At 64.2% G+C, this 115,343-nt stretch carries 90 protein-coding genes (1 of these 90 running past the window's edge); 42 read left to right on the top strand and 48 right to left on the bottom strand.

Annotated elements, in window-relative coordinates:
• Positions 1-121 precede the first annotated feature (121 nt).
• Both K5658_RS10635 and fliS read right to left on the bottom strand, forming a co-directional pair.
• On the bottom strand, positions 122-529 hold the full coding sequence (locus K5658_RS10635; protein ID WP_221063120.1) for a hypothetical protein: 408 nt from the start codon (positions 527-529) through the stop codon (positions 122-124).
• A 107-nt stretch (positions 530-636) separates the two neighbouring features.
• Positions 637-1,044: a flagellar export chaperone FliS gene (gene fliS, locus K5658_RS10630; protein ID WP_221063119.1), complete on the bottom strand. Its 408-nt coding sequence runs from the start codon at positions 1,042-1,044 to the stop codon at positions 637-639.
• A 267-nt stretch (positions 1,045-1,311) separates the two neighbouring features.
• Here fliS and K5658_RS10625 point away from each other — a divergent pair, with 267 nt between their 5' ends.
• Both K5658_RS10625 and K5658_RS10620 read left to right on the top strand, forming a co-directional pair.
• Complete coding sequence (locus K5658_RS10625) at positions 1,312-1,620, top strand: c-type cytochrome (RefSeq protein WP_246628420.1); 309 nt, start codon at positions 1,312-1,314, stop codon at positions 1,618-1,620.
• 60 nt (positions 1,621-1,680) lie between these two features.
• Complete coding sequence (locus K5658_RS10620; RefSeq protein WP_221063118.1) at positions 1,681-1,944, top strand: SemiSWEET family sugar transporter; 264 nt, start codon at positions 1,681-1,683, stop codon at positions 1,942-1,944.
• A gap of 7 nt (positions 1,945-1,951) precedes the next feature.
• Here K5658_RS10620 and K5658_RS10615 read toward each other — a convergent pair whose 3' ends face one another.
• The 10 genes from K5658_RS10615 to K5658_RS10570 form a co-directional block, all read right to left on the bottom strand.
• Entirely contained in the window at positions 1,952-2,704 is a 753-nt protein-coding gene (locus K5658_RS10615) for a hypothetical protein (protein WP_221063117.1), read from the bottom strand.
• Positions 2,697-5,162 carry a Lon protease family protein gene (locus tag K5658_RS10610; protein ID WP_221063116.1) on the bottom strand — a complete coding sequence of 822 codons (2,466 nt, stop codon included), beginning with the start codon at positions 5,160-5,162 and terminating at the stop codon, positions 2,697-2,699. The genes K5658_RS10615 and K5658_RS10610 overlap by 8 nt, the downstream gene beginning before the upstream one ends.
• Positions 5,163-5,320: 158 nt before the next feature.
• Positions 5,321-6,820, bottom strand: coding sequence for a polyamine aminopropyltransferase (locus K5658_RS10605; protein ID WP_221063115.1), 1,500 nt, complete (start codon positions 6,818-6,820; stop codon positions 5,321-5,323).
• Positions 6,817-8,196, bottom strand: coding sequence for a hypothetical protein (locus K5658_RS10600; protein WP_221063114.1), 1,380 nt, complete (start codon positions 8,194-8,196; stop codon positions 6,817-6,819). The genes K5658_RS10605 and K5658_RS10600 overlap by 4 nt, the downstream gene beginning before the upstream one ends.
• Before the next feature lie 29 nt (positions 8,197-8,225).
• Positions 8,226-8,444: a DUF350 domain-containing protein gene (locus K5658_RS10595; RefSeq protein ID WP_221063113.1), complete on the bottom strand. Its 219-nt coding sequence runs from the start codon at positions 8,442-8,444 to the stop codon at positions 8,226-8,228.
• 174 nt (positions 8,445-8,618) lie between these two features.
• A complete protein-coding gene (locus tag K5658_RS10590) occupies positions 8,619-10,517 on the bottom strand; it encodes a DUF4178 domain-containing protein (RefSeq protein WP_221063112.1) in 1,899 nt (632 codons plus the stop codon).
• 22 nt (positions 10,518-10,539) lie between these two features.
• Positions 10,540-11,544 carry an SPFH domain-containing protein gene (locus K5658_RS10585; protein WP_221066959.1) on the bottom strand — a complete coding sequence of 335 codons (1,005 nt, stop codon included), beginning with the start codon at positions 11,542-11,544 and terminating at the stop codon, positions 10,540-10,542.
• A 49-nt stretch (positions 11,545-11,593) separates the two neighbouring features.
• Positions 11,594-11,965: a hypothetical protein gene (locus K5658_RS10580; protein ID WP_221063111.1), complete on the bottom strand. Its 372-nt coding sequence runs from the start codon at positions 11,963-11,965 to the stop codon at positions 11,594-11,596.
• Positions 11,966-11,983: 18 nt separating this feature from the next.
• Positions 11,984-12,904 carry a methyltransferase domain-containing protein gene (locus tag K5658_RS10575; RefSeq protein WP_221063110.1) on the bottom strand — a complete coding sequence of 307 codons (921 nt, stop codon included), beginning with the start codon at positions 12,902-12,904 and terminating at the stop codon, positions 11,984-11,986.
• 84 nt (positions 12,905-12,988) lie between these two features.
• Positions 12,989-13,351 carry a c-type cytochrome gene (locus K5658_RS10570; RefSeq protein ID WP_221063109.1) on the bottom strand — a complete coding sequence of 121 codons (363 nt, stop codon included), beginning with the start codon at positions 13,349-13,351 and terminating at the stop codon, positions 12,989-12,991.
• 393 nt (positions 13,352-13,744) lie between these two features.
• On the opposite strand from K5658_RS10570, the gene K5658_RS10565 reads away from it, so the two are divergent.
• On the top strand, positions 13,745-14,569 hold the full coding sequence (locus K5658_RS10565; protein ID WP_425515847.1) for an undecaprenyl-diphosphate phosphatase: 825 nt from the start codon (positions 13,745-13,747) through the stop codon (positions 14,567-14,569).
• Positions 14,570-14,618: 49 nt separating this feature from the next.
• On the opposite strand, the gene K5658_RS10560 is transcribed toward K5658_RS10565, so the two are convergent.
• The 4 genes from K5658_RS10560 to amoC all read right to left on the bottom strand — a co-directional run bounded on the left by K5658_RS10560 (position 14,619) and on the right by amoC (position 18,522).
• A complete protein-coding gene (locus K5658_RS10560; RefSeq protein WP_221063108.1) occupies positions 14,619-15,398 on the bottom strand; it encodes a TatD family hydrolase in 780 nt (259 codons plus the stop codon).
• Between the two features lie 101 nt (positions 15,399-15,499).
• Positions 15,500-16,744 carry a bacterial ammonia monooxygenase, subunit AmoB gene (gene amoB, locus K5658_RS10555; protein ID WP_221063107.1) on the bottom strand — a complete coding sequence of 415 codons (1,245 nt, stop codon included), beginning with the start codon at positions 16,742-16,744 and terminating at the stop codon, positions 15,500-15,502.
• Between the two features lie 119 nt (positions 16,745-16,863).
• Positions 16,864-17,607 carry a bacterial ammonia monooxygenase, subunit AmoA gene (gene amoA, locus K5658_RS10550; RefSeq protein ID WP_221063106.1) on the bottom strand — a complete coding sequence of 248 codons (744 nt, stop codon included), beginning with the start codon at positions 17,605-17,607 and terminating at the stop codon, positions 16,864-16,866.
• A 135-nt stretch (positions 17,608-17,742) separates the two neighbouring features.
• The gene (gene amoC, locus K5658_RS10545; protein WP_085214207.1) at positions 17,743-18,522 is read right to left on the bottom strand and encodes a bacterial ammonia monooxygenase, subunit AmoC; all 780 of its coding nucleotides are present in this window, start codon (positions 18,520-18,522) and stop codon (positions 17,743-17,745) included.
• Between the two features lie 350 nt (positions 18,523-18,872).
• Between amoC and K5658_RS10540 the strand changes: the two genes are divergently transcribed.
• Both K5658_RS10540 and K5658_RS10535 read left to right on the top strand, forming a co-directional pair.
• Positions 18,873-19,178 carry a c-type cytochrome gene (locus tag K5658_RS10540; RefSeq protein ID WP_221063105.1) on the top strand — a complete coding sequence of 102 codons (306 nt, stop codon included), beginning with the start codon at positions 18,873-18,875 and terminating at the stop codon, positions 19,176-19,178.
• A gap of 17 nt (positions 19,179-19,195) precedes the next feature.
• The gene (locus K5658_RS10535; RefSeq protein ID WP_221063104.1) at positions 19,196-20,488 is read left to right on the top strand and encodes an NAD(P)/FAD-dependent oxidoreductase; all 1,293 of its coding nucleotides are present in this window, start codon (positions 19,196-19,198) and stop codon (positions 20,486-20,488) included.
• Position 20,489: 1 nt separating this feature from the next.
• Here K5658_RS10535 and K5658_RS10530 read toward each other — a convergent pair whose 3' ends face one another.
• From K5658_RS10530 to K5658_RS10510, 5 genes are all read right to left on the bottom strand, one after another.
• A complete protein-coding gene (locus tag K5658_RS10530; RefSeq protein WP_221063103.1) occupies positions 20,490-21,638 on the bottom strand; it encodes a cation diffusion facilitator family transporter in 1,149 nt (382 codons plus the stop codon).
• The gene (locus K5658_RS10525; protein ID WP_221063102.1) at positions 21,635-22,225 is read right to left on the bottom strand and encodes a DUF4202 domain-containing protein; all 591 of its coding nucleotides are present in this window, start codon (positions 22,223-22,225) and stop codon (positions 21,635-21,637) included. Before K5658_RS10525 ends, K5658_RS10530 begins: the two co-directional genes overlap by 4 nt.
• Before the next feature lie 64 nt (positions 22,226-22,289).
• Complete coding sequence (gene metA, locus K5658_RS10520; RefSeq protein WP_221063101.1) at positions 22,290-23,360, bottom strand: homoserine O-succinyltransferase MetA; 1,071 nt, start codon at positions 23,358-23,360, stop codon at positions 22,290-22,292.
• Positions 23,361-23,395: 35 nt separating this feature from the next.
• On the bottom strand, positions 23,396-24,235 hold the full coding sequence (locus tag K5658_RS10515) for a P-loop NTPase family protein (RefSeq protein ID WP_221063100.1): 840 nt from the start codon (positions 24,233-24,235) through the stop codon (positions 23,396-23,398).
• A gap of 63 nt (positions 24,236-24,298) precedes the next feature.
• Positions 24,299-24,691, bottom strand: a complete 393-nt coding sequence (locus K5658_RS10510) for a group II truncated hemoglobin (protein ID WP_221063099.1) — start codon at positions 24,689-24,691, stop codon at positions 24,299-24,301.
• Positions 24,692-24,874: 183 nt separating this feature from the next.
• Between K5658_RS10510 and fnr the strand changes: the two genes are divergently transcribed.
• Positions 24,875-25,606 (top strand): fumarate/nitrate reduction transcriptional regulator Fnr, encoded by a 732-nt coding sequence (gene fnr, locus K5658_RS10505; RefSeq protein WP_085214223.1) that lies wholly within the window; start codon positions 24,875-24,877, stop codon positions 25,604-25,606.
• A 48-nt stretch (positions 25,607-25,654) separates the two neighbouring features.
• Here the strand turns inward: fnr and K5658_RS10500 are convergent, their stop codons facing one another.
• From K5658_RS10500 to smpB, 3 genes are all read right to left on the bottom strand, one after another.
• Positions 25,655-26,701, bottom strand: coding sequence for an AI-2E family transporter (locus K5658_RS10500; RefSeq protein ID WP_221063098.1), 1,047 nt, complete (start codon positions 26,699-26,701; stop codon positions 25,655-25,657).
• 34 nt (positions 26,702-26,735) lie between these two features.
• Positions 26,736-27,851, bottom strand: coding sequence for a D-alanyl-D-alanine carboxypeptidase family protein (locus K5658_RS10495; RefSeq protein ID WP_221063097.1), 1,116 nt, complete (start codon positions 27,849-27,851; stop codon positions 26,736-26,738).
• Positions 27,852-28,148: 297 nt separating this feature from the next.
• Positions 28,149-28,628: an SsrA-binding protein SmpB gene (smpB, locus tag K5658_RS10490; RefSeq protein WP_221063096.1), complete on the bottom strand. Its 480-nt coding sequence runs from the start codon at positions 28,626-28,628 to the stop codon at positions 28,149-28,151.
• Between the two features lie 106 nt (positions 28,629-28,734).
• On the opposite strand from smpB, the gene K5658_RS10485 reads away from it, so the two are divergent.
• A complete protein-coding gene (locus K5658_RS10485; protein WP_221063095.1) occupies positions 28,735-30,081 on the top strand; it encodes a sodium-dependent transporter in 1,347 nt (448 codons plus the stop codon).
• 23 nt (positions 30,082-30,104) lie between these two features.
• The gene (locus K5658_RS10480; RefSeq protein ID WP_221063094.1) at positions 30,105-30,374 is read left to right on the top strand and encodes an RnfH family protein; all 270 of its coding nucleotides are present in this window, start codon (positions 30,105-30,107) and stop codon (positions 30,372-30,374) included.
• 50 nt (positions 30,375-30,424) lie between these two features.
• Here the strand turns inward: K5658_RS10480 and K5658_RS10475 are convergent, their stop codons facing one another.
• Complete coding sequence (locus K5658_RS10475; RefSeq protein ID WP_246628615.1) at positions 30,425-30,823, bottom strand: outer membrane protein assembly factor BamE; 399 nt, start codon at positions 30,821-30,823, stop codon at positions 30,425-30,427.
• A gap of 117 nt (positions 30,824-30,940) precedes the next feature.
• Between K5658_RS10475 and fur the strand changes: the two genes are divergently transcribed.
• Genes fur through lolD form a run of 4 tightly spaced genes read left to right on the top strand, consistent with a single transcriptional unit; the run spans position 30,941 to position 34,594 of the window.
• Positions 30,941-31,375, top strand: a complete 435-nt coding sequence (fur, locus tag K5658_RS10470; protein ID WP_221066864.1) for a ferric iron uptake transcriptional regulator — start codon at positions 30,941-30,943, stop codon at positions 31,373-31,375.
• A gap of 34 nt (positions 31,376-31,409) precedes the next feature.
• Entirely contained in the window at positions 31,410-32,657 is a 1,248-nt protein-coding gene (locus tag K5658_RS10465) for a lipoprotein-releasing ABC transporter permease subunit (protein ID WP_221066863.1), read from the top strand.
• 16 nt (positions 32,658-32,673) lie between these two features.
• On the top strand, positions 32,674-33,921 hold the full coding sequence (locus K5658_RS10460) for a lipoprotein-releasing ABC transporter permease subunit (RefSeq protein ID WP_221066957.1): 1,248 nt from the start codon (positions 32,674-32,676) through the stop codon (positions 33,919-33,921).
• On the top strand, positions 33,914-34,594 hold the full coding sequence (gene lolD / locus K5658_RS10455; protein ID WP_221066862.1) for a lipoprotein-releasing ABC transporter ATP-binding protein LolD: 681 nt from the start codon (positions 33,914-33,916) through the stop codon (positions 34,592-34,594). The genes K5658_RS10460 and lolD overlap by 8 nt, the downstream gene beginning before the upstream one ends.
• 13 nt (positions 34,595-34,607) lie before the next feature.
• Here the strand turns inward: lolD and K5658_RS10450 are convergent, their stop codons facing one another.
• Positions 34,608-35,030: a rhodanese-like domain-containing protein gene (locus tag K5658_RS10450; protein ID WP_221066861.1), complete on the bottom strand. Its 423-nt coding sequence runs from the start codon at positions 35,028-35,030 to the stop codon at positions 34,608-34,610.
• A 113-nt stretch (positions 35,031-35,143) separates the two neighbouring features.
• On the opposite strand from K5658_RS10450, the gene K5658_RS10445 reads away from it, so the two are divergent.
• Positions 35,144-35,782, top strand: a complete 639-nt coding sequence (locus K5658_RS10445; protein ID WP_221066860.1) for an HAD-IA family hydrolase — start codon at positions 35,144-35,146, stop codon at positions 35,780-35,782.
• Between the two features lie 25 nt (positions 35,783-35,807).
• On the opposite strand, the gene K5658_RS10440 is transcribed toward K5658_RS10445, so the two are convergent.
• The 4 genes from K5658_RS10440 to K5658_RS10425 all read right to left on the bottom strand — a co-directional run bounded on the left by K5658_RS10440 (position 35,808) and on the right by K5658_RS10425 (position 41,723).
• Positions 35,808-37,298: a SpoVR family protein gene (locus K5658_RS10440; protein ID WP_221066859.1), complete on the bottom strand. Its 1,491-nt coding sequence runs from the start codon at positions 37,296-37,298 to the stop codon at positions 35,808-35,810.
• Entirely contained in the window at positions 37,295-38,557 is a 1,263-nt protein-coding gene (locus tag K5658_RS10435) for a YeaH/YhbH family protein (RefSeq protein ID WP_221066858.1), read from the bottom strand. The genes K5658_RS10440 and K5658_RS10435 overlap by 4 nt, the downstream gene beginning before the upstream one ends.
• Before the next feature lie 106 nt (positions 38,558-38,663).
• Positions 38,664-40,586, bottom strand: a complete 1,923-nt coding sequence (locus K5658_RS10430; RefSeq protein ID WP_221066857.1) for a PrkA family serine protein kinase — start codon at positions 40,584-40,586, stop codon at positions 38,664-38,666.
• Between the two features lie 297 nt (positions 40,587-40,883).
• Positions 40,884-41,723, bottom strand: a complete 840-nt coding sequence (locus K5658_RS10425; protein ID WP_221066856.1) for a DUF2231 domain-containing protein — start codon at positions 41,721-41,723, stop codon at positions 40,884-40,886.
• Positions 41,724-41,994: 271 nt separating this feature from the next.
• Here K5658_RS10425 and K5658_RS10420 point away from each other — a divergent pair, with 271 nt between their 5' ends.
• The 4 genes from K5658_RS10420 (at position 41,995) to K5658_RS10405 (ending at position 45,628) form a co-directional block, all read left to right on the top strand.
• On the top strand, positions 41,995-42,576 hold the full coding sequence (locus K5658_RS10420) for a DUF2878 domain-containing protein (RefSeq protein ID WP_221066855.1): 582 nt from the start codon (positions 41,995-41,997) through the stop codon (positions 42,574-42,576).
• A 214-nt stretch (positions 42,577-42,790) separates the two neighbouring features.
• Positions 42,791-43,558, top strand: a complete 768-nt coding sequence (locus K5658_RS10415; protein ID WP_221066854.1) for a metal-dependent hydrolase — start codon at positions 42,791-42,793, stop codon at positions 43,556-43,558.
• Between the two features lie 99 nt (positions 43,559-43,657).
• Entirely contained in the window at positions 43,658-44,740 is a 1,083-nt protein-coding gene (locus K5658_RS10410) for a transposase (RefSeq protein ID WP_221066853.1), read from the top strand.
• 144 nt (positions 44,741-44,884) lie between these two features.
• Positions 44,885-45,628, top strand: a complete 744-nt coding sequence (locus K5658_RS10405) for a L,D-transpeptidase family protein (RefSeq protein WP_221066852.1) — start codon at positions 44,885-44,887, stop codon at positions 45,626-45,628.
• Between the two features lie 20 nt (positions 45,629-45,648).
• Here the strand turns inward: K5658_RS10405 and ffh are convergent, their stop codons facing one another.
• The 3 genes from ffh to K5658_RS10390 all read right to left on the bottom strand — a co-directional run bounded on the left by ffh (position 45,649) and on the right by K5658_RS10390 (position 50,426).
• On the bottom strand, positions 45,649-47,010 hold the full coding sequence (ffh, locus tag K5658_RS10400) for a signal recognition particle protein (RefSeq protein WP_221066851.1): 1,362 nt from the start codon (positions 47,008-47,010) through the stop codon (positions 45,649-45,651).
• Positions 47,011-47,371: 361 nt separating this feature from the next.
• Positions 47,372-48,748, bottom strand: coding sequence for a DUF1501 domain-containing protein (locus K5658_RS10395; protein ID WP_221066850.1), 1,377 nt, complete (start codon positions 48,746-48,748; stop codon positions 47,372-47,374).
• A 16-nt stretch (positions 48,749-48,764) separates the two neighbouring features.
• Complete coding sequence (locus tag K5658_RS10390; RefSeq protein WP_221066849.1) at positions 48,765-50,426, bottom strand: DUF1800 domain-containing protein; 1,662 nt, start codon at positions 50,424-50,426, stop codon at positions 48,765-48,767.
• A gap of 382 nt (positions 50,427-50,808) precedes the next feature.
• Between K5658_RS10390 and K5658_RS10385 the strand changes: the two genes are divergently transcribed.
• Positions 50,809-51,609, top strand: coding sequence for a cytochrome C assembly family protein (locus tag K5658_RS10385; RefSeq protein WP_221066848.1), 801 nt, complete (start codon positions 50,809-50,811; stop codon positions 51,607-51,609).
• A 6-nt stretch (positions 51,610-51,615) separates the two neighbouring features.
• On the opposite strand, the gene K5658_RS10380 is transcribed toward K5658_RS10385, so the two are convergent.
• From K5658_RS10380 to K5658_RS10345, 8 genes are all read right to left on the bottom strand, one after another.
• The gene (locus tag K5658_RS10380) at positions 51,616-51,999 is read right to left on the bottom strand and encodes a hypothetical protein (protein WP_221066847.1); all 384 of its coding nucleotides are present in this window, start codon (positions 51,997-51,999) and stop codon (positions 51,616-51,618) included.
• A gap of 12 nt (positions 52,000-52,011) precedes the next feature.
• Positions 52,012-52,341, bottom strand: a complete 330-nt coding sequence (locus K5658_RS10375; protein ID WP_221066846.1) for a flagellar protein FliT — start codon at positions 52,339-52,341, stop codon at positions 52,012-52,014.
• Between the two features lie 266 nt (positions 52,342-52,607).
• Entirely contained in the window at positions 52,608-54,650 is a 2,043-nt protein-coding gene (gene fliD, locus K5658_RS10370; protein ID WP_221066845.1) for a flagellar filament capping protein FliD, read from the bottom strand.
• Between the two features lie 18 nt (positions 54,651-54,668).
• Complete coding sequence (locus K5658_RS10365) at positions 54,669-55,091, bottom strand: flagellar protein FlaG (RefSeq protein ID WP_085214270.1); 423 nt, start codon at positions 55,089-55,091, stop codon at positions 54,669-54,671.
• 104 nt (positions 55,092-55,195) lie between these two features.
• On the bottom strand, positions 55,196-59,341 hold the full coding sequence (locus tag K5658_RS10360; protein ID WP_221066844.1) for a flagellin N-terminal helical domain-containing protein: 4,146 nt from the start codon (positions 59,339-59,341) through the stop codon (positions 55,196-55,198).
• Between the two features lie 150 nt (positions 59,342-59,491).
• Positions 59,492-60,727, bottom strand: a complete 1,236-nt coding sequence (locus K5658_RS10355) for an ATP-grasp domain-containing protein (protein WP_221066843.1) — start codon at positions 60,725-60,727, stop codon at positions 59,492-59,494.
• Positions 60,724-61,410 carry a TMEM165/GDT1 family protein gene (locus tag K5658_RS10350; protein ID WP_221066842.1) on the bottom strand — a complete coding sequence of 229 codons (687 nt, stop codon included), beginning with the start codon at positions 61,408-61,410 and terminating at the stop codon, positions 60,724-60,726. The genes K5658_RS10355 and K5658_RS10350 overlap by 4 nt, the downstream gene beginning before the upstream one ends.
• 11 nt (positions 61,411-61,421) lie before the next feature.
• On the bottom strand, positions 61,422-62,342 hold the full coding sequence (locus K5658_RS10345) for a ZIP family metal transporter (RefSeq protein WP_221066841.1): 921 nt from the start codon (positions 62,340-62,342) through the stop codon (positions 61,422-61,424).
• A gap of 255 nt (positions 62,343-62,597) precedes the next feature.
• Here K5658_RS10345 and surE point away from each other — a divergent pair, with 255 nt between their 5' ends.
• The 8 genes from surE (at position 62,598) to K5658_RS10305 (ending at position 70,798) form a co-directional block, all read left to right on the top strand.
• On the top strand, positions 62,598-63,353 hold the full coding sequence (surE, locus tag K5658_RS10340; RefSeq protein WP_221066840.1) for a 5'/3'-nucleotidase SurE: 756 nt from the start codon (positions 62,598-62,600) through the stop codon (positions 63,351-63,353).
• Positions 63,350-64,009, top strand: a complete 660-nt coding sequence (locus tag K5658_RS10335) for a protein-L-isoaspartate(D-aspartate) O-methyltransferase (protein ID WP_221066839.1) — start codon at positions 63,350-63,352, stop codon at positions 64,007-64,009. Before surE ends, K5658_RS10335 begins: the two co-directional genes overlap by 4 nt.
• Positions 64,010-64,090: 81 nt before the next feature.
• Positions 64,091-64,714 carry a DedA family protein gene (locus tag K5658_RS10330; protein WP_221066838.1) on the top strand — a complete coding sequence of 208 codons (624 nt, stop codon included), beginning with the start codon at positions 64,091-64,093 and terminating at the stop codon, positions 64,712-64,714.
• A gap of 88 nt (positions 64,715-64,802) precedes the next feature.
• Complete coding sequence (locus K5658_RS10325; protein WP_221066837.1) at positions 64,803-67,475, top strand: bifunctional acetate--CoA ligase family protein/GNAT family N-acetyltransferase; 2,673 nt, start codon at positions 64,803-64,805, stop codon at positions 67,473-67,475.
• A gap of 251 nt (positions 67,476-67,726) precedes the next feature.
• Positions 67,727-68,242 (top strand): hypothetical protein, encoded by a 516-nt coding sequence (locus tag K5658_RS10320; protein ID WP_221066836.1) that lies wholly within the window; start codon positions 67,727-67,729, stop codon positions 68,240-68,242.
• Between the two features lie 142 nt (positions 68,243-68,384).
• On the top strand, positions 68,385-69,713 hold the full coding sequence (locus tag K5658_RS10315; RefSeq protein WP_221063785.1) for a transposase: 1,329 nt from the start codon (positions 68,385-68,387) through the stop codon (positions 69,711-69,713).
• Positions 69,714-70,127: 414 nt separating this feature from the next.
• Positions 70,128-70,604 (top strand): type II toxin-antitoxin system VapC family toxin, encoded by a 477-nt coding sequence (locus K5658_RS10310; protein ID WP_221066835.1) that lies wholly within the window; start codon positions 70,128-70,130, stop codon positions 70,602-70,604.
• A 2-nt stretch (positions 70,605-70,606) separates the two neighbouring features.
• A complete protein-coding gene (locus K5658_RS10305; protein ID WP_221066834.1) occupies positions 70,607-70,798 on the top strand; it encodes a hypothetical protein in 192 nt (63 codons plus the stop codon).
• 188 nt (positions 70,799-70,986) lie between these two features.
• Here K5658_RS10305 and K5658_RS10300 read toward each other — a convergent pair whose 3' ends face one another.
• From K5658_RS10300 to K5658_RS10285, 4 genes are all read right to left on the bottom strand, one after another.
• Complete coding sequence (locus K5658_RS10300) at positions 70,987-75,195, bottom strand: DEAD/DEAH box helicase (RefSeq protein WP_221066833.1); 4,209 nt, start codon at positions 75,193-75,195, stop codon at positions 70,987-70,989.
• A gap of 66 nt (positions 75,196-75,261) precedes the next feature.
• Positions 75,262-76,107: a general secretion pathway protein GspB gene (locus tag K5658_RS23945; RefSeq protein ID WP_221066832.1), complete on the bottom strand. Its 846-nt coding sequence runs from the start codon at positions 76,105-76,107 to the stop codon at positions 75,262-75,264.
• 16 nt (positions 76,108-76,123) lie between these two features.
• Positions 76,124-77,830: an AAA family ATPase gene (locus K5658_RS10290; protein ID WP_221066831.1), complete on the bottom strand. Its 1,707-nt coding sequence runs from the start codon at positions 77,828-77,830 to the stop codon at positions 76,124-76,126.
• Between the two features lie 6 nt (positions 77,831-77,836).
• Entirely contained in the window at positions 77,837-78,190 is a 354-nt protein-coding gene (locus tag K5658_RS10285) for a hypothetical protein (protein WP_221066830.1), read from the bottom strand.
• Positions 78,191-78,333: 143 nt separating this feature from the next.
• On the opposite strand from K5658_RS10285, the gene K5658_RS10280 reads away from it, so the two are divergent.
• On the top strand, positions 78,334-78,714 hold the full coding sequence (locus K5658_RS10280) for a hypothetical protein (protein ID WP_221066829.1): 381 nt from the start codon (positions 78,334-78,336) through the stop codon (positions 78,712-78,714).
• Positions 78,715-78,757: 43 nt separating this feature from the next.
• On the opposite strand, the gene K5658_RS10275 is transcribed toward K5658_RS10280, so the two are convergent.
• Entirely contained in the window at positions 78,758-79,093 is a 336-nt protein-coding gene (locus K5658_RS10275; RefSeq protein WP_221066828.1) for a hypothetical protein, read from the bottom strand.
• 223 nt (positions 79,094-79,316) lie between these two features.
• Here K5658_RS10275 and K5658_RS10270 point away from each other — a divergent pair, with 223 nt between their 5' ends.
• The 4 genes from K5658_RS10270 (at position 79,317) to K5658_RS10255 (ending at position 85,470) form a co-directional block, all read left to right on the top strand.
• Positions 79,317-80,669, top strand: a complete 1,353-nt coding sequence (locus tag K5658_RS10270) for an esterase-like activity of phytase family protein (protein WP_221066827.1) — start codon at positions 79,317-79,319, stop codon at positions 80,667-80,669.
• A 216-nt stretch (positions 80,670-80,885) separates the two neighbouring features.
• Positions 80,886-83,195: a DUF1800 domain-containing protein gene (locus tag K5658_RS10265; RefSeq protein WP_221066826.1), complete on the top strand. Its 2,310-nt coding sequence runs from the start codon at positions 80,886-80,888 to the stop codon at positions 83,193-83,195.
• Between the two features lie 23 nt (positions 83,196-83,218).
• On the top strand, positions 83,219-84,553 hold the full coding sequence (locus K5658_RS10260) for a DUF1501 domain-containing protein (protein WP_221066825.1): 1,335 nt from the start codon (positions 83,219-83,221) through the stop codon (positions 84,551-84,553).
• A gap of 164 nt (positions 84,554-84,717) precedes the next feature.
• Positions 84,718-85,470, top strand: a complete 753-nt coding sequence (locus tag K5658_RS10255) for a slipin family protein (protein ID WP_085213130.1) — start codon at positions 84,718-84,720, stop codon at positions 85,468-85,470.
• Between the two features lie 79 nt (positions 85,471-85,549).
• Here the strand turns inward: K5658_RS10255 and K5658_RS10250 are convergent, their stop codons facing one another.
• Complete coding sequence (locus K5658_RS10250) at positions 85,550-85,771, bottom strand: (2Fe-2S)-binding protein (RefSeq protein WP_246628614.1); 222 nt, start codon at positions 85,769-85,771, stop codon at positions 85,550-85,552.
• A 131-nt stretch (positions 85,772-85,902) separates the two neighbouring features.
• Between K5658_RS10250 and K5658_RS10245 the strand changes: the two genes are divergently transcribed.
• The 5 genes from K5658_RS10245 to K5658_RS10225 all read left to right on the top strand — a co-directional run bounded on the left by K5658_RS10245 (position 85,903) and on the right by K5658_RS10225 (position 94,199).
• Positions 85,903-87,156, top strand: a complete 1,254-nt coding sequence (locus tag K5658_RS10245; protein ID WP_221066824.1) for a hypothetical protein — start codon at positions 85,903-85,905, stop codon at positions 87,154-87,156.
• Between the two features lie 2 nt (positions 87,157-87,158).
• A complete protein-coding gene (locus tag K5658_RS10240; RefSeq protein ID WP_221066823.1) occupies positions 87,159-87,569 on the top strand; it encodes a hypothetical protein in 411 nt (136 codons plus the stop codon).
• Between the two features lie 285 nt (positions 87,570-87,854).
• Complete coding sequence (locus tag K5658_RS10235; protein ID WP_221066822.1) at positions 87,855-91,433, top strand: Calx-beta domain-containing protein; 3,579 nt, start codon at positions 87,855-87,857, stop codon at positions 91,431-91,433.
• 134 nt (positions 91,434-91,567) lie between these two features.
• Entirely contained in the window at positions 91,568-92,224 is a 657-nt protein-coding gene (locus tag K5658_RS10230; protein WP_221066821.1) for a transglutaminase-like cysteine peptidase, read from the top strand.
• 16 nt (positions 92,225-92,240) lie between these two features.
• On the top strand, positions 92,241-94,199 hold the full coding sequence (locus K5658_RS10225) for an EAL domain-containing protein (protein WP_221066820.1): 1,959 nt from the start codon (positions 92,241-92,243) through the stop codon (positions 94,197-94,199).
• A 7-nt stretch (positions 94,200-94,206) separates the two neighbouring features.
• Here K5658_RS10225 and K5658_RS10220 read toward each other — a convergent pair whose 3' ends face one another.
• Positions 94,207-97,836 (bottom strand): PAS domain S-box protein, encoded by a 3,630-nt coding sequence (locus K5658_RS10220; RefSeq protein ID WP_221066819.1) that lies wholly within the window; start codon positions 97,834-97,836, stop codon positions 94,207-94,209.
• Between the two features lie 464 nt (positions 97,837-98,300).
• Here K5658_RS10220 and K5658_RS10215 point away from each other — a divergent pair, with 464 nt between their 5' ends.
• The 6 genes from K5658_RS10215 to K5658_RS10190 form a co-directional block, all read left to right on the top strand.
• The gene (locus tag K5658_RS10215; RefSeq protein ID WP_221066818.1) at positions 98,301-98,513 is read left to right on the top strand and encodes a YezD family protein; all 213 of its coding nucleotides are present in this window, start codon (positions 98,301-98,303) and stop codon (positions 98,511-98,513) included.
• 301 nt (positions 98,514-98,814) lie between these two features.
• Positions 98,815-99,486, top strand: a complete 672-nt coding sequence (locus K5658_RS10210) for a helix-turn-helix domain-containing protein (protein ID WP_221066817.1) — start codon at positions 98,815-98,817, stop codon at positions 99,484-99,486.
• Positions 99,487-99,514: 28 nt separating this feature from the next.
• Entirely contained in the window at positions 99,515-102,349 is a 2,835-nt protein-coding gene (locus K5658_RS10205) for a PKD domain-containing protein (RefSeq protein ID WP_221066816.1), read from the top strand.
• Positions 102,346-104,337 (top strand): PKD domain-containing protein, encoded by a 1,992-nt coding sequence (locus K5658_RS10200; RefSeq protein WP_221066815.1) that lies wholly within the window; start codon positions 102,346-102,348, stop codon positions 104,335-104,337. The genes K5658_RS10205 and K5658_RS10200 overlap by 4 nt, the downstream gene beginning before the upstream one ends.
• Before the next feature lie 631 nt (positions 104,338-104,968).
• The gene (locus K5658_RS10195) at positions 104,969-106,597 is read left to right on the top strand and encodes a hypothetical protein (protein ID WP_221066814.1); all 1,629 of its coding nucleotides are present in this window, start codon (positions 104,969-104,971) and stop codon (positions 106,595-106,597) included.
• A 144-nt stretch (positions 106,598-106,741) separates the two neighbouring features.
• On the top strand, positions 106,742-115,343 hold the 5' portion of the coding sequence (locus tag K5658_RS10190) for a filamentous haemagglutinin family protein (RefSeq protein WP_221066813.1). The gene runs 2,162 nt beyond the window's last position; 8,602 of the gene's 10,764 nt are visible here — the first part of the coding sequence; the start codon lies at positions 106,742-106,744; its stop codon lies off the right edge, out of view.

The raw sequence follows: 115,343 nt of genomic DNA, 5'->3' as shown, positions 1-115,343 counted from the left end.
GGGAGAAGGTCCGGTCGGGATCGGGGTCCATACGCCTTCATTGTGGCATAGGACCCGGCGGGCGGGCATTTACCCCCCCGCGGCGGAGGGATAAATGGCTTGTTCGATGGGAAGGGGTTGATTATTGGCCGGGCTCGCCGCCGCCCACCTTATCGATGGCCTTGCCCATGCAGTTCATCACGAACTCGGTCACGCCGTTGGCGGCTTCGCGGGCCCGCTTGGCCGAACCGAACAACTGGGTGTAATCGGTGATGGCCTTCTCCGCGTCGTTGGGGGACCTGACGCTGAGGAAGCGGGCATAGGCCTCGAAATACTGCTCACGGCGCGGGTCGCCGGCGAATCCCGGCAAGGAATCGGTGATTTCCTTCACCACGCACTCGGCGACGGGTTCGGGATCGAGCTTATAATCTTTCAGGTCTTGATCGTCCTTGAACTTGTCGACCAGGATTTCCTTCAGCCCGGTCTGTTCCTTGGTCGAACAAGCGGCCAGGGCGGATACCGCGCAAATAGCGATCAGGATTTTTCTCATAGGGCAACCTAGGGGGTTCGGGTCAGGCGTAAAAGCCTTTTATTATGCTTGGGAACCGCCACCCTGGCTAGGTTTTTGCCGGGCCGCGCCGGACGGACCCACAGCATTCACGACGACGCCCCGGCCCGCACCACCTCGCGGATGCCGTCCCAGCCTTCCTTGATCTCCCGGACCAAATCGCCGACCTCGTCCAACATGGCGATATCGTTGCGGGAGCTGGCCAGGAACAGACGCTCGATCATATAGCCATAGAGCCGGTCCAGGTTGATGGCGATGTCGCCGCCCTGGCCGGGATCGAGGCAGGATTGCAGGTAGTTGAGGATTTCGATGGCGTTGCCGATGACCCTGGCCTTCTCGCCATAGGCACCGCGCCCGATGCTGCCCTTGGCGACGGCGATGCGGTCCTGCAAGCCATCGAAGAGCATCGCGATCAAGGTATGCGGATCGGCGTAGGCCACGCCGGCATCGAGCTGGTTCTGTTGATATTCCCTCAAAGCGTATTGCGCGGGTTTCATAAGTCGCCTCTATAGTTCAGATAGTTTGGGTCGGAAGCTGATCGTCGGCCCGCCGGGGCGGACATCCCGCCGTTCCTAACAGGCTATATCGGCCCGGCCCCCGGCGACTTGAGCGGCCCGGCCCCAAGTTTTTCGACCCGCCCGGCGTTGCCCGGACAAGGGACGCTTGGGAGCCGGGGTCCGGCCTTGCTATCCTAGAGCGCCGGGTCCGCCCGACGGCGGGCCGCTCTACCACAAGTACGACCTATCGATCCCCAGGAGGAATCCATGCGTACTCTATCTGTATTAGCGATAGCGGGACTGATGGCGGTGGGCACCGCCGCGCGGGCCGACGCGGAAGCCGCCAAGGCCACGGCCACCGGCCTGTGCGCGGGCTGCCACGGAGCCAAGGGCATCAGCGCCGCCGACAGCTTCCCCAACTTGGCGGGACAAAAGAAAGGCTATCTCATCACCGCCCTCAAGGCCTACCGGGACAAGTCCCGCAACGCCCCGATGATGAACGGCATGGCCGGATCGCTGAGCGATCAGCAGATCGAGGATTTGGCGGCCTATTTCTCCGGCCTGAAACCCGAATAGACCAGACCGGGGCCGCCGCGCCCGCGGGCACGACGGCCCCGCCCCTTCCAAACGAGCGCTATGGAAACCATCGATCTATTGGGATTGGCCGCGGGCGGCCTGACCACCGTGTCCTTCGTGCCACAGGTGTTGAAGATTTGGCGGAGCAAGTCCGGCCAGGATGTGTCGTATGGGATGTTCGCGCTGTTCAGCGCGGGCGTGGGCCTGTGGCTGCTCTACGGCTATCTGCTCGACGCCAAGCCCATCATCGTCGCCAACGCCATCACCCTGTGCCTGGCCTTGGTGGTGATCGTCCTGAAATACCACTACCGGCCCAGGGCTTGAGCCCGGCTCACACCAGGATCAAAGGATAAATCCCCTGCTCGGCCAAAACCGGCACCAGATCGGCGCCGCGCCGCGCCAATACCAACACCCGGCAACCGGACTGCCGCATCCGCCGCAATAGCTGCGCCCCGTCCCCGGACTCGACCGGGAACAAGCCCGGCACCCGCCCGCCCTCCGCGCAACGCGACAAGACCTGGGCCGCCAAGGCCTGGAATCCGCCCCCTTCCGCCACCGGCAGCGCCACCGACAAGCCGCGGCCCTCGCCCCGCGCCAAGTCCTCCGCCAGACGCAAAGCCGCCCCGCCCGCGGCGGAGCCGTCGTACACCGTCCACACCGGGGCCGCCGCGGGCTGGAAAGGCCGCCCGGCCTTATGGCCCAGGCACAGGATATCGACCTGTCCCGCCTCCTCGAACACCGTCGCCATGAACGGCCCGCGCACGGCCTTGAAACCGACCTCGATGCTCAGGCGCTGGTTCAGGCGGGACAACAAGGCTTGGATACGCCCGGCACGGGCACGCAGGGCGCGTTCCAACCGGAGGCGGTCCAGCCCGCGCTCGGCGGCGGAATCGCGGCAGACTTCCCGTGCGAAGGGCAATCCGGCCAGGTTGGCGAGATTGGCGTCTTCCACCCATAACGCCAGCAAGCGGACCTGTTTACGCGCCGCCAGCGCCGCCGCCAGTTCCAACACCTCGGACTCGTTCCGCAACAGGTTCAACGCCACCACGATCCGGGCGGCTTGGAGGACGTCTTGCTCAGCCATGGCCGTCCCCCCCGCCCTGCTCGGATTGCCCGGACTGGGCCAAGCGCCTACGGATATCCGCCCATTCGAGCAAACGGCGCTCCACCCGGCCATTCACACTGTCGGCGGGGAACCGCCCGGCGGCGTCCCGCGCCCCGGCCTCCCGGCCCATCAGCAAAGCCAGCGCCTGATCGACCGAGGACACGGCATGGACCTGGAACCGTCCCGCCGCCACCGCGTCCACCACGTCCCGGCGCAACATCAGGTGTTTGATATTGGCCGCGGGGATAATCACGCCCTGTTGTCCGCTCAGCCCGGATTCGCGGCAGATATCGAAGAAGCCCTCGATCTTCTCGTTCACCCCGCCGATGGGCTGGACCCGGCCCTGCTGGTTGACCGAACCCGTCACCGCGAACCGCTGCTGGATCGGCAGCTCCGCCAACGAGGACAGGATGGCGCACAATTCCGCCAGCGAGGCGCTATCGCCATCGACCAGGCCATAGGATTGCTCGAACACCAGACTCGCGGCCAAGGCCAACGGCTGGCCCGGCGCATAGCGGGCGGCGAGGAAGGCGGACAGGATCATCACGCCCTTGCTATGGAACGCGCCGCCCAGGGCGGTTTCGCGCTCGATATCGACCACCTTGCCCGCGCCCAGCCGGGTGGTGGCGGTGATGCGGGCGGGCTGGCCGAAGGCGAAACCGTTCAGGCTGATGACCGACAAGCCGTTGATCTGGCCGACCACGCCGCCTTCGGTATCGATGAAGAGGGTCTCGCGGCGGATGGCTTCGTAAATCCGCTCGCGGATGCGGTCGGAACGGCGGATTTGCTGGTCGATGGCGGTCTGCACATCCTCGCGGGCGATGGCCGCTTGGTTCCGCTGCCCGGCCCAGTAATCGGCCTCCTTCAGCAAATCATCCAGGCCGCGCCAATGGGTGGAGAGTTTTTCGCTGTCCTCGACCCGGCGGGCCGACCATTCCACCACCCGGATCACCGCGTCCCGCTCCAAGGGCTTGAGGCCGTTGCGCCGGGCCAGGCTGCCGATCAACCGGGCATACAGGGCATGGCCGCCGGCGTCGCGGTCCATGGTTTCCTCGAAATCGGCGGCGACCTTGAACAGTTCCCGGAACTCGGGATCGTACAGGCTGAGCAAATAATACAAAGCGCGGTCCCCGGTCAGGATCACCTTGATATCCAGGGGAATAGGCTCGGGCTCCAGGGTCGCGGTGCTAAGGAAACCCAAGGTCCGTTCCAAAGGCTCGATGCGGATATCCCCGGTTTCCAGGGTGCGCTTCAAGCTTTCCCAGGCGTAGGGCTGCATCAGCAGTTTGCGGGCGTCCAATATCAAATAGCCGCCATTGGCCCGGTGCAAGGCACCCGCCTTGATCATGGTGAAATCGGTGATCAAAGCGCCCATCAGCGCTTGGTATTCGACCCGGCCTATCAGATTGGCCTGGGTGGGCAGGTTTTCGCAGACGATGGGGGCGTTGCGCTCGCCGCCGTGATCGACCAGGAGGTTCACCGCGTAGCGCTGCCAAGGATTGGCGCGCTGGCCCTGGTGGCCCTGGTGGCCCTGGCCCTGCCCCAGCAACACCGCCGCCATCCCGCCGCCACCCTCGGCCTTGGGAAAGAAATCGTCGGCATGGTCGATCAGTTCGCGCCGCATCAGGTCGAGATGGGCGGCCACCGGCTCGACGGCGGCATAATCGGCCCGCAATTCCTCCATGGGATGGCCGATGGCGAAACCGGCGATTTCCCGGTTCAGCGCCTTGAGCTTGTGCTTGGCCTCGCGCCGCCAAGCCGGGAACTGCCGCAGCAGCTTGGTCAGTTGCTGGTGCAGATGGGCGATATTTTCCTGGATTTCCTGTTGTTCGCCCTCGGGCAGTTGGCGGAAACGGTCCGGGCTGAACACCTCGTCCTTGGGGTCGATGGGCGCGAAGGCGAAGCCGGTCGGGGTCTCGATCAAGGCGATATGCTGGCGGGCCGCTTCCCGGCGCAACTCCTCGATGGCGTGGCTTTCGCGTTCCTTGGCCTCCTCCTCGATCTCCTCGACCCGCGCCCGGTATTCCTCGCCCTCGAACGCGGCGGGAATGGCCCCGACCAGTTCTTCGAGGGTCCGCGCCACGTCCTCGGCGAAGCGCCGCCCCAGTCCCGCGGGCAGGCGCAACGCCTTGGGCTTGGACGGCTCGGCGAAATTATGGACATAACACCAATCGTCGGGAGCGGGCCGGTGTTCGGCCTCGCGGGCGACCACCTCCCGCACCACGGTGGCCTTGCCCGCGCCGGGCGGTCCCAGGGCGAACAAGTTGAAGCCTTCCCGGCCCATGCCAAGGCCGAAGCGCAAGGCATCCAAGGCCCGCTCCTGGCCGACGGCGATGCCGATATCGGCCAGTTCGGCGGTGGTCTGGAACGGGAAATCGGCCGGATCGCAGGCGCTATAAAGACGTCCGGGCGGCAGGGAGGTCTGATGGTCCGTCATGGTGGTTCCTCCGGGGGTGGGGTTCGGGGCGGGCGGACTCCTCTCCAGGTAGACCCCGCCACCGCCCGATGATTCGGGCGGCGCGGGTGGCGGCTCACGCCCACCCTATAACTATGGATCAATCCGGCGGGATGGGGAATGCCGCTGGAATGCCTGGGCTAACGCGCCACCGCGTTCCAATCCGCCTCGTGATAGCCCACCAACACCTGATTGTCCAAACGGTTCACCTCGGTTTGCATCCACCCCATGTCCTGGGGAAAACGGAACAAATCGCGCTGGCTTTGCGCGTCCAGGAAGCGCAGCCCCAAAGGCAAGCGCTCGGCGGGCGCGAAACCGCCATGCCCCGCCAGGATGAAACCCCATTCCCCGAACGAGGCCACATAGGCGTGATAAGGCCAGGTGTGGAAACCCACCGCCGCCAAGGTGTTCACCACGCACCAAAAGCTGCGGCGGGCGGCATAGGGCGAGGTCGATTGCACCACCAAGAGTCCCGTCCGGGCCAGATGATGATCCAGCAACCGGTAGAACGCCGTGGTATACAGCTTGCCGATGCCGAAACTGGTCGGGTCGGGGAAATCGGCGACGATGAAATCGAACAGTTCGGGCGTCCGGTCCAACCACACCATGGCATCGGCATTGACCACCCGCACTCTCGGATCGGTCAGCGCCCCGCCATTCAAACCCCGCAGCCACTCATGGCGGCTGAACAAGCGGGTCATGGCCGGATCGAGCTCCACCAGGGTCACGGCTTCCACGTCGGGGTGCTTGAGGATTTCCCGCACCGCCAGCCCATCGCCGCCACCCAGCACCAGTACCCGCTTGGCCCAGGGCAACGCCGCCAAACCGGGATGCACCAAGGCTTCGTGGTAGCGGTATTCGTCGCGGGCGCTGAATTGCAGGTTGCCATTGAGGAACAGGCGCAAATCGTCGGCCCAGCGGGTCAGCACGATGCGCTGATAGGGCGTGGTCTCGGCGTAGACGATGTCGTCGCTGTAGAACTGCGCCTCGGCGTAGGCGGTCAAGCGCCCCGCCCCGGCCAACCCGGCCAGCAGCAAAACCGTCACCGCCGCGCACTGCCCCGCCGCCCAGCGCCAAGGCCCGGGCCGTCCCCGGAACAGCCATAGCGTCGCCGCCGCCACCAGGGCGTTGAGCAGCCCGAACAACAGCGCGGTGCGGATCATGCCCAAACGCGGGGCCAACACCAGCGGGAATAGCAAGGATACCGCCAGCGCCCCCAGATAATCGAAGGTCAAGACCTCCGACACCAATTCGCGGAACCGCACCTTCTCGTGCAGGATGCGCATCAGCAAGGGGATTTCCAGCCCCACCAGCACCCCGACCGCCAGCACCAACCCATACAGCGCCGCCATGAACGGTGCCCCGGCCTGGGCGAACAACAGGAACAACACCGCCGCCGACATCCCGCCGAACAAACCGACGGCCAATTCGATCTGCACGAAGCGCAGGATCAGGTTCCCGCCGATATGCTTGGACAGCCAGGAGCCGATGCCCATGGCGAACAGATAGGTGCCGATGACGGTGGAAAACCGGGTGACGGAATCGCCCAGCAGATAGCTGGCCATGGCCCCGGCGATGAGTTCGTAGACCAGCCCGCAAGAGGCGATGAGGAAGACGGAAACGAGGAGGGCGTATTTCAACCGGCCACCGTGCCATGAGGTCGGGACGAATCCCCAACCCGCCGCACCGCCCAGAAAACGGCATATAGCACCGTGATTTCCAGCACCGGATAAGAGGGCACCAAATATCTGGATTCCAAGCCGGCGTTGGCCACAAGCGAAACCAGCCTGGGAATGAAATAAGCCAGGAACAACCCGGAGACGATCCAGATTTCGCGCCGCCGACCGGCCAAGACCAGCGCGATAACCCACAACCCCAACAGCGCATTTTTATAGTAGCGGGCCAGTTTTTCACCGCTTCCCCCAAAAGGGCCACCCGCGAAATACAAGGTATCTTTTTGCTGCCAGATATTCCCGATCCTTTTCAACAGCAAAACCGGCTTGGGTGTCAGGTTGCCCCGGCTATCCACCAACCGCTGCAAATCGCTTTCAATCTCCTTGGGCAAAGAGGCTCCATCGTCCAAAGCGCCCAACCGCCGCAGAATATCCTTGAATTCGTCGGTATTCAGCGCGGGGTCTATGGATGTCCCATCCCAATGCTTGCCGAGCCTGCTATAGTGCTTGCCCCAAACCGGCCATAGGAAACCCGAGGTCGCGTTTTGGGCCAAGGCGGCACTCCGCCAAAACCCGACCACCGCCGGGGATAGGCCGGGATCGGCGATCACCGAGGGCAACAAAGGCAAACCCACGCGCCAAGCCCGTATCGCCATAATTCCCGGAACCAGGGTGGCCGCCAGCAGCAATAACACCGCCCGGCCAACCCCGGCCCGCCACCCCGATAGATAAAATCCCGACGCGCAGGCTGGAATCAGCAACCATATCGAATCCCAACGCATCGCTATAGCGCAACCCAAGGCCACAGCCAGCCTCCACGTCCTTAGGCGGCGCTCCGCCAAAGACCCATATATTTCGGCGAATACCCATAACGACCCAGCGGCGGCCAGCGTTTCGGTCAAGACCCAACGCGACCATCCGACGGTCACGGGCGAGCCAGCCAGGACGATTCCCGCAATGAACAATAGGCGCGGACTACGATGCCAGCGATAGCCCATCCATAGCGCATACACCACCACCAATGCGAAAACCAGGGTTTGGATTTGGGCGATTTGCAGGATACCGCCACCCAATAATCCGACTGTGGCGATCAACAAGGGATAACCGGGCGGTTGGCTACCCCAACTGGGTTGACAGGCCTTGCTATCGGGAGCCGAAATGGAATAGCACTGGTTTTTCAGGAGATTTTCGGCATGGATGAAAAAATAATTGGAATCCGGGGTAAATACCGGTTTGCCATCGAGCAACCCTAAACGCACCAATAGCGCAAGGGCGAAGACCAACCCCAAAACCACCGCGACCCGATAGCGGGATGGCCGTGTTTCCGAATCCTCTGGGTTCATCTTATCCACATCCGTCCGCCGCCCCGGACTTACCCATGGATCGCCGCCGCCACGATAATCGAAATCCCCAAACACATCGCCGCCGCCAGGATCGCCAACGGCAGATTCCGCTCCTTGACGATTTCATGCCAGAGCGCATAGGGCGTCAACAAATCGATAATGATGAAAGACACCCAGAATACGGCGACGCCCAACAAGGAATAGATCAAGGAATTGAGCAGCGCCACAGGATTGAACCATTCCAACATAAACCCCCCTCCATTTCATTTGTGGAAAATAGATTGCCCGGACCCCAAACGATGGCCGGAGCCGGACGACGCATCGTCGCCACCCACACTCCAGCCCCGGTATTGGGCATAGGCAAAAAGCATCAGGACCAGCAAGCCGTATATCCAATAAGGCCGGTAATACATGCAACCCCCTCAGGAGGAAATCCAGCTTGCTTGTGGATGGTCGCTGTCCATCCAACGGCGGGTTTCAAAGGCATTATGCCGCCACGTCGCGATACCCGGCCAAACCGCCAAGGCCAACACGGCCAGGAAGAAATTCCCCCAACCGGCCCGCGCCCTTTGCACCGTCAGATCGCAAGTAACCGAGGTCCAGGCTTGGGAAACCGCGTCGCTCTCGGCGGACACGGCCAGATAATACCGCCCATCCGGCACCCCGGAAAAACTCAAGGCACCATTACGGTTGCCCTCGTCCCAATATCCCTCGTCATAGCCCGAGTAATAACTGAATTCGCGCTCGGCGTTATACACCAAGCCGGTATCGACGCCGACCAAGGCCACGCCCAGATCGACCCAGTTATTGGCGAGATTGGTACCGACCTTGACCTCGACCGGACCCAAGCCATTGATATCGAAGGGCGGCGTGGTTTGGGTGGTTTCGGGCTGGGAACGGTCCAGGGTCACGCGGGTGTGGATGGCTTCCGGCGCGCCGCTTTTGACCAGCAAGCCGAGATGCAGCCCTAATAGCATCAAGGTCAGCGCCAAGAAACTCCACCAATAACCCGCGATCCGGCCTTGCCAAGGCGAAGGCTGGTTGGCATAAATCCCATAAGGTTCGGGTAATTCCCGCTCCGGTTTGAAAACGGCGGCGATTTCCTCCCGCCCGATATATTCGCCGAACGAATAGGTGATTTCCTTGCTGGTCCATTCCTGGGATAACAGCCAGGGCGGATCGACATAATCCCGCATCCGCGCCGTGTCGCCCAAGCGTACTTGCCAATAGAATTCGCCCAGCACGAATACCACCCGCGCCTCGGAATCCTGGAAATGCCTGAGCCGCCTTTGCTGGTATTGGGCGAAACCCGGCCCGAACGCCGGTTGATGGGTGGTGGGCCGGAGATAGTTCCAATGGCCTTGGTATTCGCTCAGCCAATCGAAACCGCCGCCCCGGTTGAGCAACAAATATTCGCTCCAACGGTAATCGATGCCTTCGAGCCGCGCCTCGCGCTGCATGAAGCCGACGACTTCGTAATCCTGGCCGCGCAGTTTGCCCCGGCCACCGAGTGGAATCCGGGGGCGCGGACTCCGCTCCAATTCGGCCCGGAATACGATGGGATGGCGCTGGTCTTGAAGATCGTGGGCCGAGCCGCAACTGCCGCAGACGATGACCACGCTGGTCGGCAGTTTGGGCAGCAAGGGCGCGCCGCACTGGGCGCAGGCGAAGCTCTGGACTTGGAGCGCCGGGCCGCGCACGGTGGTATCGCGCAGGTTCTTGAGTTCCAGCGCGTCGAACCGGACCTGTTCGCCGACGAACAACAGCGGCGGGATTTCGCTGTAATCGAGGGTGGCGAAAGCCTGGCCGGGACCGCGCAAATCCACCAGGGCGGTGTCGTAGCCCGCCCCGACCCGGAACGGCAATTCGCCCTCCCCGGCGATGCAGCGGGCTTGTTCGAGATTGGCGACTTGGAAATCCTGGCCTTGCAGGGCGAGGTGCTGGCCGACGCGGAGTTCCTGGAAACCGGGGCAAGGCTCGGGCGGCGGAACCAGGAAGGACACGGCGCACAACCCCGGCGTTTCGCCCAACCAGCCGGTGCGCCCGTTGTGGAACAGCAAATACCATTCGTTCCACAAGCCGGCTTCGTATTGGAGTTGGATGCGGCCCAAGACCTGGAAGCGCTGGCCTTGGTAGCGGCCTTCGCTGCCGAGTTGGACCGGCGAGGCGTCTTCCAACAACTCGGCCATCTTGCCGAGGTTTTCCAACGCCGATCCCTGGCGTAACAAGGTGCTATGGCAGTATTCGCAGACCGCCAGGATGGAGGCGGCGGAGCGGAACAGGACTTCCGCACCGCAAGAGGGACAGGAGGCGCGTTTCACAGGACGGGACCGCGATGGCCCTTCAAACCAGCTTCTTCAGCAATTCCGCCTTCTTGGCCTCGAACTCTGCCTGGCTGAGGATGCCCTTGGTCATGAGGTCGTGGAGCTTTTCCAGGAGGGCCGTAATGTCCTCCGGCGACGAACCCGCGCCGTTGCCCTGCCCCGCCGCGCCGCCCGTGAAGGCATTCGCCATCGCCTGCCCCAAGGCCATGCCCGCGCCCAGTCCGGCACCCGCGCCCGCCACCCCGCCCGGATTGGCGGCGGCGATGGGGATCGATTTGGCGGCCTGGAACTGGGCGTATTGGTTGAGATCGCCCACCATGTTCATGCTGATGCGCTCGTCCAGCACCTTCTGCAATTCTTCCGGCAAGGACAGGTTCTGCACCACGAAGCTATCCAAGGCCAGCCCCAAACGGCTGAATTCCCCCGCCAGTTTGGCCTTGAGCATCACCGCCATCTCGTCCTGGTTGGCCGCCATGTCGATGAAGGGAATCCCGGATTCGGCGAACAAATCGGTCATCGCCCCGATCACGGTGCCGCGCAACTGGTCTTCCAGATCGTCCACCGTGTAGATATCGCGGGTGCCGCTGACATTGAGGAAAAACAGCTTGGGATCGGCGATGCGGTAGGCGTATTGACCGAAACCGCGTAGCCGCACCATGCCGAATTCCTTGTCGCGGATCGTCACCGGGTTCGGCGTCCCCCATTTGCGGGCCAATTGCAGCCGGGTGCTGAAGAAATACACATCGCTTTTGAAAGGCGATTGGAATAGTTTGTCCCAGTTCTTCAGGTTGGTCAGCAAGGGCATGGTGCGGGTATCCAGGGTATGGGTGCCGGCCCCGAACACATCCGCCGCATGGCCCTCGTCCACCAACAAAGCCATCTGGCTTTCCCGCACCACCAATTGCGCCCCATACTGGATTTCAAAATCCGGCATGGGATAGCGGTAGGCCAGTATCCCGTCGTATTCCTCCACCCATTGGAGGACATCGACAAACTGCTTCTTGAGGAAATCGAAAAGTCCCATCGCGAGTCTCCCGGAAAATAAGGATGCGGAGGTGGCCCAAGGCCGCAGATCAGCGGACGGCCTTGGGTAGAGAATCGATCACGGCCCCGGCTTCCGCCCGTTCCAGACCGGTGGCCTCGGAGAATTTTTGGATGGCCTCGGCTTTGGATCCGGTCCCGAGCAAGTCTTGGATTCGACGCAAAGCCAGCGGGGAAAGCTCCACGATCCGGCCATCGATCACCAAGCCCACCGAATCGGTAGCGGTGGATTCGGGGGTTTCGGCCGCGGTAGCTTCCGGTTCCGCTGGCGGCGCGGGCTTGGGCGCGGCCAACCACTGGCCCAGCACAAACCCCAGCAACAACCCTATCCCAACCCCCATCGCCAAGGCGATCCACTCGGGCGGAATCCCCCCCAAATTGGAACTTCCGGCCAATCGTTCCACGGACGCGAAACCTCCGGCCTAGAGGGGCTTCTTGGCCCGGAAAATATAATAGCGGGCCAACCCGCCATTGAAGACTTTCCACTGCGCCAAAGCCACTTTGAAATTGGCGGTCTGGGCTTTTTTCCGCAAACCCAAAGCCTGCATGACGACCTGCATGGGATAGGTCCACAGCGCGGTCAGATACATCCGTCGCGAGGACGGCAGGGCTTCCTGGGTGGCCTCGGTGACATGCACTTCCGTGAAACCGCATTCCTCCATCCCGGCCTGGAATTCCTCGGCGCTGGACAGATTGGGCACGGCCCAGCCATTCAAGCAATCCATGATGGCCTGCCATTCCTCGGCGTTGAATTCGCGGCGAGTGGCATAACCATCGCAGGCGATCAAGGTGCCGCCCTTTTTCAATAGGCGATAAGCCTCGTTGAAGAAATCCCGTTTATCGATGGCATAGCAACTGCTCTCGATGGCCCAAACCACATCGAAGGATTCATCGGGAAACGGGGTTTGGCAGAAATCCGCCACCTGGAATTCCACCTTATCGGCGACGCCGTGGCGCTGGGCATTGCGCTGGGCGTGCGCCACTTGCTGGGCGCTGACGGTAATCCCGACGGCCCGGCAACCCACGTTTTTCGCCAACCAGATGGAACTGCCGCCGATGCCGCACCCCGCGTCCAAAACCCGCTGTCCAGGTTCGATCCCGGCGATTTCGCAGAGTATGCGGTTCTTATTCAATAAAGCCTGGCTATGGGTTTTGGTGTCCGCGTCCCAATAGCCATAATGCAAGGCCAGATTCTCATTATCGAACCAAGCGGTGCGGTAATCCCAGTAGCAATCGTCATAATGTTTGGCGGTATCCGTGCGGATTTCCTCCTGGGAGAATTCCACACCTTTCCTAAGGCTATCGGTACGGTAATCCTTGTTGGGTTCTAAATAATAAGACATCGGACTCTTTTTAGCGTGAAGTGAAGCGATAGGTGGGAAGCGGACCCGAAGCGCACCGGCGGGCGGTCATCCATGGCGGAAAGCTTATCGTCCCTCCATCCGGCCAGAGATTTGTTCGGACATGTAAAACACCGCGTCGGCCATTTCCTGGTTATCCAGCAAGGGATGGCCCCCTTTGGCCGGCATCAGCAAAAAGCCACTCTTGGCATGGTCGCGCATTACCGATTGGGATTGGAAGGAACGGTGTTTCCAAGCCTCCCGGTCATGTAAACGCGGCGCGCCGCCCTTGCCGGTGGCATGGCATTCGGCGCAGGCCGATTTGTAAACTTGCATCCCTTTCCGTACATCCAGCTTGTTGCCGGTTTCCGAATCCATGGATTCGGCCCAGGCGAGGGTGGCGAACACCCAGCCGGCCCAGAGCGGAATCAAACGAAGGATGGCTTTCATGGTTTCCCCTGCCCGAAGATGGGTCTGCGATTGTCGAACCCCCGGCCACGGCGGCCCGTCCCGAGTGGGCGCAAGTATATAGGCGCGTCGGCGGGACGGGAACAGGATCCAGCGCGGCCATTTTGCAGTGCGGACTTTGCTTTGAAGCCAACCACGGTCCGCGGCTTCCAGGCCCGGCGGACCGCAGCGATCCGCCTTGCTTCGCGCAGCGTTGCGGGGACGGGGCGACCTACCCACCGCGCTGGCGAGGCCGCGCATTCTAACACCCACGGACGGCTGCGATGGGAAAAACGGGGCATGCCGGGGAATACAGTCGAGATCGGTACGGCAATCATGGTATAAACCCGCCCCGGTGCCAATCGACAACCCCATCACCCTCCAAACGCGAAACCTATGGACTTTATCTTATTGCTGAAAGCCCTAATTCTGGGCATCGTCGAAGGACTCACCGAATTCCTACCCATTTCCAGCACCGGGCATTTGATCCTGGTGGGGGATTTGCTGCATTTCAACAACGAGCGCGGCAAGCTATTCGAAATCGTCATCCAATCCGGGGCGATCCTGGCGGTCTGTTGGGAATATCGGGTGAGATTATTGGGCGTGCTATTCGGGCTACGCCACTCGGCGGAAGCCCGGCGCTTCCTGCTCAAGCTATTCATCGCCTTCCTGCCGTTCGCCATTTTAGGGTTGTTATTCGGCAAAGCCATCAAAGCCCATTTATTCCAACCCATCCCCGTGGCGCTGGCCTTTGTCGTGGGCGCTTTCGTGATTATTTGGGCCGAAAAGCGCCCCCATAAAATCCGGGTGGAATCGGTGGATGATATGGGCTTGCTGGATGCCTTGAAACTGGGTATCGCCCAGACTTTCGCGCTGATTCCCGGCACTTCCCGCTCCGGGGCGACCATTATCGGGGGATTGTTGTTCGGGCTGTCGCGCAAGGCGGCGACCGAATTCTCGTTCTTCCTCGCCATCCCCACCCTGGTGGTGGCGACACTATACCAAGTCTATAAAGAACGGGCCTTGCTCTCGGTGGACGATCTGGGCATGTGGGCGGTCGGCTTCGTCTCGGCCTTTGTGTCCGCCTTCGTCTGCGTGCGCTGGCTTTTAAGGTATATCTCCAACCACGATTTCATGGCCTTCGCATGGTACCGCATCGCTTTCGGTTTGGCGATCATCGGCACTTGGCATTTTGGCTGGGTGGATTGGAGCCACCCTTAGAAATCCTGGGCGGTATTTTTCCAATACCCGGAAAAACCGCCCTATTCCATCAAGCCCGCTGGATCGGGAATAAGGAATAGAAATTGCGGGTGGTGGATTCCGCCACCGCTTCCAAGGAGGTTTCCCGGAGCCCCGCCAAGAATTCGGCGACCTGCCGGACCCTGAACGGATAATTGGGTTTTCCCCGGTATGGCATCGGTGTGAGATAAGGGGAATCGGTCTCGACCAAAATCCGGTCTTCGGGCACCCGCTTCGCCGCCTCCTGGATGGTCCGGGCATTGCGGAAAGTCAATATCCCGGAAAACGAGATATAAAAATTCAAATCCAGGGCGCGCTGGGCGGTTTCCCAATCCTCGGTGAAACAATGCAAGACGCCCCCCACCTCGGCAGCCCCTTCCTCGGCCAGAATATCAAGGGTATCCTCCCTGGAATCACGGGTATGGATGATAAGCGGTTTACCCACCGCCTTGGCCGCTTGGATATGCCTCCGGAACCGTTCCCGCTGCCAGCTCAAATCCCCTTCGCCGCGGAAATAATCCAGGCCGGTTTCGCCCACCGCCACGACCTTGGCGTCCCCCGCCAACTCAATCAATTCTTCCACCGTGGGTTCGCGGTTATCGCGCTCGTTGGGATGGACGCCCACCGATACCGAGATATTGTCATAACCCTCGACCAAAGCCCGCATGGACGGATAGCTTTCCATGTCGATGGAAATACACAGCATATGCCCGATCCCATGCGCGGTGGCCTCGCCGACCAGCTTGGAAAAATCATGGTCGTAGGGGGCCAGATCGAGGCGGTCGAGGTGGCAATGGGAATCTACCAACATCGTCGAAATCCTGAAGTTGCAAAGCAAAAAAGCCCCCCCGCCTGAGGCGGGGGGGCCGAGCCGATCACGGCGGATGGGGGCGCGTCAAGCGCCCCGGCCGCTTACATGAAGGACGGGATCAACGGCGCGTCGATCTGGGTCACCTGACGGTTGCCAGCGGCGTCGAAGAAGAACAGGAGGCCGGCGAAGCGGCTGTCCGGATCGTAGATGATGTCGGACAGGCGGTAGACTTCCCACGCCGCGTCGGAAGCGGTCACTTCCACGGTGCGGGTCTCGCCGGGAGCCAGCGGGCTGTTGTCGCTGACTTCCAGGCCGTCCTCGGCCAGCAGGTCCTCGGGATAGCCGGTGGTGTCCTTGTACACGTCGGAGTCCAGGAACCGCACGGACGCGGTGTAGAACTCGCCCAAACGCACGGCGCTGTTGCCGCTGTTGGTGATGGTCAGCTTCATGCGCATGGCGCGGCCCGGCACGCGGTAGCTGGCGTCCTCCACCTTGACGGAGACGGTCGGCTTGGTCATCTCGATCGGCTTGATGCCGCGCAGGGTACCGGCCTGCAGCGGGATGGTGATCGGGTACTTGCCGTTGGCACCGGACATCGCGAAGATCACCAGCAACAGGGTGCCGGCCGCGAAGCCCATGGCGACCTTGCGGTCGGTCCCGGAAACCAGCTCGTCGGCGCGGCCGGCGTCGGCCAGCAGCATGCGCGGCAGGAACACCGGACGGCGGACCCAGTAGACGATCCAGGCCAGGCCGATCGCGTACCACAGGGCGTGCCAGAAGTAGGTGTTCTCCAGGTTGTAGCTCTCGAGGTCCACGGTCTGGCCGGTCAGGGTGGTGACCGGGTTCTTGAAGTCGCCCATCGAGCCTTCGATGGTGATCCACTTGCCGGGCCCGATGATCGGACCGCCGCCCTGGACGTTCATCATGGTGTGGACGTGCCAGTCGCCGGGGCGGCGGGCCTTCAGCACCACTTTGAACTCATAGGTCTTGCCGATCTCGAGGCGCACGGAACGCGGCACCAGCTGGCCGCCGATGTAGGATTCCTTGCGGATGAAGACCGGGCCGGGAATACCGATGTTCAGGAACGATACATCCGGCTCGTCCACGGTTTCCGGCCAGCCCTCGAACACGTGGAACTTGCCGGTGATCTCGACCTGTTCGTTGACCTTGACCTTTTCCTTGCTCCACTTCAGGTCGTACCAGTGGATGGTACGCATACGCATGAACGCGGCCTGGGACTTTTCGCCGTGCGCGGAGGCGTTCGGCGCGTAGAAGCTGGTCGCCGCGAACGCGGTCAGCAAGCCGACCATGGACCACTTGGCGATCCTGTCTTTGAGTAGTTTCATAGTTCTTCCTCTCTCTCGAGTCTGTTCTGTTGTGGCCGCCCCCGCGCGCCCTCGGGCACGCTCCGGGGCTCCGGTGCGGATGGGTGCGTTCCCGGCCGGGCGGACCCGGCCGATCCCTATCAGGTGTTCTTCAGGAAGCGGACGTTGGAGAACCAGCGGCCGACGAAGTGCCACATGAAGTAGATCAGGATGGACATGAAGCCGGAGAAGAACGCGGACACCGGGGCCACGTCCTTACCGAAGGTACGCAGGGTGCCCTTCTCGACCATGCGGATGTACTCGGGGGTGCCGGTACGCACATAGTTGTAGCCCTGGATGTCGGCGATGGACATCAGCATGCCGTTGTATTCAACCGGCACGTGGATCGGGGCGATGATCGGCCAGTTGCCGGGGTAGAAGATCAAACCCCAGGCCAGGCCACCGATGATGGCGGTGAACAGGTAGCTGCCGGACAGCATCAGGCAGACGTCGAGGATGATCGCGCCCGGGACCAGGATGGCCGGGAACACGAAGTTCACGGGGAAGTAGGTCCAGCCCCAGAAGTTGAAGTAGCGGTTGACCCATTCACCGAACAGCAGCGCCAACACGCACACGGTCGCGGCCCACGGCTGGCGGAAACGTTCCCACAGGAACACCTGCGCGGCGGCCGGGAAGGTCACCAGCACGATCGGGGTCACGGTGACCCACAGGCGGCGGTCCTTCCAGTCGGACCAGAAGTCCCAGTCGCCCATGGTCAGCATCGCGTGGATGTGGTACGAACCGCAGATGACGAAGAAGAAGATGAACAGGCCCAGATAGTCGATGGTCCGGGAAACCTGCACGGCCTCGGCGTGGGACCGGACCGCAGATTGAAGTGCGCTCATGAGTTACCTCCAAAGTTTCGTTTTATAGTCTTCTCGGGCGCGGCCACAACCGGCCGCGCCCATCACTCCCTGTGTCCGGCACCGGAACCCCCCACGCCCACAGGGCATCGGGGACCGGCACCGCTTCCGTCCGCCTTACTTGGCGATCAGGCCCTGGTCGACCGCTTCGCAGACGTCCTTGCCGATCACGGTCGCGAAGCTCGCGAAGATCTGCAGCAGCACGCCGGCGATGGCCAGCGCCAGCCAGCCGAAGATCACGAAGCCGTAGTGCAGGGGAGCCACGAACAGCTCTTCCATGAACCAGAAGGTGTGGCCCCATTCGTTCAGGCCCACGTTCGGCAGGATCATGAACGGACCCACAACGGTCACCAGGTACGGCAGGGACAGGCCCTGCGCGAAGTACGGCAGGCGGGTCTTGGCGTACAGGAACGCGCCGAAGCCGGTGATGATGTAGATCGGGTAGCTCAGGTAGAACTCGATGATGTGCGACGGGGTGAAGTCGGTGTCGCGCACGATGGTCTGGTGCCAGGTGCCGTCCTGCTCGGTGAAGTAGGAAGCGCCCCAGTAGATCGCCCACGCATAGGCGAACACCCAGATCAGGTGGGTCATGTTGCGGCGCAGCTCTTCGCGCGGGGTGATCGCGGCCAGGTTGCGGTCGCGGCTCTTCCAGATGTAGCCCCACAGGATCGACGCGGTGGTCACTTCCAGCACGATCTCGGTGTACAGGAAGTTCATCCAGTAGGTCTCGAACTCAGGCGCGAAGGAGTCCAGGCCCGCGGCCCAGCCGTACACGCCTTCGTACCAGCGCACCCACATGTAGAACACGGTGTAGATCGTGAACGCGAACGCCAGCCACTTCGTATCGAGCAGCGGCTTGTCCTGCGCGGCGACGCCGCCAGCGGTTGTTGCAGCCATTTCTTTTACCTCTTGAAAATTGCTTCTATAACGGCGGTTCGACCGGATTCCGGCCTCCCCTCCGCCTCGCCCCGGCAGGCCCTTGAACGCCCCCGGAACCCCCGGTCCCCCGGGTGCGGTGCAGTCTATCACCCGCCAAACCCTTGTCAAGAAATTATCGCGACATTTTGTCGCACCCCGTTTTTCCCCCATCCCCACCGGGTTTCCGGCCCGGAAGCCGGGTTCCAAGGCGGCGGCCATTATCGGCACAACAGCGGGACCGCGCTTTACGCTAAAATCCCTATCCGCCCCATAAAAATCCGCCCCGACCCGAGGGGCACCCCGGACCAATCACGACCCCGACCGCAAAGATGCGCCCCTTTCCAAAACCGCTGCTGCCCGTCCTGGCCTTGTCGCTCCTGCCTTTCGCCGCCCCCGGTGGCACCGGCCCCCGCCCCGACGCCGCCACCCTCGCCCGCGCCTGCGGCGGTTGCCACGGTGCCCACGGCCAGGGTTTCGATACCATCCCCGCGCTGACGGGAATCCCCGAAGCCGAATTCGTGCGGCGCATGAAGGCGTTCCGCGACGGATTGCGGCGGGCCACAGTCATGGACCGCATCGCCAAAGGCTACACGGACGAAGACTTCGCCGCCGTGGCGAAGTATTTCAGCCATTGAGAACAGGAAAAAACCGCATGACCCAGTTTTCCCGCCGCGCCTTCCTGGGCTGGGCCGCCATGGCCGGCCTCGCGGGCACCCTAGGCTGTTCCGGCAACCGCTCGAAACCCGGCAAGCCCTCCCTCGCCAACGCCAAGGTCGTGGTCCTGGGCGGGGGTTTCGCCGGGGCGACCGCGGCGCGCTATCTGACCCTGCTCGACCCTTCCCTCAAAGTCACCCTGATCGAGCGCAACAGTTATTACCTGCCCTGCCCCGGCTCCAACGAATTCATCACCAGCCTGCCCGGCCACAAACGCCCCAAGGAGTTGCGCTTCGATTACAAAGCGATCAAGGCCACCGGCGTCCAGTCCGTCACCGGCGAGGCCAAGGGCGTCGATATCCGCAACCGCGCGGTCCTGCTGGCCGATGGTTCCACCGTGCCCTACGACCGGCTGATCGTGGCCCCCGGCATAGACTTCCGCTGGGACGCCATCCCCGGCTACGACGAGGAAGCCAGCCTCATCGCGCCCCACGCCTGGCAGGCCGGGCCGCAGACCTCCCTGCTCCGCCGCCAGCTCCGCGCCATGCGCAACGGCGATGTGGTCATGATCGTGGTGCCGCAGAATCCCTATCGCTGCCCGCCCGGCCCCTACGAACGCGCCTCGCTGATGGCCCATTTCCTCAAGCGCCATATGCCGCGCTCGAAAGTCCTGATCCTGGATGCCAAAACCCAGTTCTCCAAGCAAGCGCTGTTCATGCAGGGTTGGAAGGAACTGTATCCGGGGATGGTGGAATGGATTTCGGCGGAGAAGGAAGGCCGGATCGAGCGGGTGGATGTCCACAAGCGGACCGTGCATACCGATTTCGGCCGCCACCGGGCCAATGTGCTGAACGTGATCCCGCCGCAAAAGGCCGGGAAACTGGCGCAGATCGCCGGCTTGGTGGACGATTCGGGCTGGTGTCCGGTCGATCCCCGCAGCTTCGAATCGACCCTCGCCCCTGGCGTGCATGTCATCGGCGACGCCTGCATCGCGACGCCCATGCCCAAATCGGCCTTCGCCGCCAATGCCCAGGCCAAGGTCTGCGCCGCCGCCGTGGTCGACCTTTTGTCCGAGCGCGAACCCGGCCCGCCCGCCCTCATCAACCATTGCTACAGCCTGTTGAGTCCCGAGTACGCGATTTCCGTGACCGGGGTCTACGAATACTCCCCTGGCGACAAAACCCTGGTCGCCACCGCGACCGGCGAAACCCCGCCCCACGGCGACCGCGAGCGGGAAGCCGCCATGGCCCATAGCTGGCAAGCCTTGTTCATGAAGGAAGTGTTCGGCTGAATCAGGCCCGCTTGGCGATGCGCCCGCCCCACAACGCCAACATCAAGCCGAGCAGGCTGGCCCCCATCGCGATATCGGCGTAATACCCCGCCAGCGCCATGCTGGCCCCGCCCCCCACCACCAACAAAGCCGCCCCCGCCATCCGGCAAACCATGCCCCAATCGCCCCGCGCCGCCGGGGCTGGGCGCGGGACTTCGGCTCCTTGGCGCGGCGGCTTGGACCGGGGCGGGCCGCGTTCGATTTGGGCATGGGCGAAGGAAGCCGCGTCCTCCAAGGGTTCGAGATGGGTGACGATGGCGATGTTGGGCAGGGCCGCGCCGATATCGGCCTCGATCCGTTCCAGCAGATCGTGCCCGGCCTGCACCGTATGGCTGCCCGGCACCAGCACATGGACGGTCATGAAGCGCTGCATCCCGGAGGCGCGGGTCCTTAGATCGTGGAATTGGATGCCCTCGGCCCGGTAGCCTTCGAGGATGCGCTCGATATCCACCATTTCCGCCTCGGGAATCGCCGCGTCCAACAAGCCGGACGCCGAGCGGACCATCAATTCCAACCCCGACCACACGATTTGCACCGCCGCCAGGAAGGCGATGGCGGGATCGAGCCATTGCCAGCCCGTCCAGGCGATGCCGCCCAAGGCCAGCAGGATCGCGCCCGTGGTCCAGACATCGGACATCAAATGCTTGCCATCGGCCTCCAGGGTGATCGAGCCGTATTCGCGCCCCGCCCGCAGCAAGACGCGGGCGACCGCCAGATTGATGAACCCGGCGGCGGCGGACACCGCGATGCCGATATCGAGTTGGACCAAGGGTTGGGGATGCCAGAGGCGTTCCCAGGCGGCCCAGGCGATGCCGCCCGCCGCGACCAGGATCAAAGCCCCCTCGAAGCCGCTGGAAAAATACTCGGCCTTGCCATGCCCGAACGGATGGTGGCTATCGGCGGGCCGGGCCGCGAAGCCGAGCATGGTCAGGGCCACGATGGCCGCGACCAGGTTCACCAAGGATTCTGCGGCGTCGGACAACAGCCCGACCGAGCCCGTCATGCGATAAGCCTGGGCCTTGAGTCCGATGGTCAGGATCGCGGCGAGGATGGATAGCCAAGCGAACCGCGCCAATGAAGGCGGGGTTGCCGGTGGGGCGGCAGGATTCAAGCGGGCTCCAAGGCGCGGGCCAATAAAGGCTGGACCGAATCCGGGAAATCCAGGGTCAAGGCCCGGTTCCGCGCCGTCCCGGACATCTTGTTCCAGGTCTTGCGGACGATGCCCAATAGCTTGTCGTCGTCCTGGGTCGCGGTGAAGGCCAGGAAGTAGTATTCGAGGAAGACCAAACAAGCCACATCCTCGATCAACTGCACCTCCGGGTCGGTTTTCATGCCGCGCTTGGACAGGATCGCCCGGACCCGCGCCACATCCTCCGGCGGATAGCCCGCCCCGGCCATGAGTTCGCCCACTTTTTCGCCATGGAAACCGTAGAGGAAAGTCCGCCATTTCAGATAACCCTCGCGGGTCATGGGATAGCTATCGCGCGGCACTTCCCAGCGCCTAATATGCTGGCCGCGGGCGGCGATACGCAGCAAATCGCCCGCTTCGGGCCGGAGCTTTTCCAGCCATTCCGACATGCGCCGCCCGTACAGCAGTTCCTTGGGCTGGGATTCGCCCTGCCAGATTTCCTGGTTGGGGTCGGCGGCATTGGCCTGGTCGATGAGGCGCAACACCAAGTCGAGATTGGGAGTATTCATTGGATCGGTCCAGTCAAAAATTATAAAAAAGCCGCTATCGACAGCGCGACCGTGGCTTATCCATTCACAAGCGCAAGCCCAAAGGATTCCCAGGATCGACATGATCCATGAGCGGCTTGCGCCGGTCCTGGTCGGTCACTTGGTAAATCAAACCCAGCCAGTTATTGAACACCGCCTTGGCGGTATCGCGCCAAGTATTATCCAAATGTCGGAGGATGTCGGGCTCGGGGAATTCCGGGGCGGGTTGGCCAGCGCGCCGGGCGCTACGCAAATGCTGGCCGTATTCGCTCAACACCTCGCCCACCTCGGTATTGAAGTAATGTTCCGGGAATGGCGGATAATCCTCCCGCTCGCCGTGATAATAGCGCAAGACCTCGCGTTTATATTCCTTCAACAAACTCACGGTGTCATACTCGGGATGCCCCTGGAAATACACCACCCGCAGCAAATCCCGGCTCACCGCCAGATGCACCCCCGCCTCGGCGCTTTCCACCAAGACCTTGAGCCCGGCCCGTTCCATATCCTCGCGGAAAATTTCGTTGAAACGGGAATGCGGCACATCGAACCGGGTATTGATGGTGGACACCAAAGGGTGCCGCCGCTCCACCACATGATGGGAATAAACCCCCCAGCGCTTGAACCCCAAATGGGTGCGTGGAATCCCGGTCGCATACTCGAACAAGGCATGGGTGGCGAGGCAGGAACACAGAATGGAAGTCACGTTTTCCCGCGCCCAATCGAACACCTCGGTCAAAGGCTGCCAAAACGGCTCCTCCGGCAACCGCGGCTGGCTGACATTGGCCCCGCTCACGATCAAACCATCCAAACCCTGGGCCTTGATCTGCTCGAAACTTTCATAATAACGCCCGATATGGGCCAAAGCCTCGGGACTGCGCTCCTGGCCCCGGATGGTGAAGGGATGCATATGGAATTGCACGATGGGATTGGCCGCGCCCACCAAGCGGAAAAACTGCCGCTCGGTGGCTTCCAGGGCCGCGTCCGGCATCATATTCAACAGGCCGATATGCATCTCGCGGATATCCTGGTGGCTGGCGCGTTCGACGGACAGGATTTCCTGGCCTTCATCGTGCAGGCGCTGGAAGGTGGGCAAATCGGTATGGGCAACCAAGGGCATGGGAATCAGGTTCTCCGGTCTCTTATCAAACGGGCTTAACGGCCCAAGGCGTCCCGCAGCAAAGCCAGGAAATCGGCCTCGGTTTCCACCTCGGCGATTGCGCCGGCATCGACGGTATAGCCATAGCGGTCGGCGATGGCTTGATAACGCGGCAGGCGCGAATGGAACAGTTTGGGGAATACCCAGCTCACGAATTGGTCAGGGGGAATCCGGTCGATGCTGGCATAGCCGTTTTCCGCCATGAATACGGGTAATTGCTCGTCCAGAAAACTTTCCCGGTAATACAAGGGCTTTGGATCATTGCGGGCGCGTTCGATCAACATATGCTCCAACTCAGGCGTGGTGCGGATATATAGGATCAAAGTATGCTCGGCCAGGATTTCCAAGGTATCCGGGTCGTCGAGTTCGCACACGCTGCCGCCGGCATCGTTGATGAAATTACGGTAGCCATAAATGGATTCCACCTTGCGGATGAATTCCGGCACATCGCGCATGGCCCTGATTTCGGCATCGCGGTGCAGGGCTTGGCGGCGCTTGAACTCCTCCAGGGATAACCCGCCCTTGGCCGGATCGCCCAACTTCCCCAGGAAGGTGGACACCGGGACCAGATTATCCACGGTGATATTGCTGCGGATATAAATCGAATCGGAGCGCAACAATTCCCGCAGGAACGGCACTTCCATGGCTTGGCGCTTGATATTATCGGAAATCGGCTCGTTGAGATAACGGGTACCGATCCGGTAATCGCCGGAATAATGGAACCAGGTTTTTTTGGGAAGCTTATCGGCCAGCGTGGTTTTGCCGACCCCGGACATCCCCAAAAGGGTGATCCGCTTGGCATCCCAGTCCGAAAATTCCCCAGGCGTCATTTTCATGATATTGGCGTAGGTAGTTGGAAATACGGAAGGCGCGGAAGATACCCAGGCCAATGCGGGTATCTATTCGCGGTTGATCATATGGTCGGCGGTGCGGGCGAACGCCGCGAGCAGGGCTTCCCGCAAGTTGGCTTCGATAGCCATATCGTCCAGCGCCCGGACCATGCACAGCATCCACTGGTCGCGTTCCGCCGGGCCGATGGCGAAGGGGAAATGGCGCATCCTGAGCCGGGGATGGCCGAATTCCTCCATGAACAAATCCGGGCCGCCGAACCAGCCCGACAGGAATTTGAACAGCTTGTTCTTGGCCCCCGTCAGGTCGGGGGCGTGCATGGCGCGGATGCCCTGGGCTTCGGGCAGGCGGTCCATATGGCCGTAGAAACGCTCGACCAATTCCCGGACGGCGGTTTCTCCGCCCAGCAGGACATAGGGGGTGACGGCGGGAGGCGGATTCATGGCGGGTCTTCCGGGGTGGGTCAGAAAGCGCCAGATTCTAACAGGCTTGATCCGGGATGGGCGCATACCGCCCAACCTTGACGCCCGTTCCGGGCTTGGGGATGATGGTCGCGCTTGAGACAACCGCCGCCATGGGATTTAAAGACGGCGGACTTTCAACCTCCACACACCAGCCCAGACACCGTGAGCGCAGCACCTTTATACGACATCAAAAACAAATTGCAGGTCACCTGCCAAAATTGCAGCCTGACCTCCCTTTGCATACCACGCGGCCTAGCGCGGGAGGATATCGAACAAATCAGCCGCATCGTCAACCGCAAGAAAACCCTGCAACGGGGCGAACACCTTTTCCATAAAGGCGATAAGTTCCGGGGCATCCTCGCCATCAAGGGCGGCACCGCCAAAACCACCACCTACGACAGCCAGGGCAACGAATATGTCACCGGGTTCTGGCTGCCGGGGGAATTGCTGGGCTTCGACGCCCTGGCCGGGGACCGGCATAAATACTCGGCCATCGCCCTGGAAACCCTGAGCTATTGCGAACTTCCCGCCGACCAGTTGGACGAACTGTGCCAGCGGGTGCCCAACCTCCTGCGGGAATTGTTCCGCCACGCCAGCGCCCGGCTGGACGGCGAGACCGAACAGGCCATCCTCAACAAACAGCCCGCCGAGGAACGGGTCGCCGCCTTCCTGTTGAACCTCTCGGACCGGCTGAAGGAACGGGGCTTCTCGGCGGTCGAATTCCGCCTGAGCCTGAACCGGCAGGAAATCGGCAATTTCCTGGGGCTGGCGCTGGAAACCGTGAGCCGGACCCTGCGCGGCTTCCAGGACGAGGGCTTGATCGCCGTGCAGCATAAGGACGTGCATATCCTCGACCTCGAAGGCTTGCGCACGGTCTGTTCCCACCGCGATTGAACCCCCGGCGGGAGCGGCTCCGGCGCTTCCACCGGGTTCCCGGCCCGATCATTCCCCATCCGGCGGCGGGGTGGACCCGGTCCCGTACCAGTCGCTGTCCTTGTAGAGGCCGTGGATATGCCGCAACAGCACCATGACCACCGCCGCCAAGGGCAAGGCCAGCAGCACCCCCAGGAATCCGAACAACTGCCCGCCCGCCAGCACGGCGAAGATCACCGCCACCGGATGCAGGCCGATCTGGTTGCCGATCAGCCAGGGCGTGAGCCACATGCCTTCCAAGAGATGGCCGATGCCGAACACGACCAACACCGAAACCACCGACGAAAATTCACCGGACTGGGCCAAGGCGGCGATGGCGGCCAGCGTCACGCCGGCCACCGCCCCGGCATAGGGGATGAAGCTGACCAGCCCCGCGATCAAGCCGATCAGCAAGCCTTGTTTCAAACCGATCAGCCACAGGCCGAGGCTGTAGATGGCCCCCAGGGCGACCATCACCATGAACTGGCCGCGGAACACGGCGCTCAAAACCCCGTCGACCTCGCCGACCAAGCGGGCGACGCCCGGTACCCAGCGCCGGGGCAACAGGCCACGGACATGGCCGAGCATCACATTCCAGTCGCGCAACAAATAGAACACCACCACCGGGATCAAGGCGAGGTTCAAGACCCAGGACACGATCACCGCGCCGGAATGGGTCAAGGATTCCAGCACCGCCGCGGCATCGCCGCCGATCTTCTGCCAATAGGCGCTGAGGGTGGCGGCGATCTGTTCGAGGTTGCCCAGCCGCACCTTCACCCCGAAGTGCTTTTGCAGCCAGCGGAAAAAAGCCGGCAAGTCGTCGATGAAGCCGCCGATCTGCTCGGCCAATACCGGCAACAACAGCAGCAACAGCGCCACGAACAACAAGACGATGCCAGCGAACACCAGGATGACGGCGGGCAAGCGCCGCAAGCCCGTCCGCTCCAGCCGGTCCACCCAGGGATCGGCCAGATAGGCCACCAAGGCCCCGGCCACGAAGGGCGTCAGCATCGGGGCCAGCAGATAGAGCAAACCGCCCAATCCGCCGGCCAGGGCCAGGACCAGCCACCGATTCATGGGAAGCCCCAAGGGCGGGATTCAGGGCGGCACGTCAATGGTGGGCGCACTTGGATTTATGGCAGGCGGGCGCGGGTTCGGCCTTGGCCTTGCTTGCGGAGGCGTGGGTTTTCTTCGCCGCCGGGGCTTCGGCCTTGCTGGCCGTGCGATGGGTGGCGGTCGAGGCATCGGCCAAGCGCAGCGGCTGGGCTGGATGGTGCGCGGTGTGCGCTGCCGCCGTGGCATGGTGCGCCGGATGGTGGGCGGTGTGGGCGCGCGGGACCGGCGTGGCGGTTTCGGCGGCCATCAGCGCCGGGGCCGAAGGCCGGTCGAATTCCACCACATGCAAGCGGGGGTCCGCGCCTTCCAACTGGGCGAAACCATCGTCCAGCAATTCCCGCATCAAGGCGTCGCGGCGCTTGGCGCTGGGACCGCCGAACACCACGCCGATCAAGCGATGGCCGTTGCGCTGGGCGGAAGCCACCAGATTGAACCCGGAAGCGTTGATGAAGCCGGTTTTGATGCCATCCATCCCGGCGTAGGTTTCCATCAGATGGTTGTGGTTCTGGAAGCTATGGCCCTGGTAATAGAACACCGGGGTCGAGAAATAGGTGTAGTACTGCGGGAATCGTTTGTTGAGCGCCTTGCCCAGCCGGAACATATCCCAGGCCGTGGTGACTTGGTTGGGATCGGGCAGGCCCGAGGCGTTGCGGTAGACGGTGCGGCTCATGCCGAGTTGGCGGGCCTTGTCGGTCATCGCCGCCGCGAACGCCGTTTCCGACCCGGCCATGCCCTCGGCGATGGTGCTGGCGGCGTCGTTGGCCGAGCGGGTGACGAGTCCCAGGATGCCCTCCTCCACGCTCAAGGTATCGCCCACCCTCAGCCCCAACCGGGAAGGCGGCCGCAGCACGGCGAAACGGGAGGCGCGGAACAAAGTGTCCGAGAACAAGCGCCCCTGCGACAAAGCCTCGAACACCAAGTACAGCGTCATCATCTTGGTCAGGGAGGCGGGATGGCGCAATTCGTCGGCATTGTGTTCGTAAAGCACTTGTTCGGTATCGACATCCGCCACCAGGGCGGCATAGGGTCCGGCCAGGGCGGCGGTGGGCAGGGACAGGACGGCCCAGAACAGACCGGGGATCAAACGGCGCAAAACGGCAACCTGAGGCATCGTTCGGAAAAATCCAAGGAAGGTTGAAGAATCCTCCGGCGCGGACGGGGCCGGAGGTTTGAGCTTTGACAAGGCCGATCCCAAGCCTGCCGGAACGCGGGGCGCACCCACCGCGCCACGGAGCGAAGCCGCTTCGCCCCAGGACGGATACCCTGGCACGAAGCCCGCTGGCTTTTGCCAAAATCAAGCCGACTCCCGGCGGAAGTCGGCTTGATTTTGCCCAAAGCCAGCTCGCCTTCCCCGCCAGCCCAAGGCCGCGGGGAAAACTTCATACGAAATGACCGATACGGCCCCGCCTCAGCCGTTCTTCATGACCCGCTGCTTTTCGCGCTGCCAATCGCGCTCTTTCTCGGTGGCCCGCTTGTCGTGCAATTTCTTACCCTTGGCGAGGCCGATTTCCAGCTTGGCCCGGCCCTTTTTCCAGTACATCGCCAAGGGTATCAAAGTATAACCCTTGCGTTCGACATGGCCGATGAGTTTGCTGAGTTCGGCCCGGTGCAGCAAGAGTTTCCGGGTGCGGGTGGGATCGGGATTGACGTGGGTGGACGCCGAATTCAGCGGCGACACATGCGAGCCCAGGAGCCAAGCCTCGCCGCTTTTCAACACCACATAGCTCTCCTTGAGTTGGGCGCGGCCCGCCCGGAGGCTCTTCACTTCCCAGCCCTGCAAAGCCAGGCCGGCCTCGTAGCGCTCTTCGATGAAATATTCATGGGTGGCTTGCCGGTTATGGGCGATGGTGGAGTTCCCGGACGAATCCTTGTTCTTTTTTGCGGCCATGGAGGATTTCGGATGCCTGACGCGGTTGGAAAATCTTGATATTTTACCGCATTGCGACGGGATGCCCCCGCGCTTTTCCACAGCAACGAATACTTATGGGGAACTCATGACGGAACAACGTTTTCTGCACGGCCAATGGTCCTCGCGCATGGCCTTCATCCTGGCGGCCAGCGGCTCGGCCATCGGCCTCGGCAATATCTGGAAATTCCCCTATCTGGCGGGCGACAACGGCGGCGGGGCGTTCGTCATCGTCTACCTGCTGTGCGTGGTCGCCATCGGCATCCCGCTCATGATCGCCGAAACCATGATAGGGCGGCGCGGACGGCAAAGCCCCATCAACACCATGCTGACCCTGGCCGAGGAAGCGAAGGCCAGCCGCCATTGGCATTACGCGGGCTGGCTGGGCGTGGTGGCCGGATTCCTGATCCTGTCGTATTACTCGGTGATCGCGGGCTGGTCCATGGCCTATATCCTCAAGGTCGGCGGCGGCTTCCTGAACAACGCCGACGCCCAGACCGTGCAGGCCGCGTTCCTGGACCTCAAGGCCGCGCCCGACATCCAGGCGATCTGGCATACCGCCTTCATGGCCGGCACCCTGCTCATCGTCAGCCGGGGCATCAACGAGGGTTTGGAACGCGCCACCCGCATCATGATGCCGGGCTTGTTGGCGATGCTGGTCCTGCTCGATATTTACGCCATGACCACGGGCGGTTTCGGGCAAGGCCTGGCCTTCCTGTTCGAGCCGGATTTCAGCAAGCTGAGCGGGGAAAGCATACTGGTCGCCATGGGCCAAGCCTTCTTCTCGCTGGGGCTGGGAATGGGTTCGATCATGGTCTATGGCTCCTACCTGCCGGGCCATGTGTCCATCGCCCGCGCCTCGATCATCGTCGCCACCGCCGATACCGCCGTGGCGCTGATGGCCGGCATCGCCATCTTCCCCATCGTGTTCGCCAACCATCTGGAACCCGGCATGGGTCCGGGCCTGATCTTCGAAACCCTCCCCATCGCCTTCGGCCAAATGCCGGGCGGCTCCTGGTTCGGACTGGTGTTCTTCCTGCTGGTGTTCTTCGCCGCCATCACCTCGGCCATCGCCTTGATCGAACCCGCCGTGGCCTATCTTTCGGAAAACCTGGGATTGAACCGGACGGCGGCGTCCTGGTGGAGCGGCGCGGTCTGTTGGCTGCTAGGGCTGGGGACGGTGTTCTCGTTCAGCGGCGGGGAGAGCGGCACCGATAGGAATTTCTTCGAGTGGGTCGATTTCCTGACCGCCGACGTGATGCTGCCCATCGGCGGGATTCTGGTGGCGGTGTTCGCCAGTTGGGTGATCAAACGGGAAGTCAGCGAAGCCGAGTTGGGGATAGGCGTGGCCTACGCCTGGTGGCGGGCGCTGGCGCGGTATGTGGCCCCCGGCGCGGTGGCCCTGGTGTTCCTCCACGCCATCGGCGTGCTGTAGGCGGCGATCCCGGCGGCCCCGCGATGAAGATCGAAGTCGCCTACGCCAAGCCCGACATCCAGCTGATCCTCGATCTGGAACTCCCGGACGGCGCGACGGCGGAACAGGCCATCCGCGCCTCCGGGATGCTGGCGCGGTTCCCGGAAATCGATCTCGCGGTGAACGCGGTCGGAATCTTCGGCAAGACCTGCGCCCTGGACCAGCCCTTGAAACCCGGCGACCGGGTGGAAATCTACCGGCCCCTGCCCGCCGATCCCAAGGAGGCGCGGCGGGGCCGGGCCGTCAAGAAATAAAGTTCGCTTTGGTTATCCAAAGCAAGCTTTGGGCTCCGGGTTCGGGACACTCAATCCTCGCTGCCGAACACGCCCTTGATCTTCTGCCACAGGGTCTTTTCGCGCTCGATGCGGGGGATGTTGACCGTGGTGTCCTTGCTCATCTCGATGGAAGGCAGGTTTCCGGGCCGGAAATCGCCCGCCAAACCCTTCAGTTCCTCGTCCTTGTCGAACGCCAGGCTGATATGCTTTTGCACCCTGGGTTCGTTGCCGGGTTGGTTGGAATAGAGGTAATCCCAGCGCTCGTCGTGGAAGGGATCGGTCAACAGGGGAGCGCCCATGATGAAGGCCACTTGCCGCTTGGTCATGCCGGGGCGCAGTTGATCGACCATTTCCTGGGAAACCACGTTGCCTTGGTGTATGTCCAGCCGGTAGATGCCGGGCAACCAATTGAACGAGCATCCGGTCAAAAACAGAGTGCTTAGGTAGGTTATTACGGGGAGGCGTTTGGGCATGTTATGATTGCCGGAGTCCGAATCGGCCCCCATGATACTCGATAGCTTCCGCTAAAACACGGAATCGCCACTGTGGAAACCCAAGACATCAGGAACGCGGGACTCAAGGTCACGCTCCCCCGCATCAAAATCCTCGAAATGCTGGAAAACCAGGGTTTTTCCGGCCGGCACCTCACTGCGGAGGACGTATACAAATCCCTCATCAGCGAGGGCGAGGAAATCGGCCTGGCGACGGTCTACCGGGTGTTGACCCAGTTCGAAGCGGCGGGGCTGGTGAAGCGCCACCACTTCGAGGGTGGCAATTCGGTGTTCGAGCTCAACCGCGGCGACCACCACGACCATATGGTTTGCGTCAAATGCGGCTATGTGCAGGAATTCCACGACCACCTGATCGAACAGCGGCAACAGGAAATCGCCCAGCACAAGGGCTTCAAACTGACCGAACACTCGCTGTGCCTGTACGGCGTCTGCGCCGATTGCCAGCAAAAAGAAGCCGTGCCCCGCTGAACCTCCGCCAGGGCACTGGCCACAGCCACACCCCATGTTCAAACCCCTGATCTTCTTCATCGGCCTGCGCTATACCCGGGCCAAGCGGCGCACGCGCTTCATTTCCTTCATCGCCCTGACCTCGGTGCTGGGCCTCGCCCTGGGCGTGACCGCCCTCATCACCGTGCTGTCGGTGATGAACGGCTTCGAGGAGGAATTGCGCGAGCGCATCCTGGGGATGGCTTCCCACGCCTCGATCAGCGGGCCGGGCGGGAAACTGCGCGATTGGCAAAACCTGGAGCCCCTCTTGCGCCAAGAGCCGCGCATCCTGGGCTGGGCCCCCTATATCGAAACCCAGGCCATGCTCAGCGCCGACCGCCGGGTCAGCGGCAGCTTGATCCGCGGCGTCCTGCCCGGAATGGAGCCCGAAGTTTCGGCGGTGGCCCAGCGTTTGATCCAAGGCCGCTTGGAGGGGCTCAAGCCGGGCGGTTTCGGCATCGTGCTGGGGGTGGAACTCGCCAGCTACCTGGGCGTGGTGATCGGCGATCCAATCACCGTCATCACCCCGGAAGCCCAGGGCGCGGCGGGCGGCATCCTGCCGAAGATCAAGCGCTTCACCGTGGTCGGCGTGTTCCAGGTCGGCATGTACGAATTCGACCGCAACCTCGCCCTGATCCATCTGGACGACGCCGCCCAACTCCATCATATGGAAGGCGCGGTATCGGGGCTCCGGCTCAAACTGGACGATGTGTTCCACGCCCAGCAGGTGGCGCACGAACTCGGCCCCAAACTGGGCGATCACTACACCCTCGCCGACTGGACCCTGGAACACGGCAATTTCTTCAAGGCGGTGCAGACCGAAAAGCGGGTGATGTTCATCATCCTGCTGCTGATCGTGGCCGTGGCCGCCTTCAACATCGTGTCCACCCTGGTGATGGTGGTCACCGACAAGCGCCCCGATATCGCCATCCTCCGCACCCAGGGCATGACCCCGGACGGCGTGATGGGCATCTTCATCGTGCTGGGCTCCCTGATCGGCCTGTTCGGGACGCTGCTGGGCACGGTCGGCGGGGTATTGCTGGCCTTGAATATCGATACCGTGGTGCCCGCCATCGAGCGGCTGCTCGGGGTGCAATTCCTGTCGGGCGATGTGTACTACATCACCGAACTGCCTTCCAAGCTGCTGTGGTCGGATGTGGCCGTCATCACCGGCATCGCCTTCCTGCTGTCGGTGCTGGCGACGCTCTATCCGGCCCGGCAAGCCTCGCGCATCCAACCGGCGGAAGCGCTGCGCTATGAATAAGCCCGCCCCCGCCCGCATGTTCAAACCCCTGAGCGTCTACATCGGCCTGCGCTACACCCGCGCCCAGCGCCGCAATAGCTTCATCTCGTTCATCGCCCTGACCTCGGCCCTGGGCACCGCATTGGGCGTGGCCGCGCTGATCACGGTGCTGTCGGTGATGAACGGCTTCGAGGCCGAAATCAAGGAACGCATCCTCGGCATGACCGCCCACGCCTCCATCAGCGGCCTGGGCGGCGAACTGCGCGACTGGCAATCCTTGGAAGAACCTTTGCGCAAGGAACCCAAGGTCCTCGGCTGGGCCCCCTATATCGAAGCCCAGACCCTGCTGAATTCGGACACCCAGGTCAGCGGGATCACCTTGCGCGGCATCCTGCCGGACTACGAGCCACGGGTCTCGGAAGCCGCCAGCCGTTTGATAGAAGGCCGATTGGACGCGCTGCGGGCGGGCGGTTTCGGCATCCTCCTGGGCGAGGAACTCGCCAAGCACCTGGGCGCGAAGCTGGGCGACAAGATCGCCGTCATCACCCCCGAAGTGGTCGCCACGCCTGCCGGAGTCATGCCTAGGCTCAAGCGCTTCACCGTGGTCGGCATCTTCCGGGTCGGCATGTACGAATACGACCGCAACCTCGCCCTGATCCACCTGGACGATGCCGCCCGCCTGCTGCGGATGGACGACACCGTGTCGGGACTCCGGCTCAAGCTCGACGATGTGCTGTACGCCCGCCAAGTCGCCCGCGACCTCGGCCCCAAACTGCCCCAGCAATACCTCATCACCGACTGGACCCGCGCCCACGCCAATTTCTTCCGCGCCATCCAGAGCCAGAAGGAAATGATGTTCATCATCCTGTTCCTGATCGTGGCCGTGGCCGCCTTCAACATCGTGTCCACCCTGGTGATGACCGTCACCGACAAACGGGCCGATATCGCCATCCTCCGCACCCAGGGCATGACGCCGGGCACGGTCATGGGCATCTTCATGGTGCTGGGCACCGTGATCGGCTTCGCGGGCACCTTGCTCGGCGGCATCGGCGGCGTGGTCCTGGCCCTCAACGTGGAAACCCTCCTACCCGCCATCGAGCAGGCGTTCGGACTCAAGTTCATCTCGGCGGAGGTGTATTACCTGAGCGAACTGCCATCCAAGCTGGTCTGGGCCGATGTGTACCAGGTGACGGGCGTGGCCTTCCTACTTTCCATCCTGGCGACGATCTATCCTGCCTGGCAGGCCTCCCGCGTCGCCCCCGCCGAGGAATTGCGTTATGAATGAGCCGGTCTTGGCCTGCCGCAACCTGTCCAAGCGCTTCGCGCAGGGCGGCTTGTCGGTGGATGTCTTGCAGGGCGTGGACCTCGCCATCGAACCCGGCCAGCGCATCGCCATCATGGGCGCTTCCGGCTCGGGCAAAAGCACCTTGCTGCATGTGCTGGGTGGTTTGGATAGCCCGACCGCGGGCGAAGTGCGCCTGGACGGCGTACTGCTGTCCAGCCTGAGCGAAAAGAAGCTATCGGAACTCCGCAACCGGGTGTTGGGCTTCGTCTACCAGTTCCATCATTTGCTGGGCGAATTCACCCTGCTGGAAAACGTGGCGATGCCGCTGTTGATCGGCAAGGCGGGGGTGCAGGAAGCGAAGGAGCGGGCGGCGGCGATCCTGGAACGGGTGGGCCTGGGCAAGCGCATCGAACACAAGCCGGGCGAACTCTCCGGCGGCGAACGCCAACGCGCCGCCCTCGCCCGCGCCCTGGTCACCCATCCCAAGTGCGTGCTGGCCGACGAGCCCACCGGCAACCTGGACCGCAAGACCGCCGAGCAGGTCTACCAACTGATGTTGGAATTGAACCGGGAATACGGCATCAGCTTCCTGGTGGTGACACACGATCCCGTGCTGGCGCAGCGCATGGATACCACGCTGCATTTGGAGGATGGGCGGATCGTGGCGGGATGATCCACCCCGCCCGCTAACAGGTTTTACACTGCCCATCCAAAAGCCTGCCCTCCGCGCTCCAACCCTTGACGCCCTTTTCCAGTTGGTAAACCTTGGCATAGCCCGCTTCGTTGACCATCATCTTGCCGACCTCGGCGCTGCGATGGCCGGAACGGCACACCAGGATCACCGGTTGGTCCGGCGAATTCCGCAGCGGCTTGAGTTGGTTGAGCCAGCCCGCCCGGTCGTAGCCGCCATTGGCGTCGAAATAGGTCAGCCCCCGGCTCCCAGGGATCATCCCCGACTTGCGCCATTCCTCCGGGGTACGCACATCGACCACCAAAGCGCCCTGGGCCTGCATGGCCTGTAATTGGCCGGGCGTCAGGTTCACCAATTCGCCCGCGAACGCGGCGCAAGCGGACAGCAGCAGGCCCAAGGCCGAAACGATCTTGTTCATAGTTCTGGCTCCATAAATAAGCCGTGGGAGAAAATGGAATTATGGCCCAAGGCCAGCCCGGCATATTAGCCCACGATGATAGAGGATGCCGCCACCCCCTCCAAGAGAACCACATGAATTACCAAGCGATCATCTTCGACAGCGACGGCACCTTGATCGACAGCGAAACCCTGGGCAACCAGGTAATCGTCGAATGCGTGGCCGGACTGGGCTTGCGCCTGACCCTGGCCGAAGCCGTGGCGGAATTCCGGGGCCGCAAAATGGGCGACACCCTCGCCCTCATCGAGCGCAAACTGGGCCGCGCCCTGCCGGACGATTTCCTGCCGGAACTGCGGCGGCGCATGGCCCTCGCCTTCGAGGCGGAACTGAAACCCATGCCGGGCGTCCCGGCGCTGCTGGAACGACTGGAAGTGCCGTTCTGCGTCGCCTCCAACGGACCGCACGACAAAATGCAAGTCAGCCTCCGCGCCACCGGCCTTCTGCCCTACTTCGGCGGGCACATCTACAGCGCCTACGAGATCGGCAGTTGGAAACCGGAACCGGGCTTGTTCATCCACGCGGCGCGGAGCCTGGGCGCGGACCCCGAACGTTGCGCGGTGGTCGAGGATAGCGTGCTGGGGGTCCAAGCGGGGATTGCTGCGGGAATGCAGGTATTCGGCTATGCGCCCGGCGGGGATGGTGGCGTCCTGGCACAAGCCGGGGCGCGGGTCTTTTCGCACATGGACGAATTGCTGCCCTTGCTGTGCAGATGAGACCGCGCCCACTGGCACGGCGGTATCAATCGCACTCGTAGGACCGCATCACCCGCCCGGTTTTGTCCACGGTTTCCAGGCGGACCTTGAAGCCCCACAGCCGACGCACATGCTTCATCATTTCAGGGGTGGTTTCGCCCAAGGGCCGCCGGTCGTGTTGATAATGGCGCAAAGTGAGGGAACGGTCGCCACGGGTATCGACCCGGTAGACCTGGATGCTGGGTTCCTGGTTGCCGATATTGTTCTGCTCGGACAGGGTGTGGCGGACATAGCGATAACCGGCCTCGTCGTGGATGCCGGTGATTTCGAGTTCGGGCCGGGTGTCGTCGTCCAGCACGCTGAACAGCTTGAAATCGCGGATCACCTGGGGCGAGAGATACTGGGCGATGAAACTCTCGTCCTTGAAATTGCGCATGGCGAAATCCAGGGTTTTGATCCAATCGGAACCGGCGATTTCCGGGAACCAATATTTATCCTCATCGGTCGGGTTTTCGCACATCCTGCGGATATCGCTCATCATCGCGAAACCCAGGGCATAGGGATTGATACCCGAATAATGCTTGCTATTATACGGCGGCTGATATACCACATTGGTATGGGATTGCAGGAATTCCAGCATGAAGCCGTCGGTCACCAAGCCTTCCTCGTACATCCGGTTCAGCAGGGTGTAATGCCAGAAGGTGGCCCAACCCTCGTTCATCACCTTGGTCTGGCGCTGCGGATAAAGATATTGGGCGATCTTGCGGACGATGCGGATCACCTCGCGCTGCCAGGGCTCCAACAGCGGCGCGTTCTTCTCGAAGAAATACAGCAGGTTTTCCTCGGGTTCGGGCGGGAAATTCTGGACCGCCTCGACCGCCTGCTTCTCCTTCCTGGGCACGGTACGCAGCCACAGGTCGTTGACTTGGCTCTGTAGATATTCCTCGCGCTCCTTTTGGCGGTGCTGCTCCTCGGCCATCGACAAGGGCGGCGGGCGGCGGTAGCGGTCCACCCCGTAATTCATCAGCGCGTGGCAGGAATCCAGCAAATCCTCGACCGCTTCCACCCCATGGCGCTCCTCGCATTCGGTGATGTAATGGCGCGAGAACACCAGATAATCGACGATGGCGTCGGCGCTGGTCCAGGTCTTGAACAGGTAATTGCCCTTGAAAAAGGAATTATGTCCGTAACAAGCATGGGCGATGACCAGGGCTTGCATGGTCATGCTGTTCTCTTCCATGAGATAGGCGATGCAGGGATTGGAGTTGATGACCAACTCGTAGGCCAAGCCCATGTAGCCGCGCCGGTAGCTCTTTTCCACCGACAGGAACTGCTTCCCGAACGACCAGTGCGGGTAGAACACCGGCATCCCGGTGCTGGAATAACAGTCCATCATTTGTTCCGAGGTGATGACCTCGATCTGGTTGGGATAGGTGTCGAGGCCGTAACCGGCGGCGATGCGGCCGATCTCGGCGTCATAGGTCTTGAGTAGCTCGAACGTCCATTCGGAGCCTTCGGAAAGCGGTTGTCGGCTCATGCGGTCTGTTTCTTGAAGAGTTCGCGGAACACCGGGTAGATATCACCGGCACCGTAAATGGGCTGCAACGCGAAATTGGGCCAATGCTCGGCCACCTTTTCGTACTCCATCCACAAGCTATGCGGCTCGTGGTTGTTGATCTCGATATAGGCGTAGTACTGCACCGAGGGCATGATGGTGTCCATCAGCAAGTCGTAGCAGTTGCTGGAATCTTCCGGCCAGTTGTCGCCGTCGGACGCCTGGGCACCGTAGATATTCCAATCGGCGCTGGGATAGCGCTCGCGGATCACCTGGCCCATCAATTCCAGGGCGCTGGACACCACGGTCCCGCCGGTCTCGCGGGAATAGAAAAAGTCCTGCTCGTTCACTTCCATGGCGATGGTGTGGTGGCGGATGAACACCACCTCGATCTTCTCGTAATTGCGGGACAGGAACAGGTAGAGCAGCAGGAAGAAGCGTTTGGCGAGGCTTTTCTTGGTCTCGTCCATCGAACCCGACACGTCCATCAGGCAGAACATCACCGCCTGGGTGCTGGGCTTGGGAACTTGGACACGGTTGCGGAAGCGCAGGTCGAAGGTGTCGATGAAAGGCACAGCCTCGATTTTTTTCGCCAGCCGTTCGATTTCCTCGCGCAAAGCCTGGATGCGGGTTTCATCGGGATTGTCGGAAGCGAGCAAGGCTTCCAGTTCTTCCTCCAACTCGCGCTTGGCGTCCTTGGACGGGGCCCGCAGCGCCATCCGCCGGGCCAAGGCCTCGCGCATGGAACGCACCACATGCAGATTGGACGGCGAACCATCGGCGGTGAAACCCGCGCGTTGGCTTTTGAAAGCGGCTTCGCGGGCCAGTTGGCGCTTGACCAAATGCGGCAGTTCCAAATCCTCGAAGATGAAATCCAGGAATTCGTCGCGCGATAGCTCGAACACGAATTCATCCATGCCCTCGCCGGTATTGCTGGCCTGATTGCCACCGCCACCGCCGCCCCCTTCGGGACGCGGTACCTTGTCGCCCGAGACGAATTCCTTGTTGCCGGGTTGGACCACTTCGCGCCGACCGCCCTTGCCGTGGCGGAACACCGGCTCGGAAATATCCTTGGCGGGAATCTGGATGTTTTCGCCGCGGTCGATGTCCGTCACCGAACGCTTGGCGACCGCGTCGGCCACGGCCTTCTTGATCTGGCCGCGGAAACGCTGCAAAAAGCGCTGGCGATTGACGGCGCTTTTGTTTTTGGGATTGAGGCGGCGGTCTATGAATTGGCTCATGGGCGTAAATCGAATGGTTAAGCGCACAGCGCCCGATGGCGGCGTATGCTGGGATTGTGCCTGGGCCCCGCCCCAGCATACCTCGGGATCAGCCCCCCGTTGCGGATCAGGAAGACTTCCTCACCCGGAGATACCACTCGCACAACAAGCGTACCTGTTTGGGCGTATACCCCTTATGCACCATCCGGTTCACGAATTCCTCGTGCTTCTTGGCGTCGTCCTGCGAAGCCTTGGCATTGAAGGAAATCACCGGCAGCAGTTCCTCGGTATTGGCGAACATCTTCTTTTCGATCACGGCACGGAGCTTTTCGTAGCTGGTCCAGGCCGGATTCTTGCCCGCGTTCTTGGCCCGCGCCCGCAGCACGAAGTTGACCACCTCGTTGCGGAAATCCTTGGGATTGCTGATGCCGGCCGGTTTCTCGATCTTTTCCAATTCCTCGTTCAAGGAACGGCGGTCGAAGCTCTCGCCGGTATCGGGGTCGCGGTATTCCTGGTCCTGAATCCAGTAATCGGCATAGGTGACATATCTATCGAATATGTTTTGCCCATACTCGGAATAGGATTCGAGGTAGGCGGTCTGGATTTCCTTGCCGATAAACTCGACATAACGCGGCACCAGATATTCCTTGATGAAACGCAGATAACGCTCCTGCGTCTCGGCGGGGAATTGTTCCTGGGCGATTTGCTGCTCCAGGGTATAGAGCAAATGCACCGGGTTCGCCGCCACTTCCGAATGGTCGAAGTTGAACACCTTGGACAATATCTTGAACGCGAAGCGGGTCGATAATCCCGCCATGCCCTCGTCCACCCCGGCGAAATCCCGGTATTCCTGATAGGACTTGGCCTTGGGGTCGGTATCCTTGAGGTTCTCGCCATCGTAGACCCGCATCTTGGAATAGATGTTGGAATTCTCCGGCTCCTTCATGCGGGAGAGGATGGCGAACTGGGCCAGCATCTTGAGGGTATGCGGGGCGCAGGGCGAATCCGACAAAGAGCTATGGATCAGCAGTTTCTCGTAGATTTTGACCTCTTCCGAAACCCTGAGGCAGTACGGCACCTTCACCACATACACGCGGTCGAGGAAGGCTTCGTTGTTCTTGTTGTTGCGGAATTGCTGCCATTCCGACTCGTTGGAATGCGCCATGATGACGCCCTCGAACGGGATCGCCGAAAGCCCTTCCGTCCCCTTGTAATTGCCTTCCTGGGTGGCGGTCAGCAAGGGATGCAGCACCTTGATCGGCGCCTTGAACATTTCCACGAATTCCATGATGCCCCGGTTGCCGAGGCACAGCCCGCCGGAATAGCTGTAGGCGTCGGGATCGTCCTGGCTGTAGCGTTCCAGCTTACGGATATCGACCTTGCCCACCAACGAGGAAATATCCTGGTTGTTCTCGTCGCCGGGTTCGGTCTTGGAGACGGCGCGTTGATCGAGGATGGAAGGCCGCACTTTGACGACCTTGAACTTGGTGATATCGCCGTTGTATTCGTGCAGGCGCTTCACCGCCCAGGGCGACATGATGGTGCTGAAATAGCGGCGCGGGATGCCGTATTCGGTTTCGAGGATTTTGCCGTCTTCCTCCGGGTCGAATAGGCCCAGGGGCGATTCCCAGATCGGCGAACCCTTGATGGCGTAGAACGACACTTGTTCCATGAGTTGCTTGAGCTTCTCGGCTAGCGAGGACTTGCCGCCACCCACCGGACCCAAGAGATAGAGGATTTGCTTGCGCTCTTCCAGGCCTTGGGCGGCGTGGCGGAAATAGGCCACGATCTGCTCGATGGTGTCCTCCATGCCGTAGAACTCGGAAAACGCCGGATAGCGCTTGATGAGCTTGTTCGCGAACAACCGCGACATGCGTTGATCGAGGCGGGTATCGACCAGTTCCGGTTCGCCGATGGCGATCAACATGCGCTCGGCGGGGCTGGCATAGGCCGTCGGATCGTTCCGGCAGATATCCAAATACTCTTGTAAGGAATATTCTTCTTCGCGGTTCTTTTCGTAACGTGATTGGTAATGATCGAAGATACCCATAAGAGAAGTCTCCTCTGCGCGTGGCAGATTCTTCAAAAGATGCTCGACGGTGTCGAAAAAAAGCGGTGGTTAGGCGCTTGTGCCCCGGTGTGACGAAACCAAGGCACCTAAGGTTTTATATCGTAGCGAGCGGCCCGGACTTCGGGTCCGGACCGGGAAAGATATTCGTCCGATAGTTAGACTATCACAGTTTTTTCCCCGCCCAACCTACCCCCATAGAAAATCCAAGCAAGGGAACGCGGGATCGCAGCCCGGCCCGGCCCAACCCGGATACCGGCTCGATACCCGCCCACCCGGCTAATGGTGGTGATGGTGATGCGCGTGGCGGTGTTCGTCCGCTGTCTGTTCCGGTGCAACGCCCTGAGTTGGGGCAGCCGGTGGCACCACGGGAACGCCGGGGCTAGCGGCCGCCGCCCGCGGGGCCGCGACGACCGGTTCCGGCGCGGCCACCGAGCCCGCCGGACCCGCATCCGCCTCGTCTTTTTCACCCTCATGGTGGTGGTGATCGTCGGCGCTTTGCAAGCCCTTCACCCCGACGCCGTACTGGTAAACCATCAAGCCGCCGAGGTCGGTACCGAACACCAAGCACGTCACGATGAGGCCCGCGAGGAAGAAATGCAAAGCCTGGGCCATGCCCGCCAAGCTTTCCTTGGCGACGGCCCGCCATATCGCCATGCCCACGGTCAATACCGCCACAGTGATGCCGAGCCTTTCATGCCATTCCATGATCTCATGCACCACCGCGCCATGCGGCACCCTATCCTCGGCCACCCAACCGGCGGCCACGGCCAGCACCGCGCCAATGGCTCCACAATAGAGCATTCCGCTGGCCCATTGCCGCCAGACCTGGCGGCGCATCGCCACCCCGGCGATTTCCAGCAGGAAGAACGCCACGATGAAAGCGATGGGAAAATGCACCACCATGGGGTGGACGTTGGCACCCAAAGCCATGATCCCGGCCAAGGGACCACCGGCGGGGCCAGTGGCGGGACCGCCTCCACCCGACCCCCCATCCAGGAAATCGGTGATGGCCGTCAACAGGCTATCCAACACCCCCACCAGGCCCGCGCCACCATCGCCGCTGCCATGCACCCCAGGCAGCCACGTCCCGCCCTGCATCGAAAAATCAATCAACATATCGGAATTCCATGGATCAAAGTTGGTCTTCGGAGGATCGGGTCTGGATCCCCCTGCGAATAGAAGTGCTTTGCCTCGTTAGTCAACGGCGGGCAACACAAGTTTCTCAGAGAAACCCGGTTTCCAAAACCTCCCGTCCGCTATCCGGCCATGTTGAACTTTCACCCGGTCAAGCCGGTCATTCATCCCGGACAACCACCCCGCGCGGACCCTAATAGGCAGCCCCCGGCGGGCTTGCCCCATCCCTAGAAAAACCCACGAGGAGGCATCGATGGCCGTACACCCCCAATTCCTGCGATCGGTCGGCACCGCCCGGACCGGGATATTTTCCAACCTGGCCTTCTTCCAAGCCGGTTGGACGGCTTGCGTGCTGGGGGCCGTGGCGGGCCATCCCTGGAGCGGTATTTTCCTGGCGCTGCTGATCACGGTGGCACATATCGTCCAAGCGGCCCGGCCCGGCGGGGAACTGCGCCTGGTGGTGGCCGCCACGCTCCTGGGAGCGCTCTGGAACAGCGCCTTGCAAGATGCGGGATTGGTGGTTTTCGCCGGGGACGGCTACGCGGAATGGCTGGCGCCGACCTGGACGCTGGCCCTCGCCATGCTATCGGCCACCACGCTCAATAGCGCGCTGCGGCGTTTGCGGCACCAGCCTTGGCTGGGCGCATTGCTCGGTGCCACCGCCATGCCCCTGGCCTATCTCGCGGGCGGTGGATTGGGCGCGATCACCCTGCCCTATCCCGAAATCGCCATCGGCATCCTCGGCCTGGGTGGCATGGCCTTACTGCCGCTCCTGCTGCGCTTGGCCCGGCTTTGCGACGGCACACCCCTGGCCATCCCCGCCAAGCTTGGATAAAAATCACAGCACCCAAGCCGCGACCTGTAGTATGATGAGCGTCTATATCGATTATAGCGATATGAGCAGCGCTATGTGGGAACCCCCCCGGACTGGCCACCCTCCCCCCCAATCGGCCATCCGTGGATCGGTTCCCACGCCCAATCCAGCCCCCCCCCCGGAACAGCCCGGAATAGCGGATAATTCCCCGCTTCCCCTGGGACAACCCCGGCTCATGGCCAATTTCAAAACCCATCTCTACGCCGCCTCCGGCATCGGCGGCCTCGCCGCCATCGCCTGCATGAAGGCCGGGGCCGTCTCCTACCCGGAAACCCCGCTCCTGCTGGCGCTCGGCACGCTCGGCGGACTCCTGCCCGATATCGACTCCGAACACTCGGTCCCGGTCCGCATCGGTTTCAACCTGCTGGCCCTGGCCTTGGCCTTCCTGGTCATGTTCCAGTTCGCGGGCAAATATACCGTCCTGGAACTGGCGGCGATCTGGCTGGCGGTGTTCTTGGCGGTGCGCTACGGGGTGTTGGAAGTCTTCAACGCCTGCACCCGCCACCGGGGGATTTTCCATTCGGTGCTGGCGGCGGTGTTCTTCGCGCTCTGCACGGTCGATCTTTCGGCGCATTTGTTCGACAGGCCGAACGCCTTGGCATGGCTGCACGGGGCTTTCATCGGCATGGGCTATCTGGTGCATCTGGTCCTGGACGAGATGTACAGCGTGGACCTACTGAACCGCAGGCTCAAGCTCTCGTTCGGCTCCGCCCTGAAACCCGCCAGTTTCAAGAACTGGCGGGCCACCTTGTTGATGGCGCTGGCGGTGGTGATGGTCTATAGCGCCGCGCCCTCGCCCGAAGGCTTCCGCGCCCGCACCTGGAGCAAGCTGGAAGCCCATTATGCCGGACAAAAACCCTGGCTGATCCCCGACGCCGGCCATTGGTTCGACAACCTGGGCGGCACGCTGAAACGCTGGCTGGGCCTGGGGGGCGGGGCATGACGCTTACAGGGGTAGGTTTTTGAGAAAAGGTAGGCGGGACAAGGAGTTGAGGTACATTGGAAGGTAACGACACACGCACCCTGTACCGGAGGAACTGCCATGTCCCGCCCACCGGAACTGTACCAATGGAACGAGCAGATCGCCACGCACTTCCCCCGGCTGTCGAAGCCGATGGTCGCGGGCCTGGCGCTATGGAGCCTGGGCATGGTGATCGTGGGCACATGCAGCCTTTCGGCGCTGGCCGACTGGTGGTCGTGCCGGCTTGGCGAAGAGGCCGGGGCGGTGCGGGAGCGGCTGCGCGACGTGTACCGGGAAAAGGAGGCCAAGGCGGGGAAGCGCCGCCGCGAGCTTGAGGTGGAGGCGTGCTGGGCGCCGTGGCTGGGCTGGGTCCTGGAAGGCTGGGACGGGAAACAGCTGGCGGTGGCCCTGGACGCGACCAGCCTGGGGCAGCGGTTCGTGGTGTTGGCGGTCAGCGTGCTCTACCGGGGCTGCGCGGTGCCGGTCGCCTGGAAGGTGCTGAGGGCGGAACAGAAGCATCCGTGGAAGCCCGAGTGGCTGGCCCTGTTGGAGAAGTTCAAGGGCGTCGTGCCAGCCTCGTGGACCGTCCTGGCACTCGCCGACCGGGGGCTTTACGCCAAGTGGCTGTTCGAGGGCATCCAGGCGTTGGGCTGGCATCCGATGCTGCGGGTGAACTCGGGCGGGACCTTCCGCCCCCAGGGATGGTGCCACTGGCGGCCGTTCCCCCGGCTGGTGCCGAAGGTCGGCGACCGCTGGCAGGGGCGGGGAACGGCGTTCACTGGCAGGCGGACCCGCCTGGACTGCACCCTGCTGGCCTGCTGGGGCGAGGGCCACAAGGACCCTTGGCTGGTCCTGACCGACCTGCCGCCGCAGGCCGCCGAAGCCTGCTGGTACGGCCTGCGCGGCTGGATCGAGCAGGGCTTCAAGAAAGCCAAGCGCGGCGGCTGGCAATGGCAGCACACCCGCATGGAGGACCCCGAGCGGGCCGAACGCCTCTGGCTGGCGATCGCCCTCGCCACCTGGTGGCTGCTCTCGGTGGGCGGCGAAGCCGAGGCCGGAATAGCCCCCGCACCTTCCCAGCCCTTCCAGGCTCGCCCCGCCAACAGGGCCAACAGGCACGCCGCTGGCGCCTGGCCGGAATCTTCCTCCATGGCCGGTCCTTGATCCTGGCGGCCCTCTTCGAGCGCCGGGCATTGCCAATGGGCAAAGCCCGCCCAGAGCCATGGCCAGCCGCTCCAATAACAGATCACGCAGCGACCTTGGTCATCCTTACCGGCACATCGTGAAAACCTACACATGTAAGGGGGCATGACGGCCCGTGGGCGGCGGACCCTGCGGGCCTTGGCCCTGCTCGGCGGCGCGGCCCTGGCCTGGGCCGGCCGCGACCTCTTCACCATCGCCCTCGATAGGCTGGACCTCGCCATGCACGGAAAATACACGGTGGAACAACGCCTGGCCCAGTTCGGCGCGGACGCCCGGACCCGGCTGGAGCCCTATTTCACGGCGGCGGGCCTGCCCTTCCCGCCGCGGGAGTTGGCCTTCCTGGCCTTCAAACAGGAGCGCCGCCTGGAAGTCTTCGCCCGGAGCGCGGACGGTCCTTGGCGGCATGTGCGGGATTACCCCATCCAGGGGGCCAGTGGCCGGGCCGGTCCCAAATTGCGCGAAGGCGACCGCCAGGTGCCGGAAGGACTCTACCGGGTGGTCCTGCTCAATCCGAACAGCCGCTTCCATGTGTCCTTGCAGCTGGATTATCCCAATGCCTGGGACCGGAAGATGGGCCTGCGCGACGGGCGCGGCGACCTGGGCTCGGACATCATGATCCACGGCAAATCGGCGTCGGTGGGCTGCCTCGCCATGGGCGACGCGGCGGCGGAGGATTTGTTCACCCTGGCGGCGCTGACCGGCCCGGAGCGGGTGAAAGTGTGGATCGGGCCTTGGGATTGGCGCGGCCAGCCCCGGACGGGCCTACCGGAAGACGCCCCGGCCTGGACGGCGGGGCTTTACGAAGAATTGCGGAAGGAATTGGCGGGATTCGCGAAGCCGGGCGGCTGAACCGCCCGGCGGACCGGGACTCAACCCCGGCCAAAGGCGCGGTTCACATTGCCCTTCATGCCGCGCATCATGTTCATCAGGTTGCCCTTCTTGAACTTCTTCATCATCTTCTGCATCTGGTCGTACTGCTTCAGCATCTTGTTGACCTCCTGCACATCGGTGCCGGAGCCCTTGGCGATGCGGGCCTTGCGCGAGGTGTTGATGACATCCGGGGACGAGCGTTCCTGCTTGGTCATCGAATCGATGATGACGATCTGCCTGACCCATTCGTCGTCGCTGATCTTGTCGCGGACATGCTGGGGCACACTGGCACCGCCCGGCATCTTGTCCAGCATCGCCGAAATGCCGCCCAGGTTCTTGAGCTGCTGCAACTGGTCGTAATAATCGTTGAGGTCGAAGGTCTTGCCCTTCTCGATCTTCTTGACCAGCTTCTCGGCTTTTTCCTTGTCGATCTTGCGCTCGGCATCCTCGATCAAGGACAGCACGTCGCCCATGCCCAAAATCCGGGAAGCGACCCGGTCGGGATGGAAGCGCTCCAGCGCGGCGGTCTTTTCGCCCACGCCCATGAACTTGATCGGCTTCCCGGTGATATGGCGCACCGACAGCGCCGCGCCGCCGCGGGCGTCGCCGTCGGTCTTGGTCAGGACCACGCCGGTCAAGGGCAGCGCGTCGCCGAAGGCTTTGGCGGTATTGGCGGCGTCCTGGCCGGTCATGGAATCGACCACGAACAGGGTCTCGATGGGCTTGACGGCGGCGTGGATGCGCTGGATTTCGTCCATCATCGCCTGGTCGATGTGGAGGCGGCCCGCGGTATCGACGATCAGCACGTCCTTATATTTCTTGCGGGCGTGCTCCAGGGCGTTCTTGGCGATATCGACCGGGTCTTGGGAGGGATCGCTGGGGAAGAAATCGGCCCCGACCTCGCCCGCCAGGGTCTTCAATTGCTCGATGGCGGCGGGACGGTAGACGTCGGCGCTGACCAGGGTGACGGAACGGCGCTCGTTCTCCTTGAGCCAGCGGGCCAACTTGGCGGCGGTGGTGGTCTTGCCCGCGCCCTGGAGACCGGCCATCAGGATCACGGCGGGCGGCTGGGTGGCGAGGCTCAGCTTTTCATGGGCCTGGCCCATCACCGCGATGAGTTCCTCGTTGACGATCTTGATGAAGGCTTGGCCGGGCGAGAGGCTCCCCTGCACATCCTGGCCGAGGGCGCGGTCTTTGACGTGCTCGATGAAATCCTTGACCACGGGCAGGGCCACGTCCGCTTCCAGGAGGGCCATGCGGACTTCGCGCAGGGTTTCTTGGATATTGGTTTCGGTCAGCCGGCCATGGCCGCGGATTTTCTTGAGGGATTGAGTGAATCGTTCGGTTAAGTTATCAAACATGGCTTTCGCATCCTAAGGACTGGCGCAGCATTCCGCATCGCTTATATCTCTGGTATCACGCAGGGCCGTGAACCGCCCGGCCAAGGGGAACGGCGCCCTGGGGCACGAGGCGCGAATTCCCGGCGCGGGATTGGGCCACCGGGGGCAATCCCGCGCCACCTCATCTTGGTCGGACATTATGCCAGAGTCCTTCCCTTCGCGGGTACATCAACATCAAGCCATTGTTTCCGCTTGGATTCCCCTGCGAAAAGATCGTTCGGCAAAGCGCCGGGAGGCGGGGTGGTTCCAAGCTCGAAGCGCAACCGGGCGGCGGTCCAAGCGCCGGGCCCGCACCACCGCCGCGAGGTGCCCGTGCCGGGCTTCAGGCCAGGAAACCGAGGTTCGCCACCGGGAACCGGCTCAAGTGCGGGAAGATCGTGGCCAGGTCGGCATCGCCCACACCGAACCAACGCGCCAAGGTCGCGGCATACTGCTCGACGGAGGTGGTGGGGATCAGCCGCCCGTAGTCGGCATCGTCGGGCCCGTCCAAGGTCAGGTCGGGGAAGAGGCCGTAAAGCGTGCCCCCGACCACCGACCCGCCGGCGACGCAATGGATATTGCCCCAACCATGGTCGGTGCCATCGCCATTGGAAGTCAGGGTCCTGCCGAAATCGGACATCGTGAAGCTGGTGACCGCGCTGCCGACGCCGAATTCCTCCATGGCCGCGTGGAAGCTGGAAACCGCCGATGAAAGCTGCCCCAGGAGATCGGCATGGCGGTTGAGTTGATCGTCGTGGGTGTCCCAACTGCCGAGGGTGGTGAAAAACACCTGGCGGGTGACGCCCAGGGTTTGCCGGATACTGATGATCCGGGCCACCATTTGCAACTGGGCCGCCAGCCCGTTGCCCGGCCAGTATCCCGAACCGATGGAGCCCTGCTGCAATGCGCTGTTCAAGGTGGCTTGCAGGTCCAGGCCGGCCTTGATGGATTTCGCATATTCCTTTTGCAGCAGCCGGCCTGAAGTGGCGGCGGTGTCCAGGATATTCTTGAACAGGTTGCTGCGGTTGTCGGCGGGGTTGCTGGAGATCACCGCCAAGCGGTTGACCCCGCCGGGACCGATGTTGTACGGGGACTTCACCTGGCCGGTTTGGAACAGGTTGTTGCCCGCCACGGAAATCCCCGGCGGCAAGGGAACGCCGCCATTGGCGTTCGCCAGCTTGTCGGCGATGAGGCCGCCCCAACCGACTTTTTGCGCCGCATCGGGTTGGCCCGACATCCATTGGTCGGACTGGTCGTTATGGGAAAACAGCTGGGGCGGGAGCGAAATGCCGCCCTTGTAGTCCTTTTTGGTGGTCGGTTGCAGCAAGGTGCCGCTATTCACGACGAACGCCAACCGGCCTGCATCGAACAGGTCGCGCAGGCCGGGCGTGGCGGGATGCAATCCATAGCTTTGGTCGGCCGCCAACACCCCCGCCAGGGGCAGCAGTTTATCGGCCGCCAGCGCGAGATTGCGGCGGGATTGGGCGTAGATGGCATAACGCGCCGGATCGGTCGGGACCAACAGGTTGAATCCATCGTTGCCACCGGCCAGGAAGATGCAGACCAGGGCGCGGTAATCCCGGGCCGGGGCGGCGGTGGCCGCCGTGGTCCCGGCCAGGAGCCCCAAGGCGGAGCGGGCACCCAGGGCGCCCAGGGCGCCGGCGGACAGCAGGCCGCCGCGCAGGAACTCGCGGCGGGTCCAGGGTTTGGATGCGGTCATGGCGGAAAACTCCCGGTCAGGTCTGGATAAGGTAGTAGGGCGAGGAAATCACCAAGTACAGCGCGTCCAAGGCCCGTAGGGTGCCCGCCGAGGCCCCGGTGCCCAGCGCCACCTTGGTCAGGTAGGTCGCCAGGCTGTTCTTGACGGCCGCCGGCATGCGTTTCCCGGTGAGGAGTTGATCGAGATAATCGACCAGGGTCGCGGGTTTCGCGGCGCGGACCCGCAGCGCTTCGATATCAACCAGGAGATTATTGAGGTCGAGGTAGGGATTGCCCGAGTAGTACCATTGGATACGGCCCCACAGTTCGTTGTGGAGCTGGGTACTCTGGGTCTCGGTCACCATCTGGAACTCGGGGGCGACCAGCCCCTTGTTCTTGATGGACCCGTTGGGCGCGTAATCGGGCCGGAAGAAATTGAACACGCTGGGGGCCGACAGCGGGGCTTGGCCGATGCTGGACTCGGGATACAGGTAGGGGACGGTGCCGTCCGGCAGCGCCACATTGAAGGCCCGCCAAAGATGCGCCATGACCAGGAGCGGTTCGCGCAGCTTCCCGAAATTCGCGTTGGCCGCCGGGCCGCGCCGGGCCTCGTCGTCCAACAGGATGGCTTCGATCACCGCCTTCATGTCGCCGCGCACGCCCTGGCCGTTGTCGTTGAACTTGGCCGCCACCCGTCCGACATAGGCCGGAGAGGGGTTGCTGGTCACCAGGCGCTGGATCAGTTGCCGCCCGATGAAGGGGCCGACGTTGGGATGATTGAAGATCGTATCCAGCGCCAGCTTGAGATCGGAGGCCGCCGTGCCACGCGCCGGCACCCGGACTTGATCGAGGATGGTTTTCGCGTTCCGGTCGTGATAATCGCCAAAGGCCCGCATCCCAATCCGCCAGTCGTCGCCATCGGTAAAGTAAAGCGAATCGCCCCAGGTCCAGCCGGTGAACACCCGCGCGAGTCCTTCCACCTCGGCCTGGGTATAGGTCGGTATCGGTTGGCCATCCTGGAGCAGGGGCAGGCCCTGCGGGTCCAGGCGCACCAGGCCGATGGTGAACAATTGCATCACCTCGCGGGCGTAGTTCTCATCGGCGCGGATCCCGAGCAGGGGGTCGGGCTTTTGATTGCCGAGCATGGACAGGAAGCGGCCCATCGCCGGCGACAACGTGACCCGTTCCAGGATATCCCGGAAATTGCCGAAGGCGTTGCGGACCAACACGTCGTAGTAAACGGCCAGGGCGTTCTGGGGAATGCCGGAATTGCGCTCCGACACCACGAAGATTTCCGACAGCGCGAACGCCACCCGCTGCCGCAATTGGTCCGGTGCCCGCACGGCCAGCCGCCACCAGACTTCCATGCGGTTTTCCCGGCTGCTGTTGTTCTGGGTTTGATTCAGCGTGGCGAGGTGGCAGGAGGCATCCAGGCCGTATTGTTCCTTTATCCACGCCGGGAGCGACATACGCTTCAGATGGTCGATGTCACGCTGGGTCGAACCGAACGTGGCCTGGTTCAAAAAGCGCACCGCCTCCACCGCCGTCACGCCATTGTTGCCAGGGGCGTTGGCGGGATAGGTGATCGGTGCCCAAGGGTCCACGCAGTTCGCGGGTTCGGTCTGTACCGCCCCGCAATGGCCTTGGCCGAGCACTGCTAAAAGGCCCAGGATGGAGGCCGGAATACGTCCGCGTTTCATGGATGGAATCCCCCCGTCAGTTGGAAATGGATTGGAGTATGCGCATGAGCACGCTTAAAGATGGAAGCCGCGGGCGGAAATTACCGTGAGGTGTTTGGCTAAATTCCGCAGCCGTTTCGACACGGAGCGACGGCGTTCCCGGTCGCTCGCCCGAACGCCCATGGCTCGGGAGGCCAACCGGCGCGGCTCATCGCCGCCTCCGGGAAGCCCACGGGCGGACCGGCGTCCTCCGTCGGATGGGTGGCACGGGGCGAGCGTCCGCCTCCGCCACAGGACACACTGGATTTAACATATTGATTTTTAAAGTGAAATATACGGGGAGTGCGGGGATGGACTTGCGGGGAAGACAATGCCAGACTAGGCAAAAGAGGACATGATTCCGATGAATTCGACGCTATTCGGCACCGCCGCCATTTCCGCCTATCTCGCCTCGACCCTACTGCTGCTCCGTTCCCTGCGCCCCGGTCCCGCCACGCAACGCTACGCCAGTTTGGGACTGGCCGGGCTGGCCTGCCTCCTGCACCTCGCCGCCAACCTGTCCGCGGGACGGGGCTTGCTGGATTTCAGCTTCCTCAGCGCCCTGTCCACCGTGGTCTGGCTGGTGGTGGCCATCGTGCTGCTGGCCGCGCTGTTCAAGCCGGTGGACAAGCTCGGCATCGTGGTGTTCCCGCTGTCGGCCTTCATCCTCGGCCTCAAGCTGGGGGTGCCGGAAGGCGCCCACCTCGTGCGCGATCCAAGCTGGCCGATGACGGCGCACATCCTGTCCTCGCTGCTGGCCTATAGCTTCCTCAATATCGCGGCGATCCAGGCGGTGCTGCTGGCGGCGCAGGATTGCTGCCTGCGGGCGCGCCACCTCGGCGGTCCCTTGGTGCGCTCGCTGCCACCCCTACAGACCATGGAAGCGCTGCTGTTCCAATTGATCGGCGCGGGCTTCGCCCTGCTCACGGTGTCGCTGGTGACGGGATTCTTGTTCCTGGAGAACATGTTCGCGCAGCATCTGGCCCATAAGACCATCTTGTCGATCCTGGCCTGGGTGCTGTTCGCGGTGCTGCTGTCGGGGAGGGTCAGGGCCGGGTGGCGGGGACAGACCGCCATCCGTTGGACCCTGGGGGGCTTCGTCGCGCTGATGCTCGCCTATTTCGGGAGCAAGATGGTATTGGAGTGGATCCTGGGCCGGACCTGAAGCGCCCTATTGATAGGCCAGCAACGGTTCCTTGGATACGGGACCACCCGACGGACCGGCCAGTTCGAAGGCGAGGAAAGCCAAGTCTTCGTCGGAGAGGATATCGAACCCGGACTCCGCGCCCGCCAGCCAGCCGGTGGCTTGGCCGGCCCCGAGGAACTTGCGGACGGTGGCATCGACGACCCGGACATGTTCCATCACCCCGACCAGGAAAATACGGTCCGCGCCCGAGACCTCGTCCACGCCCAACATCCGCTCGAACAAGGCGGTACGTTGATGCTCCAATTCGTCCATTTCATCCCAATAGCCGCCGATAGCCGCCGATAGGATGGAATTCGAGAGCTCTAGCAAGATTTCGGCCTGTTCACGTATTTCATGTGCGTTTGTCATGGCTAGCCTCGCTTAATAAGATGATTCATCCCTGACCGCCAGGTATGCGTTTTTACCCTGTCGGCCAAGTTGAATTTTGCGCAATTGTCCGGCGGCGTGGTCCCGCTCCCGTTCCACCAAAGTTACGGTCTCGGCATCGAGGGCGAGTATGTTTTCCACGGTGTCGGCCAGGAAGCGCCGATCCTCCGGGTCCGATAGGTCGATCAGAAAGAGCTGGCGCAAGGCTTCGGTGCGCCGCCGCTCGGTTTCGGCGATCCCGGCCCAGGCCCCCTGGGTCGCCAAGGCGAGCAAGCGCCGGGACAAGGCCAATACCGTTTCCACCTGGGACCGCAATTCGGACATCCGCTCCACCGCTACGCAGGGCGACCGCCGGGCCGTTCCCGACCGCCGCCATAACAACCCGCCCGCCAGGGGCCGATTCCTCGGTTCCGGTGGGCGCATCTTTTCGACAGCACGAAGTGTGGTCGAGGGTCTCCGGGTTTTAAATACGTGGGAATACCGTATCACCCAACCACGACATGCTTGGATAAGCCGCTGTTTTAGAAAGCAAATACCCCCATACCAGGGTATCTTGAAACCCAACGGCGGAGGCTTGGGCCGGCGGGTGGTCAGCCGGTGAAGGTCTTGGTATTGGCGTAGGGCAAGAGGGAAAGTTGTTGGGTGAGATAACTACTGGTGCTTTGGAATTGGCCGACCAGTTTGTCCATGGCGTTGAATTGGGCCAAAAGCTGCGTTTGCAAGGTCGTCATCCGGGTGGCGAGATCGGTGCGGTCCTTCCCGATCTTGGTGACATCGTCCTGCAAGCCTTCCAAGCGGGTACTCAAAGTGCCCTTGGTGTCCAGCAACCCGGTGAGCAGGCTATCGAACTGCGCGACCAAACCGCCGCTATAGCGCACGCTGCCCCGGTCCCCGGTGACCGCGTCGCCGATTTCCAGCACCAGGCCCTTGGCTTTACCGGTCAGGCCGGTGATCTGGCGTCCCGAGCCCTGGACCGCCTGCCCGTCCAGGGTCGCCTCGACATCGGTGCCCTGGGTGCCGGCACCGACGCCCAGACCACCCACGCTGTTGCCGCTGCCCGTCGCGCCCACCTGGGCGATCTCGACCGAGGAGGCCGAACCATAGCGCTGGGATTGGATCGAGAACCGCTGGCTGGTGTTGTCGTATTGCACGGTCACGCTCGCGCCCCCGGACTTGAGCGAGGCATCGCCATTGATGCGGCTTTGCAATTCGGCGGCCAGTTCGTCGCCGGAGGCATAGGTCCGCTGGGTGAGGCTGATACTGCCGGACTCCACGCCATCCACCGTGATCCTGAGCTGGCTATTACCGGCATCCACCGTCAAGGAAGGCGCGGCGCTCCCGGTCAGGACGCCACGGGTGGCGGCGGCGGTGACGTTCAGCGCGTAGTCGCCGGGTTGGGTGTCGGCGCTGCCGCCGACATAGGTGACATTAGCGTCGGTGGGCACGCCCAAGGGCGCGAACAAAGCCGCGACATCCTTGGGGCTAGAATCCAGGGCCGAGCTGAGCTTGCTGGTATCCAGCGCCAAACTGCCATCGGACTGGGTGGAAATGCCAATATCCAACAAGGACTTGACCGAGCCGCCGAGTCCATCCACCGGACGGGCGATGAAATTGCGGAGCTGGCGCATCGTGCCCTGCACCGTGAAATCCCCCAGCAATACGCCCGCCTTCTGGGTGGTGGCGTCGTAGCTGGCGATGGAAGTATTGGTGCTGACCACGGCGTTGAACTTATCGACGAAGTTCTGCACCGCCTGGGTCACGGCGTCGGTGTTGACCGAGACGCCGAGGTTGACCGACTGCCCCGGCTGGGCCTTGAGCAGGTTCAAGGTGACGCCCTTGAGCGCGGTGGACACGGTGTTGGTCGAACTGGTCACGTCCAGGCCGTTGATATTGACCAGGGCGTCCTGGGCGGCGCGGGTCTGGGTCATCTGGGGCGTGGCGGCGGCGTTGAACGCCAGGACCGATAGCCCGGCGGCGTCGGTGTCGTCGCCGTCGCCATCGGAGACGGTGATCTCCATGCCGTTCTTGGCCCCGGAACTGGTCGCGCCCAGCACCAGCCGGTTGCCGCTGCCATCGTTGATGATCGTGGCCTTCACCCCCGCGCCCGCCTTGTTGATGGCATCGCGCACCCCGGTGAGGGTGTTGTTACTGGAATCCAGGGTGATGCTCAGGGTGCCCTGGTCGGCGTTCTGGGTGAAGCCGGTCGGATTTCCGGTGACGGTGTCGAACGTGTTGGTGCCGAACTTGATGGTCAGGGTGCCGCTGCCGACCACGTCGGTGACATTGGCGTAGGATTTGCTAGCCAAGCTCTGGGCCTGGGCCAACTGCTTCACGGTCAGGGTGTAATCGCCGGCCTCGGCGTTCAGGCTGGCGCTGGCCGACACCACGCTGGTATCGCTGGAAACGCCCTGCATCTTGGCGAAGCTGGTGGCGTTCTTCATGGCGTCGACCGCCGTCTGGAAATCGGACAGGGAACTCTTGAACGTCCCCAGCGCCGAAATCTTGGCCTGGTCGGTGGCTTCCTGCTTGTCGAAGCGGGTGGTTTGCGGGGTTTGCTCGGCGGCCACCAGCTTGCTGACGATGCCATTGATATCCAGCCCAGAACCCAATCCGGTCGATGTCACGGTCGCCATAGCCGCCTCCGCGCCGCCTCAGGCCTTCTCCTCGAACAACAAACCCCTGACCTCGCCCAATTGCTTGGCGAGCTTCAGGACATATTCCGGCGGAATCTGCCGGATCACCTGCTTGGTCTCCGAATCCTTGATCTGGATGACCATGCGTCCCGAATCCTGGTCGATGTTGAATTCCAACGTCCTTTTGACATCCTGGAAAAAGGCGTTGATATCCTTGACCGCCTGTTCGACCGGCTGCTTGCCGTCGCCGCCCTTGCCTTGCTGGCCGGACAGGTCGGCCTGCCCGGAATTCTGGCTGGATGGCACGGCGCGGAGCTGCGGCTCGGCGGGCGCGGCGGATTGCTGGGTCGCGGGATCGGCGACGGCGTCGGGCGACGGCGCGGTGCCGTGCCTGGCGAAGGCGTTGCTCAGGGTACCCGCCACGGAACTCAAACTGTCCATACTCTTCCTCGCTTAATCGACGACGGGGGAACGGCCCTCGTGCCATCCCCCCGCCCGGTGGTCCACGGGTGGCGGTGGGGTATCCACCGCCACCACCTTCAAGCTTAGCGTAACAGAGACAGCACGCTCTGGCTGGAGGAATTGGCCTGGGCCAACATCGCCGTACCGGCCTGTTGCAATACCTGCGCCCGGCTGAGGGAGGCGGTTTCCGAAGCGAAGTCGGCGTCCTGGATACGGCTGCGGGCCGCGGTCAGGTTGGTCGAGGTCGATTGCAGGGCGGAAATGGTCGAGTTGAAGCGGTTCTGGATCGCGCCCAGGTTGGCTTGGTTGCTATCGACCTGCGCCAAGGCGTTGTCGAGGGCGGTGATGGCCTTCTGCGCTCCTTCCGCCGTGGAAATATCCAGCTTGTCCAAAGACATGCCGGTCTTGCCCGAACCGTAGGTGCCCACGCTCAGGCCGGTGTTGTCCACGCCCAGGCCGCCGGTGCTGCCCTTGTCCACGGAGAAGGTCGCCGCCGAACTCAGGGTGTAGGTGCCGAAGGCGGTGGCGCTGCTGCCGTTGGTGGTGCCGGCCTTGAGACCGGTGAGCGAGGCCGTCATCGAACCGCCAAAATCGACCGAGATATTCTGCCCGGAAGCCGCCTTCAAGGTCAGGGCGCCGGTGGTGCTATCCGCCGTGGCGGTGACGCCGGTCTTGTCGGCGATGCTGTTGATGGCGTTGGCGAGATCCTGCCCCTGCACGGCGCTGGTATAGCCGGCCCCATCGCTGGACGAGTTCAGTGAGAACGTGCCGGTGCTGACGCCGTTGATGCTCAAGGACCCGGTCTGTTTGGCGCCCGTGGCGGTCGGCCCCGTCCCCGTCACCGTCGTGGTGGTGTTGTTCGAGACCAAGCCGGTGTTGGCCCCGCTCAAACCGCCGTTGAACTGGATGTTCACGTTCCTGCCATCGTCGGCGACGAGTTGCACCCCGCTGGTGGTGCTATTGGTATCGACCGCGCGGACCCCGGTTTGCTCGGAAATGGCGTTGATCGCCTTGACGACGTTGGCACGGGTGGTCGCGGCGTCGATATCGTTGCCGCCACCGACCGAGGCGATCACAGAGGTGTTCTGGCCGTTGATCGTGATGGTGCCGGTACCGGCCGCGCTGCCGGTCATGTCGCTGCCGTCCGCCTGGGTGGCGTTCACGGTCGCGGTGACGCCGGATTTTTCCGAGATCGCGTTGATCGCCGCCACCTTGGAGATGGCGCTGGCCGCCGTCCATTTGGCGGCCTGTTCGCTGGACACCACCGAGGCGTAGTTCGACGCGGTGTCGCTGGCGGCGGTGGAAGCGCCGATCAACACGCCGTTGATCTTGGCGTCGCCGCTCTGGATGGCCTGGCCATTGTTGGAGGTGGTCGAAGTGTAGGCGGTCTGTGCGCTGTAGGTGCCCGACGCCAAGCCGGCATGGGCGACGCTGACCCCGGTGCCGGAACCGGCGGTGATCTCGATCTTCTCGTTGGAGGTCAGGGTATAGCTGCCGTAGTTGGTGCCCTCGGCGGCGTTGCTGCCCTGGGCGTTGGACAGCGAATCCAGGCCCAGTTGTCCGGCGGTCAAGGCCATGCCATTGCTCTTCGAGCCGGTCAGGTCGATGGTGCCGCCCGATCCGGAAGTGAACACCACGCCGTCGCCGGCCTCGTTGAGGGCCGCGGTGACGCCGGTCTGGGTGGATACGCTATTGACCGCCTTCACGATGTTACCGGCGTTGGTGCCGGCGTCGGTGCTGCTCAGGTCCACGTTGGCGCTGGCCGTCACCCCGTTGACGACGATGATGGAGTTGTCGCCCAAGGTGCCGGTGTTATCGACCGTGCCGCCCACGGCGTTGTTGGCGGTGGCCATATCCCGGACGGCGGTGGCCCCCTTGGAGAAATTGCCATCCACATCCATGGTCATGCCCAGCTTGGCCGCCACGGAGGTGGTGCTGTTGTTGCCATTGATGGTCGATCCGGTCAGGTCGATCTGGCGACCATCCTTGGAATTGAAGGTCAAGGCACCGCCGGTCTGGCTGGCGGTGATACCGGTCTGGTTGCTGATGGCATTGACGGCGGCGACGATGGTGTCCGCGTCGTCACTGGAGGTTCCCGTGCCGGTGATTTCGGCGGTCTTCACACCGTTGATACTAAGCTGCAAGGTATCCGAGGCGGTTGTGGATACGGTGTTGAGACTCGTCCAGTTGTTCTCCAAACCCTTGCCGTTGGCGCTGGCCGCCGAAGCCTCGCCCGAAATGGTGAAGCCCGCGCTGACCACGTCGGTGCTGGTGTTGGAGAAGCCCAGCGTGGTGCCGGCGGTGGCGGAGGCCATGTCGCCCAGGTTGCCGCTCAACACGATGTCGCTGCCATCGGCCGCTTGCAATTTCAGCTGGCCGGCGGAATCGGTCGCGGTGATGCCGGTGGTCGAGGTGTCGAGGTTGATGGTCGCGGCCAGCGTCGCCGAGGTATCGGTGGTCGCGACATTGTAGGTCTTGCCGTTGATGGCGAAGCTGAAATCGCTGCCGGCGGCGAACGCCGTGGTGGCCGTGGTGCCGCTGTGGATCGTCATGGTGCCGGACTGGGCCGCGTAGCCCAGGTCGTCGGCGAGCAACGCGCCCGCGCCGGTGGTGGTGTTGCCCTTCGAACTGATCGTGATATCCCGCCCGTCGCCGGTCGCGGTGTTCATCGCCAAGGTGGTGGTGTCCGCCTTCACGCCGGTCTGTACCGACACGTTGTTGATGGCGTCGGCCAAGTCGGCGGTGAGGGTCGCGGAACCCGCGTCGAAGCTGATGGACTGGCCGTTGATGGTCAGGTTCTCGGTGTTGGCGGCACCCTCCGCCGTGGTGGTGGTGGCCGCCACCTGGGTTTGGGCCAGGGTGCTGTTGGTGCCCCGGCCCGCGCTGACGCCGGTGGTGGTGGCATCGAAGGTGCCGCTCACCACGGTGCGGGAAATCTCGATCGCGCGGCCATCGGCGGCGACCAATTTCACGCCGTCGGCGTCGCTGCCGCTATCGACGGCGGTGACGCCGGTCTTGTCGGAAATCGCGTTGATGGCGGCGACCACGCTGGCGCGGGTGGTGACGGTATCGCTGGAGGTGTTGACGATGGAGGTGCCCACGCCATTGATGGTGAAGGAACCGCTGCTGTTGGCACCCGCCATCGTGGTGCCCTGCAACACATTGCCGACGCCCACGCTGCTGTCCTCGGTCCCGAGCGCGCGGACGCCGGTCAGGCTGGCATCGAAGCGGGTATTGGCATCGGTCGGCGCGGAATACTTGACCGTGACATTGCGCCCGTCGGCCGCCGACAGCGACACGCCGGTGTCGGTGGAGCCGGTATCGTTGGCGGTGATGCCTGTCTTGTCGGAAATCGCGTTGATCGCTTGCGCCACGGCGGCGCGGTTGCTGGCCAGGTCGGCGGTCAGCGAAATCTTGGCGGTCTGCACCCCGTTGATGGTAAGGGTACCGGAACCGGCATCGCCCGAGAACTTCGGGGCGACCTGGGTGGCGCCCGCGACGGTGTTGACATCCGCCGTCGCGGTCACGCCGGTCTGGGCGGTGCTGGCATTGATGGCGGCGACCTTGGCGATGGCGCTGCTGGATTTGCTGGAAGCCGGATAGGAAGCCAAATCGTCGCTGGCGGAAGAGGACCGGATCGCCACGCCGTTGATGATGAGGTCGCCGCTGTTGATGGCGGCGCTGTTGCCCTTGGCGGTGAGGGCGGCGGCGTTGTTGGTGCCGAGCTGGCTGGCCTTGGCCCCGCTCACGTTCACGCTGATGGTCTGGCCGGCATTGGCACCGACCTGGAAGCTCTGCTGCTTGAAACTGCCGTCCAGGAGAGTGATGCCGTTGAATTGGGTCTGGCCCGCCACGCGGTCGATTTCCGACAGCAACTGGCCGGCTTCCTGTTGCAGAGCGGCGCGGTCGGAAGCGGTGTTGGTGGCGTTGGACGATTGCACCGACAACTCGCGCAAGCGTTGCAGGCTGTTGGTGATCTGCCCCAACGCGCCCGTGGCGGTCTGGGCCAGGGAGATACCGTCGTTGGCGTTGCGGACGGCCTGGTTCATGCCGGTGACCTGGGCCGACATCCTATCGGAAATCGCCAGGCCGGCGGCATCGTCGGCGGCGCTGTTGATACGCAGTCCCGAAGACAACCGGGTCATCGCGGTCTGTTGCGACATCTGCGATTTATTCAGTTGCATCTGGGTCGTCAGGGAGGTGACGTTGGTATTGATGTACATGGGCATGGCGGCGGTACTCCTTGAAGGGTGGGCCAATCCGGGCCGGTGGCCCGTTTCTTCAACTCTCGTAGGAGTTATCGGGCGGACCTGGCAAAACTTTACAGCCCGGAACGCCGCGCCCGGCGGGCTACCCGCCTCCCGCCAGGATCGGCCAGCCTAAGCTCCCACCCCCGCCGCCCGCAGCAACATCGCCCGGAAACCGTCGAACAACCGCCGCAGCGCGGGCTGCTTATAAGGGAACAGGTCCACCGGGTCCAGGGCGTGGACGATCATGCAGCTATCCACCTCGAACACCAGCAGTTCGCCCGCGGGCGTCTCGGCGCAGTCGATACCGACATAATCCAGCCCGGCCCGCGCGTGGATGGCCCGCAACGCCCCGGCGTGGCGGGCCGCGAAACCTTGCTCGAAGCCCGCCATGCACCGCGCCTCCTCGGCCCGCTTGTCGGCGCTGTCCGCCATCCCGGCATTGAGGTAGTGGATCATCCAATGCGCCGAGATCGCCATATGGCACAGATAGGGCCGCCCCTCGACCAAGAGGATGCGGTATTTGCGGAACAGCCCGTCCGGCCCCCGGTAATCGACGAAACGCGAGAGATAGAAGCCCTCTTCCGCCGCCGTTTCCAGGTAGGCGGCCAGTCCCGCCCGGTCGTCCAGCTTGGCGAGGCCATGGCCCGCGTGGGAATCGATAGGCCGCACGATCAACGGGAAATCCCCATCGGCGAGCCAATCGGCGACGGCCCCGCCGCCGCCCGCGAGGCGTTCGAGACCGGCCCGTTCCACCCGCGCCACCGGCGGCAGGACCAAACCCGGCGCGTCCTTGAGCCAAGCCGCCACGCCATCCCGCGATAAACGGGCGATGCGGTCCGGCGGGTTCAGCACCGGGCGCGGCCATTCCGCGACATAAGCCGCGATAGCGGCCAGCAAGGGCTGGTTGGCGTCGGATTCGGCCACGGCGACGAACAGCACATCGTGGTCGGGCACGCGGTCGGGGAAAGGCCGGTCCGGTGTCAGATAGAGCAGATGCAGGTCCACGTCCGACCATTCCAACAGCAACTCCACCGGGGAATTCGCCATCAAGTCGCCCGGCCCCAGGATAACCAAGAGGCGTAGCGCCGCGGGTTCCGGGGCCGGGAGGCGATACAGCGGGTCGGTGCGCACGGCCAGTTCCCGCACCGACAACGCTTCCCCGCGCTGGCCGCGCAGTAGCAGTACGGTGGACAAATCCAGCAAGGTCGTGGCCTCGTCCGGATATTGTCGGGCGCGGGCCAGCAATCGCTCGCCGATGGGAGCAAGGTCTTGCCCGGCGAAGGCGAGGCGCATGAGGCGGGCCAGGCCGATGAGGGGGCGGGGGGTTGGATCGTCCGCGCTTAAAACTTCATAAACCGCATTCATTCCGACCACTGTCTCCACCAAGCCCCCGCCATATCCCACCACCCCGGCGGCACCGCCTCATGCGCCGCGAACAAGGCGAACCCTATGAACAACACCCCGCCGATCCGGTGCATGACGTGCTGCGGCAGCTTGCGCAGTAGCGTCCGCCCGGCCCAGATGCCAAGGGCCGAAGTGGTGGACAAGGCCAAGGTCGCGCCCAACCACACCGGCACCACGGGTTCCGCCGCGCCCAGCCCCGCGACGGCGATCTGGGTCTTATCGCCGAACTCGGCCAGGAAGATCATCAGGAAGGTGGTCACGAACACGCCATGCCCGGTCTTTTCCTCGACCTCTTCGTCCGCGTCCTCCTCTCGCGTGAGCAAGGCGCGGATGCCGAACACCGCGAACAACACCGCCACCACGCCCGCCACCACCCTGGGTGGCAACCATTCCCCCGCCGCCGCGCCGAAAGCCACGGCGATCAGATTCAACAAGGCGAACGCCAGCACCGAGCCCCACAACACCGGCCAGTGCCGATGCCGCGCCGCCAGCGCCATGCACACCAATTGGCTCTTATCGCCGAATTCCGCCGCGCCCACCAAGGCGAAGGTGGTTCCCGCCGCGTTCAGCCCCCCCGCCCAATCCAAGGCGGGCAGGGTCCGCTCCGCCCAGGCCGAAGCCTCGGCTATCAATCCACATGCCATTTCCGCTCCGTTCAGGTCAGGAGGTTGTCGAGGATCATCATCACGATGAAGCCGAACATCACCGCGAAGGTGGCGTAGCGGGCCTTACCCCGCGACTGGGTCTCGGGGATGATGTCGTCGCTGATGACGAACAGCATCGCCCCCGCCGCGAAAGCCATGCCGATGGGCAGCAAGGGCAGGAACACCGTCACCAGCGCCACACCCAGGAACCCGCCCACCGGCTCGATCAAGCCGGTCAGCAAGGCGATCAACACCGCCTGTTCGCGCTGATAGCCCAAGGCCACCAAGGGCATCGCCACCGCCAAGCCTTCCGGGATGTTCTGCAAGCCTATCGCGATGGCGATGGCGACCCCGTTATGCCAATCGCCGCTGCCGAAGCTCACGCCCACCGCCCCGCCTTCCGGCAGGTTGTGCAGGACGATGGCGGCGATGAACAGCCAGACCTTGCGCAAGGAATCGAAGCGCTCGCCGCCTTCCAGGTATTTCTCATAGGGCAGCCACTGATCGGCCATGACCAGGAACACCGCCCCGGCCATGATCCCCGCCGCCACCACGTACACGCCCCAGCCCGGCCAGAGTTGGTTGCCGAACTGTATCCCCGGCACGATCAAGGAGAACGCCGTCGCCGCCAGCATCACCCCGGCGGCGCCACCCAGCATGGCGTTGAGGGTGGTGCGCGACACCTCCTTGACGAACAGCGCGGGCAAGGCCCCCAGTCCCGTCGCCAGCCCCGCCAGGATGCTGGCCAAGGCCCCCAGGGCGATGATGCGGTCCACGAAGTAATAGATGAAGGCCAGAATGGCCGTGGTGAAAAAGGTGATCGAACCGACCAGCACCAGCTTCTGGCCCAAGGGCGGCAGGGCGGCGTATTTCTGGTAAAACGGTTGGGCTTTGATTTTGGCGACGAAGGCACAGCAAGCGTTTGTATTCATGGTCCGCGTTCCTTGGAAAATAAGATAAAGGCCGCTGGCGGCGGGAGGATGCGGGAAGCGGCGGCAATGGTCGGGGAATCCGCCCCGCAGCGTCAAGGCGGATGGTCAAGGAAAAGCCAAGTTCCCGCCGCCCGGCAGTCCCTGTCTCCACGGTATGACAGACCAACCCGCCCCCCCTGAAAAACCCCGGAACCCGCCCGTCCCGTCCCCGTCGTTCTTGTGTAGAATGCCTGCAATCTTAGGGAGTTAACGGACATGCATATCTTGTTGAGCAACGACGATGGCTACGCCGCCGAGGGCTTGGCGGCCCTGGCCCAAGCTTTAGGGCCGCTGGCCGACCTGACCGTGGTCGCCCCCGAGCGCAACCGCAGCGGCGCGAGCAATTCCCTGACCCTGGACCGCCCGCTCCGGGTCGGGAAAGCCCACAATGGCTTCCTCAAGGTGGACGGCACGCCCACCGATTGCGTACACCTCGCCATCACCGGCCTGTTGGAACGGGAACCGGACATGGTGTTCGCCGGCATCAACCACGGGGCCAACCTGGGCGACGATGTGATCTATTCCGGCACCGTGGCCGCCGCCACCGAAGGCCGGTTCCTGGGACTGCCCGCCGTCGCCATTTCGCTGGCCGGCAACAATCCCAGCCATTTCGACACGGCGGGCCGGGTCGCCGTGGCCTTGCTCAAGCGCATAGAGGCCCAACCGCTGCCGCCCGACACCCTGCTCAACGTCAACGTGCCCGACCTGCCCTGGGACAGCCTCAAGGGCTTCCGCTCCACCCGCCTGGGCCAACGCCACAAGGCCGAACCCGTGGTCCGCGCCAGCGACCCCAGGGGCCGGGAAATCTACTGGGTCGGCTGCGCCGGCCCCGAACAGGACGCGGGGCCGGGCACCGACTTCCACGCGATCCGCAACCACTACGTCTCGGTCACGCCCTTGCAGATCGACCTGACCCGCTACGAAAGCCTGGACAAGCTGGGGGCTTGGCTCCCCCAGGAGATCGACTTATGAACCAACGCCTTCAGGGCATCGGGATGACCTCCCGCCGCACCCGGGAGCGCATGATCAACCGCCTGAAAGAACAAGGCATCACCCATCCGGCGGTACTCAAGGTCATGCTGGAAACCCCCCGGCATATCTTCGTGGAGGAAGCCCTGGAAAGCCGGGCCTACGAAGACACCGCCCTGCCCATCGGCTTCAACCAGACCATTTCCCAGCCCTATATCGTGGCGCGGATGACCGAACTGCTACTGGAACCCGGCATCCCGGACAAGGTGTTGGAAGTCGGCACCGGCTCCGGCTACCAAACCGCCATCCTGGCCCAACTCGCCAAGCGGGTGCATACGGTGGAGCGCATCTACCCCCTGCAACAACGCGCCCGCCGCTGCCTGCAAGACCTGAACCTCCGCAACGTGCGGATGAAACACAGCGACGGCGGCTGGGGCTGGGAAGAATACGCGCCCTACGACGCCATCATCGTCACCGCCGCCCCTGTTGAAATCCCGCCCGCCCTGCTCGAACAAATGGCCCGGCGCAGCGTCCTGGTGATCCCGGTCGGCGATGGCCGGGCGCAGGTATTGAAGCGGGTGGTCCGCACCGAGGTCGGCTACCAGGTGGAAGAGGTGGAGCCGGTGGTTTTCGTGCCGCTGTTGCCGGGCGTGGTCTAGGCCACGGCGCCCCGTCGCCCCGTCGCCCGGACCCAGCCTCGCCGGGCAATCCACCCCTCCAAACCCCCACAAGGAAACCCCATGCACGAACTCATCAACTGGCTGGTGGAAACCATCGGCACCCTGGGCTATCCCGGCATCTTCCTGCTCATGGCGATGGAAAGCTCGATCTTCCCGATCCCCAGCGAAGTGGTGATGCCCCCCGCAGGCTACCTCGCCCAGCAGGGCAAGCTGGACATGACCCTGGTCATCCTTTGCGGCACCCTCGGCAGCCTCGCGGGCGCCTATGCCAATTATTTCGTGGCGCGTTGGCTGGGGCGGCCCTTGGTCATCAAGTACGGGCGCTATGTCTGGATCACCGAACAACATTTCGACCGGGTGGAAAGCTTCTTCCTGCGCCATGGCGAAATCTCCACCTTCATCGGGCGCTTGCTGCCGGTGATCCGGCATTTAATCTCGATCCCGGCCGGCATCGCCCGCATGGGCCATCTGAGGTTCTCGCTCTACACCACGGTCGGGGCGGCGATCTGGGTGTCGGTCCTGAGTTGGATCGGCTATTTCCTGGGCGCGGAACAGGCTTTGATCGTGCGCTATTCGCATCAAGCGGTGATTGGCGCGGTGGGATTCAGCGCGGCGCTGGTGGCGGTCTACGTCGTCCTGCACCGGCGCAAGCTGGCCAAGGCCGAAGCCGCCACCTCCCGGTAATCCGCCCAGAACCGTAGCCCGGATGGCGTGCAACGCAATCCGGGAGCCACGTGGAAGGCATAAATCCAAAACGGTTGGGGCACCCGCCATGAGCCAGCATTACCTACACCCCTTGTTCGCCCCACAAGCCATCGCCGTATTCGGTGCCTCCGACCCAACCGGCACGGTGGGCGGACGGGTCTACCGCAACCTCGCGGCGGGCGGCTACAGCGGGTCGATCTATCCGATCCAGCCCGGACCGGCCACGCCCGGCGACCGGCCCCGTTTCCCCGGACTCGACGCCCTGCCGACGCGGGTGGACCTCGCCATCATCGCGGCCCCGGCGGCGGAAACGCCCAGGCTGGTCCACGCTTGCGGGGCGGCGGGCGTGAAAGCGGCCCTGGTCCTGCCCGAAGGCCACGGGGATGCCACCGGCCCGGCCCTCGAACGCCCCTTACAAGACGCCGCCGCCCGCCATGGCGTCCGCCTGCTCTGCCCCCGTGGCTTCGGCTTCATGCGGCCCGGCCTCGGCCTCAACGCCACCGACAGCCACAACAGCGCCGAACCCGGCCCGCTGGCCCTGGTTTCGCAATCGGGGGCGATGTGTACCGCGATCCTGGACTGGGCCACCGCCCACCGGATCGGTTTTTCCGCCGTGGTCGCGGTGGGCGGGGGGCCGGGGGTGGATTGCGGCGATATCCTGGATTATCTGGCCCTGGACCCCAACACCCGCAGCATCCTGGTCTATCTCGAAGGAGTGCGCGATGCCCGCCGTTTCATGAGCGGCCTCAGGGCGGCGGCGCGGCTCAAGCCGGTCATCGCCATCAAGGCTGGGCGCTATGCCGAAAGCTCCCGCGCCGCCGTCTCGCACACCGGGTCGCTGGTCGGCAGCGACGATGTGTTCGACGCGGCCCTGCGCCGGGCGGGCGTGGTGCGGGCCAGGAGCATCGAACAGATGTTCGCCGCCGCGCAATCGCTCGCCACCCGCCACCGCCTGCGCGGCCACCGGCTCGCCATCGTCACCAACGCCGGCGGACCGGGCGTGATGGCGACCGACCGGGCGGTCGAACAGAACATCCGCCTCGCCGAACCCGGCCCGGCCACCTTGGAACAACTCGACGCCGCCCTGCCCGCCGCCTGGTCCCGCGCCAATCCGGTGGACCTTTCCGATGCGGCCACGCCGGAACACTACGCCGCCGCCGTCGCCGCCTGTCTGAAAGACGAACAGGTCGATGGCGTCCTCGCCCTGCTGACACCCCAGGCCACCACCCAGCCCACCCAAGCCGCCGAGGCCGTGATCCAGGCGGCGGCGCAAACCGGCAAGCCCCTCCTGGCCTGTTGGCTGGGCGCGGCCCAGGTCCAGGAAGGCCGCGAACTGTTCGCCCGCCATAAAATCCCCAGCTTCGGCAACCCGGAAAGCGCCCTCGAAGCCTTCGCCTTCCTCGCCGCCTTCCACGACAATCAGAAGCTGCTGCTGCAAGCCCCCGGCCCGCTCGCCAGCCAGACCCCGCCGGATATCGTGGGTGCCCGCTTGATCGTCGAAGGCGCGTTGTCCGAGCGCAGGAGCCTGCTCACCGACCTGGAAACCCGCGCCCTGCTCCGCGCCTTCCACATCCCCATGGCCCCGGCCCTCACCGTGCATACGCCCAACGAGGCGCTGGCGGCGGCGGAATATCTGGGCTTCCCGGTGGCGCTGAAAATCCTCGCGCCCGAGTTGGTCCATAAATCCGATGTGGACGGGGTCAAGCTCAATGTCGAGGGGGCCGGGACCGTGCGCCCGGCCTATAACGACCTGCTGGCGGCGGTCCGCGCCCGCCGCCCCGATATTCGGATCGAAGGCGTCACGGTGGAAAAGATGTACCGCGACCCCAAGGGCCGGGAATTGCTGGTCGGCATCGTCGACGACCCGGTGTTCGGCCCGGTCATCGCCTTCGGCGCGGGCGGGACCACGGTGGAAGTGCTGCGCGACCGCGCCGTCGCCCTGCCGCCGCTCAATGAACATCTGGCCGAGACCCTGATCCGGGAAACCCGCACCGCCCAGTTGTTGGACGCCTTCCGCAACCTGCCCCCGGTCGATCACGCGGCCCTGGTCGGCGTGTTGCTGAGGCTGTCGGAACTGGCCTGCGAACTGCCGGAAATCAAGGAACTGGACATCAACCCGCTGATGGCCGACGACCGCGGCGTATTGGCCCTGGACGCCCGCATCGTGGTCCATCCCCATCCGGCGGGCCGCCACCGCTACGGCCATATGGCGATCCATCCCTATCCCCTGCACTTGGTCGAACACCTGCAACTCAACGACGGCACCGATATCCAAATCCGCCCGATCCGCCCGGAGGATGCCGAACTGGAACGGGCTTTCGTGCGCGGGCTGTCGCCGGAAGCCCGCTTCTTCCGTTTCATGAACACGATCCAGGATTTGAGCCAGGATTTGCTGATCCGCCTGACCCAGTTGGACTACGACCGGGAACTGGCCCTGCTCGCCACCACCGTGCAGGACGGGCGCGAAACCGCGCTGGGCGTGGCCCGCTATGCCACCAACCCGGACGGGCGCACCGCCGAATTCGCCCTGGTCATCGCCGACGGCTGGCAACAGCACGGCCTCGGCACGCGCTTGATGCACAGCCTGATCGAAGCGGCGCGGGACAAGGGTTATGTGGCTTTGGAAGGCGAGGTGTTGGCGAACAATACCAAGATGCTGGGCTTGATGAAGAAGCTGGGTTTCGCCAGCCGGATCAGCCCGGAGGATGCGAGTTTGATGTGGGTCAGCAAGGCGCTTTGAGCAAGAATCAGAGGGCAAACTTCGGTTTGCATTCGTTTAATCCGTTCATCCGTGGCGTCAAACGAATACTGGAAGTGGCAAGTTATTCTTTTTATTGTTAAATATTTTGGATTGTGCTTTGATTGACGCGCGATGCGCGGCGAGGGGCGGGCTATTAGCATAACATCCCGGATCGGGGGTTTAGCGGGTCCGTTTAATTCTTAGTTATACCCAGCAACAACCTTTGTTTTAGAATAAAAAAAGAGTAACCCATGCAATCGAGTTTTGATCCAACTACTATCGATTATGTTGCAAAAGGTCTTGCATGGGCAGGCATCACGTCGTTTGCTGGCCTTATTAGCTTGTACTCTGCATGGATAGTATTTCCACCAGAAATCACAATTGATACAGTGACCGATAAACACAAAAAACTTAATTCAGAGTCACGCATTAAGATTAAAAACCTTGGTAAAATGCCTGCATTAAATATTTTTAGTACTGTTACTGAACTGAAGGTGGTTTTAGATAGCTTATCAATGAAAAATTGTGCGATATTGAATCCCACCAAAACAATTCCTCGTCTAGCAAGCACTGAATCATCAGAAATTTCTATTTCTCCAGGTATTCATACCCAGAATGGAGCTATTTTTTCAGCTTTTGAATACAAATTAGAACTAACATATACAGCCAAATTTCTATTTTTTTCTCGGCATCTAAAAAAATCCTGGCGAATTAGCTTGCGAAATCTAGGCGATGAATTCTGGTGGGAATGCACAATAGCTGCTTGAATGAGGAAATTTTATGCCCATCTACGAATATCAATGCAACAACTGCTCTGAAATAATTACGCGCTTAAGACCAGCCCTTTCAAACTGAAATAACCGATAGTATTATCGGCGCTCAACATACCAACACCAATAGTCGAGATCAATGCTAGAGCTATTCCGCCAGAAAATGCCCCTGTCCTGCCTGCTGCACGGCCTACTGGAACGCTGCTTTGCGGCGGAGAGGCTGGACAGGATTTTCCTGGAGAACGCGAAGGAGCAATACACGCGGGAAATCCTATTTTCGACGGTGTGCGACCTCATGCTGAGCGTGGTCCTCAAGGTCCATCCCTCGATCAACGCGGCCTACCAGAAACACCCGGAACCCCTGGGGGTAACGGTATCCGCGCTCTACGAGAAACTCAAGGGCGTTGAATTATCCGTGTCCCAAGCCCTGCTGCGCGATACCTCGGAAGACCTGTCGGATATTCTCGATGCCCTGGGTTTCACCCCCGAACCCTGGTTGCCGGGTTATCCGGTCCGCCTCCTCGACGGCAACTGTCTGGCGGCGAGCGAGAAACGCCTCGCCGTCCACCGCGAGGTCGGCGGTGCCGCGTTGCCGGGCAAGTCGCTGGTGGTGTTCGACCCGGAGCGCCGCCTGATGCGGGACGTGTTCCCTTGCGAGGACGGACATGCCCAGGAGCGCCGCCTGCTCGACGCCGTGGCCGGTATCCCCAAGGCCGGCGAACTGTGGATCGCCGACCGCAACTTCTGCACCGTGGGATTCCTCGACCGGCTCCAGGGCCGGAACGCCCACGCCTTGATGCGCTTGCACCTGAACCTGCCGCTGACCGAGGAAACCCTGTTTTCCCAGGCCGGGGAACAGGGCGGCGGGCGGCTTTTGGAAAAGCGGGTCGGCGTGGCCGGGCGGCCCTATCGCCTCGTCCGCGTCGAACTCGAACAACCCACCCGCGACGGCGATGCCTTCGTCGATATCCTGACCGACCTCCCGGCGGACATACCCGCCGCCACCGTCGCCGACCTCTACCGCAGGCGCTGGACCCTGGAAACCGCGTTCCAACACGTCGAAAAACATTTCAAGTCCGAGATCGAAACCCTGGCCTATCCCAAGGCCGCCCTGTTCGGATTCGCCCTGGCCCTGGTCGCCTATAACCTCTTCTCGGTCATGATCTCGGCGCTGGACTGCGCCCATGGAAAACCCGTGTCCAAGGATATCTCCGGGTATTATCTCTCCCACGAGATCGCCGCCACTTTCCTCGCGCTCATCCAACTCAGCGGGGTCGGCGACTGGCTGTTCGTCTCCGAACAAACCCCGGCGGAATTCGCCGCGTGGCTGCGCGAAACCGCCCGGAACATCCCGTTGCGTACCCTCAAAAAGCATCCGCGCGGCCCGAAAAAGCCCATCGACAAACCGCCCTACGACCCGAAACAGCCACATGTCTCGACATATCAATTACTTAGGAAGAAGAAGTAGTCACTTTGAAAGGGCTGGCGCTTAAGACCAATAGCTGAACGACATAATCTCTTTTCATGTCCAATTTGCAACGGAGATACACAGCTATTACTGAGCACCTTTTCAACTCCAAAGCATAGCGCGCAATCTCTACCCAGCTCTTCGATATCTGGGCAAACTATAAGTAATTCGAGAGCAGATAAATCAGGCATTTATTTAAATAACGCTCTCATTGAAAATTGCAATGTTGGGATTAGCATGCCAAAAAATGCAAATATTGATATGCAGGAAGTTGCTTTCAAAAATGTAAACACTCCTGTTGAAATACGAGAAAATAAGCCCGTGCAAGGCGCAATAGGGTACTCCCGTATTGCGCCGCCATGAAGGTCGGTTATATAGTGCAGTTTGCTAACCCAACCAAAACCCGAGGTTTCTTTGAAAGCATCTGTCTATATAGAAACGTCCGTTTTTAGCTATTTGACAGCACGGCCAAGCAACGATTTACGTGCCATGGCAAACCAAAGCGCAACATCAGATTGGTGGGAAACACAGCGCGCAAATTACAACGTTTTCGTATCCGAGCTTGTCATATCAGAAGCCAGCAAAGGCCACCCGGAAGCGGCGCAACGTCGGCTAGCTATCATCGCCGACCTGCCATTGCTTCAAGTTTCTCCCGAAGTTCAAAGTTTGGCTCAAGCCCTGATCCAAAACCATGCACTGCCACCAAAAGCCGAGGCAGATGCTTACCATGTGGCCATTGCTATCGTAAACGGTGCCGAGTATTTGCTGACATGGAATTGCACGCACATCGCGAATGCACATACACGGCCTAAAATCGAAGCGACCTGCCGAGTATTTGGCTATGAGCCGCCTGTAATTTGTACCCCACTTGAGCTTACAGCAGAGGATTAAATATGTGGAAAGACCCAATTGTTGCCGAAACCCGTGCGCTTCGAGATGAATATGCGCGTCAGTTTAACTACGATGCTGGCGCTATCTATGAAGACCTTATCAAAAAACAGGCCATGCACCCGGAACGGGTGGTTTCATTACCGCCACGTAAAGTCAGAGGTTTAGGGAATGCTGATGCAAAATCCCATGCCTAACGCCGCACCGGACTCGGCTACGCTACGCCCCTAAACTCAGCCCGGTAGGGTGGACATGTACCCATGCCCACCCTGTCCAAATCCGGTAAAGCGGGAATACCGGCCCACCCTTTGGAAACCAAGCGACGTCGCCGTTCCTGGCATGGATTCCGGCATCCATGCCAGAACCCCCACAGTTCCCGCCCGCCTCAACCCGCCCGCATCAATTCCAACAAATCCTCCGCCCCGATCTTGGCGCTGATCTCGCCGCCCTCCAGGAGGCTGTCGGCCAATTCCCGCTTATGCCGGTGCAGGGAGACGATTTGCTCCTCGATGGTGCCCTTCGCCACCAGCCGGTAGACCGTGACCGGGCGGCTCTGGCCGATGCGGTGGGCGCGGTCGGAGGCTTGGTCCTCGACCGCCGGGTTCCACCAAGGGTCGAGGTGGATCACATAATCGGCGGCGGTCAGGTTCAGCCCGGTCCCACCCGCCTTGAGACTAATCAAGAACACCTCGCCCTCCCCGGCCTGGAAGGCTTCCACCCGCGTCTTGCGCTCGGGCGCGGGGGTCTGGCCGTCCAGGTATTGATAAGCGATGCCCTTGCTGTCCAGATATTCGCGGACCAGGGCGAGATGGTCCACGAACTGGCTGAACACCAGCGCCTTGTGGTGGTTCTCCAACAGTTCGCCCAACACATCGCCCAGCAGGTCCAGCTTGCTGCTGGAAAGGCCCAGTTCCGGCGCGACCAGGTTGGGATTACAGCAAGCGCGGCGCAGCTTGGTGATGGCCGCCAACACCCGGAAACGCTGGTCCTGGATCGGGCCTTCGGTCTCGTCGAGTTCGTCCAGGAGCTTCCGGCGCAATGCCTCGTAGAACGCCGCTTCCTTCTCGCCCAGTTCCACCCGTAGCTCGATCTCGGTGCGCGGCGGCAATTCGTCCAACACCTGGGACTTGGTGCGGCGCAGGAGATAGGGTTGGATCAAGCGCTTGAGCCGCCGCCGGGCCTCCGTGTCCTGGTCGCGTTCGATGGGACCGGCGAAGCGCTCGTTGAAGCTGGCCAGCGAACCCAACAGGCCGGGATTGATGAAGCGGAACAGGTTCCACAACTCGCCCAGATGGTTCTCGACCGGGGTGCCGGTGGTGATGAGCTTGAAATCGGCCTGCAAAGCCATGGCCTGCTGGGAACGGCGGGTGGCGGCATTCTTGATGGCCTGGGCCTCGTCCAGGACCAGGGTGCGCCAACGCACCTTGGCCAGCAATTCGCCCACGGCTTCCTGTTGCAACAGCCCGTAGCTGCAAATCAACAGGTCGAAGGGGCCGAGCCCCTCGATCAAGGCTTGGCGGTCGCCGCCGGTCAGGCTCCTGGGCTTGAGGGTGGGCGCGAACCGGCCCACCTCGTTATGCCAGTTGAACCCGACCGAGGTCGGCGCGATCACCAGGGACGGACCTTCGGCGGCGCGGCCAAGGATCAGGGCGATGGCCTGCACGGTCTTGCCGAGGCCCATGTCGTCGGCGAGGCAAGCCCCCACGCCCCAGGCCGCCAAGCGGGCCAGCCAAACGTAACCATCGCGCTGGTAGTCGCGCAGTTCGGCTTGCAAGGTGCCGGGCACTTGTGGTTGGAGCCGCTCGGCCTCGCGCAGTTGTTCGATCCGCCGTTTCCAGGCTTGATCGGCCTTGACCTGGCCCAGACCTTCGGCCAGTTCCTCCATCACCGGCAGGGCCAGGGGATGGACCCGCCGCCCCTGGCCGTGTTGCTCGGTATAGCCGCGCAAGTCTTCCAGCCGCTTGCGGAAGGCATCGGTCAGGGCCAGGAAGCGGTCGCCGTCCAGGCGCAGGAAGCGGCCCGGATTAGCGTCGAGCAAGGCCAGCAGGGTTTGCATCTGGATCACTTCGCCGTTGTCCAGCTTGAGTTGGCCATCGACCGCGAACCAATCGCGCTGCTGGCGGAATTGCACGCTCATCTGGCCCGAATCCGCCTGCCCCACCAGTTTGAACTTCTCGCCCTGCGGCCATTCGACCACGGCCTTGTCCGCGCCCGCCGCGCCCAGTTCCAGCAGGAATTGCAGGCTGCTTTCGGCGTCCGCCATGAACCATTGGCAGGGCTGGTCCGGGTCGGCGGATTCTTCCAAGGCGGGGCAGGCCACGATCAATTGCGCCACCCGGCGGCGTTCCTCGCGCAAATCGCGTTCGGTCTGCAAACGGCGGCCCCCGATCTCGGCGATCAAACCGGCCCCGCCCTTCCCCGGCACGAAATAAGCGCCCTGGTCGCCGAAGGGACGCATCAGCACCGCCACCCGCAAGCCCTCGCCCTCCGGCAGCAACTGCACCCTGGGACAGGTATCGGCCACCACGGTCTCGGCGGTGGCGGATTCCACCGTGCCGATATCGGAATGGATGGCGACCAGGGAGGACACCGCGCCCAAGCCTTCCAGGATTTGGGCCTGGGCCGAAGCTGGCGCCTCGAAACCCCCGCCGATGATGCGGACCAGACGGTGATGCTCGGCTTTCAATTCGGTCAGCTTGAGCCGGGTCAGGCCTTCCTTGGTGATGACCAGGGTGCGGTTTTCCGGGCCGGGCTGGGGCCAGAATTCGATCCAGACCTGGCCGTCCTTCAGGCGGCGGACCCGGAGTTCCGGCGGTGCCAACACCAATTCCGCCGCCGCCCCGCTGGGTTCCCAAAACACCGCCGGATGCCCGGCCAGCGCCAGCCAGCCCCGCTCCGACAGCCGGTAGCCGCGGGTGTAGGTGTCGATGGTGACGCAGGCGGCGACCCGGCGGTCCTGCTCGGTCAGATAGGGGCGGGTGGACGCGCTTTCCTGCAAGGATTTCAGGGAGACCGTCTTGCCCTTGGTCCAGGTTTTGCCGTTGCGCTTTTGTTCGCGGGCCTCCAGGGAGAACACATCGGAATAGTCTTCCGCGACCAGCCACGCCAGCCGTAATTCGCCGCCGGTTTCGGCGGGTTCGGGCCGGGCGGCGGGCACCGGGGCGCTGTTGCGGATGGCGTTGAGCATCCGTTCCCAGGAGGCTTGGAAGCGGACCCGGTCCACGATCAAGCCCAGGCCGGTACGCTGTTTGAAGGCGGCGGCGGTGTCGGCCAGCCCGGCCTTGTACGGCTGCAAACGGGCTTGCAACTGGGCCAGTTCGGCGGCGGGCCAGGCCAGTTCCAGGCGTTCCACCCGCTCCCGCAAGTGGTCGAGCTTGGAGAGGTAGGGGGCGAAGGACTGCGCCTTGTCGTCGTAGCGGTGCAGGAGGAGCAGGCCGATCCACACGGTCCAGGGGCTGGCTGCGTCGGTTTTTTTCAAAGCGTGTTCCAATTGCTGCCGGTAGGGGTCGAGGTGCTTGGCATCGCTCTCTATCGGCAGGCCGCGCTTGAACAACCAATGAATATCGGTGAACGGCGAGTTCTCGATGGGCAGGTCCAGCAAGCCCTGGGCTTTTTCGATGTCCTTGCCCTGGTTGCGGAGGCTCAGGGCCAGCAGGTAGAACACCCCGCCCAGGCCCGGCGGGAAAACTTTGCGCTGGCCGCTTTCCCGGCGGTAGTGGCGCAGGGCTTCCTCGAAACTTTTGATGGCCGCGTCGTCCTGGCCGCGCAGCAGGTCCAGGATGCCCTGGACGCTGGCGGTTTCGGCCCCCGGCTTCAGCCCGGCCAACCAATCCTGCGCCGCTTGTGGCTCGCCGCGCAGCAAGGCGGCCAGGGCCATGATCGCACCGGCCCCGCCCAACTCGCGGTTTTGCTCGGCCAGCATGTGGTAGGCCGCCGGGTCCAGTTGCCAGTCCATGGTGAGTTGATACGCCGTGCCGGGCAGCGCCGCCTTGCGGACGCTGGCCGACAAACCCCGGAACCAATCGCCATCGAAAGGATTGGCGCAAATCATGGCGTACACCACCCGCGGATTTTCGAACAAGCTCCATTCCGGGCCGTAATAGCTATAGCGGGTCCGCCGCAACATGGCGCACATGCGCTCGCTATACGCCTCGTCGTTGAGATAAAGCCCGATCCGCACTTCGCGGATCAATTGCTCGGGGCTCTGGAATTGGAAATCCCCCGGCTCGGTCCGAAATCCAGTCAGGCTCCGCCCGAACGGCCAGGCCTCGCGGGCGCGTTGGGCGAAGGACTCGAACCGCCCCTCGGCGGCCAAGTGCCGGGCCACCCGCTCGATCCAATCCGGGGCGCATTTGAGCAGGTGGCCGGTGCTGGCGCTGGGCATCCGGCCCCGCACCCGCACCAAAAATCCTTGGCGCTCGCAGGCTTCGGTACTCAGCCGGGTTTTGGAGGTGATGCCCAAACTGTTCTTAATTTGGTTCACCGACAGCGGTCCCCAATTCACCGCCAGTAGATTGATAGCCTCGCGCTCTTTTTCGGGCAGGGCCAGATATTTCGCCATCCAATCGTCGGCGACGCCTTCATCGACAGTCATCCAAATTCGCCTCGTCAATACAACAATAGAAAAATTTTCGCACAAACCCGGAAACGGCGTCCCGGCTCAGGGGCGGGGAAACCGGAACTTTTGGCCTTCCCATTCCAGCACCAGGCAATCGGCCCGGATATCCAGCAACAGGGCATCGCCCGGAATGCGGTCGCCCACCCGGTATTTACGCATGTCGATGATGGCGAAGCGTTCTTCCGGCAGGCTGGAATAGGCGAAGATGTTGATCTTGAATTGCGGCAACCGCTGGCGGAATCCGCCCGGCAAGGCGCTGAGCCAGGGAACCGGGTCGTGGGCCGGGCGTTCCGCTTGGGACGCGGGTGCATCAGCCTCGTCCCCCCGGTCTTCCAAAGCGGGCCGGGGCGGCGGCGGACGCAGGGCGGGGCGCGGCTTCGGCCCCGCCAGGATGGGCGGCGGTGGCGCTTCCTCGCCGTCTTCCGCCAAGGCCGGATCGGGAGTTTCTTCCTCCGCGGGCGGCGCGGGCTTGGCCGGTTTCGCCGTATGCGGCTTGGCGACATGGGCGGCGGGTTTGGCGGGCACTTTGGCTTCGGCGGATGGATGCGCGGGCTTCGGGACGGTGGCCGGTGCCGGGGGGACGGCGGGCGCGGGCGGCGGGTCCAAACTGACGACGGCCTTGGGCGCGGCGTCGGCGGATGCCTTGGGCATGGCGGGCGAAGCCGACCGGGCCGGTGGCAAGGCAACGGGCGCATCCGGCTGGCTCCGACCGTGGAAGGCCAACCAAGCCAGCCCCAGGCCGTTCACCACCAACAACCCGGCCAAGAGCCAGCCCATCCAATGCGGACGCCGCGGCGGCGGCTGGTTGAGCAAATGCGGCAAAGTGGGCGTCTGGGCCGCTTGGCGGTCGCGTTCGGATTTGCGTAGGGCTTCGAGGATATAGGACATGGATGCGCTTCCAACTTCAATGGGGAGGAACGGCTTCGAGCCTTGGAACCGCCGGATCGCCACCCAACGCCTCCAGATAAATCAAGGTCTGCGTTCCCACCTTGCCATCGGGCACCAAGCCGTGTTCGGTCTGGAAGGCGACGACGCGGGCCTTCAAATCGGCGTCGAATTCTTCTTCCCCGCCCGCGGGCGCGGCCAGCCGCAACCGCTCCCGGACCCAACGCACCGCCGGTGTCCGCTCGCCGGGCACCAGGGTGGCGGTCCCGCCCAAGGGCGGTTGCCAGAGCAAGACCGCATCGCCCTTCCAGAACGGCAGCAATTCGGCCAGGGCGTAGCCATGGACGCCCGCGCCCCAATCCAGTTCGACCCGGCCATCGGCCACGGCGGTCAGGGTGGCATAGCCGCGCCCGCCGCCGGGCAGGACCAATTCCAACAGCGCCGGATGGTCGAAGCTCCGCAGTTTGAACCACGTCCCATGCAGGGGCAGGCAGCGCAGGCCGTGTTGCCCGGCGTAGGCACAGGGGTCTTCGCTGGCGGCGGGCGGTTCCCGTTGCCAGAGCGCGAACAAGCGGGCGAACGCCGCCGCACGGGTCGGCGCCGGATCGGCCAGGGCTTGGGCGAGCGGCACGGCGGCGGGCGGCTCCGGCGGCTGGGTGGCCGGGGCCGGGATTGGAACCGGGGTGGCGGGCGCGGCGTTGGCGGTTGGGGACGGCGGAGCGGGAGGCTGGGTCGGCGCTTGGGCAGGGTCCGCCGCCGCGGAGGGCTTGGGCGCTTCGCCGACGACGGTCTTCCGCGCCGCGCCGAGCCAAGCATCGAAATCCGGCCCAGGCACGGGCCGGAAATACGCCAGCCCGGCCCCGATCCCCAAGCTTAAAGCCACCCCGGCGGCGACGGTCCACGGCCTGCGCGGCGGGGACCGCTCCGCCCGCAACTCCCGCGCCGATTTGCGGACGATGCCCCGGTCCACTTTACGCCGACCCAGGCTGTACGCCCCCAGCAAAGCGCGGTCGCACAACACATTGATCAAGCGCGGTACGCCCTCGCTGCGGCGATGGATTTCGGCCAGCGCGGCGCGGGTGAAGATAGCCTCCTCCGTGCCGCCCACCGCCAGGCGGTGCCGCACATAATCGGCGGTTTCCGGGCGGGACAAGGGATCGAGGTGGTAACGCGCCGTGATCCTTTGCGCCAACTGGCGCAAATCCCGCCGTTCCAACAATTGCCCGAGTTCCGGCTGGCCCACCAGGATGATTTGCAGCAGCTTGGCCTGATGGGTTTCCAGGTTGGTCAGCAGGCGGATTTGCTCCAACACCTCGAAACTCAGGTTCTGGGCCTCGTCGATCAGGACGATGGTGCGGCGGCCCTTCGCGTGGGCGTCCAGCAAATGCCGGTTCAGGGCGTCGATCAAGGGCTTGAGGCTGGCCCCGGCGGGGTGGGCGATATGCAGTTCGTCGCACAGGCTCTCGACCAACTCCCTGGAATCCAAGCGGGGATTGAAGATCAAGGCGATATCCACATCCTCCGGCAATTGCTCCAACAGGCAACGGCACAGGGTGGTCTTGCCGGTGCCGACCTCGCCGGTCAAGGCCACGAAGCCGCCGCCGACGCCGATGCCATACAGGAGATGGGCCAGGGCTTCCTTGTGTTGGGGGCTGAGGTAGAGATAGCGCGGATTGGGCGCGATGGAGAACGGCGGTTCGGCGAACTTGAAAAACTGGGTGTACATCGGGCTTCAATCGAGATATTCGAGGCTTTGCACCGTCCATTCTTCCGCCCCGCCGGGGTTCAGGGCGCGGCAAAGATAGGGCCGGACCGCGCCATCGCCCATCCCGACCTTGACCAGATAGCGGTCGAAACCCAAATCCCAGGCGGTGTAATCGGCGGGCGGATGGGCGGCGTGGGCGGCTTCGGCGCAGCGGGCATGGGCCTCCAGGGTCTTGGCGTTCTTGACCGCCACCGCCGAACCGCCGAGATCGGGATCGCCCCGGAAGAATTCGCTATCCACCACCTGGAACACCAGGAACAACGCAAGAAAGAAGCCGCCGAACGCGGCCAGCAAAACCAAGGGTCCAGAGAGCTTGGGCATGGGCTGATCCTCCTAGGCTGGATTCTACCCGATCCAGCCCGAGGCCATGGCCCGCCCCACCGTGGGATTGACGGATAAGCCGGCTTCTGTTGGAGTCCAAACACCCGGTCACGACACCACAACATCCAACGAGGAGAACCGATATGCGCACGATCATCATGACGGGATGGCTAGCGGCTGCGCTCTATGGCGGCGGGGTTTGGGCTTATGGCGGCGGTGGCGGTGGCGGGTCGGCCTGCGCCGAGCCCAGCTTCCAGGAAGCCAACCCCAGCGGCCCCGTGGCCGCGCTGTCCGAATTCGGCTTCATCGCTTCCGACAACACCGACATCGACACCCTCAGCATCGAAATCGGCACCGGCAAAATCACTCCCATCATCACTAAACGCCGCAACGGCGACTACGAGATCAAGGCCAGCCTGCCCCAACCCATCGCCCAGCCGGGCAAGGTGCGGGTGGCGGTCGAGGCCAAGAGCAAGGAAGGCTGCTGGGGATCGTTGATCCGTTTCGTGGAGGTGAAGCCTTGACGGGCCGGGGCGGGGCCGATGGCTCCGCCCTTTTCCAGGCGGGTCAGGCGGGTCCGGGCGGCGACGGGGACTCGTCGCTGGCGTACTCGGCCAGCGCCTGCTCCACGATGTCGCGGCAACGCAGCAAACGCTGGTACTCGGCCTTGTCCACCTGGACCGTCTCCCCGCAAGGCGCGGTCCCATCCGGCGGGGCGACCGCTTTCACCGCCTCGAACAAAGCCTCTTCCAGCCGGAAAATCCGCTCCGCCGCCCGTTCCAGATAGGGCAAGGGATTGGCCTGGATATTGGATTCGTGCGAAGGCTCCAGGGACAGGCGTTCGCGGAAATCCCGCACCACCTGCCGCGCCTTCTTGCCGAAATCGTGTTCGATGATCTTCATTGCAATACCTCGCTTTTAATGCCCCGCACCAGCCCGTATCCACAGGACCGAACCGCGCCAAATCCACAGTATCCGGCATTTTCGAGGCCGGAGGCCAGAGCCCGGAGGCTCGACTCGGGTCCCAAGTTTAACGCCACGGTAACAAGCACCGGCCAGAATGCCACGCCTTTTGTCGATTGCGACCGAAGCGCCTTCCCCCTCCAACTTCATGGACTCCGTAACGATGCTTAAAACCCAGCTTTGCCGCGTGTTACCGCTGCTGTTCGCGGCCAGCGCCGCCCAGGCCCAGATCGACCTGATCGCCATCGGCCAGATCGACGGCAATTACCAGGACCTCTCCACCCGCACCGCCGCGCCGCTGGAAAACGGCGTGGCCGGCAACCGCCTCGGCGGCATCGGCTCCGGCCTAGCCTACGCGGGCGGCAACACCTTCCTGGCCCTGCCCGACCGCGGTCCCAACGCCGTGGCCTACAACGCCAACGTGGACGACACCACCAGCTATATCCCGCGCTTCCAGACCTTCCATCTATCCCTGGCCCCCAACCCCGATTACACCGCCGGCACCGTGGGTTCCCTGCCTTATATCCTCTCGCCCGCCCTGGGCGTGACGACCCTGCTGTCCAGCACCGCGCCCCTGGTGTACGCGAGCGGCGGCGCACCGGCCCTGAACACCGCGACCCAGTTCTATTTTTCCGGACGCTCGGATAATTTCAACGGCTCCAAGCCGAGCAACGCCCCCACCGATGCCCGCTTCGACCCCGAAGGTATCCGCGTCTCCAACGATGGCAAATACGTCTATATCAGCGACGAATACGGTCCCTACCTCTACAAATTCAGCCGCGGCAACGGTCGTCGCCAGCATATCTACAACCTGCCCGGCTACTACGCGGTCGCCAAGCCCAGCAGCATAGGCAAGAACGAGGAAAAGCCCTACAACACCGTGGGCCGCATCGACAACAAAGGCATGGAAGGACTGGCCATCACCCCCGACGGCAAGACCCTGGTCGGCATCATGCAGCAGAACCTGTTGCAGGACACCAAGAAATACCTGCGCATCTTCACCATCGACACCGAAACCGAAGCGACCCACGAATACGCCTATCTGCTGACCGACGGCAGCGGCGTCAGCGAAATCGTCGCCATCAACGACCATGAATTCCTGGTCGACGAGCGCGACGGGGCCGGCCTGGGCGATGGCTCCAGCGCGGTGGTGAAAAAGCTGTACAAGATCGATATCACCGGCGCGACCGATATTGCCGGCCAGCCCGTCCTCAATACCGCCACCACCACCCTGGTCGCCAAGACCCCGTTCCTGGACTTGGTGTCCCTGCTCGGGGCCAACGGCGTCCCCGCCGACCAAGTCCCGGCAAAGATCGAAGGCGTGGCCTTCGGTCCCGACCTCAACATCGGCGGCGCGACCAAGCACACCTTGTTCATCGCCAACGACAACGACTTCCTGAACGCCGTGGCCGGTCCCAACAAGTTCTTCGTGTTCACCTTCGAAGACGCCGACCTGCCCAACTACCAGCCCCAGACGGTCGCGCCCTTCTCGCTCGACAAGAGCGACCGCGGCTAATCCGCCCGTCCCGTAATCCGCTCATTCCCAAGTTCCGTTTGGGAATGAGCGCCGTCCCCCGGCGGTTCTAGCCAGACGAAATATCCCCACCGCAAATCGGTAATATTCACCGCCCACCCCTCCTCCCCCTCGCTAGGATTATTCACAACTCCGGTACAGCTTCCCCGCGACACCCGGAGCGCGAATCCAGACCCGCCATCCTTCAGGAGAGGAGCCATGCGACAACAACCATCCACCCACCCGGCCCGGCGCACCCCCGCCCGGCCCCGCGCCGCGCTGGCGCTGTTACCCGCCCTGGGCCTGCTGCTGGGCGGCACCGCCCACGCCGCCGCCACCGGCAAGCTCACCGCCTTGACCGTGCCCAACCTCAGCCCGGCCTTCGACCCCAACGTCAGGAATTACACCGTGCCCAAGGTGGCCGGTAGCTGCGGCGTTTCCATCACCGCCACGGCGCAAGGACTGGACAGCAAGAGCCAGTTCTACATCGCCAACAACCCGGCCAAGAACGGCCAGACCGTCAACGCCTATATCTGCAACGCCACCGGCAAGGCCGAGATCGTCATTTACCAGAATTGGGCGGAGAAAGGCCGCTACACCATCACCGCAGTCGATGCCGCCCCGCCGCCGCCGCCCGTGCCCCCCGTCAGCGGCAAGCTGACCAGCCTTAACATCGCCGGTCTCAGCCCGGCCTTCGATCCCAACGTGACCCAGTACACCCTGCCGCAACCGGCCAATTGCGCGGCCCCGGTCACGGCCACGGTCTCGGCCCAGGACGCCGCCAACCCCAATCTCAAGCTGTACATCTCCAGCAACCCGGCCAGCAGCGGCGGCACCTTCAACGCCTGGCTGTGCGATGGCAAGACCCAGATCGACGTGGTGATCTACGACGTGTGGAACGAGGTCGGCCATTACACCATCACCTCGACCGGGCAAATGGCCCAGGGCGGCGGTTCCGATCCGGGCACGGGTTCGGGTTCGGGCAGCGGCTCGGGTTCCGGCGGCGGCTCCGGCACGCCCGCCACCGAGGCCAACCCCAGCCCCTCGCCCGCGCCGCAACCGCCCGCCCTGCCCGCCAGCATGATCCCGGCGAGCAAAGCCGACGCCGTGCGCTTCCTGGGCCAGGCCAGCTTCGGCCCGACATCGGCCAGCGTCGCCACCGTACAGGCCGAGGGGCTCAAATACTGGATGGCGCAACAGGCCAACCTGCCGGAAACCGCCCTCCCCGACGGCCTCAACGCCAACGAGGTGGTCACCCAGACCTTCTACAACATGGCGAACGGCCCGGACCAACTGCGCCAGCGCATGATCTACGCCCTCAGCCAAATCCTGGTGGTCTCGATCAACAAGAACGTCAATGGGGAAGAACTGATCCCCTGGGTGCGGCTGTTATCGAAACATGCTTTCGGCAATTACCGCGCCCTGCTGCGCGATGTGACCCTGAGCCCCACCATGGGCAAATACCTGGACCTCGCCAACAGCATGAAGGCCAGCGCCAGCACCTCGCCCAACGAGAACTATGCGCGGGAGGTGATGCAGCTCTTCAGCATCGGCCTGAAGCAACTGAACCCGGACGGCAGCCTGAAACTGGACGGCCAGGGCCAGCCCATCCCGACCTACGACCAGAACACCCTGCGCGAAGTGGCCCGCGCCCTGACCGGCTGGACCTATCCCACCGCCCCCGGCAACACCCCGCAAAACAACAACTGGGAATATTTCGTCGGCCTGATGGAACCGCGCCCCGCCAACCACGACACCGGCAGCAAAACCCTGCTCAACGGCACGGTGATCCCCGCCGGGCAGACCGTCACCCAGGATTTGGAAGCGGTCATCGACAACCTGTTCAACCATCCCAATACCGCGCCCTTCGTCGCCACCCGCTTGATCCGCAGCCTCGTCACCAGCAATCCCAGCCCCGGCTATATCCAGCGGGTGGCCGAGGTGTTCCAGGACAACGGGCAAGGCGTGCGCGGCGACCTGTGGGCGGTGCTGACCGCCATCCTCACCGACAGCGAAGCCACCCAGCCGGTCTCGCTGGACGCCGGGCACCTGAAAGACCCGATGCTGCATGTGGTGGGCCTGGGCCGGGCCTTGGGGATGCAATTCAACGATCCCAATATGTACGCCTATGTGTTCCGCAACCTGGGGAATTTGGTGCTGTCGCCCAACACCGTGTTCAGCTTCTATTCGCCGCTGGCCCCCTTGCCGGGCCATCCGGGGATGTCCGGGCCGGAATTCCAAATCTACGGACCGGGCCTTTCCATCCAACGCGCCAATTTCATCTATCAAATCCTGACCGGGCAATTGGGTAGCTCGCTGGCCTTCGATCTGTCGCCCTTCGTGGCGGTGGCGGGGAATTCCGCCAACCTGGCCGAGAAGATCAACCAGGCGCTGTTCTTCGGCCAGATGTCGAACGAACTCCGCAACATTCTCGTAGCCCTGGGCAACACCGCCCCCGACAACCAGAGCCGCGCCCTGGGCGCCCTGTACCTCGCCGCGATTTCCAGCGAGTACGCGGTGCAACGCTAACCCTCTTCCCGGAGCATCCGACCATGACACACGCACACAACCCCCACCGCCGCGGCTTCCTGAAACTGAGCGCCGGCCTGGCTTCCCTCGGCTTGATGAGCCTGGGGCTAGGCATCCGCGGGGCCAAGGCCGCGGTCAGCGATTACAAGGCGCTGGTCTGCGTCTACCTCTACGGCGGCAACGACGGCAACAACCTGATCGTCCCCGTGGACAACGCCCGCTATGCCCAATACCAGGGCATCCGGGGCAATCTGGCCCTGGGCGCGGGCAAGCTGCTCTCGCCCATCAGCGACGGCTACGGCAATCCCTACGCCCTGCATTACGGCCTCCCGGAGTTGAACGCGCTGTTCAATCAAGGACACATGGCCGTGGTGCTGAACACCGGCATGTTGCAGCAACCCCTGACCCGCGCCCAATACCTCCAGGGCGCGAACGTGCCGACCAGCCTGTTCTCGCACCCGGACCAGACCATGCAGGCCCAGAACGGCCTGCCCGCCGGGAGCAGCAGCGGCTGGGGCGGGCGCTTGCTGGATCATTTGACCGCGAACGACAGCCTCGCGGCCATCTCGGTATCCTCGCCCGCGCCCTTGCTGCAAGGCAACCAGGTGGTCGGCAACGTGGTCACGCCCGGCACCGATTTGAGCCTGTCGGGCATGGACATGTGGCCGAGTTCCGCCGCCCTGGCCCGGCGGCAAGCCCTGAACCAAATCCTGGGCTTGGACGCCGGCAGCGCGGTGCGGCAGGCCGCCAACCAAGCCATGCTGGACGGTTTGCAACTGGCCGACGCGCTCAAATCCAACGCCAACCTCTCGCCCCTGAACACGGTGTTTCCCGGCACTGCGCTGGGCAACCAGCTCAAGGAGGTGATGCGCCTGATCCGGCTACGCTCGCAGCAGGGACCGGGACGGCAGGTGTTCTTCTGTTCGCTGGACGGCTTCGACACCCACGGCTCCCAGGATTGGCAGCAATGGGATTTGTTCATCCAGCTTTCGCAGGCGCTGGACGCCTTCTACCACGCGTGCGGCGAGGTCGGCTTGGCCCAGAACGTGACCGCGTTCACCCAGTCGGAATTTGGCCGTACCCTGGAATCCAACGGCAGCGGCAGCGACCATGCCTGGGGCAACCACCAGATCGTGCTGGGCGGGGCGGTGAAGGGCGGGATTTACGGGCAGTTGCCGCAGTTCGTGCGCAACGGGCCGGACGACGCCAATGGCCGGGGCGTGTGGATACCCAAGATCGGCACGGCGCAATTCGGCGCGACCCTGGGCCGCTGGTTCGGGGCGACCGATACCGAACTGGCGCAGGTGTTCCCGAACCTGGGCTTGTTCCCGAGCGCCGACGTGGGATTCATGCTGTGAAGTGCGCCGGGTAAACCCGGCTGGTATGGCCCCGTTCGGCGTCGCGCCGGGCGGGGCTTTTTTGCGGGCGGGATTTTCCCGTTCCCGGAACGCCCGGCGGTTCGCATCCGGCGGGCAAGACGGCGGCTACAATTGACAGCCTCGCCAACCCCCGGAGCCACGCCATGACCTCCACCCTCATCTTCGCCCTCATCCTGCTCTCTGGCTTCCGCATCGCCAACGAATACGTGCGCGGCGTGGTGTTCCGGCTGGGACGCTACCGGTGCATCAAGGGACCGGGCCTGTATTGGCTGGTCCCGCTGATCGAATGGCAAACGCGCATCGATATCCGCACCCGCACGGTCACGGTCGAGCGCCAGGAGACCATCACCAAGGACAGCGTCACCGTGAAGGTGGACGCGGTGTTGTGGTACCGCATCGTCGATCCGGCCAAGGCGGTCATCGCCGTCGAGAACTACGCGGTCGCCGTGCATCAGATCGCCCTCACCAGCCTGCGCAATATCATCGGCCAGCATGTGCTGGACGAGGTGTTGAAATCGCGCGATTCGATCAACCGGGCGCTCAAGGGCATCGTGGACGGGGCCACCGAGGCCTGGGGCATCCAGATCGAGATGGTGGAGATGAAGGATGTGGAAATTCCCGAGGCCATGCAGCGGGCCATGGCGCGGGAGGCGGAAGCAGTGCGCGAGAAGCGGGCGCGGATCATCAAGGCCGAGGCCGAACAGGAAGCCTCGCTCAAGCTCTCGGACGGCGCCCGCCAAATCGCCGAGAACCCCATCGCCCTGGAACTGCGGCGGATGCAGATGATCGCCGAGGTGGGCGCGGAGCAGAACACCACCACCATCGTGCTGCTGCCGTCCGATTTCGTGAATTTGGCGCGGGAATTCGCCGGGGCGCTGGCGCGGAAGGCGGATTGAGGCGGAATCGCCGCCGATCCCCGACCATGCCTAAGGATCGGGGGCATACGTCTGGATCGGGACGGGCCAAACGCCCGCCCTACCCCGCCCCGCCCACACACCCCGCCAAAAACGCCAACACCTCCGCCTCGCACCCCCCGCAGCCCGAACACACCCCGGTGGCCTGGGAAATCGCGTCGAGATCGGTCACGCCCTGGTCGATCTGGCGCTGGATTTGCGCCGTGGTGGTGCCGCTGCACCGGCAGATCACCTCTGGTTTGGGTTGGGGTTCGGTGGGATTCATCTGGCGGCGGCCCGGCATGGAAATCGGCTATTTTAGCGTCCGGCGTGCTCGGCAAGCGCGGCGGCTTCGATTATCCTTGGCCGCCCCCGCCAGAATCCGGGAGGCCCATTAAAAAAACCAGCTCCCGTGGGCAACCGGGGTGCCCAGCTATGCATCGCTTCCCTTCCCTTCCGCCCGCGTTGGCCGCCCTGGCCCTGCTGGCCGCGCCCGCCTGGGCGGACGGCCCGGCCTTCAGCTTCAAGGGCTTCGGCACCCTCGGCGTGGTCGGCACCGATACCGACCATATCGGCTTCCGCCGCGATTTCACCCAGACCGGCGGCGCGACCCATCACGGCGACGCCGAGACCGTCGATATCGATTCCCGCCTGGGACTCCAGGTGGACGCGGATTTCAACCGCGCCTTCCACGCCACAGTGCAATGGGTCGCCCGCAACCACGCCGGCGATTTCTTCGAGCAGAACCTGGAATGGGCCTTCCTGCGCTGGCGGCCCCGCGACGACCTGGATATCCGGGCGGGCCGCATCGGCGCCGACGCCTTCATGCTCTCGGACCACCGCAACCTGGGCTACGCCTACCCCTGGATGCGGCCCCCGCACGAGTTCTACGCCCTGCTGGTGCCCTACCATTTCAACGGGGCGGATATCACCCAGCGCTTCGCCCTGGGCGAGGGCTATCTCTCGGTCAAGGCCTATGGCGGCTACAGCCTCAACCAGATGTCGTCGCTACTTCAGCACACCCGCGATACCACCCTGCGGACCGTGCTCTACGGCGGCAACCTCACCTACGAATCCGGCGACTGGCGGGCCCGCCTCGGCTATGCCCAGGTCGATACCCTGAACGACCTGGGCCAAAGCAGCCTGTACCAGACCCTGGAAGACCCGTTGGTGAACCTGCTCTGGCCCGGCGCGCAAAGCCTGATCCCGGCGCTCAAGATCGAACACAAGCAAATCCATTACGGCTCGGTCGGGCTGGCCTACGACGACGGCCTGTGGCAAATCCAGACCGAGGCCAGCTATGCCGGTTCCTCCAATATCCAGCAATTCCCCTCGCTGTTGAGCGGCTACCTGAGCCTGGGCCGCCGCTTCGGCCATGTCACCGTGTATGGCCTGTATGGCGTGGTGGAATCGCTGAACGACCACAGGACCCTGCCCAAGACCGCGGTCCCGTTGGCCTCGGTGGAAGCCTTGCGGAGCTATGTCAACACCTTGCTCGATGGCATCCAGGCCGACGAGCAATCGGCCTCGCTGGGACTGCGCTGGGATGTCTATGAAAACATCGCCCTCAAGGCGCAATGGAGCCATTTCTGGCTGGGCCGGGACGGGGCGTTGTACTGGACCGATCCGGAGCCGCCGATCCCCACGCAGGTCAATGTGTGGTCGGTGGGCGTGGACTTCGTGTTCTAGCCATGAAGACATCCATCCTCGCCTTGCTGTTAGGGGGATTCGCGCTGCCGGCCTTGGCCGATATGGCGGTGATCGCGCATCCGGGGAACGGGTTGGCGGCGCTGTCGGAACGCGAGGCGCGGGATATTTTCCTGGGCCGCACCCGCTTGTTCCCCAACCAGCGCTTCGCCCTGCCCCTCGACCAAGCCTCGCCGCTGCGGGCCGAGTTCTACCAAAGGCTGACCGGGCGGCCCATCGAACAGATCGACGCCTATTGGGCGCGGCTGTTGTTCACCGGCCAATCCTCCCCGCCCCCCCAATTACCGGACGACGCGGCGGTACTGCGGACCGTCAGGGAAAACCAGGACGCCCTCGGTTATATCGACGCCGCGCACGTGGATGCGACGGTGCGGGTATTGTTGATGTTGCGGTAGCCTGGATGGGACATCCCCGGCCCACGCCAGAAGCCCGGAGGCGCGGCGGAACCCATTCGACAGCCCGGAAATAGCGCCGCCGCCCCTGGTTTGCGCGCCGTCTCATAACACCTGTGCCGCTTCCAGACTGTAACGGCTCATCAAACGTCCATGATGCAGCCCTCCCGCGTCCGCGCCAAGCTCTACCCCAGACCATACAAGGAAACTCTGGCGCATCCCCATTTATGAAACCGCGTAACATGAGCTACACTCAACAGTACAGCTCTAACTATTAAGGAATTCACCATGAAAACCTTGACCCGGATCGCGGCCGTCCTGGCAATGGCCGTAGCGCATGGTGCGGCAGCCGAAGCACCGACCACCGAACTCCCCTGGATATATACCTTGCCGGATTGGCTGTTGGCGTCTGGGATAGCCCTCCTGTTCGCCGGGGCGTCCCTGTTGTGCCGGGTGGCCTACCGCCGTTGGCGGCCCCAGGGCGCGACGGGAAGGCTCGCGCCCTTGCCTTGGGCGGTCACGGGTGCCGTCGTGGGCGTCCTGGTTTCCTGGGCGCTCGAAGAACCCTGGCAGCGGGCCGTGTTCGACAAGATCAACCAACTGCCCTCGTCGGCGGCGGGCGGCAGGGCGGTCGGGCTGGAGTTGTTCAGCGACGTGGCCGATAAAACGGCCCGCAGCGCCTTGGCCGCCCCCAGGGAAGCCACCCGCACCCGCCATGTCCGGGTCGATCTCCAAGGGCTGAACGCGGCCCAGCTCAAACAGGGCGACAGCCTGCCCCTGAACCTGTTCAACGACGCCGCTTTCAAAGCCACGATCAAGCAGGTGGACAAGCTCGGGCCGGATAGGACGGCCTATGTGGGCCGCCTGAGCGGTATCCAGCTCAGCACGGTGAACATGGTGGTCGAGGGCGATGTGATGATGGCCAACGTGGTCCATCCGGGCGGCGCCTATCAAATCCGCTATATCGGCAACGGGCTACACAGCATCCACGAAATCGACCAATCCAGCCTGCCCCCCGAAGGCGACCCGCTGCCCGTCACCCTGCCAGAAACCCAGCCCAAGCCGGCCCAAAACCCAGCGCGGTCGGGCATCTCCGCGCCGTCCGCCGACGAGACTTCCCCGGCCAGCGACGATGGTTCGCAAATCGACGTGCTGGTGGTCTACGACGCGGCGGCGAAACAGGCGGCCGGCGGCCCTCTGGCCATGCAGGCCCTGATCGACCTGGCCGTCAGCGAAACCAATACCAACTACGCCAACAGCGGGATCAACCAGCGGGTCAAGCTAGCCCACGCCGAGGAAATCGTCTACGACGAGACCGGTTTCGATTGGGTCAACACCCTCTACCGCCTCACCAACAAGACCGACCAATACCTCGACAACATCCCCGTCCTGCGCGACACCTACAACGCCGACGCCACCGTGCTGCTGGTCGCCAACACCGCCTATTGCGGGATGGCCTGGCAAATGAGCTCGGTTTCCGCCGGCTTCAGCGAATACGCCTACGCCCTGGTGAGCCAGGATTGCGCCACCGGCTATTACTCCTTCGGCCACGAACTCGGCCACATCATGGGCGCCACCCACGACTGGTTCGTGGACACCTCCAAGAATTCGCCCTACACCTATAACAAAGGCTATGTGAACACCCTGGGCCGCTGGCGCACCGTGATGGCGTACAACAACGAATGCGCCAACAGCGGCTTCAATTGCACCCGCCTGCCCTATTGGTCCAATCCGCTCAAGACCTACAACGACAAGCCGATGGGCGTGCCGGAGGGCACCGACACTTCCTGCCAGTTCGGCAATCCGAACAATCCCGATTGCGACGCCGACGACGCCCGCGTCCTCAACGACACCGCCTACACCGTCGCGAATTTCCGGGTCTCCACGAGCTGCAAGGTGTCGGTGACGCCCGCCGCCCCGAGCGTGCAGCCGGAAGGCGGTGCCGGGCCGGTCCTGAACGTCGCCGCGCCCAGCCAATGCGCCTGGACCGTCGCCAGCGATTCGCCCTGGCTGACCGTGTCGAGCGGTGCCAGCGGCCAGGGCAGCGGTACGGTGGAATACCAAGCCGAGCCGAATCCCGGCTTCGTCGCCCGCACCGCCAAGCTCACGGTCGGCGCGGACAACCAAGCCATCGCGACCCTCACCCAGGCGGGCTTCTCCGGGATCAGCGTCGGCAACGTCCAGGTCGCGGAAACCAGGGCGACCCCCAGCTACCTGTCGTTCCCGGTCACCCTCAGCGCCAAGGCCACCCAGACCGTGACCGTCGATTACGCCACCCAGGACGGCAGCGCGACGGCGGGTTCCGATTACGTCGCCCAGTCCGGCACCCTGACCTTCCTCCCCGGACAGATCACGCAGACGGTGCGGGTCCAAGTCCTCGGCGACAGTGTGCAGGAACCGACCGAAACCCTTAGCCTGGTGCTGAGCAACCCGAGCGCGGGCTATACCTTCAAGACCAACCCCGGCACCGGCAGCATCACCAACTTCGCGGTCGCCAACACGTTCATCGCCACCGCCGCGTCGCTGACCGAAGGACCGGCCGGCACCACCAGCTACATGGCCTTCAAAGTCACCCTGAGCGTCCCCTCCACGGCCCCCACCACCGTCGATTTCGCCACCCAGGACGGCACCGCGACGGCGGGGCAAGACTATATCGCCCAATCCGGCACCTTGACCTTCGCCCCGAACCAGACCACCCAGACCGTGCAAATCGCGATCCTCGGCGACGCCCTGGCCGAACCCACGGAAACCTTCCAACTGCTGCTCAGCAACCCGGTCGGCAGCTACGCGACCTATACGGCCAGGACCCCCAGCGTGGCCGGCAGCATCCTGAACTTCGTCAACCCCACCCTCAACGTCGCCAACGGTGCGGCCAGCGAAAGCTACGCCGGCAACACCAGCACCCTGCCGTTCAAAATCACCCTGAGCAAAGCCCCGACCCAGGCCATCACGGTCGATTACGCCACCCAGGACGGCACCGCGGTGGCGGGGCAAGATTACGTCGCGCAATCCGGCACCCTGACCTTCGAGGCCGGCCAACTGGCCCAGACGGTCCTGGTCACGGTGATCGGCGACAATGTCACGGAGGCGACGGAAACCTTCACCCTGGTCCTCGGCAACCCGTCCTCGCCCTATCTCCTCAAAACCGCCACGGCCACCGGCAGCATCGCGAACTTCGCCAACCCCACCGTCAGCGTCTCCAACGGCGCGGCCAACGAAAGCTACGCCGGCACCACCAGCACCCTGCCGTTCAAAATCACCCTGAGCAAAGCCCCGACCCAGGCCATCACCATCGATTACGCCACCCAGGACGGCACCGCGGTGGGGGGGCAAGACTACGTCGCGCAATCCGGCACCCTGACCTTCGAGGCCGGCCAACTGACCCAAACGGTCTTGGTCGAGGTGATCGGCGACAACCTCACGGAGGCGGCGGAAACCTTCACCCTGGTCCTCGGCAACCCGCCCCCGCCCTATATCCTCAGAACCGCCGTGGGCAAGGGCAGCATCGTGAACTTCATCAACCCCACCCTCATCGTCGCCAATGGCTCGGTCAAGGAGGGCGCGGACGGCACCACCAGCTTCCTGCCCTTCAAAATCACCCTAAGCAAAGCGCCGACCGAAGCCATCACGGTCGACTACGCCACCCAGGACGGCACCGCGACGGCGGGTTCCGACTACACCGCCACCTCCGGCACCCTGACCTTCCAGCCTGGGCAGCTCACCCAGACCCTCATGGTTCCGGTGATCGGCGATAACGTCAGGGAAGCGACGGAAACCCTCGGCTTGACCTTGGGCAACCTCTCGTCGCCCTCGCCCTATATCCTCAAGATCGCCTCGGCCACCGGCAGCCTCATCAACGACGACTGAAGCGGGGCGGACATCGGTCCGCCACCCAAGGCCGTAGCCTTGCCGGAAGGACCGCCGCCCACAGCGGCGGTCCTGGCTTGAGGGCCATGCGCGGTGTATTTTGATCGTCATGGCCCCCTAAGCGCCGGAAAGACATGACCCCATCCCAAACCACCGCGCTTATCGGTTCCCTGCTGTTGCTGGTCGGCGCCGGATTCGCGGCCACCGGGCCCGATTGGCTCGGAACGGCCCAGGGCCTCCTGGCCGAGGTCGGGAAACGCTACGGCCCGGAGGCCCGCGGCCGGGTCGACGCTTGGTTGGGCTTGATATCCCAGCACCGGGGCAAAACCGAGCCGGAGCAAATCGCCCTGGTCAACGATTTCTTCAACCGCCTCGAATTCGTGGGCGACGACGAACACTGGGGCCAGGCCGATTACTGGGCCACGCCGGTCGAGACGCTCGCCACCAACGGCGGCGATTGCGAGGATTTCTCCATCGCCAAATACTTCACCCTAAGATCGCTCGGGGTGCCGGAGGAACGGCTGCGCCTGGTCTACGTCAAGGCGGTCAAGCTCGACCAGGCCCATATGGTGCTGACCTATACCGCCACGCCCGGCGCCGTGCCCTGGGTGCTGGACAACCTGGACAAGGCCATCAAGCCCGCCACCCAAAGGACCGACCTCCAGCCGGTCTACAGCTTCAACGTCCAGGGCCTGTGGCTGGCGAAGGAACGGGTCGGCGGCTCCGAGCGGATCGGGCTGTGGCGCGGCCTGCTGGCGCGGATGGGCGTCTTGCCCGGCGAACCCCGATGACCGACGAGGACAGGCCATGACTTTATCCCGGCAGATGGTATTCATCATCCTGGTGTCGTTCGTTTTCATCTTCATGGGAACCTTCGCCATCAGCCTCGAAAACGCCCGCCATTACCTGGCCCGGCAACTGGAATCCCACGCCCAGGACACCGCGACCTCGCTGGGCCTCTCCTTGTCGCCGGTCCTGGCTCGGAAGGACACCACCACCCTGCGCTCGATGGTGGACGCCATCTTCGACCGGGGCTATTACCGCGAACTGGTGATCGCGGGCGCGGACGGCACGCGGCTACTGGAGCGCGTCAACCCGGCGGGCATCGCCGGGGTGCCGGCCTGGTTCGTCGAACTGATTCCTTTGGAAACGCCACCCGGCGAGGCTCTGCTGGTCGATGGCTGGATGGAACTGGGCACACTGCGGATAACCAGCCATCCCGGCTTCGCCTATGCCGAACTCTGGCGCACCAGCGCCGACACCCTGCTATGGCTGTCGGCCTGCACCGCCGCCGCCCTGGGGCTGGGCCTGGGGCTGATCCATATGGTCCTCAAACGCCTGCGTTCGGTGGAAACGCAGGCCGAGGCCATTTGCGACGGGCGCTATCCGATCCAGGACGATATCCCCAAGACGCGGGAACTGCGCCATATGGTGCTGGCCATGAACCGGATGTCGGCGCGGGTACAGCAGGCGTTCGCGGAGCAATCGGCCATCGCCGACACCCTGCGCGCCCAGGTCTATGTGGACGAGGTGACCGGCCTCGGCAACCGCCGCTATTTCGATGTCCAACTCGGGCAGTTGATCCAATACCCCGACGAATTCGCGGGCGGCGCGTTGTTGCTGATGGAACTGGCGGACTTCAAGGATTTCAACAACCGCCACGGCTATGTCAGCGGCGACGAGTTGCTCAGGAAGGCGGCGGCCTCGATCCGCACGGCCTGTCCCGAGGAAGCCGGCTGCCTCTTGGCCCGCCTGGCCGGGGGCAGCTTCGGGGTGATCGCGACCCATGGCCTGAAAGAAACGGTGGAAACCCTGGCGCAGCGCCTGGCCGGGAGCTTGGTGCAATTGCGCGACCAGGGCGGGCTGGACGGCCAGGGCCTGGGCCATATCGGCGTGGCCCTGTACGCCACCGGACAAACGGCCTCGGAACTCCTGGGCCACGCCGACCACGCCCTGCGCACGGCCCAGGCCCAGGGTGCCTGCGCTTGGCACATCCACAGCCCGGCGCAGCCACAAGACACGCCCAGCGGCGCCCGGAACTGGCGCAAATTCCTGGAGGACTCGGTGCGCGAGGAACGGATCGAACTCAGCTTCCAGCCGGTGTTGCCCTTGACGGCGACCCCCGGCGAGGCGATGCACCGCGAAGTCCTGCTGCGCTTGCGCGGCGAGTCCGGCGAGATGCTGACGGCGGGGACGTTCCTGCCCATGGCCGAGCGGGTGGGGCTGGCCCCGGAATTCGACCGCATCGCGGTCCGGGCCGTGTTGGAGCGGATGGGACGGACCGCCAGCCCCGCCAAATCCTACGCGGTGAACCTCACGCCCGGTTCGCTGCGCGACGCCGGTTTCGTGGACTGGCTGTGCCAGCAATTGAAAGCCTTTCCCGAGCGGGCCAAGCGCCTGACCTTCGAGGTGCCCGAATACGGCGTGGTGGGCGATGTCGAAGCGGCCAAGCGCTTCGTCCAACGGCTGCGGCCCTTCGGCAGCCGCTTCTCCATCGACCATTTCGGGCGCAATTTCGCTTCCTTCGCCTATCTGCATTCCATCGGCGCGGCCTACATCAAGATCGATGGCAGCTTCGTCCGCAACCTCCACCTCGACCAGGACAACCAGTTCTTCCTGCGGGAGCTGACCCGGACCGCCCACGAGATCGACATGAAGGTCATCGCCATGAGCGTCGAGACCGCCGAGGAACGGGAAGCCCTGGCGGCGATCCTGGTGGACGGCATCCAGGGCTATTTGATCTGCAAGCCGGGCGAGGCCGATTAGGCCTGGATCAATGTTCCAGCGACGCCAGCACGTCCTGGAAAGCCGCCAGCAACACGGTCAATTCCTCCCGGAGCGTGGCGCAACGCCGGCCGATTTCCGCCCCCTCCACCCCGTGGCGGATGGCCTCGTTCAAGCCGCCTGCCAGTTCCTGCACCCGCTTCGCCCCCAAAGCCCCAGCCGATCCTTTCAAGGTATGGGCCAGCCGCCCGAGACCGGCGAGATCGCCCTGGGCCATATAGCGGGCGCAGCACTCCGGGTCGGTGCCATGATATTGCACGAACATCCCCAGCAGGCGGAGATACATGCCGGTGTTGCCTTGCACGCTGGCGAAGCCGAACGCGGCGTCGAACCCCGGAATCGCCGCGAGCCGCCGCTCCAGGCCGTCCCGGCCCCACGGGACGGCGCCGCCAGCGGGCGCGGATACCGGCCTCGGGGCGGCGGGCGGCAGCCATTTGAGCAGGATGGCGTAGAGGATTTCCGGGTCCACCGGCTTGGCCACGAAGTCGTTCATCTCCGCGTCCAGGCAGTTGCGGCGATGCTCGTCGAAGGCGTTGGCGGTCATGGCGACGATGGGGACCTCCCGGTGGCCGGGCAAGGCGCGGATCGCGCGGGTCGCCTCCAAACCATCCATTTCCGGCATTTGCATATCCATGAGGATGAGGTCGTAGGGATAGGCACCCGCCTTCTCCACCGCCTGGCGCCCGTCGAGCGCGATATCGACCGCCAGCCCGGCGCGTTGCAGCAGTTCGATGGCGACTTCGCGGTTGATGGCATTGTCCTCCGCCAGCAGCAATCTCGCGCCCAGGTGTTTCCTGCGCAATTCGGCCTCGGCCTGCTCCAAGGGAACCCTGGCATCCAAGGGCGCGCCTTCCCGCCCCCGCTCCAGCCTGGCCGTGAACCAGAACCGGCTCCCCCGGCCCGGCTGGCTTTCCGCGCCCGCCTCGCCGCCCATCAGCCGCGCCAGGCGCTGGGTGATGGCCAGCCCCAGGCCGGTCCCGCCGTGCTTGCGGGTGGTGGAGGCATCGGCCTGCTCGAATGCGCCGAACAGCCTGGGCAATTCCTGCGGCGCGATGCCGATGCCGGTGTCCTCCACCTCGAAGCGCACCAGCAAGCCCTGGGCGTCCTGCTCCAGGAGGACGGCCCGCAGGGCGATGGAACCCGCCTCGGTGAATTTGACCGCGTTCCCGGCGTAGTTGAGCAGGGCCTGGCGCAGCCGGGTCGGATCGCCCACCAACCACAAGGGCACGCTATCGCCATCCACCTTCAAATCCAGCCCCTTGGCCCGCGCCTGGTCGGCGATCAAGGAACGCACATGCTCCAGGACGGCCCCCAGGGGGAAATCGACCTTCTCCAGTTGCAAGCGGCCCGCCTCGATCTTGGAGATGTCGAGGATATCGTTGATGATGCCGAGCAGGTGGCGGGAGGCGGCATCGACCTTGCCCAGCCGATCGGCCTGCCCGGGCGTGGGCTGGTCGCGCCGCAAGGTATGGACCAGGCCCAGGATGGCGTTCAAGGGCGTGCGGATTTCGTGGCTCATATTGGCCAGGAACACGCTCTTGGCCTGGTTGGCGACCTCGGCCTGCCGCCGCGCCTCTTCGAGTTGCGCGGTCCGCTCGGAAACGAGTTCCTCCAGCTTGCAGCGATAGCGCTCCAGTTCGTTGAAGGCGCGTTTTTTGTCGGTGATATCTTCCTTGACCGCCACATAATGGGTGATCCGCCCGTCGGCTTGGCGGAGGGGCGCGATGACCACCGTTTCGGTGTATTCGACGCCATCCTTGCGCTTGTTGACGAATTCCCCATGCCAGGACCGGCCTTGGCGCAGCACTTTCCACAGCGCCTCGAAATGCGCGCGGGGCGTCTTGCCCGATTGGAGGATGCGCGGATTCTGCCCCAGGGCTTCCTCGCGGGTATAGCCGGTCACCTTGACGAAGGCCTCGTTGACGTACTCGATCTCGGCGCCGGTGTTGGTAATCACCACGCTGACGGGGCTTTGCTCCACCGCCAAGGACAGCTTCCGCAGCCGTTCCTCGGCCTGTTTGCGCCCGGTGATGTCGAGGCAGGTACCGTACAGCTTGGCGGCCTTGCCGCCCTGCCGGACGATCCAGCCGTTGGCCTGGACATGGATGACCGTCCCGTCCTTGCGGATCAGGCGGTGTTCGTGGGGGGCGAGGGTATCCGTCCCGGAAGCGATGCCCTCGTGCAGCCAGCGCATCACCCGCGCCAAATCGTCGGGATGGTGGATACTGGCGTTGATCTTGGCGTAGTCGATGGCTTCGCCGGGTTCGTAGCCCAGCAGGTGGTACATGCCATCCGACCAGGAGACCGCGTTGCTCCCGATATCCCATTCGAAATCGCCCATCCCCGCGATGTACTGGGCTTGCAGCAATTTGCGCTGGCTCGCCCGCAAAGATTCCTCCGCGAGTTTCCGGTCGGTGATGTCGTCGCTGAAGATGATGATGCCCGCCGCCGCGCCGCTGCTCCGGCTCCAGGGCCGGACTTCCCAGCAGGACCACAGCGTCTTGCCGTCCCGGCGCAAAAAACGGTCCTCGTCGATACGGACCACCTCGCCCGCCAAACCGCGGCGGTGGGCGGCCTTCCAGTGTTCGGGGAGGTCCGGGAAGATTTCGTAGTGGGATCGGCCCATGATGTCCCGGTCCCCCAAATCGTAATCCGCCATCCAGCGCTGGCTGGCGGCGATATAGCGCATCTCGCGGTCGAACATCGCCAGGGCGACCGGGCTATGCTCGATGAACAGGCGCAGCAGCGCCTCGCTCTCGGCCAGCGCCGCCTCGGCCCGTTTGCGCTCGGTGATATCGCGGAGGATGCGGGAGAGCCCGACCACCCGCCCCTGGCCGTCCCGGATCGGCGAGAGGGTCTTGGAAATATCGATCCAGCGCCCGCTTCTATGCAGCAGCGCGGTCTCGTAGTTCTGGATGGTTTCCCCGGCGAGGATGCGGCGCAGGGCCTCGCCGTCCCAGCCGGCCCATTCGGGGGGAACCAACATGCGGAACGGCTGGCCGATGGCCTCCCCGGCGGCATAGCCGAAAATCCTCTCGGCGGCGGCGTTCCAGCTGGTGATGGTCCCGTCCAGGTCGATACCGATGATAGCGTCGCCGGAGGATTCGACGATGGCGGCCATCTGCATGCGCTCCGCCGCGAGGCCGCGCTCCAGCAGCGCCTTGGCCTCCATCAGGGCCGCCTCGGCCCGGCCCCGCTCGGCGATTTCCTGCCGGAGCCGTTCGTTCGCCTCCTGGAGGGCGGAGCGGCTGGGGAACCTGAGCAGATGCGGCATCAAAGGCCACAGCATCCCGGCCGTCAAGGCGGAAACCCCGGCGGTGATGGCCCTGAACAAGGCTTCCAGCCAGTAGAGCGGTTTCCACAAAACGACCGCCCCCATCAGATGGGTCATGCCGCAAGCCAGGATGAACGCCACGAACAGCCAGAGCAGCCGCGTATAGGGGAAGTCGGCGCGGTGCCGCGCGAAATACCCCAGGGCGACCGGCAGGGACAGGTAGGAGACGAAAATAACGGCGTCGCTCAAGGCCATGGTCCATAGCAGCCACGGCGACCAATTCAGGCAATAGCCATGCGGTATGAAACCGCCCAGGGAGAACGGATTGAAAATCGGGTCTGACATTTCTCGGTCCCGGAGATTATTGTTGATCCAGTGCGGCGATCCTCCCCCGGATACCGCCAGTCCTGCCATGGCGCAAGGCTTCGCAGGACGGCACCGCCCACCTTTTGCTGGTCTAAGGCCCCGCCGGCCCATGCCTTCCAGCGATTGCATCGGACGTCCCTGGCCTCCAGCATAGGCGAGATGGCCTTGGAATGCTGGCCGGACCCGGGTGCCCGCCCCAGCCAAAATCCCCGTTTGGCCCGCGCCGCAAGCGGAAAGCCATTCCAGCCCGGTCCGCCGATAATTTTCTTCTAACACGGAAAAATATCCTGGATACCGGATTTATACGCCCTATCCCCGCCCAACCGATAAAGGGATTTCTTATCCCATCCCTCTGGAATAAATAAACGCCGAATTATTCTTTCCAGCAGGCTATGGCTTTGCCATGATGACCGCCGATCCATCCCATCACCGGAGTATTCCCCATGGCGTCCAAACCCTCCTCCCACCCCTACAAGCCGACCCAGGACACCCTGCTCGACCATCTACAGCAAGCCCTGCGCGGCATCGATTCCGGCACCCTCGAAGTGATCGTCCACGAAGGCCGGGTGGTCCAAATCGAACGCAGGCAACGGCTTTACCCAGGCCGCGACGCCGTTCCCGGCCTGGGCCCGAAGATCGCGCCGTCCCCGACATAACCCCCCGCCCCCGCGACGCTGTCGCCCGGCCCCGCCCACCACGCCGACGACAGCGCCCCCCGCCCCCGCAACTGTTCCCAGATCAACAGCGAATCAGCAGACCCCTGCTGCCAGGGCAACAGCACCCCTCCGGTAAAACCTCGCAAGCCTCTGTTATCAAAGCTTTTTCATCTTGGCACGCTGCCTGCGTAGTAGTACGTACCGACCCCCGACGCAGGAGCCTCCCCATGCAGACCCGTATCCCCGCCCCTCCCGGCCCCGGCCCGACACCGACGCTTACCGGCGGCGGGAGGCGGGCTTGATGGAAGCCTCGGCCATAGGGTCGGACACCCCGGCGCGGACCCCGCCCAGCGAATGGACACCCGCCCCATCGGCGGCGGCCGGGCAGGAAACCGAACTCGCCGGGGTGATCGGCGACAACCTGCGCCGTTTCCGCAAGCAACGGGGCTGGTCCCTGGAACAGTTCGGGCGGCTCGCCAAGGTGAGCCGGGCCATGCTGGGCCAGATCGAACTGAGCCGCAGCGTCCCCACCATCACCGTGCTGTGGAAGATCGCCCGCGCCCTGGACGTGCCGATCTCCGCCCTGCTCAACCGCGACATGCAGGAAGGTCCGCGCACCATCGCGGCCGGCCAGGCCCGCATCGTGTCCTCGCCTTCGGGATGGCTGCGCTCGCGGGCGCTGTTCACCCCGGACATGGCCGGCAAGGTCGAGTTCTACGAATCGACCCTGGACGCCTGGGCCAGCGAGGAGGCGGAACCCCATCCCCAAGGCTCCAGGGCCAATCTGGCGGTCTGCCAGGGCCAGTTGGAACTGCTCATCGAACAAAAGCGGTATCCGCTCTCCGCCGGCGACGCGATCTGCTTCGCGGCGGACCTGCCGCGCAGCTACCGCAATCCCGGCCCGGCCGAAGCGCGGTTCTATCTGGTGATGGCCTATGCCGAACCCCGCTACCGCCCCCTACCCCCCGTATGAACGACCCTCAGGAAACACAGTGCGCCCGATGAATTTGAAGGCTTGGGCCTTGGCCGGATGCGTGGCGTTCGGCCAGGACGCGACCGCCAACACCCTGAACGACGGCCTGGGCCTGGGGGTGTTCGGCAACCCCAATCCCAACACCCCCAGCCCCGGCACGGTGTTGCTGGCGATTTTCGACGCCGGGCCCGGCGATTCCCCCAACGCGGGCAAAACCCTGTTGGTGAACACCCGCTGGAGCTACGCCGACTTGGTGAACGGCGTGGCCGTGGTCCCGTTGGACCTGTCGGCCAACCCGGATTTCCAGGCCATCCAGGGCGACGCCCTGCAATACAACGTGGTGGGGGCGTATGGACTCTACCTGGACCCCGACAGCGGCAAGGCCAACCTCGACCGGGACGGCGCCACCTTCCCCTTCGACGACGGGGTGCCGAACAACGCGCCCTGGGGCATCGTCGCCAGCGGCCACGACGAAGCCGCGTTCAGCCACGATGTCAACGACCTCAACAATTCACTGCTGAGCGGTGTCCAGACCTATTGGAACAACGTGAACGCCGACCTGGCCGGGATCGGGGCCACCGAGGACTCGGGACCGGATACGGTCCTGGTCGATCCGGGCGACGCCGCCGATTGGGGCGCCAGTTGGAGCGGCAATTTCGGCGGCACGGGACTGGGACTGACTCCCGACGCCAGCACCGTCAACGGCGTCGGCGATATCGCCAAGCTGTATTGGATCACCAACCCCTCGCTCGATCCCAGCAATCCCAACGCGGTCGCCGTGCTGGGCACGCTGCAACTCTCGGCGGCGGGCGTCCTGAGCTATTCCGCCGCCGGTGCCAACCACGCCCCCACCGCCGACGCCGGCCCCGCGCAAACGGTGAACGAAGGCGCGGACGTGACCCTGGACGGCTCCGCCAGCAGCGACCCCGACAGCGGCCAGACGGCCCAGCTCGGCTATCGATGGACCGCCCCTGACGGGATCAGCCTCAGCGATCCGACCGCCCAGAAACCCAGCTTCACCGCCCCGGTGGCCGATGCCGACCGGGTCTACACCTTCACCCTGGTCGTGACCGATCCCGCCGGCACCGCCAGCGCCCCGGCCACGGTCGCCATCACCGTCCAGCACCTCAGCAACCACGCGCCCACCGCCCAGATCGCCCAGCCCGCGGTGGCGAAGGAAGGCGATAGCGTGACCCTGGATGGCTCCGGCAGCAGCGACCCCGACACCGGCCAGACCGCGACCCTGACCTATCAATGGACCGCCCCGGCGGGGATAGCCCTCAGTGATCCCACGGCGCGGAAACCCAGCTTCACCGCCCCGACCGCCGACGCCGACCGGACCTATAACTTCACCCTAGTCGTCACCGACAGCCAAGGCGCGGCCAGCGCCCCGGCCACGGTGGCGGTCCTGGTGCGCCATATCAACCGCGCCCCCACCGCCAACGCCGGCAGCGCCCAGAGCGTCAACGAAGGCGATAGCGTGACCCTGGACGGCTCCGCCAGCAGCGACCCCGACACCGGCCAGACCGCCACCCTGACCTATCAATGGACCGCCCCGGCAGGACTAAGCCTCGGCGACCCCACGGCGCAGAAACCCAGCTTCACCGCCCCGACCGGCAACGCCGACGCCAGCTATCGCTTCACCCTGGTCGTCACCGACAGCCAAGGCGCGGCCAGCGCCCCCGCCAGCGTGGACATCGCCGTCAAACACCGCAACCGCGCCCCCACCGCCAACGCCGGCGGCACCCAGACCGTGGACGAAGGCGAGCGCGTGACCCTGGACGGTTCCGCCAGCAGCGATCCCGACAGCGGCCAGACCGCCACCCTGGCCTATCGCTGGACCGCCCCGGACGGGATCAGCCTCAGCGATCCCACCGCGCAAAAACCCAGCTTCACCACCCCGACCGCGCTGGGCGACCAAACCTATCGCTTCTCCCTGGTCGTGACCGATGCCGATGGCGCGGCCAGCGCGGCCGGGGCGGTGGATATCCAGGTCAAGCACCGCAACCAAGCGCCCAGCGCCAATCCCGGCCCGGACCAAACCGTGGACCCCGGCGCGGTGGTGGCCTTGAACGGCGGAGCCAGCGCCGATCCCGAAGGCGATAGCCTCAGCTACCACTGGAGCCAGCTCTCCGGCCCGGTGGCCGTGAACCTGGGCGGGGCCGATGCCGCCACCGCCAGCTTCGGCGCCACGAAACCGGGCGATTATGTCTTCCAACTCGAGGTCGCCGATCCGCAAGGGCTGGCCGCGCTAGCCACGGTCAAGGTCACGGTGGACGCCCCGGTCAACCACGCCCCGACCGCGGCCGCGACCGCCCCGGCAACGGTCGAGGTCGGCGCGGTGGTGGCCCTGGACGGCAGCGCCAGCGCCGACCCGGACGTGGGCGACAGCCTCGCCTACCGCTGGACCCAGGTGTCGGGACCGGCCACCACCCTGAGCAGCACCGACACCGGGCGGCCCATCTTCATCGCGGGCGGCGCGGGCACCTATGCCTTCAAACTGGCCGTCACCGACAGCGCGGGGCTGGCCTCCGAGGCCGACGTGCAAATCACGGCGACCGCGCCGGGACCGGGTATCGCCTTCACCCAGGCGCCCACGGCCTGGCGGGTCGGCCAAGCCCAGACCGTGACGTTCCAGGGGTTGGGCCTCAAGGGCCAAACCAAGGCCAAGCTGCGTTTCTCCAAGAACGGCGGACGTTTCCAAGTGCTGGGCAGCGCCACCGTGGCCAAAGGCCGCTACCGCTGGAAACCGGCCAAGCAGCACATCGCCGCCCAGGGCATCCTCCAGGTCTGCGCCCCGCTCGGTTCCAAGCAACCCGTCTGCGACAGCGTGGACATCGAAGTCGCGGCGGCCCACCCATGACCGCGGACACCCCACCCATGAAATACCGCTGGACCGGCCTCCTGACCGGCGCGTTCTGCTGGACCCTCGCCGGGACCGCGACGGCCAACACCTTGAACGATGGCGTCACCCTCGGCACCTCCGGCCTCCCGAGCCCGGGCGATACGCTGGTGGTCATCGTCGATACCGCCACCGGCGCTTCCCCCAACCAGGGCAAGACCCTGCTGGTCAACACCCATTGGCGCTATTCCGATTTGGTGAAAGGCACCACGGTCCCGCAGTTCGACCTGTCCGCCGATCCCAACTACCTCGCCATCAGCCAAGACCCGCTGACCTTCAACCTGGTCGCCGCCTACGCCCTCTACCAGAACCCGGACAACGGCAAGGCCAACCTCGACCAGAACGGCGTGGAACTGCCCTTCGACGATTCCATCGACGGCAACGCGCAATGGGGCCTGGTCGTGTCCGGCACGGCGGCCGACATCTTCAGCACCGATGTCAACGACATCAACAACACCCTGAACAACGGCGTCCAGTCCTATTGGAACGCGGTGAACACCGCCCTGGCCGGAGCGGGGGCCACCCCCACCGCGGGCACGGACACCGTCCTGATCGGCCCGGACGACGCCGCCGCCTGGGATGCCGCCTCATGGAACAATCTGGGCGGTTCCGGGATCGTCGTGGGCAACGCCGACGGCACCGGCAACACCGCCATCGCGGGCGCGGGCACCGAGGGCCAAGTGTTCTGGATCACCAATCCCTCGCTCCAACCCGGCAACCCCAACGCCATCACCCCGCTCGGCACCATCCAACTGACCCAGGGCGGACAATTGGTCTACGTCCCGGCGGGCGGCGAACCCCCGCCCCCGCCGACCAACCACCCGCCCGAACCCAAGATCGCGGCCCCCGATACGGCGGTCACCGGCACCCCGGTCGCCCTGGACGGCAGCGCCAGCACCGACCCCGACCGCAACAACACCCTGAGCTATGCCTGGACCCAGACCGGCGGTCCCGCCACGGTCAACCTGGGTGGGGCGGACACCGCCACCGCCAGCTTCAAGGCCACGGCCATCGGCAATTACAGCTTCAGCCTGACCGTCACCGACAACCACGGGGCCAGCGCCTCGGCCAGCGTCACCGTGACCATCACGCCCCCGGTCAACCATCCGCCGGTGGCAAACGCCACCCCCGCCCAGGCCACGGTCAACACCGGCACCCTGGTCACATTGGACGGCGGCACCAGCACCGACCCCGACGCGGGCGACAGCCTGGCCTACCGCTGGGAATGGGTTTCGGGACCGGCCACGCCGGTCTTGAACGGGGCCGATAGCGCCAGCGCCCGGTTCAAAGCCGAGGTGGTGGGCGCTTACGTCTTCAAGCTCACCGTCATCGACAACCACGGGGCCAGCGCCAGCGCCACCGCCGCCATCACGGTGGACCCCAACCACGCCCCGGTGGCGCGGGCCAGCGCCGACGCCCGCGTCGGCCAAGGAGCCGCCGTGGTGCTGGACGGCAGCGGCAGCAGCGATCCCGACGGCGACGCCCTGGTCTACGCCTGGATTCCGCTCGCGGGCCCGACCACGGCCCGGCCCGATCCCGCCGATGCCGCCGTGGCCCGTTTCACCGCCGCCGCCCCCGGCATCTACCGCTTCAAGTTGATCGTGGCCGACGGGCTCGGAGCCGACGCCTCGACCGAGGTCCAGGTGAAAGCCGGCCCCGGCGTGGTCCTGAACGCCCCGACCACCTGGCTGGCGGGCCGCGCCCAAACCATCGCCATCACCGGTTTCCAATTGGGGAACAAAGCCAAGGTCGCCTTGAGATTCTCTCCCGACGGACGGCGTTTCAAACCCTTGGCGCGGGTTTCCCTGAAAAAAGGCACCTACCTTTGGAAACCCGGCAAGCGCGATATTACCCGGCAAGGGGTGATCCAGGCGTGCCAGGATATTAAAAATCCCGCGAGTTGCGACGAGGTGTCGAATATCTCCGTGCAGACCATACCCGGCGGCTAAACAACATCGCCCTTAAATTCCACGTGGGAATACAGGCCGGGACATTCCCATGCCCCGTGATGCCGGGATTATCGAATAGGTTCGCGCAACCGCTTTTACATCACTCCGGCAGGGAACGCCGGAATCCAGGCCACGGACGGCAAGGTTTCGCGGTTCGCAGGGCGGCGCGGATCAAGCCATAGCGGTGGATTCGGCACGTTCGCCATCCCTGCCGAAACATCGGCTTCAGATCGAACCGGGTGTGTAGATAATTTTATAGGCCCCGCACCGGAAATACCCTGGACAACCCGGCATGCGATATTAATCCATTATATTGGACAGACAGACAATCAAACTGGATAACCCACCGGACCAACTATGTTTATAACCCGAAATTCTTGGCCGACTGGTTTTTAGGCTTTTATATTATAAACCGAGCCAAGACCCCAGCTCCGATTTTCAACGGTGGACCCCCTTGGCGGCTAGAAGCGCTTTGAACAGGAAAAAACAGAAACCATAAAAAGGTTTCAACAAGGGATTATCAATGAGCGGCAAGCTCCCCAAGATTCCTGGGCGCATACTGATTGGTTCGACTTAATCGAGATATTGACGGCCCGGTAGCCTGGGCCTTGGAAAACATCGAGGAATCACTATGAAACAAAGCAACGGCCTGAAGCAATCGGCGGTGGCGGTGGGTCTTTTGGTGGGAGCGCAAAGCGCCCTCGCCCTGCCGCCCACCACCCCGCTGCCCGACGCGGCCCACACCATCTATCTGGCCGGCGGGGCCGCGCAAGACCCCGCCCTGGACAAGCTCATCGCCGACAACCTCGCCGCCCCCGGCACCCTGGACATCTACTACGACAACGGCAACCCCAACGGTGCCAAATACCGCGCCTATTTCTTCACCACCAACACCAGCAAGGTGCCGGGCCTGTCCAGTTCCTCGGTCAACGTCCTCATCTACAAGCGTTCCAACGGCGGGGCGGGCTATGGCGTGATCCCCTTGATCCAAGACCCGCCCCCGACCGTGAAGCAGTTGGATTTCACCCCGGCCAATTCCTGGACCTTCGACGCCACCAACAACCGCTACGTGGTCTCGGGCACCCAGACCGGCCAGTATGCCGACGCGGGCATCACCGGCGTGAACCCGAGCATCCTGACCGGCGGCAACTACCCGCAACCGTCCGGCACCGGGGTGGGCGATGTGTTCAGCACCACGGAAACCGTGCCTAGCGAAGTGAGCGCGCGCCTCGCCGTCACCCCGGCGGGCGGCTTGACCTATGGCCTGGCCGTGACCAAGGATTTCTACAAGGTGTTGCAGGCGGCCCAGATTTATAGCGGCACCCTGCCCTCCACCACCCCCTTGGGCTCGTATGACCAAGCGGCCCGCATCCCGACCCTGACCCGCCAGTTCGCGGCCTCGCTCATCGCCGGCAAGATCAAGTCCTGGAATAGCGTGGTGGTATTCAACTCGGCCGGGGTCGGGAAAACCCTGCCGGAGATCGCCTCGGCCAACGGCATCACCCTGCCCGACCAGGTCGGCAGCGGCTCCAGCGCCGTCTCCCCGGTCAGCGTGGGCAACCGCAACAAGGGGGCCGCGGTCGGTGCCGCCTTCAGCGCCAAGCTCCTGAACTATCCCACCCTCGCCAGCGCCTTCCCGCCGGCCAGCCAACCGACCCTGTTGAACCCCTTGGCCCTGCCCTATGTCACCCAGGCACCGGGCGCTTCCCAGCAAGAACAGGTCTTGCTGGACTGGCAGAACGGCACCAATGTCAGCGGCCTGAACCCGCCCGCCGTTTCCGGCGGCACCCCGCCCAAGCGCTGGGGCGTGGCCGAGCAAAGCACCGACTGGAACCCGAGCTACGCCAAGGACTACCGCTACGTCCGCATCGACAACTATGCCCCGACCCTGGCGAACATCCATATCGGCGGCTACCCGCTGTGGGCGGAACAAACCCTGCAATGGCGTAAAACCTATACCGGCGCGACCACGACCTTCACCGGCCTGATCCCCACCGGCGACAAGCTGCTGATCCTCAAGAAGCTGGCCGCCGTCCTGGGTTCGCCCAGCGCCGCCGCCCAGGTCAACGCCCAGCTGAACAGCGCCATCGGCGCGACCGGCCTGTTCGGCGTCAGCACCGATTCCAGCGTCAAGACCCTCAGCGCGGCCTTCGATCCCAACAACCCGATCATCCCCTACACCCATGTCAATGGCGCGTTGAACGACTGGCTGCTGCCGGTCGTCAACGGCGCGAAGCTGGGCACGGTGAAGCTTCCCTAAGGAGACCCACCCAAGGCAGGACCGGGGGGCGGGCTTCCGCCCCCCACCCGCATCCCCATGGACCGCCGGTCCCCAGCACCGGCGACACCCCATCGATAACGGAAACCGAATGGCCCAGGCCAGCCGACACCAGGTGAAAACGCGATGACGCGCAAGCACCTCTTACATCCCCTGTTCCCCGCCGCGCGGGTGAGTCCGCCGCTGCCCTTGGCCGTGGCCATCCGTGGCCTATTGGCGGGCGGTTTGTTGTTCGGCGGCGGGCCGCGCCCAGGCCGGGCGGAATTGCCGGTGCCCGCCGATATCCTGGTCGCGCCCGGCGCGGGCCAGGTCCAGGCTCCGGTGGTGCAGGGCAACACCATGACCATCCGCCAAATCTCCGACAAAGCCACCCTCGACTGGAAAAGCTTCAATATCGGCGTCGGCAACACGGTCAAATTCCAGCAACCCGCCGCCACCTCGGTGGCGCTCAACCACATCCACCAAGCCGACCCCAGCCGCATCTACGGCACACTGACCGCCAACGGCCAAATCTACCTGGTCAACCAGAACGGCTTCGTGTTCGGCAAAAGCGCCCAGGTCAACGTCAACTCCCTGGTCGCCAGCACCTTGAACATCAACGACTCGGTGTTGCAACTCGGCCTGGCCCAGGGTTTCGACAAGGACGGCAGCGCCGCCCTCTCCGCCACCGACGCCGAGGGCCGGACCACCCAGCAGCTTTACCTCAAGGACGCCGCCGGGAATCCGGTGCTGGACCAGAACGGCCAGAAGGTCAAAATCCAGATTTTCGTGGACCAGGGGGCGACCATCGCCACCCACGCCGCCAATGGCCGCATCATCCTGGCCGCGCCCTCGATCACCAACAAAGGCGTTATCGAAGCCCCGGACGGCCAGGTCATCGTGGCCGCGTCCCAGGACAAGGTCTATCTGCAACAGGCCGACGCCGATTCCGGTATCCGCGGCCTCCTGGTCGAAGTCGGCACCGGCGGCGATGTCAACAACATCGGCAAGATCATCGCCCAGCACGGCAACGCCAGCCTGATCGGCTTCGCGGTGAACCAGAACGGCTTGGTCTCGGCCAGCACCTCGGTCAAGCTCAACGGCTCGGTACGCCTGTTGGCGCGGGAAGGGGCGCAGGCCAACACCGAAGGGGCTTTGCAACCCCTCTCCACCCGCCGCGCCCAGGACGCGGGCGATGGCCTCGGGCTCAAGGCCAAGGTCACGCTCGGCCCCAACAGCCTGACCTCGGTCGAACTCGACGCCAACAAAGCGGAAACCGCCGTCGATGCCCAGACCCAGGGCCGCTCGCACATCGAAATCGCCGGACAGCGCATCCTGGCCCAGGCGCAGTCCACCGTGCGGGCCTATTCCGGCGTGGTCGATCTGACCGCCAGCGACGACCCCAACAATGCCGCCGTCAAAGGCGACAGCCGCGTCTACCTCGACCGGGGCAGCCGCATCGATGTGTCCGGCACCCAGGTCGTGCTGCCCATGTCGCGCAACGTGGTGAAGGTCGAACTCCGCAACAACGAACTGCGCGACGCGCCCTTGCAGCGCGATGGCGTGCTGCACGGCAAAACCGTCGCGGTGGACCTCCGCGACGTGGACGCCGACGGCCATATCCCCATCGCCGATATTTCGGGCGCCCTGGCCCGCATCGCCCGCAACATCGACGAACGCAGCACCACGGGCGGCACCCTCAACATCGCCTCCAGCGGCGATTTGATCGCCCGCCCCGGCAGCGTGCTAGATGTCTCGGGCGGTTCGGTGGCCTATCGTTCGGGCTACATTCAGACCACGCAGTTGATTTCGGGCAACCGCCTCTACGACATCGGCCAGGCCGATCCCAACCGTCATTACACCGGCATCCTTGGCGATATCGTGCGGGTCCATGCCAAATGGGGCGTCACCGAGCGCTGGACGCGGGCCGGTGTGGGCCTACAACGCTACGAGCCGGGCTATGTGGAAGGCAAGGACGGCGGCAAGCTCAATCTCTCGGCCTATAACGCCATGTTGGACGGCTATCTCAAAGGCCAGACGGTCAACGGCAGGCTGCAACGCCAATCCGGCACCAGGACGCCGGGGGCCGAATTGTCCATCGACCTGAACCAGGGCAATTTGCAGGGCAAGCAGGATGTGGTGTTCGCCAAGACCGCCCACGCGGCGGCGAGCCTCGGCGCGGACGGGGTTTTCCCCACGGTCCCGGCGGCGGACGGCAGCGCCACCGCCGCCGCGTTGAACCTAAGCGCGGCGGCTTTGCGCGGCACCGGCTTCACCCGGGTCGCCATCGCGACCAATGGCAAACTCAGCCTGGAACGCGGTGCCCGGCTCGCCCTGCCCGGCGGCGGCAAGCTGGACCTCGCAGCGGGCGGCTTCGATATCGAAGGCAAGATCAGCGCCCCCGGCGGCGAGGTCGATCTCAAACCCATCGCCATCGAAGTCGATGGCAAGCCCCTCCCGCAAGCCAGCGCCATCGTGTTGGGTCCACAAGCGGCTATTTCGGTGGCGGGCCGCTGGGTGAACGACCTCGCCGACCCGGTGGGACAATCCCGCCGGCCCCGGACCGTGGATATCGCGGGCGGCAGCATCAGCCTCGTCACCGAACAAGGCGATTTGACCCTGCTGCCGGGCAGCCGCATCGACGCCAGCGGCGGGGCGTGGCTGGCCGGGAATACCCAGCTCACGGCGGGAACAGGCGGGTCGATCCAACTGCATGCCCAAACCCAGGTCCAGGGCGGCACTCCCTCGAATTTGAACCTGGGCGGCACGGTATCGGCCTGGGGACTCAAGCAGGGCGGCAGCCTGGATTTGGCCTCGGGCGCGGTGTTCATCGGCGCGGACCGGGACGCGCCCCCGCCGCAAACACCGGGCGTGGTGCCCCTGGTGGTGTCGCCCGCCAGCTTCCGCCGTGGCGGCTTCGCCAATTACAGCCTCGGCGCCAACCTCGACGGCCTGGACGTGGCCGACGGCGTGCAACTCCATCCGCTACAGCGCAATCTGGCCCTGCCCGATAACGCCACCGGCCTGCATTCCCTGGACCGTCTGCCCGCCGGCACCCATGCCGTCACCCTGCCGGACGACCTGCGCGGCGCGGCCAATCTGAGCCTGCAAGTCGCCCACAGCGCCGAGCAGAACCGCGACGGCGTGCTGAGCGTCGGCAAGGGTGCCCAAATCACGGTGGACCGGCTGGGCGCGGTCAAGCTGGCTTCCGACACCTCGATCCATGTCGAGGGCGGCATCGACGCCCCCGCCGGGGCAATCGCCCTCGATCTGGTCAAACCCACGGCGGGCGACCATGGTTTCTACGCGGCGCAGGCGATTTGGCTCGGCCGCGACAGCCGCTTGTCGGCGCGGGGCGTCTTCGCCCCGGCCCGCGACGCCACCGGACTCCGCACCGGCGAGGTCTTGCCGGGCGGCAGCGTGGACCTGACGGCGCGGCGTGGCTACATCGTGGCCGAAACGGGTTCGCGCATCGATGTCTCCGGCACCGCCGCCACCCTGCAATTCCGCGACGATCCCGACACCACCCACATCGGCGAGCGCAGCATCCCCTCCGATGGCGGCAGTATCCACCTGACCGCGGGCGAAGGCCTCGTGGCCGACGGCGCGTTCCTGGCCCAGGGCGGCGGAGCCGGAGCCAGCGGCGGCAGCCTCAAGGTGGAACTGAACGGCACGCTACGCGGCAAGCCCACCGATTTGATTCCGGGCGGCGTCTTCCCCGACGACCGCAACCCCGACACCCCGCGCAGCCTGATCGTCGCGGCGGATGCCAGCCCGGCCCTGCCGTCCACCCTAAGCTTCGGCCAGGACTTGCCGACGGCGGATTTCAGCGGACTGGGCCAGCTTTCCGCCGAGCGGATCGACGCGGCGGGCTTCGGCACCATCGCCCTGCGCACCGACGCCGTCAATATCAACAACGCCTATGTCGGCAGCATCCGCTTCCAGGGCGCGGCGCAACTGACCGCCGACCGGCAAATCACCCTGGATTCCCCGACCCTGGCCTGGTCGGCGGACAGCGGCGGCACGGTCGGGCTGGTCGCGCCCCTGGTCCAACTCGGTTCGACCCAAAGCCGGGTCGATACCCTGTCGGGCTCCACCGTGCTGGCTTCCAAACTGGCCCCGGACGCGGTCGCGGGCACGGGCCGTTTGCAGGTTTCCGCCCAGGGCATCGACTTGGTGGGCGGTCTGAGTTTCGACGGCTTCGGCCAGGTCGCGCTCAATAGCGCGGGCGATATCCGCGCCATCGGCATCCGTCAGGCCAAGGAAGCCAAGGATTATCTGGGCGAATTGCATCTGGCCGGGGATTTGAGCCTCTTGGCCCAGCAGGTCTATCCCACCACCCTGAGCGACTACGCCATCACCCTCACCGGCGACCCAGCCACCTTGTCGGTCCAAAGCTCGGGCGGCGAACGCGCCCCGGTCTACTCGGCGGGCGGCAGCCTGACCGTCAACGCGGGCAATATCGTCCAGGCCGGCGTGGTCGTGGCCCCCTTCGGCCAGATCAAGCTCAATGCCGCCAAGCTCTTGCAATTGTCCTCGGGCAGCCTGACCTCGGTGTCGGGCGCGGGGCTGACCGTGCCGTTCGGGCGCGGTTCGGGCGGGCTGAACTGGCTCTATCCGCTGGATTCCACCGGGCTGATCAACCGGGTCATCGACACCCCGCCGGAAAAGCGCATCGCCCTGGACGGCCAGAATCTGCGCCTGCAACCCGACGCCATCGTGGACCTCGCGGGCGGCGGCGATTTGCACGCCTATGAATTCATCACCGGGCCGGGCGGCTCCAACGATGTGCTGGACCCGACCGACGCCGCGTTCTCCACCAAGTTCGCGGTCATTCCGGGCGTGCACGGGATTTCCACGCCCTACGATCCTTCGGAATTCCCGGCCTCCGGGCTGAGGGCGGGCGACAGCATCCATCTGAGCGGCGGTTCCGGACTCCCCGCCGGGGACTACACCTTGCTGCCCGCGCACTACGCCCTATTGCCCGGCGCCTATCTGGTGACACCGGAAACCGGAACACAGGACTTGAACCCCGGCCAATCCTACAAGCTGCCGGACGGTTCCACCGTGGTGGCGGGCCGCTATCAAGTCGCCGACACCGGCCTGCGCGACGCCCGCTGGCAGGGCTTCGCGGTCGCGCCGGGTTCCACCGCCCGCCTCTATTCGGAATACCACGATTATTCGGCCAATAGCTTCTTCACCGCCCAGGCCGCGAAAAACGACAACGGCACGGTGCCGCGCCTGCCCATGGACGCGGGCAGCCTCGCCTTGTCCGCCGCCACGGCCCTGACCCTGGACGCCAGCGTCTACGCCCCCGCCGCCGTGGGGGGCCGGGGTGGCGGGGTCGATATCAGCGCCGACCATCTGGCCGTGGTCGGCCAAACCGCCGGGTTGACCCAACAGCCGCAAGGCACGGTGGCCGTGCTGGCCGACGACCTCGACCGGCTGGGCGTGGAAAGCCTGTTGCTGGGCGGTTTGCGCAGCCAGGAAACGAAGGGCCAGCGCATCACCGTCACGGCGGACAGCGTGACGGTCGCGGGCGATGCCGACCTCGCGGGCCGGGAAATCATCCTGGCCGCCAAGGACGAGGTGAAAGTCGAAGCCGGCGCGGTGGTGGCCAGCACCGGCAACACCGGCGGCAAGGCCGACACCCTGCTGGTATCGAACCGGGTCGCGGGCGACGCCCCGGCCAATAGCGACGGCGCTTTGCTGCGGGTGTCCTCCCTGGATCAAGTCGAAGTCGTCCGCGACCAGGCCACCACCGGCGATACCGGCGTCCTCAGCGTCGCCCGCGGGGCGCGGTTGCAATCGGAGGGTTCCATCCTGCTCGATTCCACCCAGGACACCCGTTTCGCGGGCAGCTTCGCCATGCACGGCGGGGCGCTCTCGCTCAAGTCCAGCCAAATCAGCCTGGGCGACGCCCCCGCCAATACCGGCGGCTTGGTGCTATCCGGCACCCAGCTCGCCGTGGACGATTTGCGCCTCATCAGTGCCGGGGCCATCAACCTCTATGGCGATGTCTCGGTCTCGGCCAAAACCCTGAGCCTGGATGCCGCCGCCCTCAATGGCTATGGCGCGGGCAGCGCGGCCCACCTGAGCGCCGGAACCCTCGCCTGGAGCAATCCCACCGCCGCCGCCACCGGCGCGACCGGCAGCGGCGATGGCACCTTGAACCTCGACGCCGGACGCATCGAACTGGGCGTCGGGCAATATGCCATCACCGGCTTCGGCAAGGTGGGCCTCAACGCCAGCGAAGCCCTGCTGGCCCAAGCCGCCGCCCAGACCGCGGCGGGCACCACCAGCACCACGGCCAGCAGCGCCACCGTCGGCAAGCTCACGGTCGGCGGCGATTTGGCCCTGAACGCCGGGCACTTCAGCGGCGAGAGCGGCGCGACCCTCGCCATCGAGGCCAGCGGCCACAGCCTGACCCTGGGCGCGACCCCGGCCCCGACCGATCCGGCCAAAACCACCGGCCTGGGCGTCAGCCTGAGCCTCGCGGCGGACAGCATCGCCGGGGCCGGGCGCTTCGACCTGCCCGCCGGCCTGCTGAACCTCACGGCCCGGAGCGGCGATTTGACCCTGGCGGCGGGCACGGCCATCGATGTCGCGGGGCAGGCCGTCGCCATCGGCAGCCAAACCCGCTATGTCCCGGCGGGGAATGTGACCCTGGTCGCCACCCAAGGCAATATCGGCTTGGATGCGGGGGCCAGCATCAATCTCTCGGGAGCCGCCATCGCGGCGGGCGGCGACCAGACCAGCGACGCGGGCAACCTCGCCGTGCAAGCCCCGCAAGGCCGCTTCGCTTGGAATGGCCAGATCGGTGCCAGCGCTCCGGCGGCGGGTTCGCGGGCGGGCCGGTTCACGCTGGATGTGGCGGCGACCGGCACCGCCGCCGACCAGGACAGCGGCGCGGCCCTGTCCGGCCTCAATGCCAAGCTGGCGACGGCGGGCTTCACCGACACGGTGTCGATCCGCCAGCGCACCGGCAATGTGGTGTTGGCGGCGGGGCAAACCCTCACGGCGCATCGCTTCGATCTCGCGGTGGATCAAGGCTCGGCCCGGATCGCGGGCCGCATCGACGCCTCGGGCGCGACCGCCGGGACGGTCTCGGTCCAGGCCACCCAAGGCATCGCCCTCACCTCCGGCGCGGCCATCGATGCCCATGCCAATAGCGCCGGGGAAAAAGGCGGCAGCGTCACCCTGGACACCGTGGCGACCGGCCTGGACGACACCCATTCCGGACGGTTGGACCTGGCGGCGGCTTCGACCCTCGATGTCTCCGGCGGCGCGGGCGGGGATGGCGGCTCGGTGCATCTGCGCACCGGGCGCGACGAAGCGACGGGCGCGGTCAACGCCAGCGCCATCGACACCCGGATCACCGGCAGCGCCCGCACCGTGCTGGAAGCCACGCGGGTCTATACCGGCGTCGGCGTGATCGATGCCGCCGCCATCGCCCAATACCAAGCCGACACCGCCGCCTTCATGGCCAAGGCCCAAGCCCCGGCGGATCACTCCGGCGCGGGCGTGTTGCTGGCACCGGGCCTCGATATCCGCAATAGCGGCGACCTCGCGCTCAACAGCGTGTGGGATTTCATGGCGAAAGCCACCGATCCCGATACCGGCACCCAAACGGCGCTGTGGCGCTGGGGCGGCGTGCCCGGCTATCTGCGCCTGGACGCGGGCGGCGACCTCAAGATCAACGCCTCCCTCACCGATGGCTTTGCCATCGCGGCCCTGCCCGATCCGCTCAATATCGTCCTGCCCGACCAGCCCGGCGCGCTGCGCTTCCAGGATGTGATCCAGCCGGGCTATTCCTGGAGCTACCAGCTCCAGGCCGGGCGCGATGTGCTGCTGGCGAACCAGTATCAGGTGCCCAATCCGCTGGACGCCACCACGACCCTGTCCAAGCAAGTGGTGGTGAGGACCGGCACCGGCGATATCGATATCCAGGCGGGCCGCGATATTACCTTCGTCGCCGACGCCCAGGATTCCACCAAGGCCGCCGCCGTCTACACGATGGGCCGTCCCGCCGATTATTCCTGGGGCGATTTGCTGCTGGGCAATATTCCCGGCGTGCCCAAGCCCGATCCCAATATGCAGCTCGCCGATTATCTGCGCGGCCTCGATTCCACCCAGATGGCGAGCTTGCTGCGCTGGGGCTATCTCAACGAATACCAAGTGGCCTGGGCCTTCCTGGCCGAATATCCCACCCACGGCGGCAATATCGACCTGAGCGCCGGGGGCGATATCCGCGGCATCCAGACCGGCCAGTTGAGCAGCGATTGGCTGGTGCGCTCCGGCACCTGGAACGACGACCCCAACGACACCGGCAAAACCCCCACCGCCTGGGGCATCAATATCAGCGGCACCACGGCCAATACCACCAATATCACGGTGGGCGACGACGGCCAGCCTAATTCCGATAGCACCGGCACGCCCATCACCGATGCCTCTGGCAATCCCATCACCGACGAACACGGCAACCCCATCGCGCTCAACGAGCAGGGCAACCGCTATTTCAACCAGAACGTCGGTGCCCTGGGCGGCGGCGATGTCACGGTGCGGGCGGGCGGCGACGTGGCGGACTTGTCGGTGATGATCCCCACCACCGGCAAGCCCATGGGCGTCCTCACCACCCCCGGCAACGGCGGCAAACCCAACACCGGACCCACCGCCGGGCTCGACAGCCAATGGCTGGAAAACGGCACCGTGGTCCAAGGCGGCGGCAATCTCGCCGTGCGGGCGGGTG

The organism is Methylomagnum ishizawai (genome assembly GCF_019670005.1).
GTDB lineage: Bacteria > Pseudomonadota > Gammaproteobacteria > Methylococcales > Methylococcaceae > Methylomagnum > Methylomagnum ishizawai.
The sequence above is the reverse complement of the archived record's forward strand: the minus strand, read 5'-3'. Positions and strand labels throughout refer to the sequence as shown.

Bases quoted from the DNA above. Each gene is read 5' to 3' on its own strand.
- K5658_RS10510 (WP_221063099.1), bottom strand. From the start codon at position 24,691: ATGAATCCGCCTCCCGCCGTCACCCCCTATGTCCTGCTGGGCGGAGAA.
- K5658_RS10325 (WP_221066837.1), top strand. From the start codon at position 64,803: ATGAGCCAGCATTACCTACACCCCTTGTTCGCCCCACAAGCCATCGCC.
- K5658_RS10465 (WP_221066863.1), top strand. From the start codon at position 31,410: ATGTTCAAACCCCTGATCTTCTTCATCGGCCTGCGCTATACCCGGGCC.
- K5658_RS10600 (WP_221063114.1), bottom strand. From the start codon at position 8,196: ATGAACCCAGAGGATTCGGAAACACGGCCATCCCGCTATCGGGTCGCG.
- K5658_RS10445 (WP_221066860.1), top strand. From the start codon at position 35,144: ATGAATTACCAAGCGATCATCTTCGACAGCGACGGCACCTTGATCGAC.
- K5658_RS10270 (WP_221066827.1), top strand. From the start codon at position 79,317: ATGCTTAAAACCCAGCTTTGCCGCGTGTTACCGCTGCTGTTCGCGGCC.
- K5658_RS10205 (WP_221066816.1), top strand. From the start codon at position 99,515: ATGAATTTGAAGGCTTGGGCCTTGGCCGGATGCGTGGCGTTCGGCCAG.
- K5658_RS10575 (WP_221063110.1), bottom strand. From the start codon at position 12,904: ATGTCTTATTATTTAGAACCCAACAAGGATTACCGTACCGATAGCCTT.
- K5658_RS10585 (WP_221066959.1), bottom strand. From the start codon at position 11,544: ATGGGACTTTTCGATTTCCTCAAGAAGCAGTTTGTCGATGTCCTCCAA.
- K5658_RS10495 (WP_221063097.1), bottom strand. From the start codon at position 27,851: ATGCCTCAGGTTGCCGTTTTGCGCCGTTTGATCCCCGGTCTGTTCTGG.
- K5658_RS10450 (WP_221066861.1), bottom strand. From the start codon at position 35,030: ATGAACAAGATCGTTTCGGCCTTGGGCCTGCTGCTGTCCGCTTGCGCC.
- surE (WP_221066840.1), top strand. From the start codon at position 62,598: ATGCATATCTTGTTGAGCAACGACGATGGCTACGCCGCCGAGGGCTTG.
- smpB (WP_221063096.1), bottom strand. From the start codon at position 28,628: ATGGCCGCAAAAAAGAACAAGGATTCGTCCGGGAACTCCACCATCGCC.
- K5658_RS10315 (WP_221063785.1), top strand. From the start codon at position 68,385: ATGCTAGAGCTATTCCGCCAGAAAATGCCCCTGTCCTGCCTGCTGCAC.
- K5658_RS10290 (WP_221066831.1), bottom strand. From the start codon at position 77,830: ATGTACACCCAGTTTTTCAAGTTCGCCGAACCGCCGTTCTCCATCGCG.
- K5658_RS10635 (WP_221063120.1), bottom strand. From the start codon at position 529: ATGAGAAAAATCCTGATCGCTATTTGCGCGGTATCCGCCCTGGCCGCT.
- K5658_RS10570 (WP_221063109.1), bottom strand. From the start codon at position 13,351: ATGAAAGCCATCCTTCGTTTGATTCCGCTCTGGGCCGGCTGGGTGTTC.
- K5658_RS10365 (WP_085214270.1), bottom strand. From the start codon at position 55,091: ATGGACAGTTTGAGTTCCGTGGCGGGTACCCTGAGCAACGCCTTCGCC.
- K5658_RS10460 (WP_221066957.1), top strand. From the start codon at position 32,674: ATGTTCAAACCCCTGAGCGTCTACATCGGCCTGCGCTACACCCGCGCC.
- K5658_RS10525 (WP_221063102.1), bottom strand. From the start codon at position 22,225: ATGAATACTCCCAATCTCGACTTGGTGTTGCGCCTCATCGACCAGGCC.
- K5658_RS10540 (WP_221063105.1), top strand. From the start codon at position 18,873: ATGCGCCCCTTTCCAAAACCGCTGCTGCCCGTCCTGGCCTTGTCGCTC.
- K5658_RS10425 (WP_221066856.1), bottom strand. From the start codon at position 41,723: ATGTTGATTGATTTTTCGATGCAGGGCGGGACGTGGCTGCCTGGGGTG.
- K5658_RS10335 (WP_221066839.1), top strand. From the start codon at position 63,350: ATGAACCAACGCCTTCAGGGCATCGGGATGACCTCCCGCCGCACCCGG.
- amoA (WP_221063106.1), bottom strand. From the start codon at position 17,607: ATGAGCGCACTTCAATCTGCGGTCCGGTCCCACGCCGAGGCCGTGCAG.
- K5658_RS10245 (WP_221066824.1), top strand. From the start codon at position 85,903: ATGCATCGCTTCCCTTCCCTTCCGCCCGCGTTGGCCGCCCTGGCCCTG.
- K5658_RS10410 (WP_221066853.1), top strand. From the start codon at position 43,658: ATGTCCCGCCCACCGGAACTGTACCAATGGAACGAGCAGATCGCCACG.
- K5658_RS10280 (WP_221066829.1), top strand. From the start codon at position 78,334: ATGCGCACGATCATCATGACGGGATGGCTAGCGGCTGCGCTCTATGGC.
- K5658_RS10265 (WP_221066826.1), top strand. From the start codon at position 80,886: ATGCGACAACAACCATCCACCCACCCGGCCCGGCGCACCCCCGCCCGG.
- K5658_RS10415 (WP_221066854.1), top strand. From the start codon at position 42,791: ATGGCCAATTTCAAAACCCATCTCTACGCCGCCTCCGGCATCGGCGGC.
- K5658_RS10320 (WP_221066836.1), top strand. From the start codon at position 67,727: ATGCAATCGAGTTTTGATCCAACTACTATCGATTATGTTGCAAAAGGT.
- K5658_RS10200 (WP_221066815.1), top strand. From the start codon at position 102,346: ATGACCGCGGACACCCCACCCATGAAATACCGCTGGACCGGCCTCCTG.
- K5658_RS10215 (WP_221066818.1), top strand. From the start codon at position 98,301: ATGGCGTCCAAACCCTCCTCCCACCCCTACAAGCCGACCCAGGACACC.
- K5658_RS10210 (WP_221066817.1), top strand. From the start codon at position 98,815: ATGGAAGCCTCGGCCATAGGGTCGGACACCCCGGCGCGGACCCCGCCC.
- K5658_RS10500 (WP_221063098.1), bottom strand. From the start codon at position 26,701: ATGAATCGGTGGCTGGTCCTGGCCCTGGCCGGCGGATTGGGCGGTTTG.
- K5658_RS10385 (WP_221066848.1), top strand. From the start codon at position 50,809: ATGAATTCGACGCTATTCGGCACCGCCGCCATTTCCGCCTATCTCGCC.
- K5658_RS10350 (WP_221066842.1), bottom strand. From the start codon at position 61,410: ATGGCATGTGGATTGATAGCCGAGGCTTCGGCCTGGGCGGAGCGGACC.
- K5658_RS10435 (WP_221066858.1), bottom strand. From the start codon at position 38,557: ATGAGCCAATTCATAGACCGCCGCCTCAATCCCAAAAACAAAAGCGCC.
- K5658_RS10230 (WP_221066821.1), top strand. From the start codon at position 91,568: ATGACCCCATCCCAAACCACCGCGCTTATCGGTTCCCTGCTGTTGCTG.
- K5658_RS10235 (WP_221066822.1), top strand. From the start codon at position 87,855: ATGAAAACCTTGACCCGGATCGCGGCCGTCCTGGCAATGGCCGTAGCG.
- K5658_RS10535 (WP_221063104.1), top strand. From the start codon at position 19,196: ATGACCCAGTTTTCCCGCCGCGCCTTCCTGGGCTGGGCCGCCATGGCC.
- K5658_RS10240 (WP_221066823.1), top strand. From the start codon at position 87,159: ATGAAGACATCCATCCTCGCCTTGCTGTTAGGGGGATTCGCGCTGCCG.
- lolD (WP_221066862.1), top strand. From the start codon at position 33,914: ATGAATGAGCCGGTCTTGGCCTGCCGCAACCTGTCCAAGCGCTTCGCG.
- K5658_RS10430 (WP_221066857.1), bottom strand. From the start codon at position 40,586: ATGGGTATCTTCGATCATTACCAATCACGTTACGAAAAGAACCGCGAA.
- K5658_RS10255 (WP_085213130.1), top strand. From the start codon at position 84,718: ATGACCTCCACCCTCATCTTCGCCCTCATCCTGCTCTCTGGCTTCCGC.
- K5658_RS10610 (WP_221063116.1), bottom strand. From the start codon at position 5,162: ATGACGGACCATCAGACCTCCCTGCCGCCCGGACGTCTTTATAGCGCC.
- amoB (WP_221063107.1), bottom strand. From the start codon at position 16,744: ATGAAACTACTCAAAGACAGGATCGCCAAGTGGTCCATGGTCGGCTTG.
- K5658_RS10225 (WP_221066820.1), top strand. From the start codon at position 92,241: ATGACTTTATCCCGGCAGATGGTATTCATCATCCTGGTGTCGTTCGTT.
- K5658_RS10440 (WP_221066859.1), bottom strand. From the start codon at position 37,298: ATGAGCCGACAACCGCTTTCCGAAGGCTCCGAATGGACGTTCGAGCTA.
- K5658_RS10560 (WP_221063108.1), bottom strand. From the start codon at position 15,398: ATGTTGGTAGATTCCCATTGCCACCTCGACCGCCTCGATCTGGCCCCC.
- K5658_RS10305 (WP_221066834.1), top strand. From the start codon at position 70,607: ATGTGGAAAGACCCAATTGTTGCCGAAACCCGTGCGCTTCGAGATGAA.
- K5658_RS10625 (WP_246628420.1), top strand. From the start codon at position 1,312: ATGCGTACTCTATCTGTATTAGCGATAGCGGGACTGATGGCGGTGGGC.
- K5658_RS10195 (WP_221066814.1), top strand. From the start codon at position 104,969: ATGAAACAAAGCAACGGCCTGAAGCAATCGGCGGTGGCGGTGGGTCTT.
- K5658_RS10285 (WP_221066830.1), bottom strand. From the start codon at position 78,190: ATGCCCAAGCTCTCTGGACCCTTGGTTTTGCTGGCCGCGTTCGGCGGC.
- K5658_RS10565 (WP_425515847.1), top strand. From the start codon at position 13,745: ATGGACTTTATCTTATTGCTGAAAGCCCTAATTCTGGGCATCGTCGAA.
- K5658_RS10345 (WP_221066841.1), bottom strand. From the start codon at position 62,342: ATGAATACAAACGCTTGCTGTGCCTTCGTCGCCAAAATCAAAGCCCAA.
- fliS (WP_221063119.1), bottom strand. From the start codon at position 1,044: ATGAAACCCGCGCAATACGCTTTGAGGGAATATCAACAGAACCAGCTC.
- K5658_RS10395 (WP_221066850.1), bottom strand. From the start codon at position 48,748: ATGACCGCATCCAAACCCTGGACCCGCCGCGAGTTCCTGCGCGGCGGC.
- ffh (WP_221066851.1), bottom strand. From the start codon at position 47,010: ATGTTTGATAACTTAACCGAACGATTCACTCAATCCCTCAAGAAAATC.
- K5658_RS10620 (WP_221063118.1), top strand. From the start codon at position 1,681: ATGGAAACCATCGATCTATTGGGATTGGCCGCGGGCGGCCTGACCACC.
- K5658_RS10420 (WP_221066855.1), top strand. From the start codon at position 41,995: ATGGCCGTACACCCCCAATTCCTGCGATCGGTCGGCACCGCCCGGACC.
- K5658_RS10480 (WP_221063094.1), top strand. From the start codon at position 30,105: ATGAAGATCGAAGTCGCCTACGCCAAGCCCGACATCCAGCTGATCCTC.
- K5658_RS10380 (WP_221066847.1), bottom strand. From the start codon at position 51,999: ATGACAAACGCACATGAAATACGTGAACAGGCCGAAATCTTGCTAGAG.
- K5658_RS10515 (WP_221063100.1), bottom strand. From the start codon at position 24,235: ATGAAAATGACGCCTGGGGAATTTTCGGACTGGGATGCCAAGCGGATC.
- fliD (WP_221066845.1), bottom strand. From the start codon at position 54,650: ATGGCGACCGTGACATCGACCGGATTGGGTTCTGGGCTGGATATCAAT.
- metA (WP_221063101.1), bottom strand. From the start codon at position 23,360: ATGCCCTTGGTTGCCCATACCGATTTGCCCACCTTCCAGCGCCTGCAC.
- K5658_RS10220 (WP_221066819.1), bottom strand. From the start codon at position 97,836: ATGTCAGACCCGATTTTCAATCCGTTCTCCCTGGGCGGTTTCATACCG.
- K5658_RS10405 (WP_221066852.1), top strand. From the start codon at position 44,885: ATGACGGCCCGTGGGCGGCGGACCCTGCGGGCCTTGGCCCTGCTCGGC.
- K5658_RS10375 (WP_221066846.1), bottom strand. From the start codon at position 52,341: ATGTCCGAATTGCGGTCCCAGGTGGAAACGGTATTGGCCTTGTCCCGG.
- K5658_RS10355 (WP_221066843.1), bottom strand. From the start codon at position 60,727: ATGAATGCGGTTTATGAAGTTTTAAGCGCGGACGATCCAACCCCCCGC.
- K5658_RS10250 (WP_246628614.1), bottom strand. From the start codon at position 85,771: ATGCCGGGCCGCCGCCAGATGAATCCCACCGAACCCCAACCCAAACCA.
- amoC (WP_085214207.1), bottom strand. From the start codon at position 18,522: ATGGCTGCAACAACCGCTGGCGGCGTCGCCGCGCAGGACAAGCCGCTG.
- K5658_RS10275 (WP_221066828.1), bottom strand. From the start codon at position 79,093: ATGAAGATCATCGAACACGATTTCGGCAAGAAGGCGCGGCAGGTGGTG.
- K5658_RS10485 (WP_221063095.1), top strand. From the start codon at position 28,735: ATGACGGAACAACGTTTTCTGCACGGCCAATGGTCCTCGCGCATGGCC.
- K5658_RS10260 (WP_221066825.1), top strand. From the start codon at position 83,219: ATGACACACGCACACAACCCCCACCGCCGCGGCTTCCTGAAACTGAGC.
- K5658_RS10390 (WP_221066849.1), bottom strand. From the start codon at position 50,426: ATGAAACGCGGACGTATTCCGGCCTCCATCCTGGGCCTTTTAGCAGTG.
- K5658_RS10615 (WP_221063117.1), bottom strand. From the start codon at position 2,704: ATGGCTGAGCAAGACGTCCTCCAAGCCGCCCGGATCGTGGTGGCGTTG.
- K5658_RS10595 (WP_221063113.1), bottom strand. From the start codon at position 8,444: ATGTTGGAATGGTTCAATCCTGTGGCGCTGCTCAATTCCTTGATCTAT.
- K5658_RS10300 (WP_221066833.1), bottom strand. From the start codon at position 75,195: ATGACTGTCGATGAAGGCGTCGCCGACGATTGGATGGCGAAATATCTG.
- K5658_RS10330 (WP_221066838.1), top strand. From the start codon at position 64,091: ATGCACGAACTCATCAACTGGCTGGTGGAAACCATCGGCACCCTGGGC.
- K5658_RS10360 (WP_221066844.1), bottom strand. From the start codon at position 59,341: ATGCCCATGTACATCAATACCAACGTCACCTCCCTGACGACCCAGATG.
- K5658_RS23945 (WP_221066832.1), bottom strand. From the start codon at position 76,107: ATGTCCTATATCCTCGAAGCCCTACGCAAATCCGAACGCGACCGCCAA.